Annotated in this window: 121 protein-coding genes and 3 pseudogenes (2 of these 124 running past the window's edge); 108 read left to right on the top strand and 16 right to left on the bottom strand. The window is 71.3% G+C overall.

Going from position 1 to position 111,646, the window contains the following annotated elements; genetic code table 11:
- The 10 genes from ACZ5PB_RS11425 to ACZ5PB_RS11470 all read left to right on the top strand — a co-directional run.
- On the top strand, positions 1-272 hold the 3' portion of the coding sequence (locus ACZ5PB_RS11425; RefSeq protein WP_468690285.1) for an FtsK/SpoIIIE domain-containing protein. 967 nt of this gene lie to the left of the window's left edge; 272 of the gene's 1,239 nt are visible here — the last part of the coding sequence; its start codon lies beyond the left edge, outside the window; the stop codon is at positions 270-272.
- Between the two features lie 88 nt (positions 273-360).
- Positions 361-546, top strand: coding sequence for a hypothetical protein (locus ACZ5PB_RS11430; RefSeq protein ID WP_468689975.1), 186 nt, complete (start codon positions 361-363; stop codon positions 544-546).
- A gap of 81 nt (positions 547-627) precedes the next feature.
- Positions 628-1,326 (top strand): DUF2637 domain-containing protein, encoded by a 699-nt coding sequence (locus ACZ5PB_RS11435; protein WP_468689977.1) that lies wholly within the window; start codon positions 628-630, stop codon positions 1,324-1,326.
- 18 nt (positions 1,327-1,344) lie between these two features.
- Positions 1,345-1,533, top strand: a complete 189-nt coding sequence (locus ACZ5PB_RS11440; protein ID WP_468689979.1) for a mobile element transfer protein — start codon at positions 1,345-1,347, stop codon at positions 1,531-1,533.
- 16 nt (positions 1,534-1,549) lie between these two features.
- Positions 1,550-1,930, top strand: coding sequence for a hypothetical protein (locus ACZ5PB_RS11445; protein WP_468689981.1), 381 nt, complete (start codon positions 1,550-1,552; stop codon positions 1,928-1,930).
- Positions 1,931-2,019: 89 nt separating this feature from the next.
- Positions 2,020-2,205, top strand: coding sequence for a hypothetical protein (locus tag ACZ5PB_RS11450; protein ID WP_468689982.1), 186 nt, complete (start codon positions 2,020-2,022; stop codon positions 2,203-2,205).
- A gap of 5 nt (positions 2,206-2,210) precedes the next feature.
- Positions 2,211-2,423, top strand: coding sequence for a hypothetical protein (locus ACZ5PB_RS11455; RefSeq protein ID WP_468689984.1), 213 nt, complete (start codon positions 2,211-2,213; stop codon positions 2,421-2,423).
- Complete coding sequence (gene repSA, locus ACZ5PB_RS11460) at positions 2,420-3,814, top strand: replication initiator protein RepSA (RefSeq protein ID WP_468689985.1); 1,395 nt, start codon at positions 2,420-2,422, stop codon at positions 3,812-3,814. Before ACZ5PB_RS11455 ends, repSA begins: the two co-directional genes overlap by 4 nt.
- A 2-nt stretch (positions 3,815-3,816) precedes the next feature.
- Positions 3,817-4,026, top strand: coding sequence for an excisionase family DNA-binding protein (locus tag ACZ5PB_RS11465; RefSeq protein ID WP_468690286.1), 210 nt, complete (start codon positions 3,817-3,819; stop codon positions 4,024-4,026).
- Entirely contained in the window at positions 4,026-5,204 is a 1,179-nt protein-coding gene (locus ACZ5PB_RS11470; RefSeq protein WP_468689987.1) for a tyrosine-type recombinase/integrase, read from the top strand. The genes ACZ5PB_RS11465 and ACZ5PB_RS11470 overlap by 1 nt, the downstream gene beginning before the upstream one ends.
- A 172-nt stretch (positions 5,205-5,376) precedes the next feature.
- Here the strand turns inward: ACZ5PB_RS11470 and ACZ5PB_RS11475 are convergent, their stop codons facing one another.
- Entirely contained in the window at positions 5,377-6,264 is an 888-nt protein-coding gene (locus ACZ5PB_RS11475; RefSeq protein ID WP_468689989.1) for a bifunctional DNA primase/polymerase, read from the bottom strand.
- Between the two features lie 304 nt (positions 6,265-6,568).
- Between ACZ5PB_RS11475 and ACZ5PB_RS11480 the strand changes: the two genes are divergently transcribed.
- The 9 genes from ACZ5PB_RS11480 to ACZ5PB_RS11520 all read left to right on the top strand — a co-directional run bounded on the left by ACZ5PB_RS11480 (position 6,569) and on the right by ACZ5PB_RS11520 (position 15,631).
- On the top strand, positions 6,569-6,871 hold the full coding sequence (locus ACZ5PB_RS11480; RefSeq protein ID WP_468689991.1) for a hypothetical protein: 303 nt from the start codon (positions 6,569-6,571) through the stop codon (positions 6,869-6,871).
- Between the two features lie 263 nt (positions 6,872-7,134).
- Positions 7,135-8,304 carry an acyl-CoA dehydrogenase family protein gene (locus ACZ5PB_RS11485; protein ID WP_468689993.1) on the top strand — a complete coding sequence of 390 codons (1,170 nt, stop codon included), beginning with the start codon at positions 7,135-7,137 and terminating at the stop codon, positions 8,302-8,304.
- A 32-nt stretch (positions 8,305-8,336) separates the two neighbouring features.
- Positions 8,337-9,320, top strand: coding sequence for a bifunctional MaoC family dehydratase N-terminal/OB-fold nucleic acid binding domain-containing protein (locus ACZ5PB_RS11490; RefSeq protein WP_468689995.1), 984 nt, complete (start codon positions 8,337-8,339; stop codon positions 9,318-9,320).
- Between the two features lie 8 nt (positions 9,321-9,328).
- Entirely contained in the window at positions 9,329-10,405 is a 1,077-nt protein-coding gene (locus ACZ5PB_RS11495) for an acyl-CoA dehydrogenase family protein (protein ID WP_468689997.1), read from the top strand.
- Positions 10,402-10,848, top strand: coding sequence for a MaoC family dehydratase (locus ACZ5PB_RS11500; protein ID WP_468689999.1), 447 nt, complete (start codon positions 10,402-10,404; stop codon positions 10,846-10,848). Before ACZ5PB_RS11495 ends, ACZ5PB_RS11500 begins: the two co-directional genes overlap by 4 nt.
- Complete coding sequence (locus ACZ5PB_RS11505) at positions 10,845-12,011, top strand: lipid-transfer protein (RefSeq protein WP_468690001.1); 1,167 nt, start codon at positions 10,845-10,847, stop codon at positions 12,009-12,011. Before ACZ5PB_RS11500 ends, ACZ5PB_RS11505 begins: the two co-directional genes overlap by 4 nt.
- A 62-nt stretch (positions 12,012-12,073) precedes the next feature.
- Positions 12,074-13,039 carry a DUF1906 domain-containing protein gene (locus ACZ5PB_RS11510; RefSeq protein ID WP_468690003.1) on the top strand — a complete coding sequence of 322 codons (966 nt, stop codon included), beginning with the start codon at positions 12,074-12,076 and terminating at the stop codon, positions 13,037-13,039.
- Between the two features lie 225 nt (positions 13,040-13,264).
- The gene (locus tag ACZ5PB_RS11515; protein ID WP_468690005.1) at positions 13,265-13,846 is read left to right on the top strand and encodes a SigE family RNA polymerase sigma factor; all 582 of its coding nucleotides are present in this window, start codon (positions 13,265-13,267) and stop codon (positions 13,844-13,846) included.
- 138 nt (positions 13,847-13,984) lie between these two features.
- Complete coding sequence (locus ACZ5PB_RS11520; protein ID WP_468690007.1) at positions 13,985-15,631, top strand: long-chain fatty acid--CoA ligase; 1,647 nt, start codon at positions 13,985-13,987, stop codon at positions 15,629-15,631.
- Positions 15,632-15,853: 222 nt separating this feature from the next.
- On the opposite strand, the gene ACZ5PB_RS11525 is transcribed toward ACZ5PB_RS11520, so the two are convergent.
- Both ACZ5PB_RS11525 and ACZ5PB_RS11530 read right to left on the bottom strand, forming a co-directional pair.
- A complete protein-coding gene (locus ACZ5PB_RS11525) occupies positions 15,854-16,093 on the bottom strand; it encodes a hypothetical protein (RefSeq protein WP_468690009.1) in 240 nt (79 codons plus the stop codon).
- Between the two features lie 141 nt (positions 16,094-16,234).
- Positions 16,235-17,830, bottom strand: a complete 1,596-nt coding sequence (locus ACZ5PB_RS11530; RefSeq protein ID WP_468690011.1) for an ADP-ribosylglycohydrolase family protein — start codon at positions 17,828-17,830, stop codon at positions 16,235-16,237.
- Between the two features lie 306 nt (positions 17,831-18,136).
- On the opposite strand from ACZ5PB_RS11530, the pseudogene ACZ5PB_RS11535 reads away from it, so the two are divergent.
- The 37 genes and pseudogenes from ACZ5PB_RS11535 to ACZ5PB_RS11715 form a co-directional block, all read left to right on the top strand.
- Positions 18,137-18,535 (top strand): annotated as a pseudogene (locus tag ACZ5PB_RS11535) (HU family DNA-binding protein); the annotation flags it as partial.
- A 92-nt stretch (positions 18,536-18,627) separates the two neighbouring features.
- Positions 18,628-19,443 carry a hypothetical protein gene (locus ACZ5PB_RS11540; protein WP_468690013.1) on the top strand — a complete coding sequence of 272 codons (816 nt, stop codon included), beginning with the start codon at positions 18,628-18,630 and terminating at the stop codon, positions 19,441-19,443.
- Positions 19,444-19,471: 28 nt separating this feature from the next.
- Positions 19,472-20,242, top strand: coding sequence for a hypothetical protein (locus ACZ5PB_RS11545; protein ID WP_468690015.1), 771 nt, complete (start codon positions 19,472-19,474; stop codon positions 20,240-20,242).
- Positions 20,243-20,432: 190 nt separating this feature from the next.
- Positions 20,433-20,783 (top strand): hypothetical protein, encoded by a 351-nt coding sequence (locus tag ACZ5PB_RS11550; protein ID WP_468690016.1) that lies wholly within the window; start codon positions 20,433-20,435, stop codon positions 20,781-20,783.
- The gene (locus ACZ5PB_RS11555; RefSeq protein WP_468690018.1) at positions 20,780-21,385 is read left to right on the top strand and encodes a hypothetical protein; all 606 of its coding nucleotides are present in this window, start codon (positions 20,780-20,782) and stop codon (positions 21,383-21,385) included. Before ACZ5PB_RS11550 ends, ACZ5PB_RS11555 begins: the two co-directional genes overlap by 4 nt.
- Positions 21,386-21,457: 72 nt before the next feature.
- Positions 21,458-22,447 carry a hypothetical protein gene (locus ACZ5PB_RS11560; RefSeq protein WP_468690020.1) on the top strand — a complete coding sequence of 330 codons (990 nt, stop codon included), beginning with the start codon at positions 21,458-21,460 and terminating at the stop codon, positions 22,445-22,447.
- Complete coding sequence (locus tag ACZ5PB_RS11565) at positions 22,444-22,902, top strand: hypothetical protein (protein ID WP_468690022.1); 459 nt, start codon at positions 22,444-22,446, stop codon at positions 22,900-22,902. Before ACZ5PB_RS11560 ends, ACZ5PB_RS11565 begins: the two co-directional genes overlap by 4 nt.
- A 65-nt stretch (positions 22,903-22,967) precedes the next feature.
- The gene (locus ACZ5PB_RS11570; RefSeq protein ID WP_468690023.1) at positions 22,968-24,332 is read left to right on the top strand and encodes a hypothetical protein; all 1,365 of its coding nucleotides are present in this window, start codon (positions 22,968-22,970) and stop codon (positions 24,330-24,332) included.
- Between the two features lie 23 nt (positions 24,333-24,355).
- The gene (locus ACZ5PB_RS11575; protein WP_468690024.1) at positions 24,356-25,651 is read left to right on the top strand and encodes an Eco57I restriction-modification methylase domain-containing protein; all 1,296 of its coding nucleotides are present in this window, start codon (positions 24,356-24,358) and stop codon (positions 25,649-25,651) included.
- A 145-nt stretch (positions 25,652-25,796) separates the two neighbouring features.
- Positions 25,797-26,354 carry a hypothetical protein gene (locus ACZ5PB_RS11580; RefSeq protein ID WP_468690026.1) on the top strand — a complete coding sequence of 186 codons (558 nt, stop codon included), beginning with the start codon at positions 25,797-25,799 and terminating at the stop codon, positions 26,352-26,354.
- A gap of 175 nt (positions 26,355-26,529) precedes the next feature.
- Positions 26,530-27,204: a GNAT family N-acetyltransferase gene (locus tag ACZ5PB_RS11585; RefSeq protein WP_468690028.1), complete on the top strand. Its 675-nt coding sequence runs from the start codon at positions 26,530-26,532 to the stop codon at positions 27,202-27,204.
- A 92-nt stretch (positions 27,205-27,296) separates the two neighbouring features.
- The gene (locus ACZ5PB_RS11590) at positions 27,297-27,530 is read left to right on the top strand and encodes a hypothetical protein (RefSeq protein ID WP_468690030.1); all 234 of its coding nucleotides are present in this window, start codon (positions 27,297-27,299) and stop codon (positions 27,528-27,530) included.
- A gap of 214 nt (positions 27,531-27,744) precedes the next feature.
- Positions 27,745-28,212 (top strand): hypothetical protein, encoded by a 468-nt coding sequence (locus ACZ5PB_RS11595; RefSeq protein WP_468690032.1) that lies wholly within the window; start codon positions 27,745-27,747, stop codon positions 28,210-28,212.
- 72 nt (positions 28,213-28,284) lie between these two features.
- A complete protein-coding gene (locus ACZ5PB_RS11600) occupies positions 28,285-28,587 on the top strand; it encodes a hypothetical protein (protein WP_468690034.1) in 303 nt (100 codons plus the stop codon).
- A 204-nt stretch (positions 28,588-28,791) separates the two neighbouring features.
- Positions 28,792-29,808, top strand: a complete 1,017-nt coding sequence (locus ACZ5PB_RS11605) for an N-6 DNA methylase (RefSeq protein WP_468690036.1) — start codon at positions 28,792-28,794, stop codon at positions 29,806-29,808.
- Positions 29,809-29,928: 120 nt separating this feature from the next.
- The gene (locus tag ACZ5PB_RS11610) at positions 29,929-30,450 is read left to right on the top strand and encodes a hypothetical protein (RefSeq protein ID WP_468690038.1); all 522 of its coding nucleotides are present in this window, start codon (positions 29,929-29,931) and stop codon (positions 30,448-30,450) included.
- The gene (locus ACZ5PB_RS11615; RefSeq protein ID WP_468690040.1) at positions 30,447-31,436 is read left to right on the top strand and encodes a DUF4007 family protein; all 990 of its coding nucleotides are present in this window, start codon (positions 30,447-30,449) and stop codon (positions 31,434-31,436) included. The genes ACZ5PB_RS11610 and ACZ5PB_RS11615 overlap by 4 nt, the downstream gene beginning before the upstream one ends.
- Positions 31,437-31,711: 275 nt before the next feature.
- A complete protein-coding gene (locus tag ACZ5PB_RS11620) occupies positions 31,712-32,320 on the top strand; it encodes a hypothetical protein (RefSeq protein WP_468690041.1) in 609 nt (202 codons plus the stop codon).
- 121 nt (positions 32,321-32,441) lie between these two features.
- On the top strand, positions 32,442-33,134 hold the full coding sequence (locus ACZ5PB_RS11625) for a hypothetical protein (RefSeq protein WP_468690043.1): 693 nt from the start codon (positions 32,442-32,444) through the stop codon (positions 33,132-33,134).
- 267 nt (positions 33,135-33,401) lie between these two features.
- Positions 33,402-33,851 (top strand): hypothetical protein, encoded by a 450-nt coding sequence (locus ACZ5PB_RS11630; RefSeq protein ID WP_468690045.1) that lies wholly within the window; start codon positions 33,402-33,404, stop codon positions 33,849-33,851.
- On the top strand, positions 33,848-34,981 hold the full coding sequence (locus ACZ5PB_RS11635) for a DUF6884 domain-containing protein (protein ID WP_468690047.1): 1,134 nt from the start codon (positions 33,848-33,850) through the stop codon (positions 34,979-34,981). Before ACZ5PB_RS11630 ends, ACZ5PB_RS11635 begins: the two co-directional genes overlap by 4 nt.
- The gene (locus ACZ5PB_RS11640; RefSeq protein ID WP_468690049.1) at positions 34,978-35,922 is read left to right on the top strand and encodes a Mom family adenine methylcarbamoylation protein; all 945 of its coding nucleotides are present in this window, start codon (positions 34,978-34,980) and stop codon (positions 35,920-35,922) included. The genes ACZ5PB_RS11635 and ACZ5PB_RS11640 overlap by 4 nt, the downstream gene beginning before the upstream one ends.
- A 92-nt stretch (positions 35,923-36,014) precedes the next feature.
- Entirely contained in the window at positions 36,015-36,587 is a 573-nt protein-coding gene (locus tag ACZ5PB_RS11645) for a hypothetical protein (RefSeq protein WP_468690051.1), read from the top strand.
- Positions 36,588-36,936: 349 nt separating this feature from the next.
- Positions 36,937-37,497 carry a hypothetical protein gene (locus ACZ5PB_RS11650; RefSeq protein ID WP_468690053.1) on the top strand — a complete coding sequence of 187 codons (561 nt, stop codon included), beginning with the start codon at positions 36,937-36,939 and terminating at the stop codon, positions 37,495-37,497.
- Positions 37,494-38,399: a DNA methyltransferase family protein gene (locus ACZ5PB_RS11655; protein ID WP_468690055.1), complete on the top strand. Its 906-nt coding sequence runs from the start codon at positions 37,494-37,496 to the stop codon at positions 38,397-38,399. The genes ACZ5PB_RS11650 and ACZ5PB_RS11655 overlap by 4 nt, the downstream gene beginning before the upstream one ends.
- Positions 38,400-38,478: 79 nt before the next feature.
- Positions 38,479-39,141, top strand: a complete 663-nt coding sequence (locus ACZ5PB_RS11660; RefSeq protein WP_468690057.1) for a hypothetical protein — start codon at positions 38,479-38,481, stop codon at positions 39,139-39,141.
- 237 nt (positions 39,142-39,378) lie between these two features.
- Complete coding sequence (locus ACZ5PB_RS11665; RefSeq protein ID WP_468690059.1) at positions 39,379-41,124, top strand: hypothetical protein; 1,746 nt, start codon at positions 39,379-39,381, stop codon at positions 41,122-41,124.
- A gap of 95 nt (positions 41,125-41,219) precedes the next feature.
- Positions 41,220-41,678 (top strand): hypothetical protein, encoded by a 459-nt coding sequence (locus tag ACZ5PB_RS11670; protein ID WP_358476147.1) that lies wholly within the window; start codon positions 41,220-41,222, stop codon positions 41,676-41,678.
- Positions 41,679-41,743: 65 nt separating this feature from the next.
- Entirely contained in the window at positions 41,744-42,148 is a 405-nt protein-coding gene (locus ACZ5PB_RS11675; protein WP_468690061.1) for a hypothetical protein, read from the top strand.
- Between the two features lie 206 nt (positions 42,149-42,354).
- Positions 42,355-42,900, top strand: a complete 546-nt coding sequence (locus ACZ5PB_RS11680) for a TetR/AcrR family transcriptional regulator (RefSeq protein WP_468690063.1) — start codon at positions 42,355-42,357, stop codon at positions 42,898-42,900.
- A gap of 48 nt (positions 42,901-42,948) precedes the next feature.
- Positions 42,949-43,338 (top strand): hypothetical protein, encoded by a 390-nt coding sequence (locus ACZ5PB_RS11685; RefSeq protein ID WP_468690065.1) that lies wholly within the window; start codon positions 42,949-42,951, stop codon positions 43,336-43,338.
- Positions 43,339-43,455: 117 nt separating this feature from the next.
- Positions 43,456-43,854, top strand: coding sequence for a hypothetical protein (locus ACZ5PB_RS11690; RefSeq protein WP_468690066.1), 399 nt, complete (start codon positions 43,456-43,458; stop codon positions 43,852-43,854).
- A 28-nt stretch (positions 43,855-43,882) separates the two neighbouring features.
- On the top strand, positions 43,883-44,239 hold the full coding sequence (locus ACZ5PB_RS11695) for a hypothetical protein (protein WP_468690068.1): 357 nt from the start codon (positions 43,883-43,885) through the stop codon (positions 44,237-44,239).
- A gap of 610 nt (positions 44,240-44,849) precedes the next feature.
- Positions 44,850-45,827: a hypothetical protein gene (locus tag ACZ5PB_RS11700; RefSeq protein ID WP_468690070.1), complete on the top strand. Its 978-nt coding sequence runs from the start codon at positions 44,850-44,852 to the stop codon at positions 45,825-45,827.
- Positions 45,828-45,930: 103 nt separating this feature from the next.
- Complete coding sequence (locus ACZ5PB_RS11705; protein ID WP_468690072.1) at positions 45,931-46,644, top strand: HNH endonuclease family protein; 714 nt, start codon at positions 45,931-45,933, stop codon at positions 46,642-46,644.
- Positions 46,641-47,636, top strand: a complete 996-nt coding sequence (locus ACZ5PB_RS11710) for a hypothetical protein (protein ID WP_468690074.1) — start codon at positions 46,641-46,643, stop codon at positions 47,634-47,636. Before ACZ5PB_RS11705 ends, ACZ5PB_RS11710 begins: the two co-directional genes overlap by 4 nt.
- Positions 47,629-48,006, top strand: coding sequence for a hypothetical protein (locus ACZ5PB_RS11715; protein ID WP_468690077.1), 378 nt, complete (start codon positions 47,629-47,631; stop codon positions 48,004-48,006). Before ACZ5PB_RS11710 ends, ACZ5PB_RS11715 begins: the two co-directional genes overlap by 8 nt.
- A gap of 107 nt (positions 48,007-48,113) precedes the next feature.
- Here ACZ5PB_RS11715 and ACZ5PB_RS11720 read toward each other — a convergent pair whose 3' ends face one another.
- The 4 genes and pseudogenes from ACZ5PB_RS11720 to ACZ5PB_RS11735 all read right to left on the bottom strand — a co-directional run.
- A complete protein-coding gene (locus ACZ5PB_RS11720) occupies positions 48,114-49,358 on the bottom strand; it encodes a hypothetical protein (protein ID WP_468690079.1) in 1,245 nt (414 codons plus the stop codon).
- A 284-nt stretch (positions 49,359-49,642) separates the two neighbouring features.
- The gene (locus ACZ5PB_RS11725; protein ID WP_468690081.1) at positions 49,643-50,347 is read right to left on the bottom strand and encodes a beta-ketoacyl-ACP reductase; all 705 of its coding nucleotides are present in this window, start codon (positions 50,345-50,347) and stop codon (positions 49,643-49,645) included.
- 44 nt (positions 50,348-50,391) lie between these two features.
- Positions 50,392-50,568 (bottom strand): hypothetical protein, encoded by a 177-nt coding sequence (locus ACZ5PB_RS11730; RefSeq protein WP_468690294.1) that lies wholly within the window; start codon positions 50,566-50,568, stop codon positions 50,392-50,394.
- A 459-nt stretch (positions 50,569-51,027) separates the two neighbouring features.
- A pseudogene (locus ACZ5PB_RS11735) lies at positions 51,028-51,108 on the bottom strand (helix-turn-helix domain-containing protein); the annotation flags it as partial.
- A gap of 269 nt (positions 51,109-51,377) precedes the next feature.
- Between ACZ5PB_RS11735 and ACZ5PB_RS11740 the strand changes: the two are divergent.
- From ACZ5PB_RS11740 to ACZ5PB_RS11820, 17 genes are all read left to right on the top strand, one after another.
- A complete protein-coding gene (locus tag ACZ5PB_RS11740; protein ID WP_468690083.1) occupies positions 51,378-52,253 on the top strand; it encodes an MmyB family transcriptional regulator in 876 nt (291 codons plus the stop codon).
- Between the two features lie 69 nt (positions 52,254-52,322).
- On the top strand, positions 52,323-53,294 hold the full coding sequence (locus ACZ5PB_RS11745) for an MBL fold metallo-hydrolase (RefSeq protein ID WP_468690085.1): 972 nt from the start codon (positions 52,323-52,325) through the stop codon (positions 53,292-53,294).
- 307 nt (positions 53,295-53,601) lie between these two features.
- Complete coding sequence (locus tag ACZ5PB_RS11750) at positions 53,602-54,132, top strand: hypothetical protein (RefSeq protein ID WP_468690087.1); 531 nt, start codon at positions 53,602-53,604, stop codon at positions 54,130-54,132.
- 449 nt (positions 54,133-54,581) lie between these two features.
- The gene (locus tag ACZ5PB_RS11755) at positions 54,582-55,160 is read left to right on the top strand and encodes a hypothetical protein (protein ID WP_468690089.1); all 579 of its coding nucleotides are present in this window, start codon (positions 54,582-54,584) and stop codon (positions 55,158-55,160) included.
- Positions 55,154-56,107 carry an ATP-binding protein gene (locus ACZ5PB_RS11760; RefSeq protein WP_358476172.1) on the top strand — a complete coding sequence of 318 codons (954 nt, stop codon included), beginning with the start codon at positions 55,154-55,156 and terminating at the stop codon, positions 56,105-56,107. The genes ACZ5PB_RS11755 and ACZ5PB_RS11760 overlap by 7 nt, the downstream gene beginning before the upstream one ends.
- A gap of 20 nt (positions 56,108-56,127) precedes the next feature.
- The gene (locus ACZ5PB_RS11765; protein ID WP_468690091.1) at positions 56,128-56,823 is read left to right on the top strand and encodes an SAF domain-containing protein; all 696 of its coding nucleotides are present in this window, start codon (positions 56,128-56,130) and stop codon (positions 56,821-56,823) included.
- Positions 56,823-57,644, top strand: coding sequence for a hypothetical protein (locus ACZ5PB_RS11770; protein ID WP_468690094.1), 822 nt, complete (start codon positions 56,823-56,825; stop codon positions 57,642-57,644). The genes ACZ5PB_RS11765 and ACZ5PB_RS11770 overlap by 1 nt, the downstream gene beginning before the upstream one ends.
- Complete coding sequence (locus ACZ5PB_RS11775; protein WP_468690096.1) at positions 57,641-59,203, top strand: CpaF family protein; 1,563 nt, start codon at positions 57,641-57,643, stop codon at positions 59,201-59,203. The genes ACZ5PB_RS11770 and ACZ5PB_RS11775 overlap by 4 nt, the downstream gene beginning before the upstream one ends.
- Positions 59,200-60,129: a type II secretion system F family protein gene (locus tag ACZ5PB_RS11780; protein ID WP_468690098.1), complete on the top strand. Its 930-nt coding sequence runs from the start codon at positions 59,200-59,202 to the stop codon at positions 60,127-60,129. Before ACZ5PB_RS11775 ends, ACZ5PB_RS11780 begins: the two co-directional genes overlap by 4 nt.
- A complete protein-coding gene (locus ACZ5PB_RS11785; protein WP_468690100.1) occupies positions 60,126-61,025 on the top strand; it encodes a type II secretion system F family protein in 900 nt (299 codons plus the stop codon). Before ACZ5PB_RS11780 ends, ACZ5PB_RS11785 begins: the two co-directional genes overlap by 4 nt.
- A gap of 27 nt (positions 61,026-61,052) precedes the next feature.
- Positions 61,053-61,250 carry a hypothetical protein gene (locus ACZ5PB_RS11790; protein WP_358476181.1) on the top strand — a complete coding sequence of 66 codons (198 nt, stop codon included), beginning with the start codon at positions 61,053-61,055 and terminating at the stop codon, positions 61,248-61,250.
- Entirely contained in the window at positions 61,247-61,669 is a 423-nt protein-coding gene (locus ACZ5PB_RS11795; protein WP_468690102.1) for a TadE/TadG family type IV pilus assembly protein, read from the top strand. The genes ACZ5PB_RS11790 and ACZ5PB_RS11795 overlap by 4 nt, the downstream gene beginning before the upstream one ends.
- Positions 61,666-62,103: a TadE/TadG family type IV pilus assembly protein gene (locus tag ACZ5PB_RS11800; protein WP_468690104.1), complete on the top strand. Its 438-nt coding sequence runs from the start codon at positions 61,666-61,668 to the stop codon at positions 62,101-62,103. Before ACZ5PB_RS11795 ends, ACZ5PB_RS11800 begins: the two co-directional genes overlap by 4 nt.
- Positions 62,104-62,115: 12 nt before the next feature.
- Positions 62,116-62,553, top strand: coding sequence for a pilus assembly protein TadG-related protein (locus ACZ5PB_RS11805; RefSeq protein WP_358476185.1), 438 nt, complete (start codon positions 62,116-62,118; stop codon positions 62,551-62,553).
- Positions 62,554-62,558: 5 nt separating this feature from the next.
- On the top strand, positions 62,559-66,386 hold the full coding sequence (locus ACZ5PB_RS11810; protein ID WP_468690106.1) for a LysM peptidoglycan-binding domain-containing protein: 3,828 nt from the start codon (positions 62,559-62,561) through the stop codon (positions 66,384-66,386).
- 196 nt (positions 66,387-66,582) lie between these two features.
- Entirely contained in the window at positions 66,583-68,124 is a 1,542-nt protein-coding gene (locus ACZ5PB_RS11815; RefSeq protein WP_468690108.1) for a DUF2637 domain-containing protein, read from the top strand.
- Positions 68,125-68,236: 112 nt separating this feature from the next.
- The gene (locus tag ACZ5PB_RS11820) at positions 68,237-69,526 is read left to right on the top strand and encodes a hypothetical protein (RefSeq protein ID WP_468690109.1); all 1,290 of its coding nucleotides are present in this window, start codon (positions 68,237-68,239) and stop codon (positions 69,524-69,526) included.
- A gap of 87 nt (positions 69,527-69,613) precedes the next feature.
- On the opposite strand, the gene ACZ5PB_RS11825 is transcribed toward ACZ5PB_RS11820, so the two are convergent.
- Positions 69,614-70,096 (bottom strand): DUF6233 domain-containing protein, encoded by a 483-nt coding sequence (locus tag ACZ5PB_RS11825; RefSeq protein ID WP_468690112.1) that lies wholly within the window; start codon positions 70,094-70,096, stop codon positions 69,614-69,616.
- Positions 70,097-70,099: 3 nt separating this feature from the next.
- Entirely contained in the window at positions 70,100-70,333 is a 234-nt protein-coding gene (locus ACZ5PB_RS11830; protein WP_468690114.1) for a hypothetical protein, read from the bottom strand.
- A 167-nt stretch (positions 70,334-70,500) separates the two neighbouring features.
- Between ACZ5PB_RS11830 and ACZ5PB_RS11835 the strand changes: the two genes are divergently transcribed.
- The 7 genes from ACZ5PB_RS11835 (at position 70,501) to ACZ5PB_RS11865 (ending at position 76,604) form a co-directional block, all read left to right on the top strand.
- On the top strand, positions 70,501-71,469 hold the full coding sequence (locus tag ACZ5PB_RS11835) for an ATP-dependent DNA ligase (protein ID WP_468690116.1): 969 nt from the start codon (positions 70,501-70,503) through the stop codon (positions 71,467-71,469).
- A gap of 292 nt (positions 71,470-71,761) precedes the next feature.
- A complete protein-coding gene (locus ACZ5PB_RS11840) occupies positions 71,762-72,448 on the top strand; it encodes a hypothetical protein (protein WP_468690118.1) in 687 nt (228 codons plus the stop codon).
- A gap of 254 nt (positions 72,449-72,702) precedes the next feature.
- Positions 72,703-73,185, top strand: a complete 483-nt coding sequence (locus ACZ5PB_RS11845; protein WP_358476194.1) for a hypothetical protein — start codon at positions 72,703-72,705, stop codon at positions 73,183-73,185.
- 134 nt (positions 73,186-73,319) lie between these two features.
- A complete protein-coding gene (locus tag ACZ5PB_RS11850; protein WP_468690120.1) occupies positions 73,320-74,039 on the top strand; it encodes a prepilin peptidase in 720 nt (239 codons plus the stop codon).
- Between the two features lie 287 nt (positions 74,040-74,326).
- Positions 74,327-74,686: an SH3 domain-containing protein gene (locus ACZ5PB_RS11855; protein ID WP_468690123.1), complete on the top strand. Its 360-nt coding sequence runs from the start codon at positions 74,327-74,329 to the stop codon at positions 74,684-74,686.
- Between the two features lie 275 nt (positions 74,687-74,961).
- On the top strand, positions 74,962-75,759 hold the full coding sequence (gene trpA, locus ACZ5PB_RS11860) for a tryptophan synthase subunit alpha (protein WP_468690125.1): 798 nt from the start codon (positions 74,962-74,964) through the stop codon (positions 75,757-75,759).
- A gap of 179 nt (positions 75,760-75,938) precedes the next feature.
- Entirely contained in the window at positions 75,939-76,604 is a 666-nt protein-coding gene (locus tag ACZ5PB_RS11865) for a GNAT family N-acetyltransferase (RefSeq protein WP_468690127.1), read from the top strand.
- 35 nt (positions 76,605-76,639) lie between these two features.
- Here the strand turns inward: ACZ5PB_RS11865 and ACZ5PB_RS11870 are convergent, their stop codons facing one another.
- Together ACZ5PB_RS11870 and ACZ5PB_RS11875 are read right to left on the bottom strand one after the other, a co-directional pair.
- Entirely contained in the window at positions 76,640-77,521 is an 882-nt protein-coding gene (locus ACZ5PB_RS11870; RefSeq protein WP_468690129.1) for a phosphotransferase family protein, read from the bottom strand.
- Positions 77,518-78,918, bottom strand: coding sequence for an XRE family transcriptional regulator (locus ACZ5PB_RS11875; protein WP_468690131.1), 1,401 nt, complete (start codon positions 78,916-78,918; stop codon positions 77,518-77,520). The genes ACZ5PB_RS11870 and ACZ5PB_RS11875 overlap by 4 nt, the downstream gene beginning before the upstream one ends.
- Before the next feature lie 202 nt (positions 78,919-79,120).
- Here ACZ5PB_RS11875 and ACZ5PB_RS11880 point away from each other — a divergent pair, with 202 nt between their 5' ends.
- From ACZ5PB_RS11880 to ACZ5PB_RS11965, 18 genes are all read left to right on the top strand, one after another.
- Complete coding sequence (locus ACZ5PB_RS11880; protein WP_468690133.1) at positions 79,121-79,567, top strand: ATP-binding protein; 447 nt, start codon at positions 79,121-79,123, stop codon at positions 79,565-79,567.
- Complete coding sequence (locus ACZ5PB_RS11885) at positions 79,564-80,070, top strand: DUF6415 family natural product biosynthesis protein (protein ID WP_468690135.1); 507 nt, start codon at positions 79,564-79,566, stop codon at positions 80,068-80,070. The genes ACZ5PB_RS11880 and ACZ5PB_RS11885 overlap by 4 nt, the downstream gene beginning before the upstream one ends.
- A gap of 312 nt (positions 80,071-80,382) precedes the next feature.
- Complete coding sequence (locus tag ACZ5PB_RS11890; protein WP_468690136.1) at positions 80,383-80,634, top strand: hypothetical protein; 252 nt, start codon at positions 80,383-80,385, stop codon at positions 80,632-80,634.
- A 209-nt stretch (positions 80,635-80,843) separates the two neighbouring features.
- The gene (locus tag ACZ5PB_RS11895) at positions 80,844-82,676 is read left to right on the top strand and encodes a glycoside hydrolase family 15 protein (RefSeq protein ID WP_468690287.1); all 1,833 of its coding nucleotides are present in this window, start codon (positions 80,844-80,846) and stop codon (positions 82,674-82,676) included.
- Positions 82,673-83,206: a hypothetical protein gene (locus tag ACZ5PB_RS11900; RefSeq protein ID WP_468690138.1), complete on the top strand. Its 534-nt coding sequence runs from the start codon at positions 82,673-82,675 to the stop codon at positions 83,204-83,206. The genes ACZ5PB_RS11895 and ACZ5PB_RS11900 overlap by 4 nt, the downstream gene beginning before the upstream one ends.
- Positions 83,206-84,522 carry an ATP-binding protein gene (locus ACZ5PB_RS11905; protein ID WP_468690140.1) on the top strand — a complete coding sequence of 439 codons (1,317 nt, stop codon included), beginning with the start codon at positions 83,206-83,208 and terminating at the stop codon, positions 84,520-84,522. The genes ACZ5PB_RS11900 and ACZ5PB_RS11905 overlap by 1 nt, the downstream gene beginning before the upstream one ends.
- Positions 84,522-84,947, top strand: a complete 426-nt coding sequence (locus ACZ5PB_RS11910; protein ID WP_468690142.1) for a roadblock/LC7 domain-containing protein — start codon at positions 84,522-84,524, stop codon at positions 84,945-84,947. The genes ACZ5PB_RS11905 and ACZ5PB_RS11910 overlap by 1 nt, the downstream gene beginning before the upstream one ends.
- A gap of 23 nt (positions 84,948-84,970) precedes the next feature.
- Positions 84,971-85,300: a DUF742 domain-containing protein gene (locus ACZ5PB_RS11915; protein WP_327378772.1), complete on the top strand. Its 330-nt coding sequence runs from the start codon at positions 84,971-84,973 to the stop codon at positions 85,298-85,300.
- The gene (locus ACZ5PB_RS11920) at positions 85,278-85,880 is read left to right on the top strand and encodes a GTP-binding protein (protein ID WP_468690144.1); all 603 of its coding nucleotides are present in this window, start codon (positions 85,278-85,280) and stop codon (positions 85,878-85,880) included. Before ACZ5PB_RS11915 ends, ACZ5PB_RS11920 begins: the two co-directional genes overlap by 23 nt.
- Positions 85,877-87,067: a cytochrome P450 family protein gene (locus ACZ5PB_RS11925; protein WP_468690146.1), complete on the top strand. Its 1,191-nt coding sequence runs from the start codon at positions 85,877-85,879 to the stop codon at positions 87,065-87,067. The genes ACZ5PB_RS11920 and ACZ5PB_RS11925 overlap by 4 nt, the downstream gene beginning before the upstream one ends.
- Positions 87,068-87,082: 15 nt before the next feature.
- Entirely contained in the window at positions 87,083-88,315 is a 1,233-nt protein-coding gene (locus ACZ5PB_RS11930; protein ID WP_468690147.1) for a cytochrome P450 family protein, read from the top strand.
- 27 nt (positions 88,316-88,342) lie between these two features.
- Positions 88,343-88,873, top strand: coding sequence for a sigma-70 family RNA polymerase sigma factor (locus ACZ5PB_RS11935; RefSeq protein ID WP_468690149.1), 531 nt, complete (start codon positions 88,343-88,345; stop codon positions 88,871-88,873).
- Between the two features lie 21 nt (positions 88,874-88,894).
- Complete coding sequence (locus ACZ5PB_RS11940) at positions 88,895-89,548, top strand: hypothetical protein (protein WP_468690151.1); 654 nt, start codon at positions 88,895-88,897, stop codon at positions 89,546-89,548.
- The gene (locus tag ACZ5PB_RS11945; RefSeq protein ID WP_468690153.1) at positions 89,545-90,063 is read left to right on the top strand and encodes a hypothetical protein; all 519 of its coding nucleotides are present in this window, start codon (positions 89,545-89,547) and stop codon (positions 90,061-90,063) included. The genes ACZ5PB_RS11940 and ACZ5PB_RS11945 overlap by 4 nt, the downstream gene beginning before the upstream one ends.
- Positions 90,064-90,116: 53 nt before the next feature.
- Entirely contained in the window at positions 90,117-91,403 is a 1,287-nt protein-coding gene (locus ACZ5PB_RS11950) for an MFS transporter (RefSeq protein ID WP_468690154.1), read from the top strand.
- 75 nt (positions 91,404-91,478) lie between these two features.
- Positions 91,479-93,623 (top strand): tetratricopeptide repeat protein, encoded by a 2,145-nt coding sequence (locus ACZ5PB_RS11955; RefSeq protein WP_468690156.1) that lies wholly within the window; start codon positions 91,479-91,481, stop codon positions 93,621-93,623.
- 126 nt (positions 93,624-93,749) lie between these two features.
- A complete protein-coding gene (locus ACZ5PB_RS11960) occupies positions 93,750-94,646 on the top strand; it encodes an endonuclease/exonuclease/phosphatase family protein (protein WP_468690158.1) in 897 nt (298 codons plus the stop codon).
- On the top strand, positions 94,643-95,317 hold the full coding sequence (locus ACZ5PB_RS11965) for a DUF6302 family protein (protein WP_468690160.1): 675 nt from the start codon (positions 94,643-94,645) through the stop codon (positions 95,315-95,317). The genes ACZ5PB_RS11960 and ACZ5PB_RS11965 overlap by 4 nt, the downstream gene beginning before the upstream one ends.
- 110 nt (positions 95,318-95,427) lie before the next feature.
- Here the strand turns inward: ACZ5PB_RS11965 and ACZ5PB_RS11970 are convergent, their stop codons facing one another.
- A complete protein-coding gene (locus ACZ5PB_RS11970) occupies positions 95,428-96,837 on the bottom strand; it encodes a Twin-arginine translocation pathway signal (RefSeq protein WP_468690161.1) in 1,410 nt (469 codons plus the stop codon).
- Positions 96,838-97,589: 752 nt separating this feature from the next.
- On the opposite strand from ACZ5PB_RS11970, the gene ACZ5PB_RS11975 reads away from it, so the two are divergent.
- The 10 genes and pseudogenes from ACZ5PB_RS11975 (at position 97,590) to ACZ5PB_RS12020 (ending at position 109,138) form a co-directional block, all read left to right on the top strand.
- Positions 97,590-98,546: an XRE family transcriptional regulator gene (locus tag ACZ5PB_RS11975; RefSeq protein ID WP_401765802.1), complete on the top strand. Its 957-nt coding sequence runs from the start codon at positions 97,590-97,592 to the stop codon at positions 98,544-98,546.
- Between the two features lie 185 nt (positions 98,547-98,731).
- Positions 98,732-100,279, top strand: a complete 1,548-nt coding sequence (locus ACZ5PB_RS11980; RefSeq protein ID WP_468690163.1) for a condensation domain-containing protein — start codon at positions 98,732-98,734, stop codon at positions 100,277-100,279.
- A 77-nt stretch (positions 100,280-100,356) separates the two neighbouring features.
- Positions 100,357-101,364, top strand: coding sequence for a sugar phosphate nucleotidyltransferase (locus ACZ5PB_RS11985; protein WP_468690165.1), 1,008 nt, complete (start codon positions 100,357-100,359; stop codon positions 101,362-101,364).
- Positions 101,361-102,917, top strand: a complete 1,557-nt coding sequence (locus ACZ5PB_RS11990; protein WP_468690167.1) for an AMP-binding protein — start codon at positions 101,361-101,363, stop codon at positions 102,915-102,917. Before ACZ5PB_RS11985 ends, ACZ5PB_RS11990 begins: the two co-directional genes overlap by 4 nt.
- Positions 102,917-103,594: pseudogene (locus ACZ5PB_RS11995) on the top strand (thiamine pyrophosphate-dependent enzyme); the annotation flags it as partial. The gene ACZ5PB_RS11990 and the pseudogene ACZ5PB_RS11995, both read left to right, overlap by 1 nt.
- Before the next feature lie 190 nt (positions 103,595-103,784).
- Complete coding sequence (locus tag ACZ5PB_RS12000) at positions 103,785-104,801, top strand: transketolase-like TK C-terminal-containing protein (protein ID WP_468690288.1); 1,017 nt, start codon at positions 103,785-103,787, stop codon at positions 104,799-104,801.
- Positions 104,798-105,934, top strand: coding sequence for a 3-dehydroquinate synthase family protein (locus tag ACZ5PB_RS12005; RefSeq protein ID WP_468690290.1), 1,137 nt, complete (start codon positions 104,798-104,800; stop codon positions 105,932-105,934). Before ACZ5PB_RS12000 ends, ACZ5PB_RS12005 begins: the two co-directional genes overlap by 4 nt.
- On the top strand, positions 105,931-106,941 hold the full coding sequence (locus tag ACZ5PB_RS12010; protein WP_468690170.1) for an N-acetylglucosamine kinase: 1,011 nt from the start codon (positions 105,931-105,933) through the stop codon (positions 106,939-106,941). Before ACZ5PB_RS12005 ends, ACZ5PB_RS12010 begins: the two co-directional genes overlap by 4 nt.
- Entirely contained in the window at positions 106,938-107,777 is an 840-nt protein-coding gene (locus ACZ5PB_RS12015; protein WP_468690171.1) for an inositol monophosphatase family protein, read from the top strand. The genes ACZ5PB_RS12010 and ACZ5PB_RS12015 overlap by 4 nt, the downstream gene beginning before the upstream one ends.
- Before the next feature lie 14 nt (positions 107,778-107,791).
- On the top strand, positions 107,792-109,138 hold the full coding sequence (locus ACZ5PB_RS12020; protein ID WP_468690173.1) for a phosphohexomutase domain-containing protein: 1,347 nt from the start codon (positions 107,792-107,794) through the stop codon (positions 109,136-109,138).
- Here the strand turns inward: ACZ5PB_RS12020 and ACZ5PB_RS12025 are convergent.
- The 4 genes from ACZ5PB_RS12025 to ACZ5PB_RS12040 form a co-directional block, all read right to left on the bottom strand.
- Positions 109,122-109,673, bottom strand: coding sequence for an NUDIX hydrolase (locus tag ACZ5PB_RS12025; RefSeq protein ID WP_401765779.1), 552 nt, complete (start codon positions 109,671-109,673; stop codon positions 109,122-109,124). The two genes, ACZ5PB_RS12020 and ACZ5PB_RS12025, sit on opposite strands and share 17 nt — an antisense overlap.
- Positions 109,674-109,781: 108 nt before the next feature.
- Positions 109,782-110,456 carry a hypothetical protein gene (locus ACZ5PB_RS12030; protein ID WP_468690175.1) on the bottom strand — a complete coding sequence of 225 codons (675 nt, stop codon included), beginning with the start codon at positions 110,454-110,456 and terminating at the stop codon, positions 109,782-109,784.
- On the bottom strand, positions 110,453-111,046 hold the full coding sequence (locus ACZ5PB_RS12035; RefSeq protein ID WP_468690176.1) for a hypothetical protein: 594 nt from the start codon (positions 111,044-111,046) through the stop codon (positions 110,453-110,455). The genes ACZ5PB_RS12030 and ACZ5PB_RS12035 overlap by 4 nt, the downstream gene beginning before the upstream one ends.
- Positions 111,043-111,646, bottom strand: partial view of a hypothetical protein gene (locus ACZ5PB_RS12040; protein ID WP_468690178.1) — the 3' portion only. The gene runs 92 nt beyond the window's last position; the window shows 604 of its 696 coding nt (coding positions 93-696); the start codon falls outside the window, past its right edge; it ends in the stop codon at positions 111,043-111,045. The genes ACZ5PB_RS12035 and ACZ5PB_RS12040 overlap by 4 nt, the downstream gene beginning before the upstream one ends.

Consider the following 111,646-nt stretch of genomic DNA (forward strand, 5'->3'; position numbering starts at 1 on the left):
GCCTGGGCGACATCGCCCCGGAGGCGGTGCAGGCCGTGACGACCATTGCCCCGGACCGTCCCGGGGTGGCGGTGGCCGGGGACTCCTCCGGCGGCTGGTCCCGCATCCGTACCCCTGCGATGACCGCCGATGAAGCGGTGGCAGCCTGCCGCGAGTTCGCGCACCTGACCCCGGCCTTGAGCGTGCTTGCCCCGTTCCGGCCGCCGGTCCGTACCGAGCCGACCGTGGTGCCCCCGCGCCCGGTGGTGGCCCCTCGGCCGGTCACCGAGTAACAACCCCCGCTTCCCTCCCGGCCGGTGTGACCGTCTCACGCCAGTTCCCTACCCCGCCCATGCCCGAAACCGAAGGGAGCACCACGCCATGAGCCCCGCCCGCAAGACCGCCACCCCGAAGCCCGTCCCCGTCGAACTGGTGCCGTGCAAGCCGTGCAAGGGCACCGGGGAGGTTTCCAAGCCCGTCTGCGTCGGCCGCAAGCGCCGTCTGGTCGGCAAGCAGACCGGGATGTGCCTGGCCTGCTTTGGCGCCGGTGAGCACGCCCCGCGCTGAGTGTTCCCCGCCGGTACCGGGCGGCCGGACTTCGTGAGCCCCGCCCGGCACCGGCCCTAACCCCGAAGGGAGGTGAAGGTCATGAACCGTCCCGCGTTCCGCCTGGACGCCGTACTGATCCAAGCAGTGATTGCCGGTGCGTTGTCCTTCGCCCACCTGCACGACCTCGCTGCTGCTGCCGGACAGACTGGCTGGAAGGCCTGGGCTTACCCGATCAGCGTGGATCTGCTGTTGGTGGCTGCTTGGCGGCGGCTGCGCACCGGCAGCGCCAACCGGCTGGCCTGGTCCTGGTTCCTGATTGCGCTGATCGCCTCGCTCGGGGCGAACGTCGCCACCGCCGGATTCCTGGATCTTGCCCACCCTCCGGCTTGGCTGCGGTTCGGCGTCGCCGGATGGCCCGCCCTCGCGTTCCTCGGAGGCACGCTCCTGGCGCACGCTCCGTCCCGATCCGCTGAGGTTTTGCCGGCAAAACCGGGCCCGTCACCGCAGGTCACACGGGAGGGCCCCGCCTTCGACGCTGTACCGGTGCCTGATCCGTCCGTGGCCCCGCCCGCCGCCGACCCGGTGCCGGAGCACGAGGAGATTCCTGCTCCCGATCCGGTACCGGCACTGCCCGAAACGGCAGCCACGGGAGTTCCCCCGGCACTGATCGAGCACGCCCGGAAGGTTGCTGTCGAGCACCGCACCCGGACCGGGGCCGCCATCGACGCGGACACCCTGCGAACCCGCCTCGGGGTTCCCGAAGCGCTCGCGACCACGCTCGCCGCCCAACTCACCTGACACGGAAGGAGATCCACCATGCCCCGACCGAACCGCTTCTTCGACCTGATCCGTATCGGCCCCGTCCGGGTCGGCAGCTACTACAACGGGCGCGGCGCCACCAAGCACACGGCCGCCTGCACCGCCCCGAAGTGCGGTTTTTCCGCCGACTACGACAGCCGTGCGGCTGCCGAACTCGCCGCCCGTACTCACCGTTGCACGGCCTGAGAGGGAGAGCTGTCCCATGCAACTGCCTGACGAACAGTTCCGCGCCGGACACATCCCCACCGAGCTCTACCGGCGGATCCCGCCCGGCACCGACCCGACCAAGGTCGTGATCGTGCAGGAAGCACCTCGCTCCTACAAGGGTCCGATCCTGCTCACGCTGGCCATCACCGTCGGAGCCGTGATCGTCCTGTTCGTGCTCGCCTACGTCGTCCAGATCGTCGCCGCTTCGATGATCGCGGTGCTGTCGGCGACCTGCGGTCTGAGTTACACCCTCAACCGCGCCTCCAAGAGCGGCGGTTCGTCCGCCCGTATCGCCAAGGGGCGCTCTCGCTCTCCTCGCAGGCGCCCTACGCGCTCTCGGCCCGTCCGCTCGAAGAGCCGCTACCGCAAGTACTAGGGCCTTCCGGGGCGGAATCAACCGCCAAGTTTCCCCCGCCCCGGACGCCGTGCTCCTACCCGATCTCTCAACCGGAAGGAAGTTCCATCATGCCCGACCGCATCCCGGCCGATGCCCGGCTCTGCCCGGCCTGCTACGGCTTCGCCACCGTCCACGTGACCACCGGCCACCGCTATCCGGACGGCTCCCGCGTCACGATTCCCGCCGACTGCCCGGCCTGCTGGGGTCACGGATACGCCCCCGCCTGGCTCGCCACCACCGCGGCCGGGAGGTGAGCGCGATGGCTCTCCTGGACTGGCGCTCGCCGAAGCATTTCAACCACTCCGGCGACTGCGCGTGCTCCCTCTGCGGCAAGTCCACCCCGCTCCGCTCCCACCAGGGCGAACCCGTCCACAAGGTGTGTGCGGAGGACTGGAACGACCGCCACCCCGACGACTCCTCACGCTTCTACTCCGACCCCCACGGGAAGGACAAGGGGGGCGACCACGCATGACCGACACCGCCACCTTGGCGGGTCTCGACTCGGCCACCCTCACCGACGTGCTGAGGGTGGCCGGTGCCGACGACTTCGACCGCTGGCACGAACAGATCCGGCGTACCGGCGGCTGCTCCGACCCGATCCGCCTCACTGGCGCCACCAAGACCATCGACCCGGCCACCAAGACCGTCCTGCACGCCTACACCACCGAGCACGAACCAGGCGGCACACTCCGGCTGGCCTGCGGGAACCGCCGTGCCTCGCGCTGCCCGTCCTGCGCCTGGACCTACGCCGGAGACACCTACCACCTGATCCGCGCCGGACTGGTCGGCGACCCGGCCAAGGGCACCCCGCACACCGTGCGCGACCACCCCCGCGTCTTCACCACCCTCACCGCACCCTCGTTCGGCCCGGTCCACAACCGCCCCGGCAACCGGCCCTGCCGCTGCGGCACCCACCACGAGGAAGACGCCCCGGAACTCGGCACCGCACTCGACCCGGCCACCTACGACTACACGGGTGCGGTGCTGTGGAACAACCACGCCTCCGAGCTGTGGCGCTACTTCACGATCTACCTCCGCCGGGAGATCGCCCGCCGCGCCGGACTCACGCAGAAGGATGCCCGCGAACAGTCCCGGCTCTCCTTCGGCAAGGTGGCCGAGTACCAGAAGCGCGGAGCCGTCCACTTCCACGCCGTGATCCGCTTCGACGGACCCGAAGGACCCGACTCCCCGCCCCCGGCCTGGGCCACCCTGGGACTGCTCACGAACGCCATCCACGCGGCGGCTGCCCGTGTCGCGGTCGACGTCCCGGCAGCCGGGGATCACCCCGCCCGGACGCTGCGGTGGGGCACTCAGCTCGACGTGCAGCCCATCGGCGCGTTCGGCCACGGGGAAGACCTCACCGAACAGGCCGTGGCCTCCTACGTCGCCAAGTACGCCACCAAGGCGGCCGAGACCACCGGCACCGTGGACCGCCGCGTCGGCAACAAGGAAGCGCTCATCCTCCTCGGCGTCCCCGACCACCCGCGTCGGCTCATCGAAGCCTGCCTTGACCTGCATGCCGCCTACCCAGGCCGCAAGCTCCTCGACTGGGCGCACATGCTCGGCTTCCGGGGCCACTTCTCCACCAAGTCCCGCCGCTACTCCACCACCCTTGGCGCCCTCCGACAGGTTCGGGCCGACTACCGCGCGGCCCAGCAACGCACCGCACTGGGCTTACCCGACCCCGACGACTATCCGGAGGCGACCACGCTCACCCTGGCCCACTGGACCTACGCAGGTCACGGACACACCCCCGGCGAATCCTGGCTCGCCGCCAACATCGCCCGCGACCTCAAGACCAACCGCGAGACCGCACGCGAAGCACTGGCAGACCTGGACGACTCCACCGAGGGGGACTGGTGACCATGGACCGACTCTTGACCGTTCAGCAGGTGGCCGAACTCCTCGGCACCACCGTTCGCTTTCCCCGACGACTGATCGAAGAACGGCGCATCGAGTTCGTCAAGGTTGGACGCCACGTGCGCATCCCCGTTCGGGCCCTGGAGGCGTTCGTGCGCGGGAACACCGTGGAACCGGTCGTCATGCGGCCGACGGGCTTCAGGAGGGCTGCCTAATGGCTGGCAAGCGCAAGTCGCGACGTGGCTTCGGCCGGGTGCGCAAGCTGCCGTCGGGGCGTTTCCAAGCGCGCTACCCGGGGCCTGATGGGGTGCTCCGCCCTGCTGATCGCACGTTCGCCACGATGACGGATGCCGGTCGCTGGCTCGATAAGAAGCGCATCGAGATTGATGAGGGGCGGTGGCTCGACCCTGCCGAAGGGCAGACGACCGTACGTGACTGGTCGGCGCGCTGGCTCGCTGCGGTGTCTCCGCAGCTCAAGCATAAGACGCAAGCCTCGTACCGGTCGCTAGTCAACTCGCTGATCAATCCCGCGCTCGGGGATCGGGAACTGTCGGGCCTGCGGCCGATCACTGTCGCCGAATGGGTCGGCTCGATGCGGACCCGGGGGCTGAGCGCTTCCCGCATTCGGCAGGCCTACCGAGTGCTCTCGCAGATCATGCGGGCGGCAGTCGAGAACGACATGATCCCGCAAACGCCATGCCGGGGCGTGCGGCTGCCCAGGATGCCGCAGACCGAGCCCCACATCCTGACCCCACTCGAAGCGTCCCGGATCGTGCGCAGTGCGACCAAGCCGCATGACCTGCTGATCGCGGTTCTTGCGTATGCGGGCCTGCGGGTCGGGGAGGCGTTCGCGCTCCGACGCTCGGACATCGACGTGTCCGGCGGCTTCGTGCTCGTGGATGAGAACCTGGCGGAAGCGAATGGCACGCTCGTCTTCGACACTCCCAAGTCCCATCAGAAGCGGTTCATCCGCCTCGGTCGCACTCTCGCCAAGCAGCTCGGCGCGTACCTGGAAACGTTGCCCGGTGGCGATGACGCGTTGCTGTTCACCACGCCAGGTGGCAAGCCCCTGCGCTACAACCAGTGGCGCAAGGCGTACTTCGACCCTGCTGTGTCGGCAGCCGGGCTCACCGACGTGACTCCGCATGATCTCCGGGCTTCGCACGGGACTTGGGTCGCTGACAAGTATGGTGTGATGACCGCTGCGCACCGGCTTGGCCACTCGAACGCAAGCGTCACGACCCGGCACTACGCCCGACCGGTTGCCGGTCGCGATGACCAGGTGGCTGAAGCGGCGGACTCCTGGCTTAGCGGGCACGATCATGAGCCGGGGGCACGTAGCGGGCACGATGACGATGACGACGGCTCCTCCGGGGCGCCCGTACACGCCTGACCTGCTGCGGGGCGCTCACTACCCTTGATCGGCGAGAGATCTTGAAAACCGTCGTGGCAGCGATGTCACCGTGGGTTCAAATCCCACACCCACCGCTGAAGAAGCTGAAGAACGGCCCCTGACCAGGTAGTTGGTCAGGGGCCGTTGTGCTGTGCCCGAGCAGAAGTGGGCACTACGCGCGCGTGCCCGGGGTCAGGCGGGCGGCCGAGGCGAGGGTGGAGCGGGCCTCGGTGAGGGTGAGGCCGGAGTGGAGGGCGGCTTCGGTGAGGGCGGGGGCGAGGGTTTCGCCGAGGCCGTTCTCGTAGGCCCGGCAGGCGGCCCAGAAGAGGCGGGTGTTGCGCTGGCCCTCCCGGGCGGTGCGGACGAATTCCACCAGGCCCTGGCCTTGGGCGTACGTACCGGACGACCGCGCCGTGGCCGGCGGGGGCCTTCGGGGGCGGCGGACCAGCAGGGCCAGGAGGGTGGGCGGGCAGGGGGCTGCCGGGAGGTGGGCGGTGCCGGGGGCCAGTCGGTAGATGCCGTGGGTGGTGAGGGAGCCGGGGCCGACCAGGTAGCCGCCGGTGCCGCGGATGTCGATGCCGGGGGCCAGGCGGCTCGCGGAGTTGGCGATGTCGGTGCCGGGCGGTCCGGTGAGCCAGAGGTGGCGGCCGCCCGAGGGGGTGAGGACGGTGACCGTGGGCGGGAGCGTGAAGTGGTGCTCGCGGCCCAGGCGTTCGAGGGAGGTGACGGGGTCGTCGCCGTGTTTGGTGTCGAGGTCGATGCCGATGAGGTGGTGCGGGGGGCGGCCGCAGGCGATGCCGTAGCCGGTGGCCCGGGGGGCCGCGGCGAACAGGGCGCGGACCACGGCCGGATCGGTCGAGGCGTCGTACACGCCGTGGCCGGGGAGGCCGCACTCGCCGCGGCAGGGCGGGTCGGCGGCGGCAGGGCCCCCGTCCTGGTGCGGGGAGCGCAGCGCCGGGAGTTTGGTGCGGGACAGGGGGATCACGGGGAGGCCGCGCTCCGCCGCGGAGAGGGCGTGCGCGAGGGCCAGGGTGGCGGTGAGCCGGTCTGGAGTGGCCATACTCCATAGTCGTACGAATGTTCGAACAAGGGAAGTGGGGAAAGTTGGCCGAAAATCTGCCGGAACGCTTCCTCGTATGGGGCTACTGGGTTTCGTGGGCTATTTGGCCCTGACCTTGCTGGTTTGGGGTGAGGTTGGGGGTTTATCGACAAAACCTCACGCTTGAGCGTGAATAAGGGCGTGGTGGGTGGTTCGCCGGGGATTCGGTGGGCAACTCTGGTGCTGCGACGTCGTCACCAGCACCGAGGCAGCCGGCCAACTTCCTCGGAACAAGCCGTAATTACAGTTCCTGGAGGAATTGACCATGCGTAATGCCCGTATCTTCGCCGCTGTTGCCGCTCTCCCCCTGGCCGCCGCCCTCTTCACGGGTGTCGCCACCGCTGACAACGGCTCCTTCGCGGACGACGGCTCCAACGCGGCTGTCGCCACGATCAACGGAAGCGGCGTGGGCGGTACGAACAACGGCAACTCCACCACCACCCAGCAGGTCGCCAACGGCGCCGGTGCTTCGAACCAGAGCAACAACGCCAGCGTGAACGGCTCCGGCTTCACGTCGATCAACCAGGGCAACGAGAACGTCGCGGTGAACTTCTCCGAGCTCTGGTAGTTCGCGCGACCCGCTAGGGGTCTGTGCTGCGGGGTGAACGACTGCCTGTACGGCGGTGCTTCGGCGCCGCCGTACAGGCATTTCTGCGTAGGGGCGGGGCTGGAGCGGTTCCGGGCGGGCGGCTGCCGCAGCTTCTGTCGGTGACCTTGACAGGGCCGCCGAATCTGACGGACAGTCAGAAACCTTGTTGCGTACGTTCACTCGTACGACTGGGCCGCGTACGTCTCCCCGTACGCCCGGGCAACCCGTCGGAGGACCCCGCCGTGCACCTCGCACCGACCGGGCGCCAGCAGCGGCTGCGCGCCGAACTCCGCTCGTACTTCCGTGATGTGATGCCGGGCGGAGTGCCCGAGGACCCCGACGGCCGGCGGGAACTGCTGCGGCGGATCGGCCGCGACGGGATGCTCGGGATCGGCTGGCCCAAGGAGTACGGGGGCCAGGGGCGCGGCCCCGACGAGCAGTTCGTCTTCTTCGACGAGGCGTACCGGGCGGGCGCACCCGTCTCGATGGTCACTCTGAACACCGTCGGCCCGACCCTGATGAAGTACGGCACCCAAGAGCAGCGGGACTACTTCCTGCCGAGGATCCTGCGCGGCGAACTCGTCTTCGCCATCGGGTACAGCGAGCCCTCGGCGGGCACCGACCTCGCCTCGCTGCGGACGCGGGCGGTGCGCACGGAGGGTGAGCGGCCGGGTGACTGGCTGATCGACGGGCAGAAGATCTTCACCAGCAACGCCCAGAACGCGGACTGGATCTGGCTCGCCTGCCGGACGGACACCGAGGCCCCGAAGCACCAGGGAATATCGATCCTGCTGGTGCCGACGGACGCCCCCGGCTTCTCCTGGACGCCGATCGAGACGGTGGGCGGGCTGACCACCACGGCTACGTACTACGACGGGATCCGGGTGCCGGCCGGGAACCTCGTGGGGGAGGAGAACGGCGGCTGGGGGCTGATCACCAACCAGCTCAACCACGAGCGCGTCGCGCTGGCCGCGATCGGCATGCAGGCCGAGGACGCGTTCGCCGAGGCGCTTGAGCATGCCCGGACCGTGGACCCGGTATCAGGTGAAAGGCCAGGTGACAGGCCTTGGGTGCGGGCCCGGCTGGCCGAGGCGCACGCCCGGCTGGCGGCGGTGCGGCTGTTGAACTGGCGTCTGGTCGGGGACGTGGGGGCGGGGACGCTGGCGCCGGGGGACGCGAGCGGCGTGAAGTTCGTGGGCACCGAAAGCGCGGTCGCGGTCTACCAGTTGTGCCAGGAGGTCGTCGGTGACTCGGGGCTGGTGCGGGCCGGTTCGCCGGGGGTGTTCGGCGACGGCGAGCTGGAGCGGATGAACCGGGCCGCGCAGATCAACACCTTCGGGGGCGGGGTGAGCGAGGTGCAACGGGAGATCGTGGCGACGATGCGGCTCGGGATGCGGAGGGGGAAGCGGTGACGGGTGAGGCGAGGAACGCGGTGGGCGAAAAATTGGTTACGGAAAGTGACGGGATCGGGGAGCAGGGGGGCTTCCTCGCCCGTTTGAAAAGGTACGAGGGGCAGGCGGCGGCCACCTCGGCAGTGGGCAAGGACCTGGTCAACGAGCCGATGATCAGGCACTGGTGCGAAGCGATGGGAGACACCAGTCCGGCATACGAAGGGCCGGACGCGATAGCTCCGCCGACCATGCTCCAAGCCTGGACGATGGGCGGATTGTCCGGGCACGGGCCGGGCGTGGGCCGCGCGTCGGCGTACGACGAACTGTTGGCCCTGCTGGACGGCGCGGGGTGCACCTCGGTGGTCGCCACCGACTGCGAGCAGGAGTACGTACGGGACTTGCGGCCCGGTGAGCGGATCACCTTCGACGCGGTGATCGAGTCGGTCTCGGGGCGCAAGACGACCAAGTTGGGCGCCGGGCACTTCGTCACGACGCGGATGGAGGTGTACGGCGACGGGAAGCCGGCGGGGACGCACCGCTTCCGGATCCTCAAGTACGCCCCCGCCGCGAAGGGCGGCCGGGCTGCCACGAGCAGAACTCAACAGGGTGTCGCGGACAGGGACCAGGCGGCGCTGCGGCCCCGGCCGGTGGTCAACCGGGACAACGCGGGCTTCTGGGAAGGGGTTTCCGCACACCGGCTGCTGATCCAGCGGTGCACGGACGAGAAGTGCGGGACGCTGCGCTTCCCGTGGCTGCCCGGGTGCAACGCGTGCGGCTCGGCCGGGTGGGACACGGTCGAGGCAAGTGGCGAGGGGACCGTCTTCTCGTACGTGGTGATGCACTACCCGGCCTTCCCCGCCTTCGACCCGCCGTACGCGGTGGCGCTGATCGAGCTGGCGGAGGGCGTGCGGATGCTCGGCAACGTGGTCGGGGTGCCGCACGACGAGGTGCGGATCGGGATGCGGGTGCGGGCGGAGTTCCAGCGGTTCGACGCGGAGCTGGAGCTTGCGGTGTTCCGTGTCGAGGGTGAGGGGTGAGGGGCGGCATGGACTTCACTCCGAGCGAGGAGCAGGAGGCCGCGCGGGACCTGGCGGCGCGGATCTTCGGCGATCTTTCGACGCACGAGCGGCTGACGGCGGCCGGGACCGGCACGGACACCGAACTGTGGAAGCGGCTGGGCGAGGCCGGACTGCTCGAAGCGGTCGAGGAGGTCGGTCTGCTGGGACTCGTACTGCTGTTGGAGGAGCAGGGGAGGACCACCGCGCAGGTGCCGTTCGCGGCCACGAGTGTGTACGGACTGCTCGCACTGAGTGCGTACGGGACCGAAAAACAGCGGGAGTTGCTGCTTCCCGGACTCCGAAACGGGTCCGCGGTGGCCGTAGGTGCCTTTTCAGCCACCGGCGCGGGGTCCGTACGGGCGGAAACCGGGGCGGAGGGCGGTGCGGAGTCGGACGTGTGTGCGTTGTCGGGGACCGTTCCGGTGGTGCCGTGGCTGCGTGAAGCTACCCATGTGGTGGTGCCGGACGCGGACCGGGCGTTGTGGGTCGTACGTACGGGAGACGCGGGCGTCGGTGTCGAGCCGGTCGAAACCACCGCGCCCTGGGCGGCCGGGCGGCTCACGCTCACCGGTGCTCGGGGCGAGCGGCTCGGCGGGCCGGGTCCGGCGGCGTACGAGCGGGTGAGGGGGGCGGCGCGGATCGCCTTCGCCGGGCTCCAGGCCGGGGTGTGCGCGGGGTCGGTGGCGCGGGCCGCCGAGTACACCTCGGAGCGGGAGCAGTTCGGGCGTCCGCTGTCGACGAAGCAGGGCGTCCAGCTGCGGGCGGCGGAGGCGCACATGGACACCGAGGCGATCCGGGTCACGGCGTACGAGGCGGCCTGGCGGTACGACGAGGCTCTTCCCTGGGGGACGCACGCGTTGACCGCCGCCTGGTGGGCTTCGGAGGCGGGCCGGCGAGTGGTGCACGCCGGGCAGCATCTGCACGGCGGGACGGGGGCCGACCTGGAGCACCCGGTGCACCGGCACTTCCTGTGGGGGCGGCAGATCGACGCGTATCTGGGGGGTTCGGGACAAGTGATGGAAGAACTCGGTGAGTTGCTCGTGAAGGAGGGGAGCGAGGGATGAGGGCCGGTGAGGAACTGCCGCCGCTGGAGATCGCGGTGACCCGCACCTTGATCGTTGCCGGGGCGATCGCCTCCCGGGACTACCAGGACGTGCACCACGATGCTCAGGCCGCACGGGAGAAGGGTTCGCCGGACATCTTCATGAACATCCTGACGACCAACGGCCTGGTCGGAAGGTACGTGACCGACAGCCTCGGCCCCGGGGCGCGGCTGCGCGCGGTGAGGATCAGGCTCGGGGCGCCCAACTACCCGGGGGACACGATGGTGCTGCGCGGCACGGTGGAAGCGGTCGACGGGGCGACGGGCGCCGCCGAGATCCGGATCGTCGGGGCCAACGGCATCGGGAACCACGTCACCGGCACGGTGAAGGTCGCCTTCGAGGCCGGGGCCGAAGGCGAGTCCGCTGCCGCAGGGGTCTCCCTCCAGGACGGGGATCCGGCATGAGTGTGCGCAGGGCAGACACGCTCGGCGGGAAGGCGGCCATCGCGGGCATCGGGGCGACCGAGTTCTCCAAGGACTCCGGGCGCAGCGAGCTGAAGCTGGCGGTGGAGGCGGTGCACGCCGCACTCGACGACGCCGGGCTCGCCCCGTCCGACGTCGACGGCATGGTCACCTTCACCATGGACACCAGCCCGGAGATCACCGTTGCCCAGGCGGCGGGCATCGGCGAGCTGTCCTTCTTCTCCCGGATCCACTACGGGGGCGGTGCGGCGTGTGCGACGGTGCAGCAGGCGGCGCTGGCGGTGGCGTCCGGGGTGGCCGAAGTGGTGGTCTGCTACCGGGCGTTCAACGAGAGGTCGGGGCGCAGGTTCGGTTCCGGGGTACAGCGGCGGGAGCCCTCGGCGGAGGGGGCGGCGCTGGGCTGGGCGCTGCCGGTCGGGCTGTTGACGCCCGCGTCGTGGGTGGCGATGGCGGCGCAGCGCTATCTGCACGCGTACGGGCTGACCCCGGAGGCGTTCGGGCACGTCGCGGTGACCGACCGGCGGCATGCGGCGCGCAATCCGGCCGCGTACTTCTACCGGAAGCCGATCACGCTGGCCGAGCACGCCGCCTCGCGCTGGATAGTGGAGCCGCTGCGGCTGCTCGACTGCTGTCAGGAGACCGACGGCGGGCAGGCGATCGTGGTGACGACGGCCGAGCGCGCCCGGGACCTCGCGCAGCCGCCCGCGGTGATCGTCGCCGCCGCTCAGGGCGCCGGGCGCGGGCAGGAGCAGATGACCGGCTTCTACCGGGACGACCTCACCGGGCTGCCGGAAATGGGTCTGGTGGCTCGGCAGTTGTGGCGTACGTCGGGGCTGTCGCCGAGTGAGGTCGACGTGGGGATCATCTACGACCACTTCACGCCGTTCGTGCTGATGCAGCTGGAGGAGTTCGGGTTCTGCGAACCGGGTGAGGCAGCGGACTTCGTGGCCGAGGACGTGCTGCCGCTCAACACGCACGGGGGGCAGCTCGGGGAGGCGTATCTGCACGGGATGAACGGGATCGCGGAGGGCGTCCGGCAGATCCGGGGCACTTCGGTCAATCAGGTGCCGGGCGCCACGCGGACGTTGGTGACGGCGGGGACCGGAGTACCCACATCCGGGTTGATCCTGGGGGCGGATGGCTGACCGTCCCGGCGTGCGTCGTGGACTCGGGTGAAGAATGACCGTTAGCTCAGCGTATGTACCGAATGAGATTTTCTGCGTATGTACGAAAATGGTCTCCCGGCCGGGCCCTCGGGCTCGCGGGGGCGCTGGTCGCCGTGTGCACCGCGCTGGTGATGCCCGCCGAGGCCTCGTCCGGGGACGCCCGGCCCCCGGCGGCGGGCCCTCCGGCGGCCGGTGCCACCGACGTCTCGGCCACCGACCTCTCGGCCACCGACCTCTCGGCCGCCGGACCGGCCGGGGGAGGGGCCGGTGCCGGGCGGGCCAGGCCCGTGCACTTCAACGGCTGGGCCTTCGACACCTGTGAAGCCCCGTCGCTCGCCACCATGAGGGCCTGGCGGCGCGCCTCCGGGTACCGGGCCGTCGGCGTCTACTTCGGCGGGCGGGCACGCGGCTGTCCGCGCCAGAAGAACCTGAACAAGCAGTGGATCAAGCAGGTCGATCGGATGGGCTGGTTCCTGCTCCCGGTGTACGTCGGCTCCCAGTCGCCCTGCATGAAGGAGAACCACAAGCGCCGCTATGCCATCGGCGGCCGTCCGTGGCAGCAGGGCGTCGCCGAGGCGCGGGACGCGGTACGGCGGGCCAGGTGGCACGGGATGATCCCCGGCAGCACCCTCTACCTCGACATGGAGGGGTACGACATCGGGAACAAGCCCTGCGCGAAACGCACCCTGACCTTCGTACAGGGCTGGAACCGGGAGCTCCGCCGCCACCGCTACTTCCCCGGTTTCTACAGCTCCTCCTCGACGGGCGTGCGCCACATGGAGTGGGCGCGGCAGGTGCGGGCCGGTGACCTGCCGGCCGTCATCTGGTTCGCCCGCTGGGGCGTGCGGCCGTCGGTGCACCACGAGCCGTCCCTGCACCGGCGCGCCTGGACACCGCATCGCCGTATCCACCAGTACGCGGGCAACGTGCGCGAGACGCACGGCGGCCACCGGCTGAACATCGACCGCAACCGGGTCGACGCGCTGGTGGCCCGCACCTGGGAGTGAACCCCCGCGTGGCATCCCGGCCGCCTCGGCCGCCCCGACCCCGCCGCCCCGACCCCGCCGCCCCGACCCCGCCGCCCCGACCCCGATGCCCCGACCCTGATACCCCCCGGGCCCCCCTCCACCTTCAGGAGGTGGGGCTCGCCCCACCTCTACAACCTGAGGCGGACATGTCTTCGGGACCTGGGGCCGATCCATGGGGCAGCCGTCGCTTCTAGCGTGGAACACATGACCACGCCTGTCTGCACCAGCGCATCCAAGGCCGCTACCGGGCACGCCGGGCACGCCGCCTCCTTCACCGGATACCCGTCGTTCTCCAGCTACGTCCGGGCCCGCGGGCCCGTCCTGCTGCGTACCGCGCGCTCGCTGACCGCGAACGCGTGCGATGCCGAGGACCTGCTGCAGACCGCGCTCACCAAGACGTACGTCGCCTGGGAACGCATCGAGGACCACCGCGCCCTCGACGGCTACGTCCGCCGGGCACTGCTCAACACGCGCACCTCGCAGTGGCGCAAGCGCAAGGTCGACGAGTTCGCCTGCGAGGACCTGCCCGAGCCGAGCATCCCGGGGTCCACCGCCCCGCCCGCCCCTGACCCCGCCGATCAGCAGGTGCTGCACGACGCGATGTGGCGCGCGATCATGAAGCTCCCCGACCGGCAGCGCGCCATGGTCGTCCTCAGGTACTACGAGGACCTCAGCGAGGTGCAGACGGCCGAGGTGCTCGGTGTCTCCGTCGGTACGGTCAAGAGCGCCGTCTCCCGCGCGCTGGGCAAGCTCCGCGAGGACCCGGAGCTGATCCCGGCCCGCTGACCGGCGAAGATCCCGCTCCTTTTGGTTACTCCCAGGTAGTGACATACCGCCGGGTACGTGCGCAGAATCGGCCAGACACGCACTGGCGAGCGACGACCAGTGCCACGTGCCACATCGCGCGCCCACCGGGAGGACGCCGTGCTCAGTACCATGCAGGACGTATCGCTGACCGTGACCCGCATCCTGAAGCACGGGATGACCATCCATGGGAAGTCACAGGTCACGACGTGGACCGGTGAGGCCGAGCCGCAGCGCCGCAGCTTCGCCGAGGTCGGCGAGCGCGCCACCCGCCTCGCCAACGCCCTGCGCGACGAACTCGGTGTCGTGGGCGACCAGCGTGTCGCCACCCTCATGTGGAACAACAGCGAGCACGTCGAGGCGTACTTCGCGATCCCCTCCATGGGCGCGGTCCTGCACACCCTCAACCTGCGGCTTCCCGCCGAGCAGCTGATCTGGATCGTCAACCACGCCGCCGACCGCGTGGTGATGGTCAATGGCTCGCTACTCCCCCTCCTCGCCCCGCTCCTCCCCCACCTGCCCACCATCGAGCACGTGGTCGTGGCAGGTCCCGGCGACCGCTCGCTGCTGGCGGGCTGCACGCCCCGCGTCCACGAGTACGAGGAGCTGATCGCGGACCGCCCGACCACCTTCGACTGGCCGGACATCGACGAGCGCAGTGCCGCCGCCCTCTGCTACACCTCGGGCACCACCGGCGACCCCAAGGGCGTCGCGTACTCGCACCGCTCGATCTACTTGCACTCCATGCAGGTCAACATGGCCGAATCGATGGGCCTGACCGACAAGGACACCACCCTCGTCGTGGTCCCGCAGTTCCATGTGAACGCCTGGGGCCTGCCGCACGCCACCTTCATGACCGGCATCAACATGTTGATGCCCGACCGCTTCCTGCAGCCCGCCCCGCTCGCCGAGATGATCGAGCGCGAGCGCCCCACGCACGCCGCGGCCGTCCCCACCATCTGGCAGGGCCTGCTTGCCGAGGTCACCGCGAACCCGCGCGACCTCAGCTCGATGTCCCAGGTCACCATCGGCGGCGCGGCCTGCCCGCCGGCCCTGATGGAGGCGTACGACAGGCTCGGCGTCCGGCTCTGTCACGCCTGGGGCATGACCGAGACCTCCCCGCTGGGCACCATGGCGCACCCGCCCGCCGGGCTCACCGCCGAGCAGGAGTGGCCCTACCGCGTCACTCAGGGCCGCCTTCCGGCGAGCGTCGAGGCGCGGCTGTCCGGCCCGTCCGGCGAGGAACTGCCGTGGGACGGCGAGTCCGCCGGTGAGCTGGAGGTGCGCGGCCCGTGGATCGGCGGCTCGTACTACGGCGGCGCGGGCGGCGAGGACTTCCGCCCCGACGACAAGTTCAGCGAGGACGGCTGGCTGAAGACCGGCGACGTCGGCGTGATCAGCGCCGAAGGATTCCTCACGCTCACCGACCGGGCGAAGGACGTCATCAAGTCCGGTGGTGAGTGGATCTCCAGCGTCGACCTGGAGAACGCCCTGATGGCCCACCCCGAGGTCGCCGAGGCCGCGGTCGTGGCCGTTCCGGACGACAGGTGGGGCGAGCGCCCGCTGGCCACCGTCGTGCTCAAGGAGGGCGCCACGGCGAGCTATGCCGACCTGCGTGACTTCCTGGCCGGGTCGGTCGCCAAGTGGCAGCTGCCGGAGCGCTGGGCGCTGGTCCCGGCGGTGCCGAAGACGAGCGTCGGCAAGTTCGACAAGAAGGTGATCCGCAAGAGCTACGCGGACGGGGAGCTGGACGTCACCGAGCTGTAGGACGCCCTACGCAAGGGGCCGGGGCGGGGGGGGGGGGGGGGGAAAAACACCAACCCCCCCCCTCCGTTTTCCCCCCCCACCCACACCCCCCCCCCCCCCCCCCCCCCCCCCCCCCCCCCCCCCCCCCCCCCCCCCACCCCACCCCCCCCCCCCCCCCCCCCCCCCCCCCCCCCCCCCCCCCCCCACGCTCCTGGAGGCTGTTGCTGTCTCGCTGAGGGCGTTCTACGCCGGCGCTGCGGGCGTCTGGGCCGCAGTATCGACGAGGGCGTCGAGTTCTTCGTCGCTGAGCGCAACGAAAGCGGAGGCCGGAACGCGTGCGACATCCGCCTCGTAGCCGACCTGCCGGAGGCCCTGCTTGAGCGACCGGGCTTCGTACGGTGACAGGACGTACTTGCTCTCCAACCGATCGGCGAGCGCCGTGACTCGGTAGATCCACTCGTGGCCAACTTCATGCGCGGACATCGTCTCGTCCTTTCGCCCACGGTGATGAGCGCGCGGAGCACACCACCAGGTTCTGTTTCGTTCGTGGGTCGCGCCGGGCGCGGCCTCGCGGGGGAGGCCGCGCCGTGGGCGCAGCGGTGGGGGCCACTGCCCGGGTCAGCGTCAGCGGCGCCTGCGGAAGAACGAGCGTCGGGCGGGTCGCGGCCGTGTCGAGGGAGGCGTCTGCCCGGCCAGCTCGTAGACAGCGTCGTGGAGCTGAGGGTGGGACGGGAGGGCCCAGTGGCCGAGCGCCGTGTGGACTTCCTCCAGGGCGGTGCGGGGGTTCGTGCCCAGGAGCGTGCTGTAGGCGGCCGCGATGGCGGGGGTGCGCGAGCGTCCCGCGACGCAGTGGAGGAGGACTCGCTTGCCTTCCTGGCGGAGGCGGAGGACCTGTCGTGCCGCCTGGTCGACGACGTAGTGGAGGTTGGGGTTCTCGCCCTCCTTGTCGATGAGCCAAACGCGGACGTGCTCGGCGTCGATCTGGGGGAAGACCGGTGACTGCCCGACGCGGCACAGAGAGACGACCGCGTCGACCGGCGGTTGGCCGACGTACTCGGTCAGGGGAAGGTTCCCGAGGCGGACGCCGGGGTCGGCGGGGTGGTATACGACGAAGGCTTTTCCGGCGTAGGCCGGGATCTTGACCCGTGGGGCCGAGGGCCAGCCGTCCGCGTCGTCCAGGCCCTTGCGAGCGGTCAGGACGGCCAGGCGGACGAGTTCGGCGCCGCGCAGCTTGGGCCAGCCGTTCACAGCCTGCTGCCAGGCGAGCGGGATGGCCGAGACGCCCCAGCGGGCGCCCAGGAGGGCGCCCGCGATCGCGGCCACGGTGTCCGTGTCGTTGCCCGCCCGGACGGCCGCCTCGGTGGCGAGCTGGAAGTGCTGGGCGGGGAACGACCCGCGTTCCGGTGCCAGCTCGGGAACCGGGGTGCGGGTGATGGCGGACCACGCGGCCTGGAGGGCGGTGACGACGTACCCGTTGCGCGCCCAGTGGTGCGGCGGGTTCTCCTCGGCCTCGTCCAGCCTCGCGTGCCAGATCTCCTGCCGGTGCCCGGGGAGCAGCGTGATGCCCTCGCGAACGCCGTCAAAGGTTCCCTCCAGCACGGCGGTCCGAATGCCGGAGCACCAAAGGATGCACGCCTCGATGCACTCGGGGTCACTGTGGGTGAGGGAGCTGACCACGGTGGCGGCCCGGACCATCCCCTCGACATCGTCCAGGTAGGCGAGGGCGACGATGCCGGTCCTCATGAGGGATCCGTTGCCCGCGCTGAACTCGGTCCGGGTGGTGTAGGCGTCGGCTTCCGCCAGCATGGCCTGTGCGGGCGTGCCCGTCCTGTGCCTCTTGGCGGCGCCGAGCACGGTCCGGGTCTGGTTGCCGATGTCGCTCGCGCCCCCGTCACGCCACTGGTGGAAGTTGCGGGCGATCTGGTCGAGCGCGCTCGGGCTGGTGAGGTCGGCGCCGGTGGATGCCACGGCGGCGATGCACACGTGCATCTGGGTGTCGTCGGAGTACTCGCCGGGCTCGTAGGGGCCCAGGCCTCCACCGATCATGGCGGGCCGCTCGTCAGCGCGCAGTCGGCGGGAGAACTCGTAGGGGACGCCCAGGGCGTCACCGCATGCGGCGCCGAGAAGGACGCCGGCGGCCCGGTCGGTGGCGGGGGCGCTCAGCGGGTGGGCCGTCCCGGTCAGGGGGGCGGTTTCGATGTCAACGAGCTTGCTCTGCACGGGTGTTCTCCCGACGTCATGTCCTGCGTGCGTGGTCTGAGGAAGGCGGACGCGGGGAGCGCGGCGTCAACTCGCCCGGCGCTCAAACCCGCTGTCGCTACGTCAGAGTGACACGGTCAACCCGATCTCGTCAACACGACGATTAGCGTTGCGTATTTCTCTTTCAATGTGTACTTTGGTTGCTGTCGGAGGCGCCCCGAACCGTCCGGGTGGCGCGCTCCGTTCCCCCATCTCCAGCCCGCGCCCTGGATGCCACCGGTTCTCGGCCTGGCACCGAAGTAGGCGTTGAATCAAGGGAGTTACTTCATGAACAAGGCCCAGCTCATCGAAGCGATCGCGGACAAGATGGGCGGTCGCCAGCAGGCCACCGACGCCGTCGAGCACGTCCTCGACGCCATCGTCCGCGCCGTCGTCGCCGGAGACCGGGTGTCCGTCACCGGATTCGGCTCGTTCGAGAAGGTCGACCGTCCGGCCCGCTACGCCCGCAACCCCCAGACCGGCGAGCGGGTGCGGGTCAAGAAGACCTCCGTCCCTCGCTTCCGGCCCGGGCAGGGCTTCAAGGACCTGGTCAGCGGTACCAAGAAGCTCCCCAAGGGCGGCGAGACCTCCGTGAGGAAGGCCGCCAAGGGAAGTCTCACCGGCGGCGGCGCTGAGGCGAAGGAGGCCAAGAAGGCCGCACCGCAGTCCCTCGCCAAGACCGCCGCCTAGAAGTCGTTCGCTGAACCGTCACCGGGGCTTTGCCCCGGTCCCGTTCGACGGCCGGGCGCCGCTGCGCCCGGCCGAACTGGAGAGACCTGATGAGATACCTCGTGATCGACGGCGCTCGCGTCGTCTCCGCCCATCCGAACCTGCCCTCGGCCCGTTCAACGGAGGCGCAGGGGCCAGGGCAGAGCACCGAGCCCGGCCCGCTGCTGGACGGTGAACCGGCGTGGTGGGAGCGGACGCGAAGTAACGCCGATGCGAGGGAGCTCGGCATCCTCCGGACGGACGCGACCGAGCTCGGCATCCGCTTCGAACTGCGCGCCTGCCAGGCGCCGGCGGGCTCCTGCCGCCACGCGCCCTGCGGCACCTACACCACGTGGGCTGTGAGCCGCTGGTATGGGCTCCTCAGCGAGTTCGCCTCGTACGTGCCCCTGTCGTGGATCTGGGCCGGCCACCGCGACGGCGACCCCCGGGGCGATGTCCCGCGATTCCTCGCCGAGGGGCAAGCCCTCGTCGACCGTCTGGCGGCAGACATGCGGGCACCGCTGCGGGCCGTCCAAGAGCCGCCGGCCGACGCCCGGACACTGGACGAGCGGGCGCAGGCCGCTCACGCCCTGGTGGTGCGGTTCTTGGCGAGGCACTTCGGTCCCGCCCCCAGTCCGCAGACCGTCACGGTCTGTCCGGTCATTCACGGCCAGGACCTGCATCTGAGGCTGAGCCCCACCGTTTCGGGGGACCGGCCCATTTGCGGCACCGCCTTGTCCGGCTGTGGAGCCGATAGCACCAGCACCGAGTCGGACGCGCGCCCCTGTGACCGGTGCTTCGGGCGTATCCCCATCGTCCCGCCTCCAGTCCTCACCGCCGCCGAGCACGCGGCGTGGACCGCGTACATCGATCGGTCCGGCTCGTAGCCGGCGGATCCAGGAAGGAGTCAACCTCGTGTCCGAGGCGCCGTCCGTTCTTGCCGGCCCGTCCAAGCAGCAGGCGCTGCGCCTGCTGCGGCGCAGGTCCTTCACCGCCGGCTACCTGGAGCAAGTGATCGACCTTGCCGTACGAGAGGTGGTCCGCAGCCAGTTCGACGAACCCGACGAGCGCGAAGCGGCCCTGATCCATCAGCGGCTGACCCGCTACGCCGCGAACGGGCGGCCCGGCTCCACCGAGCTCGCCCGCGCCATGCTGGACGTCAAGCACGCCCTGGACTTGGTGCGGCACGATCACTACCGGGCTTCCGCCATTCCCGAGAGCGGACTCGACACAGCCGTCTCCGCAGAACAGTTGCTCGAGCTGGTCGCCGAAGCCGGCCGGGATCGTGTGCTCGCGGTGCAGGGAGGAGCAACCCTGGTCGTTCTCGCGGAGGACGAGGTATCCAGCGCCGTCTACCGTCCCGTGTCCGCCGAACAGGCGAAGGCACTCCGGCAAGCGGCACGCAGCACGAAGGAGGAGGCGATCCGCCTGCACGAGGGAGCAGTTGAGGCGCTGAGCCCGCACGTGCGCATGGCCGACTGGAGCAAGGACGACGGATACGGAGTCGCGGTCGACGTAGTGCGCAACGAAGTGTCGGTGCAGTGGTGGCCGGCCGCGGTGCCCGAGTCCCTGGAGCTGTGGGAGCAGGGAGGAATCCGGCAGCTCTGTGCGGCGCTGCTCTCGGCCCGGTTCACCGTGTCCGACGGCAATGAGCGGACATCCCACGCCGTGATGTTGCGTATTTAGCTTTCAATGTGTACTGTGCTCTTGTCTGGTTGGCCAGCACCAGCACCTCTTCCCTCACAGCCCGTACGCCGGCCCTCGCCGGTGCCGTGAGGGCAGCCGCCAGGCCACTGCACCGCTGCGTGGCGAATCCCGCAGCCCTCCAATTCACCGCCCCGGGCCGCCTAAGCCCACCTCGAACTGGGAGACCGCCATGGGCCTGAACACCCCCCAACCACGCCGGACACCGCCCCTCGACTCGCTCAGGGAGCTGGCGCCGGGCGCCGAGCTCGTCAAGGTCCGCGCCAACCCGCGCAACTGGAGCCAGGCCGAGCTCCTCGCCGCGTACACGTGGCCGCAGCACCAGGGCGAGCGCCTGGTCCCCCTCGACCACGGCACCTACGCGGACGACTCGCACGACACCGCTCTGACCATCGGCGAGTTCCTCAGCCGGTACCGGCAGCTCCCCGTCGTGCGGCGGCTCCAAGCCAGCGACGCCGCCCACACCTTCCTGGTCGAGCTCGACCGCCCCTCCTGGGAGCTCTCCGGCGGTGATTCCCAGTGAGCGCCCCCGCGATCCCCGCATCGTGCGCGCACCGCCCCACCCATGGCGGCCTGGTCGTCCCGTACATCTCGTTCGAGCACAACGGCCTGCCGGTCTTCGGCGGGCTCGACCCGGCCAAGCGTGCCCGTGCCTTCGAGAACGGCCTGTGCCAGATCTGCGAACGACCTCTGGAGCGGTGGTTCTACGTGCTGGTCCGCCCGCAGGACGTAAGCGTCGGGCACGCGCCGGAACCGGGACTCCACCCGCCGTGCCTGATGTATTCGGAGGAGGCGTGCCCAATGCTCAACGGCACCCGAGCCACCTACCGTCCGGGCGGCGTCATCTCCCGGCATCCGGCGGGCCGTCCGTGCGATGACCCGGCCTGTTCCTGCCCCGCGACGGCCCCCGCCGCGGAATCCCTGGTGCGCGCCGGGCGCAAGGCCGACGACTGGGACGCCTGGATGCTCTCGGCGGACCAGTACGAGCTGCACCGTGACGCCCAGGGCGCGGCCGTGGCCATCCGGCTCCCTTCCAACCCGAAGCGCATCCGCCGCGTGCGGGTCTCCCCCGAGCGCAAGCGCGCCCTCGCCCTGGTCGCGGCGCTCCTGGATCTGGGCGTGTAGCCCCTCCTCCCTCCCCTCCCCTTCCACGCCGGGCGGGCCCGCCACCGGCCCCCGGTTCTGCAACCGACGAGGATGACCGTGCTCGCTGAACGTTTCCGCCCCTCCGACATCGAGACCCTGGTGCGCATCGCCGGCACCCTGGCTTTCTCACCGGCCGCCGCCGAACTGCCCGCGCCGTACCGTGAACTCGCCCAGCGTGTTCACGCCGAGATCATCGCCGAGGCCGCCGGCGGCGGGTCCCGAGCCGTCTCCGCAGTCCTTGGACCTCGCCCGGGCCAGCAGGTCTGGATGCTGCGCATCTGGACCCGTCACGAGGACACCACGGCGCCCTACGCGACGGAAGGCGCTGCCCTCGCGGAGCTCGCCAGGCACGTGCGCGGCAGCTGGGCCAACGTGGGCGGGCAGGGTGACGTGCCCGACGAGCCCCCGGCCGACGACGGCGAGGCGATCGACCTGTACTACGGCCCCGACGGCGACGCGGTGCCCGAACAGGGCTTCGAGCTGTACTGCGAGGAGATCGTGCAGGCGCAGCGCTCTCGGATGGTTCCCCTGGACTTCGCATTCCCCGACGCCGTGACAGCCGAGGGCCTCAACCGCCGCGCGGTCTTCTACGCCGCTGATGACGACGGACCGCAGTGCATCGAGGTGACCGGTGTGCTCGTCTTTGGTTATCTGGACGCCAAGGACGGCGTGGTGAGGGTGTCGGTCCACCTCGACAGCGCCGACTCCAATCACGTCGTCCGGCCGGACGGTACCGTGCCGCTGCGCGTCGTCGTCGAGGACACCGTCGTCTTCGACGACAGCAACCACCACGCTCCGCATCCCCCAGTGCTGGAGCAGCTCCTGGACGCCGCCGACCCGGAGCAGCAGGCCGTGATCTCCTCGGTGGCTCTCTCGGCGGGGCTGATGTGGAGCTGCCCGAGCTGCGAGTGGCCCAACCCGCGGGCGACGGAGCGGTGCGAAGGTCCCGACTGCGGACGCACGTTCAAGGGGGCGGCGATCGGTTCGCCAGCAACAGCACTCGCCCCGGCGTCGGCGCTCGCGCTGGAGGGGCCGCGATGACCACCCAGGCGTACCCGCCGGCGCCCAAGCACCTCCGTGCCGCATGCGCCCACCCTGATGGGCACCTCACGTCGCAAGGCAGCCGTACGACCCTCCAGGCCTACCTGGACGACGGCCTGGTCTACCGCAACGACGCCGACGGCTTCCGGCTGCCGGCGGAGTTGGCCCAAGCGCAGGGCGCCGGGCCGTACGTCATCACCGGCGCCGGGCGGCGGTCGATCCTGAACGACTCCCAGCTGACCGCCGTCGACTCCGCCGACGAGGACGGCGCGCTGCGGAACGTCAGCTGGCCCACCGCCGCCGCACTCGCCCGGCTCACCCTCGTCGAGTACCGAGACGCCGACGGCATCCCGCAGCCCACCGACGGCGACGACGGCCGCACCGGCCCGAAGCACCGGCCCTACCTCACCGCCGCGGGCCTCGACGCCGCACGCGCCGCGAAGCCCCAGACCTGACTCCTTCCCTCCTCCGGCGGGTACGGCGCCTGGCCGTGCCCGCCCCCTTCCTCACAGGTGCGCCGATGACTTCCCTCACCCTGTTCGATCCCGACCTCGACGAAGCCGGCCCCACGACGTCGTCATCCGGCGGGCTGGCCCCGGCCGAGGTCGCCTCGACCGCGGCTCTGGAGTCCTTCCGCGCGGCGAAGCACAAGTCGCTCAACTTCGGTCTCGGTGTCGACTCGACGGCGCTGACCCTGGCGATCATCAACGATCCGACCGCCTTCGGGATCGCCGAGGACTTCTCCGACTTCTCGATCGTGACGGCGATGACCGGATTCGAGTTTCCCGACACGATCGCCGACGTGGAGAACCACGTCCTGCCGCTGCTGCGGGAGAAGGGCATTCGATACACGCAGGTCGCCCGGGCCGGACGGCCGGACTCGGCAGGCGTCGAAGTGCTCTCCGACACCACGAACCCCGGGAAGGTGTTCAGCCGGGGTCCGTGGACGCTCATGGACGAGATGGAGGAGAACGGCACGGTTCCCCAGTACGCCGGTGGGCATGCGTGCAGCCAGAAGCACAAGGCTTTCCCGATCGAACGCCTCCAGCTCCAGCGGTCGGGCGGGCAGACCGTCGGCAAGCTCTTCGGCTACAACGCGGACGAGTACAAGCGCGCGGCCAAGGCCAACAAGTTCCAGGCCCGGCGCAACAAGAAGGCCGGCTACGAGACCTTCGCCCTTGACTACCCCTTGCTCCGGCTCGGCTGGGGCCGCGAGGACGTGCAGGGCTACGTCAAGGACCGCCTCGGGGTTGACATGGCCAAATCATACTGTCCGGTATGTCCCTTTTCTGGGGTGTGTTCGCCTCAGCTGGACCACCTGAAGCGGCTGCGGAAGTACCCCGACCTCGCGGCGCGGGTGCTGCGCCTGGAGTACGTGGCCATGGCCCTGAACGACAACATGTCCCTCTACAAGGAGGACACCCTGTTCAGGCGGGTCACCGACGACCAGAACGCCGAGGCGCTCGGCCAGTTCAACGCCCGGCTGGACGAGGAGACCTGGGCGGTCTACAGGCTGCGACGCGCCTACACCCCCGGCCGGCGGCCCGAGTGCAAGACCGCTCACGGTGACCGCTGCGCCAAGCCCGAGTGCCGCGACAGCAGCATCAAGGGCACCGTCTATCGGTCCGTGGAGACCGTCCGCACCGGCAGCCGCACCGAAGCGGGCGCCTTTCTGCGCAACGCCGCCACGGCCCTCGACCGTCCGGTCGAGCACTCCACGAAGGCTCACGGGGTCGGCATCGACCGCGTCCACACCCGCGTCCGCCCGGACTCCAAGACCTACGGCACGGTCGAGGACTTCTACGTGACCGCCCCGGCCGGCGTCCAGGACAAGGCCCGCGACGGCTTCGCCGATGTCTGGGCCGCGATGACCGCCGGCCAGTAGACCCCAGCTCCCTGCGAGGAGAGATGACCACCCGCACCCTGTCCCCTGCCGCCTACGACAAGCTCACTGCAACGGTCACGCGTGACACCGGCGACCGGCGCACGGCCGCCCTCTGGAGCCACGCCGCGGCCCTCTCCCGGCACGCCCACGACCACGGCCTGGCCCCGGCCGACGACCGCCCGCCGGGCCCGGACGGCCTGCTGAAGTCCCTGGAGAGCCTCGCCAGCTGCCACCCCGCTCTTGCCCCGCTCGCCGATCCGGCCGTACTGCCGCTGTGGGAGCAGCCGCTCGGCTCCGGCGCCTGGGCCGCCATCGAGGAGTTCTGGGACCGGCACCCCGCTCTGGAGGATGAGCACCGCGTAGACGGCTACGCGCTGGGCGACGCCTACCAGCTGCTGTCCGAGGAGGCCCGCAAGGGGCGCGCCCTGTGCCAGACGCCGCCCTGGGTCGCCCGCCTCCTGCTGCGCCTGTCACTGGAGCCCGCCATGGAGGAGTGGGGGCCGGCCGACGTCCGGATGATCGACCCCGCCTGCGGGACCGGGCACATCGCCGTCGCCGCATTCCACATGGTTCGCGTCCCGCCGCTCCGCGGCCGCGGGTCGCATCCGGGCTGGGGCGGGCCGCAGGCCGTCGAGCGGGCGCTGGCATCGGTGTCGGGGGTGGACCTCGACGGGTACGCCGCAGCGCTGACCGCCTACCGGCTCCTGGCGTGCTCGGCGTCCGTCCTCGGCGTGCGCCTGGACCAGATCCCGGCGTCGTTTCCCGTCAACGTGGCCGCCGCCGACTCCCTGCTGGACCGCACCGAGCCCCTGCTCGCCGCCAGCACCTACCACGCGTGCGTGGCCAACCCCCCGTACATCACCCCGAAGGACCCCGCCGTCCGCGACCAGGTCCGCGCCGCGTACCCGCAGGTGGCGGCCGGCAAGTACTCGCTGGCCCTGCCCTTCACCGCGCTGATGCTCGAGCACCTCGCCGTCCCGGGCGGCTTCGTGGCGCAGCTCACCGCGAACTCGTTCATGAAACGGGAGTTCGGTCGCCGGTACGTCACGGAGTTCCTTCCCCGCTTCGACGCGCGGTGGATCATCGACACCTCCGGCGCCTACATCCCCGGCCACGGAACGCCGACCTGCATCCTCGTGCACCGGGCCCGCCCGCCGGTCGGCGACACAGTCACGGTGATCCGGGGCAACCGCGGAGAGCCCCACGTCCCGGAGGATCCCGCGCGGGGACTGGTCTGGCGAGCGATCGAGGACGCCGTCGACAGCCGGCTTGCCTGGGACCGGTTCCGAGCAGGTGCCGACCGCGCACGGCGCGTGTGAGGCCACCCCTCAGGGGATGTTGTGTATCGGGCTTTCAATATGTAGAGTCGTTTCCAGGTCAGGCCAACGCCTCGCCTCACACGATCACTTGACGAGCGCCGTTCCGAGCGTCGCGCCGTCTCACCGCATCCGGGGACTGATACAGATGAAGCGGAACAAGCCGCTCATAAAGCGCCGCAAGTTCGGAACGCAAAGCGAGCGACGGAGGCCGTACCGCTGGCAGAAGGGCGCCACCGCCGTCTGGGCACTGGCGGTGTCCCAGGCATTCGCCGGGGCCGATCGGACAGTTCTCGACATGACCGGGGCAGTGCCCGCCGGAGACGACGAGTCAGCGCCCGATAGCCCCCGGTACGGTTCTCGGCTTCGCTGGCGCCTCGACCGGGACGGCCAGAGCCAGTTCGTCTACGGCAAGCTGATCTGGCGCCGCTACCAGAGCGAGAGCCAGGCGGCCTACAGGAAGCGCGTCGCCGACTCCTTCCGCCTATCTCTCCCCACTTCTACGGACGTCTACCACGTGTTCGTCGCCGAGCGGCCGGTATGCAGCCGCGGGACACGGTGCCCGCTCACGCAGCACTGGTACACGGCCATCGAGGCCGACCTCTCGACGCATCGGCCGGACCAATGCCCGATGGGCGTGCTGAACGACGGCCCGCCGTGGCGCCTGATCGGCCGGACCGTCGCTGACGGCCGCCACATCTACTGACGTCCCTCGGCACAGCGCTCCGGGCCGTCCGGGCAGCTCCCCCGCTCCGGTCGGCCCGGCCCCGGCCCGAATCCCGCCCACGCCCCAGCGTGACCGAGCCCGCCGTTGAGGATCCCTCCGGCGGCCCACAGCCAGAGGCGACGTACTGCGCCTCGCATCACCCCCAGGAGCCTCCATGGGTACCACTCGCACGCGCCTGCCCGGCATCACCCTCCGGGACGTGGCGCCCACCGACGCCGACGCCGTCATGCGGCTCCTCGCCGACGTGAATCCCGACGATCCCGACGCGTTCGAGGATGTCCGGCCGAACCTGTCCCTGCCGCAGGAAGGGCCCCTCTCCCACTTCCGGGCCCTGATGGTCGTGGCCGAGAGCGATGAAGGCGAGACGCTCGGGGTCCTCATTGGAGGCGCTCCGCTGTGGCTCTTCGACCATCCCGGGATCGACGTGCCGCTGGCGCACCTTCTCGCGCAACGAATCGCGATCATCACCGCTGTTGCCGTGGATGCCGAGCAGCGCGGGCGTGGCATCGGGGCCGAGCTCATCCGGCATTCCGTACGCCGCTTTACGCGCGCCGGTTACGGACTGCTGACCCTCAACTGCTTTCCGGGACTGGAAAACTACTACCGCGGTCTCGGCTTCTCCGTCATGAACGACCTCAGCGTGGCCCTCGGCCCCCTGAGCGCGGTCGGGCACCGATGGGGCGACACCCGGGTGGCTGCCCGGCTCCTGGACCGATACACGTCCTTCGTCGACGTCCCAGGCCTCGCCTCCCCGGTCGTTTCGGGCATCCTTCCCCACACGCGGATGTCCCGTGGCACGTACTTCGACGGGGAGCAGTTCCACGTCTGAACCGAGCACGGCCCGGGGCCCTGCCCTCCCGGGCCGCAGAAGTCACGCACGGATGCAGGTGTCAGCCGGCATCCAGAACCTAGGAGGAACTGATGCCGGTTGCCGACGATATGAGTCCGAGCCCATGGAGCCGATGGGCGCTCCGATGGGGCGTGCCGAGTGCGGTCGTCGCCCTGGTCAGCGTGTGGGTACTGGAGCCCGCAAGCCTTGTCGCCGCGGTCATTGCGACCGGGGTGGCGCTGACGGCGCTCCTGGTCTTCGTCGGCACGATGCCCCGCCGGCGGCCGTGGGCCGAGCAGCGGTCGCGCAGGGCCGCCGACGAGTAGAAGCCTCCAGCGAGGGCGGCCGGTGCGCCGCCGACCCGGGAACTCGGGTGGTGTGCCCGGATATGTGATCGTCCGGCCCGCCCCGAGGGCGATCCCGGAGGCATTCACGAACCCCTGATGTTGCGTATTGAGCTTTCAATATGTAGATTGATTGCATCGCTGGCGGAGCTCCGAGTCCTCGCCGCACAAACCCCTTACTTTCTGGAGTCCTTCCATGCTTACTGTCGTTCACGAGGTAGAGGTAGATGCCGCCCTCCTCGCCTACCGGCGCTGCGGTGCTGACGTCTGGCTGACCCTGGTGGACCTCACCACCGACTTGATGCACCTGGCCAGCCACATGCGCGCCGATGCCGAACGCTGCCTCGACGGCGACGCGAGGGCGCGCCTCGACGAACGGCCCCTGGCCGCGATGCCGAACCTCGCCCCCTCCGTCGCGCCGATCCACAACACGGACGATACGGCCGCTGCGGACCACCTTTTCGACGTGTACGTGCACGCCAGCGACGCCGCTGCCGCCCTCCGCGTGCACATGGCGGACCACCCCTACCCCACCTTCTCGAAGGCGCTGTACGTGCTGCTCAACGATCTGCGCGCCTACGCACACGGCCTCGGCTTCGACTTCGACGACGTCATGCGCGCGGCATCACAGGCCCACCGAGTCGACCAGCACAAGGCGAAGTAGCCCGCACCCCTCCCCCGGCGGCAACGCCGCGTTGCCTCCCCGACGCATATCCCGCCCGAAAGGAACTTCACCATGACCACCTCCCGAGTTCCCGCCCCGGATCGATTCGGCCGCGGCTCCATATGCATGCACCTCGACCGCGGCCAGCACCCCGCCACGCGAGTGCCGCTGCTGGATTCCGATCTCGACAACCCGTCCGCGGTCTGCGGAGGGTGCGCCAACAAGGTGCTCAAGCAGCTCCCCACCGGTGGGGAGCGTCTCAAGTGCGGTCTCCTTCCTCGTGGAAGTCGCGGACTGCGCGGTCCCGATCTGCGCGACTCCATGCCCGCGTGCGTGAAGTACGCCGCCGCGTCCGGTGCCTCGCCCACCACCTGACCGACCAGACCACTGCGCATGCAGAAGGCACCGGGTGTGGGCGCGTCGGAACAACCGACCCCACACCCGCCGCGGGCCCATCCCTCCCGGCCGCGGAGCCGGTGCAGGGCCGGCCGACCTGTCGCGACATCCCGCCGACCCGCGTACGGCACGGATCGCCCTCCCTAACCCTCGCCTCAGCACACCCACGCCCCAGGAAGCCCCATGTCCACTGCACCCACCACCGCCGTGGTGGCCGAGGTCGTTGAGCAAGCCCTCGCCCACAGCGCCCGCAACTGCACCGACGCGAGCTGCGCCCGGCACGCCGGCACTACCGACTGTCCCCCGATCACCGTCAGCCGCAGCCCCGGCTCCGTCCTCGGCGAAGCAGTCGCAGAGGCCTGGCACGCCGCCGGTGGCAGCCGGCTCGACATCCCCGCAGGGGTCGTCGCCGCGCTCGCCCTGTGGCCGCGGAAGTCCCCCGGCGCCGAGGCCGCCGACATGATCGCCGCGTACATCGCCGCGCAGCCCCCACGTGTCCTGGTCCGCGGTCTCGCCGACAGCGCCAACTACTACTACCGCCTTCGCCCCGATCTGTGGACCACCGCCCGCCCGCTGTTCGACTGGACCAGGGAGGACCTGCACAGCACCCACCTGGCGGGTGTGCGCGCCGTGGCCCTGGCCGCGCTGCGCCACGGGGTCCTCCAGCACACGGGAGACACTGACCCCGCCGAGCGGTCCCGGATCGACCTCATGTCCTGGGTCATCACGAGCCTGCGCCACCACCATTCCCGGCGCAGCCTCGGCGAGTACCACACCCCGCCCGACATCAGCAATCTGATCGCCACGGTGCTGGCCGACGAGGGCAGCGCGGGAACGCGACCCCATCAGCGCGGGGAGTGGGCACTCGAGCCGGCCGCTGGAACCGGAGGACTCTTCCGCTCCGCCGCGCAGAATCTGCGCAGCCACGGCGAGAACCCGGCAGAGCGGGGCTGGGTCATGCTCGAACTCGACCCCCTGGCCGCCGCCGGAGCCGCCGTCAACACCCTTATCTGGGAGCTGGGCCCCCGCGCGTTCGTCGGCTGCGGAGACGTCCTCGCACAGCCTGACCTGGCCGAGGACACCCTCGCCCAGGCGCGCGCCCTGGCGCGCCACCGCGACCACGTCATGAGTCTGATCCGCTTCGCGATCGCCACACGCACCACCGCTCAGCTTCTGGATGCCCTCACGGCCATCAGGTAGCCGCGCCACCCGACCCGCGCCCGCAGGCGGGGCGAGTCTGAGAAGCCATGACAGAGACCCCCGACAAGGAGCCCGTCCGGCTCCGGCCCAGACCCGCCCCGCCCGCGTTCACCCCCGAAGATGGACGAAGCAGTGACCCACACCGACCCACGACGGGCGCAGGCCGCCCGTGCGCGTCGCGCTCGCCTCCAGGCAGCCGCCGACGAACGCAACCGACTCATCGCCCTCCTCATCGACGGCGGGCAGACCACGCAGACCGCCATCACCGCCGTCGACCGCATGATCATCGCCCTACGGGACGCCGACGCGGTCCGTCTGGAGAACGCGGCCATGACCTACGGCGGTGACCGCGGCGTGAAGTACGCGGCCGACGGGGCCGACTGGCTTCGCGCCCACCGCCACGCGGCGCCCGTCTCCGAAGGCGCTCCCGGGCGCGCCCCGCGGCACAACATGCGCTTCCTGCTCGCTCAGCATCCCGGCAGCATGCGCGAGCCGGTCCTGTGCCGAGTCACCCGAACCACGGGCGGCACCGTGCACTGGCGCGAAGGGATCAGCCCCGACGGCACCGGCGGCACACCACAACGCGCACCGGCCTCTGCCTTCTCCGACCGCGTCCTGTACTGGATCGAGGAGCAGCTGTGAACCCCCGCGACGGCCACGCCCCCATGTCCGGCTGCCAGCCCGCCTTCGGCCGGCACCGCGGCTATCCACCGCGCTACGGGTGGCTCCGCAAGGTCTACGACGCCCTCCTCCAGGACCAAGCCGCCCTGCGCCGCCCCGACGCGACCGTCGGGCTCGGCGTCGGCAAGAGCATGGTCCCGTCCATGGCCTTCTGGTCCCAGGCCTTCGGATTGGCCGCCCGCAACGGTCAGGACCTGGTGCCCACGCAACGCGCCCACTGGCTCCTGGACGAGGAGACTGGGGCCGACCCGTACCTTGAGCTCGACGCCACCTTGTGGCTGCTGCACTGGTGGCTGGTGAGCGCCGAGCCCTGCCACGTGCCGACTTGGCGGTATCTCTTCGGGCACTCCCCGTTCATCCGGTCCAGCCGCGTGGAGCTGCAGGGGCGCCTGGCGGCCGCCGCAGAAGCGGCCAACCTCAAGGCGCCGGCCCGGTCGGTGCTCGCCTCGGACCTCGCCTGCCTGGTGAGCATGTACGCGCCCGGTGACCACACCGCCGCGAACATCGAGGACGAGCTGTCCAACCCGTTCCGCGCCCTGCATCTGCTCGAATCCGAGCCGCCGGGAGACCGCTCAGCCGACCGAAGCCATCTCGTGGCACTCTGCCGCACGGCCGGCCGGCACTGCCCCGACGCCCTACTCGCGTACGCGAGCCTCGACTTCGCGGCCCGGGCCGCAGGTCCCGCGGCTGGCTCCGTGAGTCTTTCCCGGCTCGCGGCCGATCCCCTCGGGCCCGGCCGGCTCCTGCTCGCTGGCACCGCCGAGCTCCGCCGCGCCCTGAACGAGGTGGCCGCCCGTCATGCGGGTCTGGCCGTCGTAGAGACGGGCGACGGGCAGGAGACGCTCGTCTACTCGCGTCGGCCCGCAGTCCTCGCCACTGAAGTTCTCGCCGACGTCTTCCCCTCGCTGCGGCCAGCCACCGGCCGCGCCGAGGCTGCGCCTCTCTGAACCTCTGGGGCAGCCCTGCGCGGTCGCCGTATCCGACAGCGATCCGGTCGTCGGGACAGCCCGTCGGTGCGCGGTGGCGATGTTGCCGGCATCTGACCATCGGACGCTCGCCTGACGGCCCGGTCCCGGCAGGCGGAGCGACGTACGAGGGCCAGCCCGGCTAGATGTTGTGTATCTAGCTTTCTTTATGTATTGTCGTTGCTGTTGCCGGCGCTCGCCCCTCGGCTTGAGCGCCCCCCGCATCCCCTACCGATGAGACAGCCCAGGAGACCTACATGCGCATCAAGACCGGCGAGCAGCACCAGGGTTGGACCGTGGTCCACCAGGCACGGCGCGAGTGGCGCGGCTCCTTCCAGGGCGTGTGGCTCGGTGTGGAGGAGTCCACGGGGCACTGGATGGTCGGCCGCCAGCACGACGGCCAGTCGATGGACGACGGCTTCGACGCGGACGGCAACTGGTCGACGTCCCAGCACTTCCGTGAGGACAACGAGTACCTGAACATGCGCCGGGCTCTGGCCACCTACGAGGAGGAGGCCCTGAACACCGACAACGTCTGGACCACGATGTGGGGTCAGTACGCCCACGAGGCCGTCGCCCGGCACCTCGCGCATCGCGTTCCGTTCCCCGCGCCGGTCAAGCTCGCGGCCGGGTGGATCGGGCGCGGCCTGACCGACCACAACCCGCCGTGCGGGTCGACGATCCCGCTCGACGGGCCGGTCGCCAAGTACGAGCTGATCCGCTACCTCCAGGGCCAGACCCGGTTCGACGAGATCGTGGCGGAGCCGGGCTCGGTCTCCGAGCAGGAGGCGTACCAGCGAATCATCAAGGCGACGGGCCCGGTCCTGGTCGTGTGCCGCGGGGTGCACTTCTACCTGAGCAAGTGATCCGTGAGGTACGGGCGCGGGGTTCCCGCGCCCGTACCTCCGGCCGCAAGCCATCAGCTGCCACCCGACGCGTACTCCGAAGGCGAGGACACCACTTCCCCCCTGGAGAGGTGGAGACAAGATGGACCACAAGAACCTCACCGGCCACGACGGCACCGTTCATGAGGGCCTGCTCAACAGCCACACCGGCTTCCTGGTTGACCTGGCCTGCGAGGCGGGCCGGTACTCGGTCGTCCGCCCCTACGAGAAACTCGACCCGGCACGCCTGACCGACTCCCCGCTGTCCTGTCCTGCGTGCATCGCGGCAAGCTCCCCTGCCTCGGCGCAGTTGCACCGCGAATGCATGGCCTACCAGTACGCCGAAGGCGTCGTCGCCCTTGCCGACCGCCGCAAGGCCCCGCCTGCCCAGGACGACGAAGGGCTGCGGCTGGCCTTCCTGGCGCTCGCGGAGGAGAACCCACCGCCCCGGAGCCTGTACCCGCTGATCAGGGAGCACGTGACCGACAGGCTGACCGATCGTGCTCTGGCCGTGCCGAAAGGGGTCCCGCAGGTCCTCGTGCCCTACAAGCGGTACACCGGCGGCACAGTCCAGGCCCCCGTTGGCCCCGGGGACCGCCTCATGCACTACAGCGCGGCCGGCGGGTACTTCCAGTACGTCTGGGTCGACGGGCTCGCGGAGACTCCAGACGGAGTCGTCGTCACCGTGCGCGAGAAGGGCCGGTGTCCGGTCACGTACTCCGCACATGAGATCGGTCGGCGGTACTCGAAGCTCGACTGGTCGCCGCTGCCTTCGGAAGGCGCCATCGAGCGCTGATCGAAGCTGACGGGCACGGCCTGCCCATCACCCAACCGGGCAGGCTGTGCCCGCACCGCCGCACCTGCTCGCGCTCGTTCTCCCGTTCCAGGCCCGCCGACGGCCGCTGAGCTCATGCTCGCCACCGCATCGGCCCATGTTCGCCTGCCCGTCGCACGGGAGCGGCTCCTCTAGGCGCCCCTGTCCCGCTGAGCGCCCCCCAATCCCCAGGCCGCTGCGCGCCCGGCGGGCGGCCGCGTCCTCGCCCAACCCTGAAAGTCCCGCACGATGACCATCGACCGTCCGCACGTCGCCAACCTGGCCTTTTCCGACCCCTCCCGACCCCAACCCGGCCGGGTCAACGACGAGGAGGCCGACCGCTCGGAGAACGCGGTCCTGACCGCATATCTCTTTCATCTGACGTCTCAAGGGCACCAGGTCCAGCGGCACCGTGTCGTCACCGATCCCGTCCTGGCGTCCACTGATCTCTTCGACGCGACCGCCCACGAGCTGGTGATGGCCTGCCACCGTTCCCACTACCTCGCGCTCATCGCAGCGCTCGGAGTGCTCAGCGACTGCGCGCGGTTCTTCGGCCCGGCCCGCCGAGCGCTGCTGCTCACCGCGGAGCCGGGCCCGGTCGCACGGAAGTTCCTCTCGCACCACGAGATCGTCGCGATCTGGCCCGATGGTGAGTCCTTCGCACGCGCCGACCCGGCAGCCGAGGCAGGCAGGGCATGAGCCGCCAGAAGTTTGGGCCACCGTCGACGAAGGCGCAGGGGCGCGCCTGGCGCGCCGCGGGTCTCCTCGTCGACGTCGCCGGGCGCGCACTGCCGACCACGGCGCAGCCCTGTGCCTCCTGCGACGGCGAAGACCTCGGCGACACCTGCCCGGGCTCCCTGCCCTGCCGCTCGTGCGGAGCCGTGCCGCAACAGCGGTGCCGGCGGCCGAGCGGACACACCGCCGAGCAGTGGCATGTCCGACGCGTGCGCGCCGCCGACCTGGAAGACCAGCGCCGCGAGGAATCCGGCGACACCACGCTGCCCGCCCGCTGGGCGCACGCCCGGCCGAGCGACGGCCCCACCCCAAGGAGCACGATGACCACCCACCCGTACACGAGCGCCGCGGGCGCCTCCCCTTCGGGCAGGACGCCCCGCAGCCCGGGCCGGCCGCATGCGGTCGCAGCCTCGACACCCCGGATCACCCCAGCGCAGCGCCGCGCCCTCCTCGCCGGAGCCAAGGACCCGCTCGGACTGCTGCCCAAGTCCGTCAACCTGCGGACCCTGGAGGCTCTCGCCGGCGCAGGCTACGTCGGCCTGGACCAGAGCCGTGATGTGCTTCGCGGACGGGAGGCTACGCGAGAGCAGCTGGACGTCTGGGGCGGGGCGCTGACCGAGGACGGCTGGCAGCGGGCCCGCGTCGAGGGCGCGGGCAGGTTCCGGATCGTCGTCGTCGGCTGCGGAAAGGCCAAGCAGGACCGCCGCGTGACCGCTGGGGCCATGTATGTCGGCACCTTCCACGGCTCCTGCAGGGAGACGGCCAAGGCCCTGCTCCAGGACGGCGGCCGGCTCTACATCCTGTCCGCCGCCCACGGGCTTCTCGACCTGTCCACGGAGATCGACCCGTACGACATCACGGTAGGGGACCCCGGCAGCGTCAGCGCGGACTTCGTGCAGGCGCAGGTCCGGGCCCGCGGCATCGAATCGGCGGATGTGACGGTGCTGGCCGGGAGCAAGTACGTCGCCCTCGCACGGCAGTCATGGCCGGCCCTCGATGCCCCACTCGCCGGAGCCGCTGGCATTGGCGAGATGAAGCAGCGCCTTTCCCAGATCCGTCTCGCCGCCCGGGCCGCAGCCAGGCAGGAGCGGTGAGCGCGCCGCTCGCACCGCCTCCGGCGCAGTGGGAGTCCATGGCCGCCGGCCGCGCCGATGGCTGGGCTCAGCGGTGGAACGGCGGTGTGCCGACGTGGCGTCACACTTCGCAGGGTGGCTTCGACCGGCGGCGCTACGAAGTGGTCGAGCTGGCGGAAGCGCCGGCCCGGGAGTACATCCAGGCCAATCACTACTTGGCGGGGTGGCCGGCGGCCGTCCACCGGTTCGGGCTGCTGGACCTCCAGGCCGCAACGGGTGAAGGCGGGCAGGTGGTCGACGGTCAGCTGCTGGTGGGGGTCGTCGTCCTGGGCGTCCCGATGAGCCGTCGTGCTCTGACCAAGGCGTTCCCTTCGTTGGAGCCGTACAGGGAGGCTCTGGAGATGTCCAGGGTGTGCTTGTCCCCGTCGGTGGCGAGCAACGGCGAGAGCTTCGCGGTGGCCGGCGCCCTGCGTCTGGCCGCCGGCCACGGTGTCCGGGGAGTGGTCACCTACGCAGATCCTGTCGCACGGCTGCGGACCCTGCCGGACGGGCGCACGACCGGCTCGCCCCGGGGGCATCTCGGGATCATCTACCAGGCTCTTTCCGCGGTCTACACGGGCCGCAGCGCGGCGAGGACGGTCACCGTGCTGCCGGATGGCCAGGTGCTCCCGGCGCGGTCGATCGCGAAGTTCGTCACCGGAGACCGCGGTGCCGACGGGTTCGAGCGGCGCATCGTCGCCCTGGGCGCCTCGGAGCGCCCTGCGGGAGCCGACCGCCGAGCCTGGCTGGCCGCCGCACTGGAGCAGATCGGAGCCCGGCGCCAGCGGCACCCCGGAACTCATCGCTATGTCCTGCCGGTTGGCCGTACTCGGGCCGAGCGGTCCAGAGCGGTGTTCGGCATGCCCGCACTCCCGTACCCGAAGTGGGCAGACGCCTGGCCTCACAAGCAGAATGTTGTGTAATGGGTTTTCAATATGTATTGTTGTGGATGTGATCGAGCGGCACCTTCGCTCTCACACACCACCATCTTGGAACCTCACCCAGAGGAACGACCGTGGACAAGCCCCTCCCCGAGCGCAAGGCTGCTCGCTTCGCCGCAGCGCTCGAATCCGGCGTCAACATGACCCCCGCACGCGAATGCACCCTCGCAGACCGAGCCGAGTGGGCCCGCGAGGCGCTGAGGGCGTACAGCAGGCAGGCGCCCAAGGCCCTGTTGCCCGTTCCCGAGCTGGCCGAGCGGGTACGGCTGGGTGTGCTGGCAGCCGAGGCCATGGCCCGGAACGTTTTCGGCGACCCCTGTGAGCAGGTGGTGGACGACCAGGAGAGCGCCGATCGCGTGATCGGCGATCTGATCGCCCAGGTCTTCTGCCTGACGGACGAGCGGGTCACCCCCTACGAGCTCCACCAGGCCGCCGAGGGGCTCCGCAGCGAGGCGTACCCCGTAAAGCTCGACGTCCTGTGCGCCGTCGCCGCCGCTGGTGCTGAACGCGAGGCCGCCATGCTCGCGGCGCTCATGGACGCGGCGGAGTCCTTCGGGTGCGACGTCCCCGGCATGATCGACAGCGCCCACGCCTACTTCGAAGTCCTCAAGGCCGAGGACGAGGAGGCCGGGCCGTCGCCCGTCTGAACCGCGCCGCGAGCGAAGCGCGGCATTGGTGACCGCGCTCCGCTCCCGGTGGGGCCGTAACGCCTTCCTCAGCCTCTACAGCCGCCGTCTCCCGCACGGCCGGAACACCCCCTCGACGTCGCCCGCAACGAGGCCACCGCCGAGGCCCAGAGCGGCCTCTACATGCCCAGACGAGAGCGGTGAAGCACCGAGCCCCACAGCCGCATGGGGATTCGACCTCGCCCGCAGGTTCGAGATCGCCCCTGGTCGGACTTCACTGCGGCCGGCCGCGCCGCCACACCGCACGCCTGCATTTGCCCCCGGCTGGACGCGGACCACCGGCCGGCGCCCACCACACAGGAAGAGACCCATGGACACCATGCCCCCGGACACACGTGCCCAGCAGCACTGGTACCTCGCAACCCTCGGACACGAGGCGCTGTTGCGAGAGCTCGCTCCACTGAGCCTCCCCGCCTCCGCCTCCCACGACCCACTCTCCCTCGCCGGACGTTGCCTGATCGCCGACCCGATCGGCTACCCCGAGGCGCACCAGGCTGCGGAACGCGTCCTGGCCCCGCTGCACGCCGCCCAGACGTTCACCACCACCGTCCCGGACGAGGACAACCCCGTGGAGCACACCGGCATCGTGCCGATCCTGGAGGAGCGCCAGGCCGGAGCCGTCACCGGCTGGTACGCCGAACTCCTCCTCTTCGAGCACAGCGCGCTGCTCAACAGGGCCGCCTACCGCCTGTCCCGGATGCCTGGAGACCGGACCTGGATCGTCGACAGCGACTTCCAGCCCAGTGGCCACCCCGGGACACTGCGCCCCTTCGGCTCCCGGCGCCCGGGCGGCGGCAAGCGGACCCTCCTTCCGCCGTTCGTCGCCGAGCTCGACCGCCTCATCACGCAGGGGCCCAGGAGCGCGGCGTGACCCTGTACGGCATCCCGCCCGCCGGAATGCGCCGCGCCATGGCGCCGGAAAGCGGGCGGGACCACGCCCACGCCATCGCCGATGCCGCGCACGCCTGGTGGGTGACCAACCGCGGAGGTTCCAGCGGCCGCGCCGTCGCGGTGGGCACCCTCGCCTCGCTCGCCCTCTCCGCCCCTTCGCGGGCGGAGGGCCCGGACTACGGCCCTCTCCTGCTTCCCCTCGACGACGCACAACTCGTTGACGCGCTTCGCGCGTGCTGGAACTCGTTCTGGACCTACGACCCGGACCTGACCGAAGCCGCTCGCCCCCTCCACGACTGGCTCTCCCGCCCCGCCGACTCCGACGTCCAGGGCCTGTCCGACTACGCCCGGGTCCTCGTACGCGCAGGGCTGCTGGAGTACTGCTCCGACATCGCCCGCGCCCAGTCGGACGATGTCCTTGGCCTGCTCATCACTCGCATGCGCAGCTACAGCGAACGGCAGTCGACCGGCGAGTTCTTCACCCCGGCCGTCGCTACCGACTTCATGGGCGACGTGGTGTTGTCTTCCGACCGCCGGCCCGGGGACCTGTTTCTCGAGCCGTCCGCCGGAACGGGGACGATGGCCCGATCTGCCGCCGCCACGATGCGGTTCCTCGGCACCGACCCGGCCGCCTACCGCTGGTGGCTGAACGACCTCGACCCGCTCAACGCCGCTTGCTGCGCCGTGAACGCCCAACTGTGGCGCCTGGGACGGCAGGTGACTGTCTCCTGTGGCGACGCCCTGAGGCACTCCCGCCTCCTGGAGGAGGCCGTACGGGAGCGCGCCGCCCGGGCCGTCGCCGAGCAGGAGGCGCGGCCCGTGCTGTACCCCACCAGGACCCGCCCGCCGTTCTGGCCGTGGCAGTCCGTTCCGCCCTCCTGACCCGTCCGGCGGCCGTGCCGCCTCGCGGCCGGCCGCGGTTCTCCCCCCACTTCCCCCTGCTCGAAAAGGAGCCCTTCGTATGGCCATCAACACCGCGCCGCCGCCCGCCATCGCCACCGTGGTCCCCGACCCCGAGGGGCACGGGACGGTCCTGCGGATCGTCTACGCCCACCACCTGGACGGTGAGTCCCTGGCCCTCCAGCTGTTTCACCGCTACGTCCACCGCTGGCAGGCCGGCACCGGCCTGCCGGCCGAGATCACCCGCGCCGAGGTCATGGACCTCCTCGGCGCGCAGGGCGCTGACTGTGCCGAGGGCTGGCACTCCTCCGCGAACGAGCCCACCGAGGAGGCCTCTGACGAGGCGTGGCAGTGGGTCCGCACGCAGGTGTCCCGCCTGTTCCCCGGCTTGTCCTGGAGAGTCGAACCCGACCGGCGCCTGAACATTCCCGGGGTCGACGACGACAAGGTCGCCGACATCATGCTCCGGGCCCGCCCTCTGGCATCGGACGTGACCAGCCCCGCGACCATGTTCGATCCCGCGCTCACCTACTACGCGGACGGGACACATGTGATCATGCGGGCCCGGGGGACGGAACGCTCCGGGTACACCTTCGGTATGGCGGACGGTGCCGCCGCGTACGCCTTCCAGGCCGTTCGCTGGGACGACGGCGGTGCCGACCTCATCGCCCCGCACGTGCTGCACCGCTTCGAGAACCGGGCCAGGGACCAGGACGCGTCCTAGAAAGCACAGCGTCGGTCCTTCGCCGCGCTGGTGGCCGACTACCTGGACTGACCTGAGGACGGTCGTGGCGGGAGCACTTGGACACGCGCTCCCGCCGGCCCATCGGTCTCGGATCGCACCGACAACTTCGATGTTGCGTATTGGGTTTTCAATATGTACTGTCGTTGTGTCGCCCGGTGCTTGATGCCCGCGACCTCCAACTCCTCGCATCCAGATAGGGATGACATGTACCCGAACATGCCCGAGCTGTCGGAATCCGAGCTCTTGGCGATCGCGGCACGGGCCGCCAAGCGAACCCCGGTCGCGCCGAACGACATCCTCATCCTCACCGAGCTCCAGCTGAAGCTCTACCGGGATCTGCACAGCGCTGTCAGGCAGACGGTCCAGCCGCCGGTCCCGGCTGAGGTTCCCTCGGCATCCTTCGAGCGGGTGCGGGGCGCCATCGACGCCATCCTCGCCGAGGAAGAAGAGTTGGCCGTCTTCCGGCAGATGTACGACCACCTGGCGAACGCGGCACTGGGTGACCAGCGGGTGGCGGATCACCTGCTGGAGCTCTCCGGCATGCAGCGCGGCCCGGGCGGCGGGTTCGTCAAGCGCATGCTGCGCTTCGCGGGGACCGACGCGTATCCGAACACGGTGCAGATGCTCGTGGTCGACTTCCTGAAAACTGCGGACGAGCAGACGCTGCGAGCAGTATTCGCCCAGCTCGCGGGCATGGAGTGGGCGCTCGATCCGGACGACAGGCACCAGCGGACGATCTTGGACACGCCGGACTTCGTCGGCGACATCGACGACGAGATCCACCGGTTCCGCGAGCTGGGGCTGGTCCCCGGGGAGGCCGCACCGGGGCGCAGCCTCACCCGCACGGACGACGAGGCCTGGAACACCCCCGACGAGCACCGCATTCGTACCTGGCGGCGCCGTTATGTGGAGGCCCACAGGCAGAGCCTGGAATGGGCCCGGGCGAAGACGGAGGTCTACCGCCGCGAGCGTGAACGGCTCGCGCCCTACGGGCATCCGGACGGTCTGGAGGCGGCCGTGGTGACGCAGATGCGGCAGGAAGCCGACCGAGCCGCCTCCGCCCGCCTCTTCCAGATCGGCGACTCCCTCGGGCAGATGGCGCTGCGCCGCGTCGTGCGGCGGGCGGAGAAGAAGACGACCCCGTTCGATCCCGCCCACCTTCCCTCCTCGCGCGGGATGCTGTTCCTGGACGCCCCTCTCGCTCTGCCCAACGGCCGACGCATCATCGGCTACGTGTGGGGCCCGTGGTCGCCCCGGGCTGAGGAAGGCTGGTTCCTTCTGCGGCCCGACCGGCTTCTGGAGCCGGTGGAGACCCCGTGCGATGACGCCCCCTGGACGTGGGTCACTGCTCTGACGTGCGACGAGGCGCTGCTGTCACTGCCGTTCTCGCCGTACGAGACCCTTCTGGCGCGCCCCGGCGAGATCCTGGATCCCGAGACCCGCCTTCGCAACCCGGACGCCCCTGAGCGGTACCGGAGCGGATGGGGCCGCCAGGGCAACCAGGAGTTGATGCTCCGCCACGTGCGGGCGCTGTGGGAGCTGCTGACCCAGCACAAGCGGTCCACGGTGCGGGTCCTGGCCCACCAAGTCCACCAGCTCAAGCCCAGCAAGCGTGAGGCCGAGCGGCGGCGGGGCATCTCCGACTCCGGCCGGGTCGAGAACTGGTGGGTGGACCCGGACGCGGGTGAGCGCTTCCGGGAGCAGCAGCCGAGCGCACCGCGCGAGGGCGGAACCGGCCGCACGCTGACGGTCCGTTACTGGAGGGACGAGCACGAGCGGCAGCAGTGCCCGAACTCCCACCTCCACGCCGCGCTGGAAACGGAGAAGGCCGGTAGCTGCCCGCACTACGAGATCACCATCCCCGAGCACCCCGTCGGCCCCGTCGACGCTCCATGGTCCGACCGGCTGCGCCGCGTCCGTCTCCGTCCCTCCGCGCCGCGCCGGAGCGGTGCCAACGCCTAGCAGTCGCCTGTGGCCGGGTGGGCCTACCGCCCGGCCACAGGCCCCCCGCCCGTGCGACGTCACACAGACCCCGCCGTCTTCAGCCAGGGAGAACCATGTCCGACCACCCCCGTCCCCGCGCCGCCCAGCAGCACCGCTGCGCGCCGCTCCACACCGTCTACGGCCTGGTGGCTCTGCTCGCCGGCTGCGGACTCTTGATGGAGCAGCCCCTGATGTGGCTGTTCGTCGTCCCGCTCGCCGTCCTCGTCGTCCAAACGCGCGGGCTCGCCCAGCGCCGAGCCCGCAACGCCCTCCGCAGGCGGGATGAGCGCAAGGCCGCGGCCTCCGCCCGAAGGGCGTGGGGCGCTGTCGCAGCTGCTCTGGACGCCGCCTTGGTGACGTGTGCCTTCGCCGTGTGCACCGTGCTGCTGAGCGGCCACGGCGACCTCCTCGTCCTGCGCGGACGAGCAGCGGACTACCTGGCCTTGGCCGCAGGGACGACGTTCGCCGGCCTGCACTCCCTCGCACACTGCATGTCCGCCCGGGCCCCCAAGACGCCGCAGCCCGATGCGTAACAAGCCACCCCGCTCCGTGCCGGTGATCCCGGCACGCCCTTCCCCAAGACCCCCGAGGAGACCTCGTGCTGCACTTCGACCCCGCCACCACGAGCGGCTCGGCAGTGGCGTCCCTGTTCCGCGTCTGGTGCTCTCTCCGCGACGCCGATCCCGGGCGCAGGCCAGCGGCCGCGGAGCTCGCCGGCGCCGTGGAGGAGATGTTCGCTGACCTCGGCCTGGACCTGGACGGGCCCCCAGCGCAGGTCCAACCGCCTGGCTCAGCAGAGGTGTTCACGGTCTTCGGTCTGAAGTACGACCACGCCGACGCGCTGCTGATCGCCGGTGTCGTTCCCGGCGAGCACGCCCCGTCCGCTGTCGAACTCGACGGCGACGAGTTTCGCTTCAGCCGGTGGGTCGACACCTTCCACGCCGAGTCCGGGGATGCGGCCGCCAGGGCAGCGCGAGCGCAGGTCGAGAGAGGGGACTGCTGAGCTACCCCCCAAGCGTGTTGCGCATTGGGCATTCAATGTGTAATGTGATGGCACGTCGGGTCCGGCGCAACCGCCCAGACCCGAACCACTCCCTTCTTCTTCCTCCAGTTCAGGAGACGACTGTGCCCACCCGTGTCGTGACCCGCACCCGCACCTCCGATCGCCGAGTGCCCAGTGAGCGCGGCCTCCGGACCCGGCAGAAGCTCATGGACGCAACGATCGAGCTCCTCGCCACCCGGTCCTACCGCGAGGTCAGGGTCGTGGACATCGCCAAGCAGGTGGGGACGTCGCCCGCGACGTTCTACCAGTACTTCCCCGACGTCGAGGGCGTCGTCCTCGAAGCGTCGCGGCTCCTGGTCAAGGAGACGACGGCAGCGCTCGACGACTTCGCGGACGGCTCCTGGACCTCGGACGGTCTGGCCGGTGCCATCCGGCTCGTGGAGGCCGTGCTCGACGGCTGGAGCAATCACCTGCCGGTCATGCGGGTGTTGAACGCCCTCGCGGCCGAAGGGGAGCCCCGCTTCGTCAAGGCTTACTACGCGAACACGGGGCCCGTCCTCAAGGTCCTCACGGCGGCCGCCCAGTCCACGACATCCAGCGCGGAGAGCAAGGAACTGGTCCACGCCCTCGTCACCGGGTTCGCGGCCGCCGCCGGACACGAGAACGCCGGGAACGTCCGCGGGCTGAGCAAGGACCAGCGGCGCCAGGGACTCGCACGCCTCGTACACGCCGTCGTGGCCACCACCGCCTAGTACCCACGCTCCGCCACCGCCCAGGCCGCCACTCCAGGGAGAACCACCGTGATCCAGCCAGCCTCGCTCGCCATCGGCTTCGGCCTCGGCGTCCTCAGCGTCCTGCTCCGCGCCCTGGTGCTGCGCATCCGGCCGCGTCGCACCCCGCTTCCCCTCTCCATCGCCACACCGAGCCCCGCGCTCGTCACCGCCATGTCTCAGGCCGTCGCCGAGCACTACCCGAACCTCGGGGGGTTCGCCTACGCCGCCGTCAGCGTCTTCGAGCGCAACTCGCCGGATAGCACGGTGTACCTCTACCCGGCACGCGGCCCCCACCGCGGCTCCATACGTCTGGACCGCAGGGATCCAAGCAGCCCTGGTGGCAAGGCCGCTCGGCTGCTGACGGAGATGACCTTGCCTCACGTCGGAGTCCTGGTCATCCCGCTCGCCACGCACTGAACCAGCCCTCGCCGCCCCGAGCCCGCTGCGGGGCGGCGTCCAACCGGCCCCCGTGCACGCCAGCCCGTGCAGGCCAACCCTTCCCATCACCGATCCGCGACCCGTCAGCGAGGAACCATGACCACTCCTTCCGGCCAGATGTTCAAGTACGGAGGCTGGGTGTTCGACATCGACCGGGCCATGAGCCTCCTGGAGGAGCGGCCCCGGTCCGTCGTGCAGACCTCCGTAGCCGACTGGTCAGCCGCCTACCACCTGAGCCTGCTCAGGCCGGACTACGACGGCCCGTCCTGGTGCCCGATCTTCGGCCCGGACCAGTCCCACTTCAGCGTCGAACACGCCATGCGCACCGACCTCGACCAGCCGGTGATCATCGCCACCCTGGAGTTCGAGAGCGGCCCGGCTGGCCTGCTGATCGACGGCGTGCACCGCATGTACCGGGCGATGGTCGAAGGCCGCCCGGTACTCCCCGCGCACGTCCTGACCGTCGCCGAAACCGCGACGATCCGCGTGCACTGACGCCACCGTCCTACTCTCGGGAGTCCCCTTGACCTCCATCGGCACCGCCCGTCACTTCCAGCCCCACGGCACGCCCGGCCACGTCTGCCGCGACCACAACCGGGCAGTCCTGGCCCCGGCCGTCGCCGTCGAGGCCCTCCGCCAGGGCCTCGGGCCCGACCTGACCGACGCCCAGCTCGACCAGTGCGCGGAGATCGCGGAGCGCAACCCGCTGTCCGACACCTCCCGCGCCGCCGTCCGTACAGCGCTGGGACCTGCCTTGTCCGTTGAGAACTCACCGGCGACCGTGCACCAGAAGCTGTTCAACCTCTTGCCGGGACACCCTCTCCGCGTGCGCATCGGCGAAACGGAGTACTTCCTGGTCCCCATCCCCATCACGCTGTGAGTCGCCCTGCCGAAACACAGACCGGGCACCGGCGAGTTCGATACGGTCTCAACGCCAGGAACGGAGTTACCGATGACCGCTGCAAGTGACGCCCCCTCCCTCGTCGACGTGCGAAACGCTCTGCGAAACGCAGGTCTGCGCCACGCCGAGGACTGCCCGGGCTTGCCCATGGTGGGGGATGCAGAAACGTGGGTCTCCAACGAGGAGGTCATCCTCAAGATCGCCGTGGCACCTGAGGAGCGCCCGGGCGCTGATGCTCTCCCAGCGCGCGTCCACCATGCCCTTCAGGCATGCGGACTAGACCTGGGTACGACGGCCCGATGCGATGGCACTTCGGACAGCAGGTCACCAGCCGCCGCCCTGGCTTCAGGAGACGCCGTATCCGTCGTCTTCAGCCCCTGACCGCCGCCGGCAGTAGGACACGCCCCGCGTCAGCGTGGGAACACCTCGGCCCGTTCCGGGCAGCGGCGCAGGGCTGAACCTTCGTCGATGCACCGCAGGCGACGAGCGGCCTGAATCAGGCGGCTCCCCCAACGTGTCCGGTCCCGGCCGGACACGTTTTGGCATGATCCCCCTCGACCGAGATCCGGTATCTGACAAGGGGGAAGCCATGTCCGTGCGCCCGCGCCACACCCTTCCGACCATGCTCCTGGCCGGCGCGTTCCTGATCTCCGGCTGCGCCGGCTCCGACAGCGAGCCCAAGGCCGACAGGCAGGCGGCGAGCAGCACGCCCTCCGCACGGCCGTCGCCCACCACGATGCTGCCGGACGGCATTGTGAAGCCGGGAACGCCGCTGGCAGTCGGTGACGGGGCGTGGACGGTGACGCTGCAGGGCTTCGAGCGACTGCCGGCCGGAGCCGTGCCCGGCGTGCCGGCCGGCTCGAGCGCGTACACGGCACGGGTGACCGTGGCCAACCAGCGGGCGCAGATCGCGACAGCGCCGCGAACCGCCGTCACCGCCCGCTACGGCGCTCTCGGGCGCACGGTTGCCGAGGCCGGCGACGGCAGCACGGCCTCCGCCGAGGACGACCCGCAGCAGGTGCGCCCCAACGGGTCCGTGGACAGGGACGTGAAGCTCGTGCTTCCCGACCAGGCTCAGGGCCTGCCGGTCACGGTGACCGTGGAGGCGACCGAGGAGGGGCTCGCCGAGCCGGAGCTGCTGTTCTTCGAGGGCGCCCTGCCGGGCAGTGCCGCCGCCCCGGACCCGCAGGTGCCGCAGGGCGCGCCGGCCGGGCAGTCGGTCACGTCGCTGGGGCAGTGGAACGGCCACGTGCGCGTGGGCAAGGTGACCGTGAGCGGGGAGGGCGCCTCGCGCACCGGGAGCCTGGAGCTCAGCGTGGTCAACCGGTCCGGAGACCCGATGCCCGGCCTGGGCACCACCCTGCGGATCCTGACGGGCCAGGACCTGCACCTGGCCGCCACCATCCGTCCGGTGTACGGGTACCGCGACGCCGCGATCGCCCCGTACCGCACCGCCACGCAGATGGTCTCCTTCCGCGTCCCGGGGACGGCCGTCGGCGGCCCGGTGACGGTCGAGGCAGTCGACGCTGGCGGCTCGAAGGCCACCTTCGAGGGCACGCTCGGCTGAAGGGAGCCCGCAGAAAGTTCGGGCGGAGTGTCACACCGGCGGCCTCGGCCACACCTGTAGCAGGTGAACGGTGCCTTCTCCGACCCGAACAGGACTCCCTTACATGGCCCCTCGCCTCCTGGCCGCTGGCCTCGTGCTCGCCGGAGCGGTCGCTGCCTCCGCCTGCGGCCCGCTCACCGTCCCCGGTTCCACGGCCGATGCCGCGCCCGCTCACGCTCCGGCTGCTGCCGGAGGCGGATCCGCGCTGAGCCAGCTGAATGCCCTGGTGGTGCGGGCGCAGATTCCTCTCACCGGCTACAGCCGCGACGCCTTCGGACCGGCGTGGAGCGATGCCGGCACGGTCGAGATGTCGCGGAATTCATGTCCGACGCGTCAGGATGTCCTGGCCCGCGACTTGGACGACGTCGTCCGGGCCGAGGACGGCTGCACTGTTCTCTCTGGCGTTCTGCACGACCGGTACACGGGCCGGACGATCGACTTCAAGCGCGGCCCCGGTACGTCCAGGGCCGTGCAGATCGACCACATTGTGCCCCTCGCGCTCGGGTGGCAGTCGGGGGCTCGGGAGCTGAGTGCCGAGCAGAGGCTGAACTACGCGAATGACCCCGAGAATCTGATTGCCACGGGTGGTCCGACGAACGCTGGCAAGGGCGCCAAGGACGCCGCCGCGTGGATGCCTCCGCGGGCCGAGGCCCACTGCTGGTACGCGACCGCGCAGGTCCGCGTGAAGACCAAGTACCGCCTGTCGGTCACGCCGGCGGAGAAGTCGGCGCTGCGCACCGCGTTGGAATCCTGCCCGGCCGAGGCGGGTCGGCGATGAGGCCGGCCGCGCAGCCGCAGCCCTTCGGCGCCGACCAGGACCGGTGGACCCACGCCGTCCGGGAGGCCGCCAGGCTCCATCACGCCGTGCGTGCCGGGCTGGCCGGGCAGATCTCGGCTCCGGCCGCCGAGCGGGCCGCCATGGAGGCGCTGCTGCTGATACGGGAGCGGACCCGGGGCGGCTGGCTGCGCTGGGACATCTTCGGGCCGCATCCCGAGGGTGGGCTGCGCGAGGCGGGTGTCTTCGACCCGGAGCAGCACCGGCTGGGGCGCTGGGTGTGCCGAAGCGTATGGGGACGTCGCCCTCCCCAGTACATCTGGATGCTGGGGGGCCTGGAGCTTCCCCGCCCTCTCCCGGTCGGCCGGACCGCGATGTTCACCCTGGCCGCCTTCGCCGCTCTGGGCCCGGCGACCTCCCTGCTGCCGGCGACCACCGGTCTCCTCGCGGCCGGCGCTGTCGGCGTGGCCGCGGCCGCCGGACTGCCGGCGGCCGTCCGGAGCCTCACCCGGCGCCGCGTGCGCGTGATCGAGAACGGCGAGGAGTACGCGGCGGTCTTCTTCCGGCTGCTGGCCGACGAGCAGCGCCTGCGCAAGCTCGCCGAGCGCAGCGGGCACTACGAGCTGGCGCGCGCGGCGGCGGTGCTGCCGCGGCTGGTGTGGGACGCGGCCGGCCTGGTGCCGCTGGCGGCGGACGACGGGGAAGCCCGTGCCCTTCTCCTGGGATACGCGCAGTCGCTCGCGCTCCTGGTCGAACAGGCCGTCGAGGTCGGACGGCGGGAGGAAGCGGTGGAGTCGGCGATCCGAGACGACCGCGCGGCCGTGGTGCCGGCCAGGCCGGCGCTGCCGGAAGGGCTGCTGCCCCGGCAACTGCTGGACGACGCACGGCTGGAACTGGAGGAGCTGGGAGAGGGACTGCTCCATGCCCAGGAGGTCCTGGGCAGGGCTCACGACGACCGAACTCAGCCTGTAAGGAGCGGAGAGAGCGATGAGTGAGTACGAGCGGGCCGACCGGCGCATCCCGTGGCGGGAGACGAACCCGGATGCCTACGCCGAACTGAAGCGCACCTGGGGGGTGATCGGGCACAGCAGCGTCCTGATGGTGCTCAGCCTGAGCCTGATCGGCACGTCGCTGACGCTGGGCTACCTGCATTGGCCGGGGTGGTTGGAGACCTCCGCGCGCCTGGGCGCCAGCGGCGCGGCGGTCGGCTGCGGTGCGGTCGGCCTGTGGCGGCTGGTCCGTGCCCTGTTCCGGTCGGTGCGGGCAGTCGTGCGCACGCGCCGACGCGGCGCCGACGGCGAGGCGCAGGGGGAGGCCGTCGAGGAGTCCGTACCCGCGGCAGTTCCGGCGGAGGGGTCGTCTTGAACGGGAAGGGAACGCCGTGTTCAGGTTCGAGAGCTTCGCGGTCGGGTTCGCCATCGGCGCCGTGGCCTGGTGCGTGCCGTACGTGTGTGGCCTGGGCCGGGGCGGGGTCACCAGGGGGCTCGTTCCCTGGCGTCGCAGACGGCCTCCCACTCGGAGAAGGTGAGGCACTGCTCGGCGGTGCGCGCCCGGCGGGTCCGGTCTGCCTGCGCGAGCGAGGCGAGGATCCGGTCGCGGATGACGAAGCCGGGCGGGTCAGGCTCCGGCTCGACGGGCGGCGGCAGGCTGGTGAGGCGGGCCCGGATGGTGTCCATGGCGGCGAGGAAGGCGGCGTTGGGTGGAACCCCGGTAGGCGTGTCCTCGCCGCTGTCGGGGGCGGCAGCGGGCTCGTCGGAGCTGGCGGTCTCGTTCCAGCGGGCCATGATCATGCTGGCCGGGGAGGCCGGGCGTCTGGGAACGCGCCAGACCGACAGATCGGCGGCGAGGTCGGCCGCGGAGAGGCCGGCGGCGATCCAGGGCCGCAGGGCGAAGGCGAGGCGGCGCAGGCCTTCGCCCTGGGTCCAGGGCACCCGGGGGCGTACGAAGGCGGCGACCGAGATGGCGTGGGCGGCCTGGTCGGGAGTGGCCCGGTAGGGCTCGGGTACGTCGTGCCGGCGGCGAGACTGCGGCCGCGCGCCGCGGGGTGCGCTGGTGTTGTTCTTCTTCCCTCTCATCTCAGCTGTAGGACGTGGGTGGTTGGTCTTACAGGAAGGGGTGTCACGGCGGCGGGATGGGCGGGTGCGTCGGCGGGCGTCGGCGATGGCCAGCTGGCGTCCGTGGTCGGTGAATCCGATGTGCCGGGCGTGGTAGCCGTGGCCGCGTACGCGGTGGCCGAGGGAGTCGTCCCAGGCGCGTGGGACGACGGCGGCGTAGATGGTGGCGGTGCCGGCCCATTCGCCGCTTCCGGCAGGGCGGGTGTTGGTCCGGGTTCCGTGGACGGCCCACACGAGGAGGCCGAGTTCGCGCAGGACGGCGATGTGCCGCTCCAAGGTGCGCCGGCTGATGCCGAGGCGGCGCCACATGGTGTCGCGGCAGTAGGCGACGTGCCCGTCGGCGTTCAGGCGGGCGGCGAGGTCGCGGGCGACGCGCAGCGTGGTGTCGCCGGCTTTGGGGTGCAGACGGTGGGTGATGGCCCAGGTGGCGGCGCGCAGGAAGTCGCCGCGCCGGGTGCGCCGGGACGCGGTCGTGCCGATCTCCTGATCCGAGCGTGGACAGATCGGGATGAACCGGCTGTTCGGGGATATTCGGTTTTGTCCGTGCGGAGGGCACGGTGGAGCGGCGGCTGCTTGGACCGGCGCGTGGGCATGCTGCATCATGGGCAGGGCACGCCCTCCTTTCGGGCATGCGCGAGCCCCTCTCGTGGGGCTGGGTTCTTCGGGAACCAAGGTGATCCGCCCTGGCTGGGGCGGTGTTTGCCCGGTCTGCTGACCGGGTTCTTCACCGGGCGAGCTGGACACTCGCCGGGTGGTGGCAGAGGTGCGGTAGGCGGGCCGAGGTGCTGGACACACCGGAGGCTTGCTGCCGCGGGGCAGCCCACGGGGGACTGCCTGCTGTCAGGTCATGTGTTCATCGGACTCCAGGGATGCGGCGGTCACGAAGGTCAGTGGCCCATGCCGGCGCCGCCGTCGACGGGCACCACGGCCCCGGTGATGTAGGCGGCCTGCTCGGAGGCGAGGAAGGCGACGGTCGCGGCGATTTCCTCGGGGCGGGCAAGGCGGCCGAGCGGGATCTGAGTCTTGAGGTTCTCGAGCTGTTCGTCGCTCAGCGCCTCGCTCATGGACGTCTCGGTGAGGCCGGGGGCGACCACGTTGAAGGTGATGCCGCGGGAGCCGAGCTCGCGGGCCATGGAGCGGGCGAAGCCGACGAGGCCGGCCTTGGAGGCGGCGTAGTTGGCCTGGCCGCTCTCGCCGCGCAGGGCAACGGCGGAGGAGATGAAGATGACCCGGCCCTTCTTGGCTCGGAGCATGCCGCGCGAGGCGCGCTTGGTGACGCGGAAGGCGCCGGTGAGGTTGGCGTCGACGACGGAGGTGAAGTCGTCCTCGGTCATGCGCATCAGGAGCTGGTCCTTGGTGATGCCGGCGTTCGCGACGAGGACCTCGACAGGGCCCTGCTGCGCCTCGACCTCCTTGAACGCGGCGTCGACCTGGTCGGCGTCGGTGATGTCGCAGCGGACGGCGAGCAGGCCCTCGGGGGGTTCGCCCGAGCGGTAGGTGATGGCGACGCGGTCGCCGGCCTCGGCGAGGTGCCGGGCGATGGCGAGGCCTATGCCTCGGTTGCCGCCGGTGATCAGGACGGAACGGGACACGAGATGGCGCCTTTCTGTAGTGCTTCGTGCGGGTTTGTAGTCAATCAGCTGGCCCGGCGCGCGCCGGACCGGGTGAGGTGTCCGCTCATCGCCGCTGCGGTGTCCATCACGGCGGCCACGTACCGGGCGCGGGTGGTGGCCCGGCGCATGGGAGCGTCCTTGGCCAGCAGCGCGACGGATCCGGCGACGGCTGAGCCGTACCAGATGGGTGCCGCGATCATGGTGCGACCCGCCAGAGGTGACGGACTGATCGCGTGACCTTCCTCACGGATGTGCGCAATGTCGATCTTGTTACCGCCGACCGATCCGAGACAGGCGAAGATCGCCAGGCCGGCGGCGTCAGACTCAAGGGGCGCTGATTCAAGAGACCGCAAAGCGAACTGAGGCGATGTAAGGACCTCGTCTACATGTGGCCCGTATGCCCGTTCCGCGCAGATCCTCATCGGAGTGCCGATCAGGTCCGGTCGGTAAACAAATGCGAGCTGACCAGTTCTCGACTGTAGTGTGACGATCTCGGCCCTCACGGCAGGAGAGGACCGGCCAGCCTGGAGGGGCTGGGAGGGTGTTGACGAGGGGGGACCGTGCAGCGCGTCAGCCAGTGCGTAGCCAGCACGCGGCCCGAGCTGCTCCACGGCACCTTCCCGCGTCAAGGCTTGCAGATACCGGTGGGCGGTCGCTGCGGGAAGATCCGCGGACTTGGCGACCGAGGCCAGGGGGTGTTCACCCGGCCCAAGGCTGATCAGCGCTCTGAGCACCGCCATGGTGCGTCCCACGGCTCCGCCGACGCCACCAGCATGGTCGGCCTGGTCGGACGGGGTGGAAACAGGCTGCAGCAACGCGAACTCCCCCTCGCGGTTGTGGAGGACCCTCGCGTCTCCCACAACGCGGATTCGATCCAATGGCCGATTCTTCCTGGCCAAGATCTCGCTCACCAGGCTCTGAATTTTCCGGTCCTCGAATTTCAGGAGCGAGCGCTTCCGGTATATCGCGAGGCCGGCACGGGGATGGCACCACGGGGAAGGGTTGAAAGTTGAATCAGAAGGAGGCGTTGCAGCAGCTGCTGCAATGGAAGCGCGGACAGATAGACCCCGTCGAGCTCGGCTGGCCCAAGCGCACGGGCCGGGGCCGGCGCTCGCGCGGACTGTCGCAGGCGCAGGTGGCGCAGGCACTTTTCGTGACAGAGAGGACCTACGCCGAGTTCGAGCGCGGCAACACGTCCCAGCCGAGCACCGAGTTCCTCGACAACGTGGCCACGGTGCTGCAGATGAACGAGCGCGAGAGGAACGTGCTCTACGTCTACGCGCTCGGCTACGAGCCCCCGTTCCCCATGGACCCATGCGCGGGGACCAACGTCGACCCGGCGTGGCAGGTAGCCGTCAGCCGCATCTCGGGTCAGCCCTGTTACATCAACGACGTCGCCTGGAACGTGCTGGCCGCGAACGACGACTTCAAGCGGATGTTCCCGCAGCCCGAAGGGCGGGAGGCCCCGGAGCTGCCCGAGCGCAACCTGATCCGGTGGATGCTCCTGCGGGAGGACGCACGCGAGCACCACCTGGTCGACTGGGACACCCGATGGGCGCCGCAGGTCGCGGCCCAGTTGCGCACGGCGGTCGCCGCACACCCCGAGAACGAGGATCTCCAGCTGCTCGACAAAGAGGTCAACGACGACCCGGTAGCGGGGCCTATCTACCGTGACCACAGCCTCGCGTACATCCACCCCGACGGCGACGCGCGGCCGATGCGGCACGCCGGCTACGTAACCCCACCCGGCACCGAGGACTTCCGTACCCGCTGCTGTGAGCGGCACGCACCGTCCCAATTGGGCACCGTCACCATGTGCGCCGCCCAGCCGTTCGGCAGCCCGGGCGCCCGGTTCTTCCTGCTCCCGTTCGTGCCCCACCACTGACATCGCGCCCGCGACCGCCCTGGAGGAGGGATTTCCCCCGGGGCGGCCGCGGCACGACAATGCATGCCCATGGCAACCACTGACCTGAAGCAGATCACCCCCGGCATCTTCGCCTGGCAGCCCGGCGACAAGGCGACCTGGGGCATGGCCAACTGCGGTCTCGTCGTCTCCGAGGGCCAGGCCCTCGTCGTCGACACGCCCTACACCCCCGCCCTGACCGACACCTTCCTGACCGCGGTCCGCACAGCCGCAGGCCCGGATGTTCCGCTGGACCGGGTCGCCGTCACCCACGCCAACGGCGACCACACCTGGGGCCTTGAGCAGCTGCCCGGCGCTGAGGTGTTCGCCACTCACGCAGCCCTCGAGCACCAGTGCCTGGAGCCGAAGCCCCAGCAACTCCAGGCCCTCATCCACGACACCGACCCCGGCCAACCGCTCGGTTGGTACTTCCGGGAGCACTTCGGCAAGTTCGACTTCGCCGGCATACAGGTCCTGCCGCCGACCACGACGTTCACCGGACGCCACGACCTCACGGTCGGCCAGGTACCCGTGGAACTGCACGAGGTCGGTCCGGCCCACACGGTCGGCGACCTCATCGTCCATCTGCCCGAGCAGCGCGTGGTCTTCGCCGGCGACATCGTCTTCGCGGGAGACCACCCCTCGCACTGGGCCGGCCCGCTGGAACGCGTCTCCGCCGCCTGCACGAAGATCTTGGAACTGGATCCCGAGTGGATCGTCCCCGGCCACGGCCCGCTCATGACCCCGGCCGACCTCCGCGAGTACGTTGCTTACCTCGACGACCTCGCGGACCAGGCCTACCTGATGCACGGCCAGGGCCGGACCGCCATCGAGGCGGCGCGCATCTTGATCAAGGAGGACCGCTACCCCGGCCTCGGCCTGGCCGAGCGGCTCGCCATCACCCTCAGCACCGAGTACCGCCACCTCGACCAGGACTCCGCCGCCCCGGACCTGCTGGAGCTGATGGACCACGCGGCACGCATCGCCTGGGACCGCTCCTCAAACGGCCCGCACCCGCTCTGATCCGCTCCTGGTAGCCGCGCCGCGCCCATTCCGGCACGTGAAACAGCGCGGCCGCCACGTTCCGGTCATTGAAATATGAACCGCCTTGTGTGGCGTGAGAGCTTGCTCCACGCTCCCCGGGCCGGTCAACTACCGACGTCGGCGCGCCGTGCACGCACGGGGGAGCGCCGCCCAGGCACCGAGGGCACTCCCACGCCCATTGACGTGCGCGGTCGAGCAGCACGCGTTGCTGGACTCGATTCCGGATGCCGCCGCCGGCCCCCCGGCGGCGGCATCCGCTCGTAGCCGCCTCGCCCAGGGAGAGTTCATGAGCCCCGCCGCCATCGCCTTGCCGGTCCCCGCCGCCGTCCCCGAGTTCCTCGCGCCCCGCATCGAGCACCTCCGCCGCACCCTGCGCGCCGGCCGACGCGAGGAGGCCCTCAGGCTCGCCCAGACGATCAGCGGCGAACTCGCCGAGAGCCACGGGCCCCTGCACCACTACACCCTCCACGCCCTCGAGCTCGTGGCCTTCTGCGCCCAGCTCGCCAGGCAACCCACCATGGCCACTGAGGCCTCGGTCTACACGGCTGCGGGCTGGCAGCGGGTCTTGGATGCCGAGCACCCTCACATTCGCCGGCAGGCCCGCAACGGCGCCGCCTCCTGGCTCACCATCACCAACGCAACCGACGCCGTCAGGACCGGCACCAGCCTCCTGGAACTGCTGCAGTCGCTGTACGGCAAGGACCACCCCTCCACCCCCTTCGTCGAACGGCGGCTTGACGCCATCGCTGGCGCCGACCAGGAGGCAGCAGCAAGGGCTCTTCGTGCCTCCGGCCCAGCCCTGATGATCAAGCCCTGAGGCCCTGATCAAGGCGTTCCCAAAAGGCCCACGCCATCGGCATATACCGGAAGTGCGGCTACAGGAAAAAACGAGACCTGGCTGCATCTGATCTTTGTGGCCAGAATCAGCCTCGGACTGATCGCGTTGTGGGAGACGCCCAGTCCCAGACCGCGAGGGGGATTTCGCGTTGAACCAGACCACCGTCGGCTCCACGACCAGGAACGCCAGCTCCACAGGCAGCGCCGGCGCCGTTCCTGTCGCGCCCCTCGGCACCCCCGAAAACGGACCCGCGCCCGCTGCGATGCAGCACGCCGCCGGCATGCCGAACGGCGCCACGCGGCCGGCGGTGCCCAGCCTCGCCGTACGCCCTGCGCCTTCCGCCGGCTGCCGCCGCGCCGTGGCCTGAGGCATCGCCTCCGTTTCCTACGATCCAAGCCGTCACCACTACTCACAAGGGGGATACGCCAGTGTCGATCTCAAACGCTTCCGGCACGCACCGCTGGCTGCGCCGAACGGTGGTTGCGGCCACGACTCTCGGCATCGCCGTCACCGCCGTCGGTTGCAGCGGAGGCGGGGAAAAGAAGGAAACCGCCTCGCCGAGCCCGACCGTCTCCAAGAGCGCCGATCCGCAGGCCGAGGCGAAGAAGGCGGTCGAACAGACGTACCGGAACTACTGGGATGCCCAGACCAAGGCGTTCGAGAAGGTCGACGTTCGTGACACCGGCTTGGAGAAGTACAGCTTCGATCAGGCCTACTCCAAGGTCCTTGCTGACGTGGCGAACATGAAGATCAAGGGCAGCGCGATGCGCGGCGCGCCGCAGATCAAGCCCGAAGTCACTGCGGTGAGCCTCGACGAATCCCCGAAGAAGGCCACCATCACAGACTGCGTCGACGTCTCCAAGTGGACGCTCGTGGACGCCAAGACTGGCAAGGAGCTGGAGCTTCCGAAGAACCGCCTTACGCGATTCGTCGTCAGCGCCTCGGCACGCACCGTCGGCGACGAGTGGAAGATCGTTGAGCTGACTCGTCAGGACCGCGCATGCTGAGACGACGCGCTGCAGCGCTCTTCACCGCCCTCGCGGCGCTCCTGAGCGTCCTGGTGCTGGCGATGCCCGCCAGCGCCGATGGGGGCGGAGGCGGCGGCACGGATGTGGGTCACTGCGACAACGACTGGGTCTGCGGCGGCGTCGAGATACCCGGCGGCAACGGAAAGCCTGGCACCGGAGGCGGCGGAGGCGGCGGTGGGGGAGGCGGCGGAGGCGGCTCGTCCGAGAAGACGTGTGCCACCGGCGCCACCAGCTACCACCAGTGGCCTTGTCACATCGACGGCATTGGGACTCTCGATGAGTCCAAGATGTGCTACATCGGGCTCGCCAATCCCCAGCCGCCCAAGTCGGATCCGGTCTGGCAGGGGCACACCACCGGCGCGATCTACTACTACGCCTGCCTGTCCCAGACCCACGGACTGCCCAACGGACAGAACGGCGGTTTCGTGCAGTGGCACGAGACCAACCCGCTCGAGACCGGACCCTCGGCGGCCGAGCTCGCCCAGCAGGCGTTCGCACGGATGCGCTTGGACGGCGCGAAGATCGGCTCTGCACCGCCCGCCGGCGCCAAGGGCCTGGTCGGCCTCCCGGTGTGGCTGTGGACCGCGCAGTCTCCGCAGACGTGGGGCCCTCAGACCATGACGGCCTCCGCCGGCGGCCTGTCGGTCACGGTGACGGCCAAGGTGAAGAGCATCGCCTGGGCCATGGGAGACGGCACCACGGTCACCTGCACCAAGCCGGGGACGCCGTACCAGAAGAGCTTCGGCGACACCGACTCCCCAGACTGCGGCCACCGCTACTCCAAGGTCGGCGACTACACCATCACGGCCACCAGCACGTGGGCCGTGGACTGGACCGCCACCAACGGCGAAACCGGCACGATCCCGGACACCACCCGCAACTCCTCGACCACGGCCCGCATCGGCGAGCTCCAGGTCGTCAACTAGTACGAGGAACGACGAAGACGATGGCGACGACCCTCTCAACGCGAAAGTCCAAGGGCGCCAACGCAGCGGCCGCGCCCCCGACGGGTCCCGTCCCGATCACGCAGGACGCACCTCGGCGTCGCCGCCGGCCCGTGGTGGTCGGCGCCGGACTGGCGCTGGCCGCAGTCGGCGCGCTCCTCGCCGTGTGGCAGGTCGACGAGGCCGGCAACCGCGTTCCGGTGATCGCGCTGGCTCACAACGTCAAGGCCGGGGAGACGATCAAGAAGAGCGACCTGGTCGTGGCGCAGGTTGCTCCCGACGCCGCGCTTGCGCCGGTGCCCGTCAGCCGCAGCGGCGACATCGTCGGCAAGACCGCGGCCGCCGACCTGCCCAAGGGAACGCTCGTGACCGACGCCTCGGTGCACGAGGGCACGCCGGTGGCCAAGGGCCGCGACACCGTGGGCATCCTGGCCAAGCCTGGACAGCTCCCGGCGCAGCGGCTGCGTACCGGGGACGCGGTCGCGCTCGTCCACACGCCGCAGGACGACGCTGAGGCGGCGAAATCGGGCACGCAGAAGGCGCCGGACAGCATCAGCGCTGTCGTCGTCGGCCTGTCGTCCCCCGACGCGAACGGGGCGATCGTCGTGGACGTCGCCGTCGCGGGAACGGACAGTCCGTCGCTTGCCACCTGGGCGGCCAAGGGCGCGGTGACCATCGTGCTGAAGGCGGCCGGCTGATGTCGGTCATCGCGCTGGTGTCCGGCAAGTCCTCCGGCGTCACCTGCTCCGCGCTCGCCCTCGCTCTTTCCTCACCGAAGCCCTCACTGCTGGTGGAGGCCGATCCGGCGGGCGGCACGATCCGTGCCGGCTACCTCGGTGGAGAAGGCAACGCGTCCACCGGCCTGCACCGCCTGGCGGCTGCGGACCGGCAGGGCACGCTCGCCCGCGAGTTCAGCCAGCACTTCGTGAGCCTGGACCGCGACAACACCGGGCAGCGGCTGCTCCTGCCGGGTCTGACCGACCCCACTCAGGCTGCCTCGCTCAGCCGCACCTGGGAGCCGATCTCCCGGCTGCTCGGCGTAATGGACCAGACCGGGCACGACGTGATCATCGACGCCGGACGCATCCTGACCGAGTCCGAGACCCGGCTGTCCACGACCCGCTACCCGACGCCGCTGCTCCACCGCGCTGACGCCGTGCTCATGGTGGTGCGCAGCACCCAGGCATCCATCGCTGCGGCGGCGCCGGCCATGCGGGTCCTTCGGGAGGAGCTGGCGCACCACGGAACGGGCTCCGACGCGCTCGGACTGCTGCTGATCGAGGAGGGTTCCTTCAACTCCAGCCAGGTGCAGCAGTATCTGCAGGCCCCCGTGGTCGGCATGCTCGCATGGGATGCGGACAGCGCCGACGTCTTCACCCACGGGGCCTACAAGAAGCTGCCGCGCACGCTGCTGCGCTCGGCCCGGACGGCCCACCAAACAATCAACGAGCTGGTGACCAGGCGCCGCGTACAGCTGCAGCCGGCCGCGCTGCCGACGGTTGCCGGGAGGGCATCATGACCGACACCAGGCCGGAGTCCCCGGCCAGCCTCGACGCCCTTTTCGCCCAGGCCCTCGGCGAGCAGCCCGCACAGGGTGCGCCGGTCCTCCGACCGGTTCCCCCCCAGGTGTCCCCGGCCAGCCTGCCCCAGAGCGTCGTCCCTGTCCCCGATACCTCGGCCCCGACCACGTTGCCGGTCGGTCACGAGGTGCTGGCCGAGCTGCGTTCCCGCGCCAGTATGAAGATCGGCGAGGCCGCGGGCGCCGATGCCTCCATGAGCGAGGAGGACCGTCGGCAGCGCGGTCAGTCGATCATCGTGCAGGTCGTCTCGGAGTGGGCGACGAAGTACGCGGCCAGCGGCCAGGACCTGACGCCCCAGCAGGAGCGGGCGGTCCGTGAAGCGGTCTTCGACGAGCTGTTCCGCGCCGGCCGTCTCCAGCCGCTGCTGGACGACTCGCACGTCGAGAACATCATCATCTACGGCGACAAGGTCCGCGTGGACTACGCCGACCGTCCGACGCGCACCTGGGACCCGATCGCGAAGACCGACCGGGATCTGATCAGCCTCATCAACCACCTCGCGCGGATGCAGGGGCAGGGCGAGCGCGCGTTGACGCCTGCTACGCCGAACCTGAACCTCCGGCTGGCCGACGGCTCCCGCCTGGCGGCCTCGGCGTACGTCACGCCGCGGCCGAGCATCGTGATCCGCCGCCACCGCACCCGCGGCCAGGGCTTGGACGACCTGGTGCGCTGGGGCACGATCGACGCCTCCCTTGCCCACTTCCTGCGGGCTGCGGTCAAGGGCCGCAAGAACATCATCGTGGTCGGGTCCCAGGGCGTTGGAAAAACGTCTCTGCTGCGAGCCATGGCCCGCGAGATCCCGAGCAAGGAACGAGTGGGCACCCTGGAGTCGGAGTACGAGCTCTACCTCCACGAGGACCCTGATGGCCCGGAAGTCGTCGCCTACGAGGGACGCGAGTCCAACGGCGAGCGCGGCCCGGACGGCAAGCTCCAGGGCGAACTGACCCTGTCCGACCTGTTCCCGCAGCTGCTGCGTATGTCGCTGCGGCGTGTGATCGTCGGCGAGGTCCGCTCCAAGGAAGTCGTGCCGATGCTCCACGCGATGAACGAAGGCGAAGGCGGGTCGATGGCCACGCTCCACGCCCGCAGCCCGCAGCTGTCGATCGAGCGTCTGGCCACCCTGTGTCTGGAGGCCGGCATCGGCATGACCGAGGCCCTGGCCTACCGGCTCATCGCGCAGGCCGTCGACTTCGTCGTCTACGTACGCCTGGTCGACGAGACCGAACTCGTCGGCCCGGACGGCCAGCACGGGCGCAAGCACCGCTTCGTGTCCCACGTCATGGAGATCACCGGCATCGGTGAGGGCGGCCGCCCCTCCCACCAGATGGTCTTCGCTCCGCGCGAGCAGGACGGTCGGCGTGAGCCGCGGGCCGTGCCGCACGGCAACATCTCCCAGACCTGCCTGGAGGACCTGGTCCGGGCCGGGCTGGACCGCAGCGTCCTGCAGCGGCCGTGGGGAAGCTGGGGCGCGCCGCTGGAGACGGTGGTGCCGCTGTGACGATCACCCTCAGCTCCCTGATCGCCGCACTCGGCGGACTCGCCGCCGTCGGGGGCCTCGTCCTGGCCGTGGCCGGCGGCGTCGGCTGGGCGCCGTCGACGACGGTGCGCCGGCGCAGCCGCCTGGAGCGCAAAATCCGCGCCTTCTTCGTCAAGGACGCCCGCACACCCACCTCGTGGTGGGCACGCGGACAGGCTCGGCTGGCCGGCGCCGTCCTGGCGGCCCTCGGAGTGTGGCTGTTCACCGGCTGGCTGACCGGCGGACTCGTCACCGTCGCCGTCGTGCTGGGTCTGCCCTGGCTCCTGAACACCTCCGGCAGCGGCAAGACGCAGATCGACAAGCTCGAAGCGATCGAGGAGTGGGTGCGGCGCATGTCCGACATCCACACCGTCGGCGTGAGCCTGGAGGCCACCATCCAGCGCAGCCTGGAGACCGTGCCCAAGGCGATCCGCGAGGACGTACGGCTACTGGTCTCGCGCCAGCAGTCCGGCTGGGTGCCCCAGGACGCCTACCGGGCCTTCGCCGACGACCTCAACGATGCCATGGTCGACGAGGTGGCCGCCCTGCTGATCCTGCACGTCGAGGACCGCGGCAGCGGCCTGAGCAAGGCCCTGCGCGAACTGGCCGACGCCCTCCAGCACGAGGTCCTCGCGCGCCGCGAAGTCGAAGCCGACCGGCAGAAGCCCCGTACGAACGACCGCTGGGTGACCATCTTCTGCCTGGGCATCTTCGGCATCACCGCGTTCTCCGGCACCTACGTCGAGCCCTACAACACACTCACCGGGCAGCTCGTGCTCGCCTTCGTCGGCGTCGCGTTCGTTCTGGTCAAGATCTGGATGCGCCGCATGGCCATCATCGAGCCCGCACCCCGGTTCCTGTCTCCCGCCGACCGCGCTGGCGGCCAGATCGCCGAGGAGGCGCCGTGATCTTCTCCCCCTACGCCGTCGTCGGCGGCGCCGTCACCGGCCTCGGCCTGGTGATCGCCGCCCGCGGCATCCTCCCCGGCCGGCCCGACCTCAGCGACGTCCTCAACCGAATGGACGCCACCCGCCTCGAGAACCTCGACCGCAACCGGGACAGCCAGCCCAACACCCTGATGGAGAAGGCCGGCGCGTTCCTGCTGCGCACCGCCGGGGAAGGCACCCTGCGCCTGCCCCGCCAGCAGCTGGAGCTCGTGGGCCGCTCCCCCGCCGCCCACCTGGGCCGCAAGGTCGGTCTCGCCCTGTATGGACTGCTGCTGCCGGTACTGGTGGTGACCCTGGCGAACCTGGCCGGCTACCCGCTGCCGTTCGCGATTCCGGCCATCGCCGGTCTCGGCCTCGCGGTGGTCTTCTGGCTCCTGCCCGACCTGCAGCTCAAGCAGCAGGCGGTGGAGGCCAAGGAGGACTTCCGGTACGCGGTCAAGGCATACCTCCGGCTGGTCCAGCTCGAACGCGCCGCGGACGCGGCCCCGACCCAGGCCCTGAAGAAGGCTGCCGAAGTCGGCGAGGGCTGGGTCTTCGCAAAAATCCGGGACACCATCACCCGCGCCGAACTCGAAGGCATCAGCCCATGGGAGGGGCTCAAGCGCCTTTCCATCGAGCTTGACGTCTCCGAACTCGGCGCACCGGCCGACATCATCGCGATCGCCGGCGAGGAAGGCGCAGCCGTCGGCGACACCCTCGGCGCGCAGGCCAAGTCGCTCTCCGGCGCCCTGGTGACCTCCGCGAAAGCCCAGGCGAACATGGCATCCGAAAAAATGGTGATGCCCGTCGCGATGCTCGTCCTGATCATGACTGTCTACATCGGCTACCCCGCGCTTTCGCGGATCATGGCCAGCTAATTCCGTTAAGAGACAAGGAAATTCACGATGGGCACCGACCCGAACTTCACCTTCCTGAAGGCCTTCTTCAGCGCCCGGATCGACCGGCTGCGCAACGTCCGCGATGACCGCGGCGCCATATCGATCGAGACCATGATGATCATCGCCGGTCTCGTCGTCGGTGCCGCCGTTGCCGTGGCGATCATCGCCGCGAAGATCAACGAGAAGGCGGCAACGATCAAGTGACCCGCCTCCGCAGGGCCGTACGGCGCTGGTCCCGCGCGCTCGCCGAGGGCGACGCGCGGGACCGCGGAGCCTTGTCCCTGGAGATGCTGATCGTCTTTCCCGTCGTGCTCCTGGCGATCCTGCTGGTCGTGCACGTCGGGCTGTGGTGGCACGCGCGCAATGTGGCGATGTCGGCCGCCCAGCTGGGCGTGGAGTCGGCCCGCGTCCGCGGGGCGTCCGCAGGCACCGGCACCGCCGAGGCCCGCGACTTCCTCTCCCGGGCCGGCGGCAGCATCTCCGGCCTGTCCGTCAGCGGAAGCAAGGGGGCGACGGTGCGGATCCGGGTCACCGGCTACGTCGACACGATGATCCCCGGCCTCAAGCTCAAGATCGACCAGCACGCGGACGCGGCCGCCGAGCGCATCACGGAGGCCCGATGACCGTCATCCGGATGCTCAAGGACGATCGCGGCGCGCTGTCGCTGGAAGCGGTCATCCTGTTTCCCGTCCTCATCATGGTGCTGCTGCTGGTCGTCGCGTTCGGCCGGATCGGATCCGCCAGCAACGCCGTCGACACCGCCGCCCGCAACGCCGCGCGCGCCGCCTCCCTGGAACGCAGCGGCGGCTCGGCCAGTAGCGCCGGGTCGCAGATGGCGCGCAGCGTGCTGGGACAGCAGGGCCTGGAGTGCACCTCCACGTCCATCTCCATCTCCACCGGCGGGTTCTCCGCCCGGATCGGCGAGCCGGCCTCCACCACCGCCACGGTGACATGCACGGTCCGGCTCTCCGATATCGGCTTGCCCGGACTGCCCGGTTCCAAGACTCTGACCAGCAGCTTCACCTCGTCGATCGACTCCTACCGCCAACGCGGCTGACAGGACCACCGCATGACTCCCGCCCGCTCAGCTCTCGCCCGCCGGATCCGCCGCGCCCTGCGCGATGACCGCGGTTCGATGAGCCTGTTCGTTCTCGTCACCGTCGTGGCGCTGTTCCTCGTAGCAGCGCTCGTCTACGACGGCGCCGGCAAGCTGCGGGCCCTCACCCGCGCCGAGGGCATTGCCCACGAAGCCGCGCGGGCCGGCGGCCAGGCGGTCGACGCGGGCAAGGCGATCTCCGGCGGAGGCGTCACCGTCGACCGCAACGCCGCCGTCGCCGCCGCGCGGACCTACCTCAGCCGCGCAGGAGTCGGCGGCACGGTGAGCGTGAGCGAGGACGGCGGATCCCTGGAAGTGACCGTGACCGAGTCGTACAGCGCCGTCTTCCTCGGCGGGGCCAGCGGCACAGTCACCGGCCACGGCAGCGCCAACCTGGTCTACCGGGGGTGACGATCATGAGAAACCGCAGTACCGCAGCCCGACTCGTCCGCGCGCTCTTCGCGCTGGTGGCTCTGATCGCGCTCCTGGCGGGCGTGCCCGCCGTCCTGCTCGGTATCGGGGTCCTGCCCGACCACGTCCCCGGCTTCGACGAGATCACCACCGCGCTCACCAGCCCCGACTCCGGCCAGCTGTTCCTCGGTGCCGTCACCCTCATCGGTTGGTACGGGTGGCTGAGCTTCGTGGCCTCGGTCGTCCTGGAGACGGCCGCCGCGCTGCGCCACGTCCGGGCGCCCCGGATCCGCATGCTGGGTGGATCCCAGCAGCTCGCCGGCGCGCTCGTCGGCGGCATCCTCGTCCTGCTGCCGGCGGGCACCGCGATGGCCTCGCCCGCGAGCGCAGCCCCCGCCACCGTGGCGACGGCCAGCGTGAGCGCCGACGCCCCCACAGCCGCCACCGCATCCAAGGCCGCTTCGTCCGCGGCATGGGACGGCCCCGTCCATCACGTGCAGGACGGCGACACCCTGTGGGACATCGCGGAGAAGCGTCTGGGCGCCGGAATCGAGTGGCACAGGATCGTCGACGCCAACGAAGGCGTACGCCAGGCGGACGGCTCCCTCGTCACCGCCGACACCACCGTTCTGCAGCCCGGCTGGACCCTGCGCCTGCCCGCCGACGCCTCGCCCGCGGCCTCCGCCGATCAGGGCGGAGCCCGTCCGCAGACCGCTGGCTCCACTGCCGCCACGGCCGAGACGCACACCGTCCGCGCGGGCGAGACGCTGACCGGCATCGCCGAGGACGAGCTCGGTGACGCCGACGCCTATCCCAAGATCGTCGAGGCGAACAAGGGAGTGAAGCAGGACGACGGCCGCACCCTCGGCGACCCCGACGAGATCTACCCGGGCTGGAAGCTGAAGATCCCCGCTCAGGCCGGCGCCGACCACAGCGACCGGAGCGACTCAAAGCCGGACCAGGCGCAGCCGCCGCACGAGCAGCCCGCCGACCCGGGCAAGGCCCAGGAGCGGCCCGGCGCCGAGCAGACGCAGCCGCCCGCGCAGAGCAAGCCCAACCCGGGCGCCGACCAGGGCAAGGGGGAGAAGGGCGAGACGGCCCAGACCCCGGGAGCAGACAAGGGGAAGCAGGACGGTGGGCAGCCGACCGCCCGGCCGGAGGCCCCGAGCGAGCAGCCGGCCGTGCAGAGCCCGGCACCCGACCCTGAGCGGGAGCAGCACGGCACGCCCACCCAGGCGCCCGAGGCGCACGAGACCGCGGAGACCGCCGACGGCGAAGACCAGAGCGTGCAGACGATCGCGGCGGCGGGGAGCATTCTGGCCGCGGCCGTCCTCGCGGTCGTCGCGACCCGTCGGGCGCGCCAGCAGCGCCGCCGGCGGCCCAAGCGGCGCATCCCGATGCCCTCCGGTGCGACCGCCGACTTCGAGAAGCAGCTGCGCGTGGCGTCCGACATCGCCGGCACCGCGCTGGCCGATCGCGCCCTGCGCACCCTGGCCGCCAACTGCCGGCAGGCCGGCCAGCCGCTGCCCGAGGTCGAGGCGATGCGCATCACCGCGCGCGGCATCGAGCTCCACCTGGCCGCCGTCACCCCGCCCGTCGCGCCGTTCACCGAGCATGACGACAACCCGACGGTGTGGGTGTGCCCCGCTCGCGGTGCGGTTCTCCTCGATGAGGACGAGGCCGCCGACATCACGGTGCCCTACCCGGCTCTGGTGAGCCTCGGCGAGACCGAGGAAGGCGACGCGGTCCTGGTCAACCTGGAGGCCGTCGGCCTGCTGCGCCTGGCCGGCAGCCCGGCCGACGTGCGCGCGGTCATGCTCGCTCTCGCCGTCGAACTGGCCTCCTCCCAGCTGGCGCCCGACACGCAGATCGTCCTCGCCGGCGCCGGCAGCGATCTGCACCACCTCTACCCCGACCAGATCGAGCACCACGGCGACCTCGCCACCGCCATCACCGACCTCCAGGCGCACGACGCCTTTCAGCGTCAGGCCCTGACCGACGGCGGCCACGACCACCTGCGGGCCGCGCGGCTCAGCGAGGACGGCGGCGACACCTGGGTCCCCCGCATCCTCATCGCGACCGCGGCGCCCGCCGACGCGGCGGCCGCCGAGCTCGAGGACCTTCTCGCCTCCCGGCCCCGCACGTCGGTCGCGGTCGTCACCGCCGCGGGCGGTGAACTCGACCTACCGGGCGCCTGGACCCTGCCCGCTCAGCCCGGCAGCGTCGTCGAACTGCCCGACCTGGGCCTGGCCGTCAAGCTCCAGCACCTGGACGCCGACTCCTACGACCGGCTCGTCCGGCTGATCGCCACCTCCAGCCGCACCGACGACGTCGCCCCGCCGGCCTGGACCGGGCACACCGGCCCGGCAGACATCAACGGTCCCCGCCCCGCCACTCCGGCTGGCGAGGCCTCCGCGCTCGCACCGGAAACCACCGCCGCCCCGGCGGTGAGCGCGGTCGCCGTCCAGGGCAGCAGCCTGGCGACCGCCCTGCCGGCCTTCACGGCCTTCTCCCCCGACTTCTCCTCCGACGACGCACCGGTCGACGACGAGCGCCTGGACGACGAGGACGAGGGCAGCGCCCTGTCCCCCGCGGTCGCATGGCCCGCCGACGATGAGGAGCACGAGGAGCAGGCCGAGGACACCGCATCGGCCGAGCCCTCCGACTGGGACGACGCAACCAAGCCACAGGAGGACGCCGAGACGGCATCCGCACTCGGCGAGGACGTCTGGGAAGGCTCCGGGCCGGACGACGACTTCGACACGGTCCTCGAAGAGGTGCTGGCCGAGCAGGAAGAGCAGCCGCAGGACGACGAGGCAGGATCCGGCCTTTCCGCGGCCGCGCTCGGCGAGGGCCCGGGCGAGGAGGAAGAACCGCAGGCAGCCCCAGCGCCGTCCGGCGAAGAGGACGGCACGGAGTCCGCTCTGTCTCCGGCCACCGACGGCGACGCCGCGGCAACCGAGGCGGCCCCGGCCGCACGGATCGTCCCCCGGCCCAGCGCCGCGACCTCCACCGTCCTGGCCGCGCTGTCCACTCCGCCCGCCGAGCCCGTCGGCCCCCAGATCCAGGTCCTCGGCCCGGTCGCACTGACGGGAACGCAGGGACGCGTCAGCAGCGGCCGGCGCAACCACCTCATGGAGATCGCCGCCTGGCTCGCGCTCCACCCCGGCCTGAGCCGCCAGGACCTGGACAACGCGATCTGGCCCGGACTGCGCAGGACCGCCAGCACCCGCAACACCGCGGTCTCACGCCTGCGTGCCTGGCTGGGCCGGGACCCCAACCTGCCCGCGGAGGACCCCCGCAGCGCCTACCTCCCCGACGTCACCGACGGCGTCTACCAGCTCGGCCCCGCCGTCACCTCGGACTGGGACTGGTTCAAGGAGCTGTACCAGCAGGGCATGCACCACGACGGACAGGACGCCGACGTCGCCCTCGCCCAGGCCCTCGCCCTCGTACGCGGCCGGCCCTTCGCAGACGTCGACCCGTCCAAGTACACCTGGGCCGAGGCGGACATCCAGGAGATGATCAGCGCCATCGTCGACGTCGCCCACGAGCTCGCCGAACGGCGCCGCCACGTCCGCGACTACCGGGCCGCAGCACAGGCTGTCACCAAGGGCATGCTCGTCGACTCGCAGTCCGAGCTGCTCTACCGGGACCTCTTCACGATCTGCCACGAGATGGGCGACCGCGAGGGCCTGGAGCGCGCCGCCGCCCAACTGGCCCGGATCAACGCCGAGGAGGGCGTCGACTCCTCGCCCGAGACCGTCGGGCTGCTGCGCACGCTCCTCAAGGGCGAGAGGATCCAGCCCACTTTGGGGTCCGCCGCCTCATGACCACGACCCGCCCGAAATTCACCGACCTCCGGTGTCACACCGCACCGCTCGATCACACCTGTAGAGAGCGAGGGGCCTCTTCGGCCGTTCAACCGACGAAGGAGACCGCGCACATGAGCCGCCGCCGGCAGTACGCCGCCGTCCCGCCCGCCGGGCCCACCACCCCGGCGGCCCGCTCCGGGAAGGAGGGCCGCCGATGACCATCTTCCAGTGGTCGCTGTCCGCCGGCCTCGCCGTGGCAGGGATCGGAGCCGCGACGGCCGTTGCCCTGCTGCTGGGCAGCCGCCGCCGCGCCGCGGAGCAGCACGTCACCGCCGAGGAGCGCGCCGCGCTCGCCCTCCAGCGCCGCCACGCCTGGCAGCGCCGCCTCGCCGTGATCGCACTCGGCGTCGGCTGCCTGATGATGTTCGTCCTCGCGGGCATCGCCGCCTGGCTCTCCTTCGGGGCGCAGCGCGAGTACGCCCACGCGCACAACGGCGGCAACTGGGACGCCGCGACAGGCTTCGCGTTGCTGTTGGACGCCGGCGCCCTCAGCCTCTCCCTCATCCGCTTCTTCGAGGCCCTGACCCTGCGGTCCAGCGCGATCACGCGGATCCTGCTGCTCGCGTTCGTGTCCGCCTCGGCTGCGATGAACCTGCTCCACGCCCCTGGAGCGGGAGCCGGCAGCGCCTTCCTTGCCGTAGTCCCGCCGCTGGTCTACGCGGTCCTGCTCGAGATGCTGCTGTACAAGATCGAGCAGGTCATCATGGGCCGGCAGAAGCGCCGCAAGGCCGACAGGGAGCGGGCCTACAGCCTCCTGCTGTGGCTGCCCTGGCCGATCGGCGCGCCGGTCAGAATGTGGAAGGCGTGGCGGTCCGAGCTCATGGCGACCGTCGACAACGTCCGCGTGATCGGCTCCCACCGCCCCCGCCCCTCCACCGCGTCGGCCACGGCCGAGGTGATCCTGGAGCGTGCCGACCCGGCCGCCGCCCAAGACACCGCCATGGCGCCGGCCAACGCGCTGCCGGGCAGTGCCCCGCAGACCACCACCGAGAAGGCCGCAGAGGCCCTGTCGAGCAAGGTGGCACCACCCGCCGCTTCGGCCTCCGTACCGGCCATCCCGCCGCCGTACGAGCCGGAGCCCACCACGACGGACGACCAGAAGGCCCCGGAGCCGACCGCGGTGGCCGAACCGCGCCCTGCGGCAGTTCCCGAGGCGGAAGCCGCCCCCGAACCGGAAGCTGTTCCCGAGGCGGAAGCCGCCCCCGAACCGGAAGCCGTCGCCGAGCCGAAGGCCGTTCCCGAGCCGGAAGCAGAGCAGGTCCCGGAACCTGAGCAAGAGCCCGTGGAGGACGTGGAGGCAACCGTCGAGGAGCCGGCGCCTCATGGCGGCCAGGACGCGGAAGACGAGAAGGAAGAAGAGCACGAGGGCGAGAAGGAGCCCGAACCCCAGCACGACACCCCGCCGGAAGACGAGGAAGACGAAGAGGTACGGGAGCAGTTCCGCATCGAGATCGACCTGTCGGTGCTTCCGAAGAATCTCACCCAGCGGCAGCGGGCCGAGCGGATCTACATCGCCCACCAGGCCGCCGGTGTGGCCCTGGCCCAGGCCGACCTCGGCAAGTGGGCCGGGTACAAGAACCCGAACAGCGGCGGCAACGAGTATCGCCGACTGGAGAAGGAATACGGCCCCATCGTGGTCCGCGAGGGCGCAACCCACGTCGACCTGAACTGGTCCCACGAACCGGTGGCGGCCTGACCTTCTGGCTCCCCTCTCCCCGGCCGGTATGCCGCGCCGGGGAGAATGCCCTGTCGGACCGTGCGGGTAGCCTCAGGGACGACACCACACCGGGTACGAAGGGGGGCGGCCGGTGAGCAGCCGCTGGCATCGAGCGATCGCCGAGCTGAATGCCCAGGGCGACGCAGCCCGGGCCGCCGCCCAGCGCGTGCATGACGTTCCCAGCGAGCAGCGCACGACCGCCGTCGCGATCTCCTACGTGGCCGAGGCCGACTATCTGCGCAGCGCGAGCACGCTGCTGCAGGCGCATCTCGCCGACCGGCGTCCGCCTCGGCGGCTGCCGGTCGCCCGCGTCTGGCCGATCCTGCGCGACGTGTGGAAGGACCGGGCGTTGAGCCGGCTCGGCGGGGTATGGCGGGCCATCCCCCGGGACGCCGCCCTCGCCCGGATGCGCACCGCCCCGTCCGACCCTCTCCTTGCCGCCGTCATCGACCAGGCCGAGGCCGTGCAGGCCAGCCTCCGGGGCGACCGGAACGTCAACAGGCTGTACGAGTCGTACATCCCTGATCATCAAGGCAACCCGGCCACTGGTCGGCTCGGGGTGGGGCGGACGGCTCCCACACTGCCCGGACTTCCCGACCCCGGGCATCCCCTCAACCGCGCCTTTCCCCGCAGCGGGGCCACGGGCATGCGGGTTCAGCCCGGTCGGGAGGAGGAATTCCACCAGCTGCACACCGACCGGTTCGCTGTGCATGCACGGGCCCTGGCCTTCGGCGACGCGGTGCTCGCCCTCCTGGTCGAGTACCGGGCGGAAGGCGTCTTGCCGGAGGCGGGACGCCTGCGCGGGGCCGGTCGGTGGGTGAGGCGTGAGCAGCAGCTGGTGCCCCGGGTGGCGAAGTGGCCGACGAGGCTCAACGGCTACCAGGGCATGACGCTGGCCGCGCTCGGCTGGCTGGTGCTCGCGTGCACCGGGCTCCCCCTCACTTTCGGGCAGCGTGCCGACCTGTTCTCGCACTACGCCCTGCTGTTCCTGGCAGCCGGCGTCATCGGCGGTACCGGGATCGCCCTGGTCTACCGGCATGCACCGAAGCTGACCACCGCGCCCGGGCCACGTGCCGTGCTGCCCGGGATCGCGGCGGCCGCGCTCGCCTTCACCGTGTGGCAGGGCCAAGGTCCGGTCGCCGACTACTACTTCGCCGGCCCGTACGACCGCTACGACCGCGAGTACGCGAACGGGTGCCTCGCCGCGAGCCCCTACCGGCACGATGGCGTCCAGGCCATGGTCGACGACGGCGTGCTGACCGTCACCCCCGTCGAGGGAGGCCCGACGCTGCGCCTGGGGCCGGCTAAGGACGGCAGTACGCACCCGCTGCGCCCGCTCGACCGGGCGACCCAAGTGGTGCTCGACGAGTACGGGTGCTGACCCGGCCCGATCGGCCACGGGATGTCCGTGCGTGGTGACAGACTGATGGATCAGCCGCCGCGACCGTCCGAACCAAGCCACCGCGGTTCAGCCGTAGCCCTGGCCCAGTTCCAGGGCAGGAATGAGTACTTCGGCGGCAGGGCAGTCGAGACACGCCTTCGCTCCGGGGCGCATCAGGGCATCCAGGGCTTCGAGGGTGCCGATCTCGCGTCCGCCTCCGGCCGCGGCCGGGCAAGCGGCGTCATGAACGACCGTGCCGCGGCGGCCGGCGGGCCGGACGATCCAGCCGGTCGGCTTGGGTGGAGGCAGAGTTCTCGGGTCTCGGTGGTTGGGGATGGCCGACAGGTCGACTCCGTCGATCGGCCGCAGCTGCTGATCGGTGACCCAGACCGAGTACTCGGCAGGTTCGACACCGTCCTGCGTGGCCACCCATGAGGGCATGCCGATGCGGTAGCGCCACGGGCGCCCCTGGGCGCTCCTGAACCGCTCGTACAGACGTACCTCCACGGTCTGCTCGTCGGGCAGGACGAGCAGAATCCGCGCAGGCGGCGGCTCCAGGCGATCGTTCACCGGCTACGCCGTTCGGGTCTGCTCCAGCGCCCGGGCGTACCGGCGCAGACCTTCCAGCCGGGCCCTGCTGCCGGTATGCGCCCAGTAGGGGTGGAAGAGGACCTGTGCGGACAGGTGCAGCAGTCGGCGACGCCGCGCTGTGGGGGAGCTGTGGGGGTTGGTGGCGAGCGCCCGGTAGGCGCGGAGGCAGGCGATCTGCGCCTGGACGAGGTCGGTGGGGTAGGTGTGCTGCTCCATGAAGCAATTCAATCAGGTGTTCGAATTACTCTTCGAGTCCTCCGCAGCGCCCGAGGCTCGTGCCGTCTCGTTCGGCCGCCGGCCCGTCCTCCACGGCGTCGTCCTGCTGGGCGGAGGCGGCTCAAGCACAACGGGCGCGCGGGGCGTGCCGGGCGTAGGAGTGGAGGGTGCACCTGTCTCCGCCCATCGAACCGATGCTGGCCCGCCCCGTCACCGCACTGCCGGCTGCGGGCGCCAGGCCCGCGCTGTTCGAGCAGAAGGCCGACGGATTCCGGGCGCTGCTGTTCGCCGGTCCGCAGCCGTTCCTGCAGTCCAGGCGGGGTGCAGATCTGGGCCTCGCCTTTCCGGAGCTCCTTACGGCTGCGGCCGCGGTCGGCGTCGAGGCGGTCTTCGACGCCGAGCTGGTCGTGTGGGGAACAGACGGGCTCGACTTCTCCGCGCTGCAGGAACGGGCCCGGCGTCGGGGTGCAGCGGCCAGGCAGGCGGCGCTGGAACGGCCGGCTCACCTGATCGTCTTCGACGTGCTCGAGTTGTCCGGCGCGGTTCTCCTGGATGAGCCGCTGCGGCGGCGCAGGGCCGCCCTGGAGGACCTGTTCGCCGAACGCCGACTGACGGCACCATGGGCCCTTTGCCCGCAGACCTCCGATCGGGAGGTCGCCCTCGGCTGGCTGGACCCAGTCTGGGGAGCAGCCGGGATCGAGGGTTTGGTGATCAAGGATCCGGACTCCAAGTACCGGCCCGGAGAGCGCGGATGGCTGAAGCTGCGGACCCGTATCACGGTGGAGGGGATCGTCGGGGCAGTCACCGGAGCCGTGACCGCGCCCCGCAGTCTCCTGCTCGGCCGGCTCGACGCGGCTGGCCGACTACGCCTGGTCGCCCGCTCCACGCCGCTTCCCAGGAAGGCGGCCGCCGAGCTGGGAGCCGTCCTGCGGCCGGCGGGAGAAGAGCACCCTTGGTGGGGGCGGACATTCTCGGCCGGGTGGCGGACGAAGGAGCCGCTGGTGTTCCGGCCCGTGGTGCCTGACCTTGTCGCCGAGGTTGAAGCCGACACCGCCCGCGACCTGGGCCGGCACCGCCACCCGGTGCGCTACCTGCGGCTTCGGGAGGACATGTCCCCCGGTGAGGTCCGGGCATGACTCCTCGCCGCGCGGCCGGTCGCCAAACTGCCGGCTGTGCCGGGGCAGAGCCCGGCCGGCTCGGCCCTCATGGGCAAGGCGGCCGTGCCCATGCCCACGGTGTTCGGTCTCCGTCTTCCGTCCTGAGCGCCGGAATGACGCTCACGGACGTCCGACCGGCACTGCAGCGGACGGCCCGTCTACGGCGCCCTGGTCGAGCCCGTACAGGCGCGCCGCGTGAGTACGCATACTCACGCCGAGCCCGGTCACCGCACTCATCCACCACGCAACCCTCCCTGCCTAGGGTGCGCTTATGCCCGACGAGACCTTGCCCCGCCCCGCCACCACCCACGACGCGCCCGAGCCCGAGGCCTCCTCTCGCGCCCTCGGCGCTCTGGGGTGCGTCGGCGCCGCGCTCGTCGGCATGCTCCTTCTGGTCTGCATGCTCGCGTGGGGCGCATGGGCATCGACGGACTTCCCCCGCGTCGCGCCCGAGGAGATGGCGGACCGTGCCCTCCAGCGTTCCCAGGAGGCCTACACCGTCCTGGGCTTCACGCGCACCATCAGGCCCGGAGTCGAGAAGCTCGGCGTCAGCACGGAGAACACGCTCAGCTCTGACTTCTGTTACGACGGCGGATTGCTGGGACTGAAGGACGAGACCATCGACGGTGCCTACTCCATGAGCCACAGCTGGGCACTCGACCACGTGCCAGCGAGCCAGGCGGTCCCCGGTCTCCGCCGACTGCACCGGTTCCTCGCGGACGAGGGCTGGGAGGTCACCTCCTACAGCGAAGGCACGTCGGGCGGGTCGTGGGACCTGTTTGTCCAGCGGAACGACGGCGACGAGCGAATGTCCTTCACCTGGTACTCGGACCGCGAGTACTTCACCGGCGGCGCCTCCGTGCCCTGCGCCTACGACCCGCAGTGGAAGAACGGCGACGTCGGCCCTGCCGGGGACAACCAGAGACCACCTGCCTTCGGACCCGCGCCGAAAAGCTAGCGGGCGGACGACTCCTCGCCGGCTCGCGACAAAGGGCACCTTGTCGAACTCCGGTCCCCGCCTATCGTAGAAGACAAAGACCGCCGCGGTGGAGGTGAACGCCGGCGAAGCGCGTACGCCACCGGGTGCGAGCCGCAGGCCCCCGGTCTGAAATGAGAGCTGGGTCACAGCCTGGGAGTCCAATCGTGGGCAGTGGCTGCTCTTGCCCCCGGTCATCATCAGACCCTCAGCCGCGACCAGGAGGAGGTTCCGCTGTGCCGGTCCTGCGCCAGATCACCACGTGCACCGATCCGTCGACCGTTGTCATCGAACGCCGTGTCCGCGCACGCGACCGATCGGTGGACTACCGGCTCGAGGTCTGCCGGCGCCACCGTTGGCTGGCGAGTCACTGGACCGGGCGCCGCAGCGCCGAGGGATCCGGCGGACGGTGCGGCACCGTCACCGACTACCGCCCCTACGCCCAGATCGTGCAGTCCCATGCCGACCTGTGGCTGCGCCCGCTGGCCGCGAACGGCCCCGAGGACCACGACGGAGACCTCGCGGCCGCGCTCCGCGCGGGGTATGAGCTGCTGACCACGCACCGAGAACCGACCGGCGTGGCCGTCGCGCTGGAACACGCGGCGCGGATCGCCGAGGCGGTCACCGCCGGAACCCTGCCGCCGGCCGAGGGGCAGGCCCAGGTCTTGGCGGCACTCAGCGCGGCCGAGACCCTCGACGCCGGAGCACGAGGGGCCTGACCGGCTGCTCCCCGCCATGGTCGAGGACGGCCTGCCGTCACGGGGCGTGGTGGAGGAAGGCGGCCGCGCGGGCCGTAGGGTCGAAGGCGACCGGCCCGACACGGGGAGGCCGGGCCGTGAACGAGGAGTCTGTCGTGTCCGCCCTCAGTGTTGCCCTGACCACCGCCATCGGAGCCCTGGTCGGCGCTGCAGCGCGACCGGGGATCTTCGCCCGGTCGGTGCCGGCACCTGCGGCCGCACGCAGCAGCTGCCCGCACTGCGGCGGCGCCATCCTCGACCGCCGGCTGCCGGTCCTGCCCGCCTCCGGACGCTGTCCGGCGTGCGCAGAGGCGATCGGTCCGCGCCCGCTCCTGCCAGAGGCAGCGGCCGCGCTCGCCTTCGCCGCCATCGCGGTGGGCGGTGCGAGCGGCTGGTTCGCCGCCGCCCAGTACTGGGTGGCCGCGTGCGGGGTCGCGCTGGCGCTGATCGACCTCGCGGTACAGCGGCTTCCCGACGTCCTCACCCTGCCCGCATGCGGCGGGACGCTCCTCCTGCTCACCGCCGCCGCGCTGGCGGGCGAGCCCGGAAGCCTGGGCCGCGCGGCTGCCGCCGCTGCCGCGCTCACCGCCGTCTTCCTCCTCATGGCATTTGCCGGCGCCATGGGGCTTGGAGACGTCAAGCTCGCACCGGCCATCGGGGCGCTGCTGGGCTGGAGCAGCTGGACGGTCTTGTTCTGGGGAGCGGCCGCGGGCTTCGTCGTCGGCGCCGTCTCGGAGGTGGTGCGGATGGCTGCCGGCGGTGTCCGCCGCACACACGTCTCTTTCGGCCCCTACATGGTCATCGGCGCCCTGGCCGTCTCCGTCGTCACTTCCTGACCCGCCCTGAATTCCCGGAAGAACGGCTTCCTGTAATTACCCTTCCGGCACAGCAGTTTCCGGCACATCTCTTACCTGACCTCGATGTTCCGGCATGCTATTTCCCGGAATAAATCCGTCCTGGTGGAATCTTCGACCCGCCGCGAAGATCGAATCCGAAAGCAAGACGAATTTGCGTTTCGGACTGTCCCTCGCCCGCCTTCGCCGCATCTCATCGGCAACACGGCGGAAGGCCTCGCGGAGGCCGGCGAGCGAACTTCGGCCGACGACACCAGGAAGAGCCGCACATGAACACCCTCACCCGCCGCGTGGCGACCGTGGCAAGCACCGGCGCGCTGCTCCTCGGCGGCGCCGTCGCCACCGCCTCCACCGCCAGCGCCGCGACGGTCGGCGCCGCAGCCTGCACCCACCAGATCAAGATCAACACCGACGTGTACACGACGGTGAAGTTCCGCACCGGCCCCGGTACCGGCTACACCGCCACCGGCCAGCTCTCCAAGGGCACCGACGTCTACTGGCAGTGCAACAAGGGCCGCAACGACAAGCCCGGCGCCTGGGGCTACGTCACCGTGAAGTCCGGCCCGCTCAAGGGCAAGAAGGGCTGGGTCGCCGCCCAGTACATCAACGTGCCCATGCAGCTGGACTGACCCCCAACCGGCCGGCAGAGACGCCCGACCCGAGCTCTCCCGGCCCACCCCACGCCTGAGCCGTCACCACGAACAGGCTCAGGACGACGCGACGGCGGCCCGGCCCCCTGTGACCCCGGGCCGCCGTCGGCGTACCCGCACCGCGGCTCCCACCACGAAGACCAAACTTCCCTCGCTCCGCCGGCCCGGGAACAAGAGCCGCTGACCGGGCACCCCAGCCACAGGACGGCACCTTGAATCCCACTTCCTCCTCAGCCAGCGCAACGGCATCCCGCTTGACGCAGGCCCTGGCCCACGCCCGTAGACAAGGCCGGGCCGCCCTCGCCGCGTACCTCCCCGCCGGCTACCCCACCTTCGCCCAGAGCCTCGACACCCTGCACCTGCTCGCGACAACCGCCGACGTGCTCGAGATCGGCCTGCCCTACACCGACCCCCTCATGGACGGCCCAGTCATCCAACACGCCGCCGAACAAGCGCTCCGGGCCGGATTCCGCACCGAACACCTCTTCACCATCGTGCGCGAACTCGCCGCAGCCTCCCGCACCGCGCTCGTCGTCATGACCTACTGGCAGCCCGTCCACCACTTCGGCCCGCGCCGGTTCACCCAACGCCTTGCCGCAGCCGGCGGGACCGGCGTCATCATCCCCGACCTGCCCGTCGACGAGGCCACCGAATGGCTCGACGCCGCCCACGAACACCACCTCGACACCGTGTTCGTCGTCGCACCGAACGCCACCGACCAACGCCTGGCCCGCGTATGCGCCGCAGCCAGCGGCATGGTCTACGCCCCCGCAACCACCGGCGTCACCGGCGCGCAAGGCCCCCTCCACCCCGACCTGCCCGCCTTCGTAAACCGGCTGCGCACCCTCACCCACCTCCCCGTCGGCGTCGGAATCGGCGTGTCCACCCCGGCCCAAGCAGCCCTCGTCGGCAGCTATGCCGACGCCGTCATCGTCGGCTCCGCCTTCATCCGCGCCATCGACTCCGCCCCAGGGCCCACCGGCCCCCTCCAGGCCGCCCTCCTCGCCCAACGCCTCGCCGACGGACTCGCGTCACGGCCCGCCGCGGCCTGACCCCAGCGACCGGCCAGAGAGCGCTTTCAGGGCATCCCGCCACGTACCGGAACGCCGCACCAGACGATCCGCCGCTCAGCCTGGAGAACGGTGTACCTACCAGGCAGTAGAGGTCTAAGGTGCGGACCAGACCACCAGATTGCCGACCGCTCACGGACGAGCGCACAGGAGCGGACCGCATGCTTGCGATGCGCCCGGCCACGCCGGACGACCAACCCGGCCTTGCCGCAATGATCCAGGCCCGCTCCAACTGGATGAAGGACAAACAGCTCCCCGGCTGGCGCAACTGGGGAAGGCACGTGCACGAGCTGGCCGGCAACTGCACACGACACCCCAGCGAGATGTGGGTCCTCATCGAGCGCGGAGACCGGATCCTGGGGTGCACCACGATCCTTCGGACCGCAGCGCCCTGGATCTGGACCGCAGGCGAAGCCGCCGACACCGCCTACTACCTCAACGGCACCATCACCGACCCCGCCGAACGCCACCGCAAGCTCGGCACACTCATCGCCCACTGGGCCGTCGACCGCGCGGCACGCGAGGGCATCAGCCGCGTCCGGAGAGACTGCAGCTCCCCCGCCCTCGCCGCGTACTACCAGCAGCAGAACTTTCAGCTCATCCGCACAGTTCCCACCGTGGGCGAGCGCGCTTCTTTTGCCTTAGAACGCGAAGCAGAACGCATCCCTGAACTCGCCATCTGGCTTATGAAGGGCAGCTTGATTTCACAGCCTCCTAGTACAGCGAGAACGCCTCTCACCAAGAATGCCCGATCAAACATTCTGGAAGCAGCGCGAATCATCTCACGCTCACTTCGGGGAGCATCCGAGGCCACCTTGTCCGCGTAGTCGGTGTCCGTGCGGTTCGGCGCATGGGGCAACATCTAAAGGATTCCCGTCCAACGCCATGGGCGCGGTCCGCAACGGCCGCGCAGGCAGTCAACCCGGTGCTGTGCCTCAGCTCGCCACTTCGGCTGCCCGGCTGCGTGCTGGGCGGCGTACGTCACCATGCGGAGTTCCCGCGCGCCCGCGAGGGTGGGGTAGCCGGGCCAGGTCGTGACGTCGTGGCCGTAGATGGAGCAGAAGGACTCGTACTCGGCGGGGGTGACCGCACCGGTCGTCCAGGTCCGTACGGCCGTGGAGATGAGGTCCCACTCGGGAGGTCCGGCCGAGAAGCGTTCCAGGTCCATCAGCAGGCGTCCGCCGTGGTCGAGCCGCACGACGTTGCCGGGCCACGCGTCCCCGTGGACGGCTGATATGGGGAGGCAGGGTGGGAGGCCGGCCTCCCACCGCTCGGCGAGGTCTTCGTACAGGTTCAGGAGCCACTGCCGGTCGTTGCTCGACAGCGTGTGGGCGGCGGACAGCCGTTCGGGGATGCGGACGAAGGGGTCCAGATGCCCGATGTCGAAGTCGGGGAGCGGGAGCGAGTGCAGCTCCTTGAGGGCCGCTGCGACGTCTTCGGTCGAGCCGTGGCGGTGGGGCGGGACTTCATGCCAGAAGGTCACCACGCGTCCCGCACGCTCGATGGGTTGGTCGGCGAGCAACGGCTTCACCACGGGAATGCCGGCAGTGGTGAGCCACCGGGCCACGCTGATCTCGCGTGCTGCGGAGGCGGATCGGTCGGGCGGTGCGATGCGCGCGACGATGCCCCCTGGCAGCCGCCAGATCTGGTTCTCCGCGATGCGTATCGGCTCTGCGCCGCGGTCGTCGAGGTCGAGCGCGGCGCAGGCCTCGTGCAGGGCGTCGGGTGCCTTCATGTCCGTCATGCCCGCAAGGTAGCGTCGATCTCCTCCTTGAGGTTGGTTGCTTCCTGGATCTTCGGGTGCCGGTCGGCGAACTGGCCGAGCTGTCGCAGATCGTCCGCGGCGCGGCGCGAGGTCAGGTCGCCGCCGAGGGCTAGGGCCTTCCGCCCGATGGCCGCAGCCTCGCGTGGATCTCCTCGTCGCATCACCAGGGAGGCCAGCTTGGTGCAGGACATCGCCTTGGACCGGGCGAACTGCGGGCCATGTCCGCTCACGGCCGCCGCGAACCGTTGACCGGCCTGGGCGGGGTCGTACTCGTCGATCCCGACGGCCAGGTCCCAAAGGGCGTGCGCGGTATCGCCGTTGTGTTGTGCGGCGTCGTAGTACGCCATCCATGGCGGCTCGTCTTCGGGACGCCGCTGGGCGAAGGCGTCATCTGCTGCGCCGACGGCAGCGATCGTCTCCTGGACGTTGCGCAGCTTGCCGAAGGCGCGGGCTCTGGCGGTGTGCAGCATGGCCCGCTCCGAGGCAGTCAGCCGGTCCGAACGCACCAACCCCTTCTCCGCGTTGGTCAGGCCGTCGTCGGCGTTGCCGACCCAGATCGCCTGTCGGGCGAGGAAGGAGTAGCCCTTCGCGCGGAGGTGCCAGTGCTGTCCCTCCTCGGCACACTCCACGGCGACCCTGAAGGCGAGACGGGCATCGTCGTGCCGGTAGACATCGAACTGCGAGGCTCCGGCGACCAGGCCGAGCCGGGCCACGGCTTCGAGGAAGTCGGGGCGGTAGGACGGAGGGCAGGAGACGGACAGGAGCCGGATGGCCCACTGCATCGAGTCGGTGGCGAGCTGCCCGATGAGCCCACCACCTCCGTAGGTGTTGTCCCAGGTGTGCAGGCCGGTCGCGATCTGTTGCAGCTGCCGGATCTCCCTCGAGCTGATCTGGTGGGGAACGGCCGGCGGGGTCGTCGGTGAGAGCAGTGCGGAAAGGTCCAGCGGGTCGAGGGCTAACAGGCTCCCGAGCACGAGGAACTGACGGCGGTACAAGGGATCAGGACTCCTTGATGAGGATGGGGCGCCTCCCTCCAGCATGCGTCCTGCCAGCCGCTGAACGTCTCCCTCCGGGGTGCGCGGGCGGCGGTTATCCGCATCACGGCGTCGTTTATCCGCATCGCCGAACACCATGGCCCATGCCCGGGTGAAGAGTCCGCCTGCCTGGAGGGCGGCATCCAGCCGCGGCGGCAGGTCCTCCGGGCAGCGGTAGACACCCTTCTCGATCTTCAGCAGGACATCGACACTGACCTGCACCTTTGCCGCGAACGGGGCGGCCGTCGGGAACCCTGCCTCTTTCCTCCGCAGGCGGAGTTCGTGGCCGAACCACTCCTCCGGGGAGCGCGACGGGTCGAGGATCTTCTCTGGTTGCGGCATGCGGCTCCTGACCTCCCGATGCGGATTCTGTGAGACATCCGCATCACCCACTGCACGTGCCCTTCGCGGGCTGCCTCAATAGTTGCTGAACGGTGCAAGACCAGTACACACCGCAACCGGAGGCCCGAGGAGGGGTTTCCGGCCAACGAAGTGGACGGACATGCTGAACCTTCTCAGTGCACCTCCCCTGGGAGACCGGGGCGTGGCCTCGGCTGTGCCGGGGCAGCTGACGCTGGACCTGACGCTGTCGGAGAAGGCCATCCGCCACGCCAGGAGAATCGCCGTGGAGAGCGTCGGCATGTGGGGCTACGACGACGTGGCCCCCGACGTCGCCGTGGTCGTGGCCGAACTGCTGACGAACGTCTTTCAGCACGCCGACGCGCCCAAGGGCTGTATGGACAAGAGGGCTCGCCTCGTCGTCCAGGTCCTCGTGGCCCTTCCCTCGGCTGGACGGCTGGTCGTGGTCGTGCACGACGACGACCCCGCGATGCCGAAGGAACGGTGCGCTGACGAGACTGCGGTCAGCGGCCGCGGCCTCGCCCTGGTCCGCGGGTTGGCGGACAGCCTGGCCCTCGTGCCGGCGGAGGGCGGAAAGGACCTCGTCGCCGTCTTCTCGTTGGAGGCCGACCGCGAGGAGGCTGCGGCGTGAGCGCGCGAACGTTGATCGGCCGACGCGTACGGTGGGGCGGCGTGCGCCACGCGGCCCTGTGGACCGAGCAGACGACACGTCACGAGCGTGACGCGAGCGCGGCGGCGATGGAGACAGTCGCCCTCGTGCTGGAAGACGGCTCACCGCTGCCCGAGACGGCAGAGGATGTCCACCACCTGGTGCAGCGGCTGCGTGGACACGTCATGGTGCTCGGCGGCGGGCTTCCTCCCTCGTGCGCCGAGGACGTGCTGGCTGAGGCCCATGCCGCGGCCGAGGAGGAGACGCCTGCGGGATTCATGCCCTCCCGCGTCTACCTGGTGCGGTTGGCCAAGGCCACCAAGGCGTTGGCGGAGGTTCAGGCGGAGTCGAGCCGGTATCTGCCGGCGCGGCGGACCACGGGTCTGGCGTACCGAGGCTGGTCCAGCCGGAACACGCTCCGGGTCGTCGCCTTCGCCATCGCGATGGCGACACTGATCCTCGCTGCTTCCGTGAGGACCTCATGACGCTCGTACACCGTTCTGTCGCGGGGCGTTCCTGGGTTTCGGAACAGCCCGGTTACCTGCGTCTTCTCGGAGTGCTCACAGCTGTGAGCGATACGGCTCTCCCGCCGAGTACGGTCCTCGTCCTCTCCACCGTCATGTCGACGCTGGCAGCAGCCGCGCACAGGAGGTGGTGAGACGTGATGGGACTGACGGCAGACCGGGTGATCCTGCTCGCGGCCATCTTGGTTCCGATGGGAGCTCTTGTGGTGGGAGGCCCGCGGTGGAGCCGACGGCGCTGCGGAGACGAAAGCCCGGCCCGAAGACGGGGAACAGATGAGCAACGACCGCGATCCGCTCCAGTCGGCGATCCGCGCGCGAGCCCCGGGCGCCGTGACCGGCAGAGTCGGCGGCGAGCGTGCGGAGCCGGGGACGCTTCTGCGACGAATCGACGTCCGTGACGCGGTGGTACCCGACACGGCCGACACGCTCCAGAGGTTCTTCCTCACCAGCCGGCGCCGGGCCCGCGCGCACGCCATGACCGCCCTCGCGACGAAGTCGCGTCCCACGGAGGCCCCGCCGCCCTAGGCCTTCTCGCCCTGCTCTCTGCCGATAAACGCGGCGAAGCCGCCACTCCACCATGCCCACCCGAAACCGCCCGGTGCCCACCGGGCCCGTAGAGATCGGACATCATGGAAAGCCGTCTCACCCTTCCGCACCAGGCTCCGTCTCCTGAGGCAGCGGTGACAGGGGCGCTGATCCCGACGCCCAGGAGCGCCGCGACCCTGGCGCGGCCTCTGCGGCGGGTAGGCCGGATTGAGGACCACGGCTTCATCGGGAACATGCGGGCGGCCGCGCTGGTCGACCGGGACGGTGGCGTCGACTGGATGTGCCTGCCCCGCTTCGATTCCCCAGCGCACTTCACGGCCCTGCTCGGGACCGAGGAGCACGGGCTGTGGCGCATCGGGCCGGCCTGTGTCGAGGGCGCCGCACCCGCGGCGGCGGACAGACGGCGATACCTCGACGGCACGCTGATCCTGGAGTCCACCTGGATCACCGCCGACGGGACCGTCCAGGTCCTGGACTTCATGCCGGCTACGGGCGAGGCGCCGCAGCTGGTCCGCATCGTGCGCGGCGTCAGCGGACGGGTACCGATGCGCTCGCTCCTGCGCGCGCGTTCTGACTACGGAAACAGCGTGCCGCGGATCGAGGTCGACGGTCGCCGGGCGAGCGCCGACCTCGGCGATGGCCGGCTCTGGCTGGATACCTCGGCGCCCACCCGGGCGGTCGCGGGTGACCTGTGGTCGGAGTTCACCGTGTCCGAGGGCGATCGTGTCGCCTTCACCCTGTCCTGGCAGAAGGGCCACGACGCCCCTCCGCCGTTGCTGGATGCGTTAGGGCTGATGAAGGAGACCGCGGGCTTCTGGAAGGGCTGGCTCTCCCAGTCCACCTACGACGGGCCCCATCGGGAAGCCGTCGAGCGGTCCCTCATCACGCTCAAGGCCCTCACCTACGCGCCGACCGGCGCGATCGTGGCTGCGCCGACGACGTCGCTGCCCGAGGAGATCGGCGGCGTGCGGAACTGGGACTACCGGCCGGTTTGGCTGCGGGATTCCGCCCTCGTGGTGGAGATGTTCCTGCTCTGCGGCTTCACGCAAGAGGCCAGAGACTGGGTCGGCTTCCTCCTCGAAGTTATCGGGGAGGATCCCGAGAGCCTGCAGGTCATGTACGGGGTCGGCGGCGAGCGCGACCTGCCGGAGACCGTGCTCGACTGGCTGCCCGGCTTCGAGAACTCGGCCCCGGTCCGCATCGGGAACGGCGCGGCCAAGCAGCTGCAGCTGGATGTGTACGGCGAGGTCGTCGGCGTCCTGTACGAGGCCCAGCGGCACGATCCGGATCTGACGCCGGTCGTCGCGCCGCTGATCACGGATCTGGTCGGCTGCCTGGAGTCGTGCTGGGAGGAGCCGGACGAGGGGATCTGGGAGGTCCGCGGTCCGCGCCGGCAGTTCGTTCACTCCAAGGTCATGGCGTGGCAGGCGTTCGACCGGGCAGTGCGGCTCGTCGAATCCGGGGCTTGCCCGGGCCCGGTCGAGCGGTGGCGGGAGACCCGGGACGCGATCCACGAGCAGGTCTGCCGGTACGGGTACGACGAGCAGCGGAACACCTTCACGCAGTCGTACGGCTCACCGGCACTGGACGCCTCCCTTCTGATGATGGCCACCAGCGGCTTCCTGGCCCCGGACGACAAGCGGCTCATCGGCACGGTCGAGGCGGTCCGGCGAGAGCTGTCCATCCAGGGCGGCTTCCTGCTGCGCTACCACACCGAGGGCGCGGAGCCGGGCGTCGACGGCCTGCCCGGTGACGAGGGCGCCTTCCTCATCTGCTCGGGGTGGCTGATCACCGCCCTCGCCCTCATCGGCCGCGTCGACGAGGCCGAGATCCTCCAGGCCGGCCTGCTGCGGGCCCGCAACGACCTCGGCCTGCTCGCCGAGGAGTGGGACCCCGTGAACGAGCAGCAGTTGGGGAACTATCCGCAGGGCTTCTCCCTCGTCGCGATCGTCCAGTCCGAGCTCGCCCTGCACGCCGCGCGGCGCAGCCAGGAGCTGGTCCGGGCGGAGGCCGGACTGTGAGCGTGGCCGCCGCCCGCCCGGCCGGTTTCGAGGCGTCCGGTATCAACACCCTGCCCGGCTGGTGCGAGTTCCGTCCCGGCGCCGAGGTGACCATCGATGACCTCTTCCCCCTCGCGGCGACGGCGCAGGAGCCGTTCGAGGCAGCGATCGGAGAGCGCTTCGACACCCTGACGCTGCCTCGTCGCACCGCGCGGGACCTCATCCGCCGGTTCGAATGGCTCCGGCCCCATCCGGTTGGCGCGGCAGTGGCCCGCGCAGTTTCCGACGAGTGGGTCCTCGTCCTCCCGCCCGGCTCCGGCTACGGCATGCAGTGGAGCCGCCCGGCCGACCACCGTGCCGACGGCGTCCTGGTGGTCCCGCCGCAGACGGCCGGGCCGAATGAGGACCTGCGCTGGGCGAGGCACGGCAACGCCCACGGCCGGGTCTTCTCCGCGCCGCTCCTGTTGTCCTTCGCGCTGTTTCCGCAGCGGGCAGTCCGCCCGCCGAACTGCGGACCTGTCCGAACCAACTGCACGCCCGTGAGGATCTGATGAGCACTCTGATAGAAGCCGCAGCGGTTGCCGTGCCGTCGGCGCTGGCCCTGGCGGGCGGAGGCGCGGCCTGGCACTTGCGGGGGTCCCTGCGTGCGGAGCGCCGCCGTTCCGACAGGTTGCAGCGGCATGCCGAGAACCTGACCCAGCAGTTGCGGGCCGCCGAGCTGATCCTCGGGCAGGTGGCCGACGAGGCGGTGCCCGCGATCCAGGCGGCCGTCGTAAGGCCTGGCGCCGGACAAGGCGTCGACCTTGCGCTGCCGGACGCCCTGACGGGCACCGTGATCGCCGACCGGGTGCGATTCGTCGTCGATTCGGTGGCCGCGGCGATGCGGCAGGTGCAGTACGACGCGGAGACCGCCACCGGTGTTCAGGTGTCCCAGGTCAAGCAGGACGCCGAGGCAGCGGCCGCCGAGGCCCAGCGTGCTGCCGAGGAGGCGGCCCAGGCGGCGGTGCGCAGCTTCGCCGCGTCCCTGGTGGTGATCGCGTCGAAGGTGAGCCGCCAGATCAGCGAGGGCGTGCGCCGACACGCGGGCGGGGAGGCGTACGAGACGCTCGTCACCGTCGACCGTCTCGTCCAGCAGCTGCTGCTGGTGGCGCAGAACTACGTGATTCTCGGCGGAGGGAAGCTGTCCCGGCGCTGGCCGGCCACCACCTTCACCGACGTGGTCCAGGCGGCGATGGGCCACCTGGAGGGCTTCGAGCGGATCAAGCACGAGGAATCCGATGTCGCCCTGACCAGCCGGGCAGTCGGGCCAGCCGTCCACACGATCGCGGTGCTCCTCGACAACGCGCTGAAGTACTCGCCCTCGTCGGCCTCCGTAGACGTGCGCCTGCTCAACGGGCACCACGGCCTGACGGTGCGGATCGACGACGCCGGGCTGCAGATGAACCGCGAGGCCGTGATGGCCGCCCGCCAGACCCTGAACGGTCAGAAGACCGCACCGGTCACCCAGCACGGGGCCCACCCGCGCACCGGGTTCGCGGTGGCCGCGGCCCTGGCCCGCGAGTACGGCTTCAGCGTGGACCTAGAGGCCCCCAACGCCTACCGAGGCACCAGCGTCCAGATCTTCTTCCCCAGCCACCTGCTCACCCACGCCCCCGAAGAGCAGGCCGCCAGCGCGCAGCCCGCCTCACTGACGCCCGCGCCGACGACCACATCCACCGGCCTGACTGTCCGCCAGCGCGGCGCGGCCCTCACACCGCGGCAGCCCGCCGCCGGTGCCGAGCACGCCCAGCCGGGCCGCCCCAGCGTGGTCGCCGCCTGGGCCGCCGGCACCAGCCGCGCGCGCCCCACCACCCCCGAAGGAGCCTGATGTTCACCGACACGCACGCCAACACGCTCGGCTGGCTGCTCGACGAGCGGCTCGCCACCCTCGACGGAGTCCAGTGCGCGGTCCTGCTCAGCACGGACGGCCTGCTGCACTCCCGTACGTCCTCCATCGGTCACGACCAGGCCGAGCGGCACGCGGCCATCGCCGCCAGCCTGCGCGGCGCCGCCCGCACCTACAGCGAGGAGTTCAGCGGCGGCGGGATGCGACAGCTCCTGCTGGAGCTGAACTCCTACGTCTGCCTGATCACGCAGGCCGGCCCGAACGCGCTCCTGCTCGTGCAGACCAGCGGCCCGGACGTCGACCTCGCCGCGATCGCCCACCAGATGGGCGAGCTCGCCGTGAGTGTCGGCGACCGGATGGCCGTGCAGGCCCGGACGCCGGTGCGGGACGCGCAGGCCGCGGGGTGAGCGGGCCGCGGCGGGACCCGGACATGGTGCGGCCCTTCGTACGGACCGGAGGGCGTGACCGCCCCAGCCGGCCGGACGTGCGCCTGGAGTCCCTGGTCCTCGCCGCGACCGGCCCGGCCGACGGGCTGCGCCTGGACCACCGCCGGGTCCTGGCTCTGGCCCAGGGCGTTCGGGGCGGCCTGGCGGTAGCCGAGATCGCCGCCGTCCTTCAGCTCCCGCCATCCACCGTCCTCATTCTCGTCTGCGACCTGATGGACAGCGGCCACCTGAGCAGCCCCGTCAACGCCCGCGACGACCAGCCCGACATCGACATCCTCAGGGAGGTGCTCCATGGTCTACGAACCAAGGTCTGAGATCCGCCCCACCACCGCGGTGCACTCCGCGAAGATCGCCGTCGCGGGCGGCTTCGGCGTGGGCAAGACCACCTTCGTCGGGTCCGTGTCCGAAGTGCCGCCCCTGCACATGGACGAGCCGCTCACCCAGGCCGGCGCCAAAGTGGACGACCTCGCCGGCGCCCCGGAGAAGACGACGACCACCGTCGGCGTCGACTTCGGCCGCATCCACATCAGCCCGACCCGGGTGCTGTACCTGTTCGGGACCCCGGGCCAGACCAGGTTCCGGCCGCTGTGGCAGAGCCTGACCGAAGGCGCCCTGGGCGCCCTGGTCCTCGCCGACACGCGCAACCTCGACGCCTCCCACGAACACCTGGCCCTCCTGGAAGAGCACGCCGTCCCCTACGCCGTGGCGATCAACCGGTTCGACGGTGCCCCCACGTATCCGCCCGAGGAGATACGCCAGGCCCTCGCCCTGGACGTGGACACCCCGCTGACCGCCTGCGACGCCCGAGTGGGCCGCTCCGGCTACCTGGCTCTGATCGAACTCGTCACCTACCTGACCGCCCGCCACCTCCGCCTCCTGGAGCGCCGCCCGTGACCACCGCCCCACCGCCGTCCCGTATCGCGCTCTACGAGGCCGAGTTCGCCGCCGACCCGCACGCCACCTACGCGGCGATGCGCCTCGCGTACGGGCCGCTCGTTCCCGTGGACCTGGCGCCCGGCGTGCCCGCGACCCTGGTCATCGGCTACGACCAGGCCCGCCGCATCCTCAACGACGAGGTGCGCTTCCCCGCCGACCCCCGGGTGTGGGAGCAGGCGGTCCCCGACACCTGTCCTGTGCGGCCGATGATGGAGTACCGTCCCAACGCGCTGCGTTCGGCCGGCACCGCGCACTCCCGCTACCGGGCGGCGAACGCCTCCGCACTCGACGCCGTCGACCAGCACCGCCTGCACGCCCTCGTCCAACGGGTCGTCTCCGAGACGATCGCCGACTTCCGCGCTGTGGGCCGTGCCGATCTGCTGGCGCAGTTCGCGTGGCCGCTCAGCTTCCGGATCCTGAGCGCGCTGCTGGGCTGCCCGGACGAGCTCGGCCTGCGCATCGCGGAAGGCATGGCCAAGATCTTCGACGGGGTGAACGCGGCAGCCGGCAACCAGATGCTGGCCCAGGCGGTGTCCGAGCTCGTCGCCTTGCGCCGCAGCCGGCCCGCCGAGGACATCACCTCCCGGCTCATCGCCGACCCGGCGCGGCTCGACGACACCGAGATGGCGCACCAGCTCGTCACCTTGTACGGCGCCGGCATCGAACCGCTGACCAACCTGATCACCAACACGCTGTTGAAGATCCTCACTGATGAGGACTTCTCCGCGACCGTGCACTCCGCCGGCGCGTCCGTACGCGAAGTGTTGGACACCGTGCTCTACCGCGATCCGCCGCTGGCCAACTACTGCATCACCTACCCGCCGCAGCCCGTCCACCTCGACGGCATCCTGCTGCCCGCCCACCAGCCGGTCGTCATCTCCATGGCCGCGTGCAACAACGACCCCGCCCTGGAAGGAGGCGGGTCCGGCGACCGGGCCCACCTGTCGTGGAGCACCGGCCCGCACGCCTGCCCGGCACGCTCCCTGGCCTACCTCATCGCCGAGACGGCCGTCACCGACCTGCTCGACGCGCTGCCCGAGATGGACCTCGACTGCCGTGCCGACGAGCTGACCTGGCGCCCGGGCCCGTTCCACCGCGCGCTGACCCGGCTCCCGGTCCGCTTCCCCGCTCCCGCCGCAGCCTGAAGGAGAAGTTCTCCCATGTCCCAGCCCACCGCCCCGATCGTTCTCGACCTCACCGGCGCCGACCACCACGGCGAGCACGAGCAGCTCCGCGGCCACGGTGCCGCGGTCCGCGTCGACATCCTCGGCGTGACCGCCTGGTCGATCAACGACCCCGTCCTGCTGAAGAGCCTGCTGAAGAACCCCGACGTCTCCAAGGACGCCCGGGCCCACTGGCCCGGCTATGAAGAGGCGATACAGACCTGGCCGCTCGCGCTGTGGGTCGCCGTCGAGAACATGTTCACCGCGTACGGCGACGACCACCGCCGGCTGCGGCGCATGATCGCCCCCGCCTTCTCCGCGCGCCGCATCGACGCCCTGGCCCCCGTCGTCAAGACCATCGTGGAAGCGATCCTCGACGACCTCGATGCCCTGCCCACCGGACAGAGCATCGACCTGCGCGAGCACCTGGCCTACCCGCTTCCCCTCGCGGTCATCGGCCACCTCATGGGCGTCCCCGCCGACCAGCGTGCCCACTTCCGCGGCGTCGTCGACGGTGTCTTCGACACCACCCTCACCGCCGACGAGGCCGCCACCAACACCACGAACTTGTACAAGGTCCTGGACCAGCTCATCGCCACCAAGCGCGCCGACCCCGGCGACGACATGACCTCCCTGCTCATCGGGGCCCGCGACGACGACGGAGACGGGCGCGGACTGTCCGACGCCGAGCTCCGCGACACCCTCCTGCTGATGATCAGCGCCGGATACGAGACCACCGTCAACGTCCTCGACCAGGCCATCAGCCTCCTGCTGGCCCACCCCGAACAGCTCGACCAGATCCGCGCCGGCCACGCCGGCTGGGCGGACGTCGTCGAGGAGACCCTGCGCCTGGAGCCGGCCGTCAAGCACCTCCCGATGCGCTACGCCGTCAACGCCATCGTGCTGCCCGACGGCCAGACCATCGCCAAGGGCGAGGCGATCCTCGCCTCCTACGCCGCGGCCAACCGCCACCCGGGCTGGCACGGCGAGACCGCCGACGACTTCGACATCCGCCGCGACAACAAGGACCACCTCGCTTTCGGGCACGGCGTGCACTTCTGCCTCGGCGCACCGCTCGCCCGCCTCGAAGTCGCCACCGCTCTCCAGGCGCTGTTCGACCGGTTCCCCGCCATCGAGCTCGCCGTGCCGACCACCGAGCTGGAGCCGCTGGGCTCCCTGATCAGCAACGGCCACAGGTTCCTGCCCGTCCGGCTCCGCCCCGCTTCCTGACCGCCGCCCCGACCTGGACTCCCTGAGATGACCATCACCGACATCGCGCCAGCAACCACACTTCTGACCGATGCCCAGAGGCGTGCGGTCGCCCCTCTCGTCTACGGCGGGACCAACGAGTCGATCGGCGCCCAGATACGCCTGTCCGCGGAAGGGGTGGCCAGCCACCTCAGGACGGCGCGCACCGTGCTCGGTCTTCGGGGCTGCTCCCGGCCGGTCCTCGTGCACGCCCTGCTCACCGCCCGCGAGGTACCGCCGCCGGAATGCCGACGGCTCTGCCCCGACTTCACCGCGCGGGATCTCCGGCTCCTTCGAGCGGTCGCCGAGCACTCCCTCAATGAGGACATCGGGCGTGCCATCGGTGTCTCGGCCTTTGACGTGCGGGCCGAGATTGACGCCCTCGTGGCCAAGGCGTGCGCGGACGACGCCGCCCACCTGGTCGGCCTCGGTCACGCCTGGAACCTTCTGGGCGCGTCCTGCGGCGGCGAGAGATCGGTGACTGCGGGACCGGCTGTGTGCACCACCATGCCCGTTCGCCTCGGCCGACCGGCCGCCTGACCCCCGGACCAGGACTTCCTGATGAACACCCTCACCTCCGGCACCACCGCACCCGCCGGCGCGGCAGTCGACCGCGACGGTCGGGCGACGTGGGCGTACGAGATGCGGCCGATCGTGACGGCCGCCGACCCCGAGGCGGCCGCCGCTCTCGTCCAGGACCGCGGCGTGTGGCTCACACGCCGCGGCCACGACGCGCCCGCCCTCCACGTCGCCGCGTTCCGGGACCACCGTACGAAGGCGGTCGGCCTGTACGAGGACGAGGTCCTCGTCGGCTGTCTCCTTCTGCACCGGCAGCCGGACCTGCGGTCGTGGGCCGTCGACGACCCGGCTCCGGCCCTGAAGGTGTCACTGGCCCACACCGCGCCCGGACGCACCGACCGCGTCGGATGGCTGATGACGCTGTGGCTCGCTGACTACGCGGCCCGCACGGGCATCGACTGGGTGTACGCCGAGGCCCCGGGCCGGAGCACCGGGCCGGACGGAACCGGCGGCCGGCTCCTGGGGTACCTGCGCGACCTCGGCTGGCACGCCCTCGGCTCCGGTCGTACCCCGGATGGTCACCGGGTCGCGCGCCTCCGCCTGCCTGCCGCTGCCACGCCCGGCCTGGCCGCGCTGATCCACTGCACTGTCCCCGCCGTGACGCGACGCGGGCCCGAGGAGGACAGCGAGCGATGAGCACCCTCACCCAGGCCCCCGTTCTCGTGCCGCCCCCGGGCCGCGTCCTGCCCCCGCGAGCGCGGGCGCTCCGCCCGGCCCCGGCCACGGCCCCGCCGCTGAAGGACCCCCGGACACTGGACGCCTGGCGGGCCAACATCAACCGGACTGCCGTCGCGCGCTCCGGCGAGCCCCTCTCCGTCGTGCTGTACGCGCTGACCGGACCCGGCGGAGACCCGAACACCGACCTCGCCGCCGCTCAGCAGTTCGCCGACGCGCACCGGCTTGTCGTCGTGGACCGGATCGTCGACACCCTGGCCCGGGACGACCAGGCGAGCACCGACCAGCCGGAGCTCCGGCGCGGATATGCCCGTGCCCTGCACCTCTTGGGCGACCCGGCCTCCCCCGTGCGCGGGCTCGTCACCATCAGCCAGACCGCGGTGACCCGCGTCGGCCGCCTCTACGAAGCCGAGCTGGCCAAGTACGCCGCGCTCCGCGTCGCCCTTTTCCTCGTCCGTGCCGAGACCGAGATCTGAGCGATGCCGTCGACCACCCTCTTCCCTCTTCCACAGCCCCTCGGAGGCGCACGGTGACCACGGCCTCCGACACCACCACCAACCCGGCGGCACCGACCGGCAGCCCGACCGCCCGGCATGCCTTAGCCGCGCTCCTGGTCGGTGAGGGCACCAGCTACGCGGGGACCGCCGTCCACCAGTTGGCGCTGCCCGCCCTCGCCGTCCTCCAACTCCAGGCCACCCCCAGCCAGATCGCACTCCTGGCCTTCACCGCGAAGCTCCCGGCACTGGTCGTCGCGCTGCCGGCGGGCGTCGTTCTGGACCGGTACCCGATACGCACCGTGCTGCTCGTCACCGACCTCGCCGCGGCCACCGTCGTCCTGGCGATACCCGCCGCTGCCGTTCTCGGCCAGCTCACGATGCCCGCCCTCTATGCCGTAGCCCTCACCCTGGGCGCCCTCTCCGTCCTCCACAGCGCCGCCACCATGGCGGCGCTGCCCCACCTCGCCGGACCCGGGCTCCTGCACCGGGCCCATGCACGGCTCACCGCGGCGATCACCGTCTCCGGAACCGCCGGGGCAGCGCTGGGGACACTGCTCGTCGCGGCAGTCGGGCCCGCCCGGGCGATCCTCGCGAACGCGGCGTCCTTCCTCGTGTCCGCGTGGTGCGCGACCCGCATCCGCGTCCTGCCCGTCCCCACCGCGCGGGGCAAGAGGCCGCCGATGGTCGGCGAGATCCGCGACGGCCTCCTCCACAGCGCCCGCCACCCCCTGCTGAGCCCCCTGCTCCTGGCCTTGGCCGGTACCGGCTTCGGCACCGGTCTGACCAGCACGTACCTGGCGTACTACCTGCTCACCACGGCGCACGTCGGCGCCACCGGCCTCGGCATGATCATGGCCGCGAGCAGCCTCGGGGGCCTTACCGGAGCACTGCTCGCGCCCCGCCTCGTCCGCCACCACGGCCCGGGCGCCGTGCTCAGCATCGGATTGACGGTCTACGCCCTCACTCACGCGGCACCGCTCATCGCCGGACCTGGACTCGTGTGGCTGGTGGCCCTCGCCGCCGCCGGGTGCGCGCAGCACGCCGCTGCGTGCGCCGTGGGCACCACTCAGCGCTCCGTGCAGCAGTCCGTCAGCCCGCCCCGTCTCGGGGCTCGGACCTTGCAGACCTCCTTCTGGGTCATCGTCGGCAGTGAGACTCTCGCCGCCCTCGCCGCCGGTCCCCTGGCCTCTCTCACCAGCGTGCCGACCACCATGCTGATCGGCCTCGTCCTGCTGGTCCTGTCGTCCTGGGTGCTGTGGCGCTCCCCTGTAGGCCGCTTGACCGTCATGCCCACGCCCGTGAACGCGAGGACCGCCTGACCTCCCACACCGCTCGCGGCGCCAGGCCGCGGCCGCCCGTGCGCGGCGAGACCGAGATCTGACCACCTACCGGACATGACGAAAGGCTTCTCGGTGATGACCGAGCCGACCCCCGGGGCCCCGCGCCCGCCAGTGGCGGTGACCAACACGATCGCGGACTCCGGCCTGCACACGGCCATTCAGGCCGGCACGATCGGCTCGGTCCATCTCCACCAGCCCCAGCATGTCCCGCCCGTCCCCCGCCAGGTGCGGCCGGTTGCCGCCTCGTGGACCGATCGCGAGCGGGAGCTGACCGGGATCACCAAGTGGATCGCGGCGCAGCCCGACTACGTCGTACCGGTCGTCGTGATCCACGGGCCCATCGGTGTCGGCAAGACGTCCTTCGCAGAGCGGCTGGTCCACAGCCTGGCCAGCCGCTACCCCGGCGGTCAGCTCCATGCCGACCTCGGGGGCGCGGGAGGGCCGGCCCGCGTGAGCGATGTCCTTGGCCGCCTCTTGCGTGCCGTTCAGCCCGGTCCGCTGCCCGCCGGCGGCGAGGAGCTCGCCAGCTGGTGGAGGTCTGCGACCGCCACCCGGTCACCGGTCTGCCTGCTGTTGGACGGCGTCACCCACGCCGACCAGATCCGCACCCTGACGCCCGGCGGTGCGGGCCACCTCGTAGTGGCCACGAGCAACCGTCCGCTCCCGGAACTCTCCGCCGAGGGCGCCGCCCTCCTCGCCCTCGGCCCGTTCGACCCCGGCGCCGCCCGCGCCTACCTGTCCCGCTGCCTGGGCCCCGACCGGCTCCACCAGGAACCCCAGGCGGTCACCAGGCTCATCGCCCTCACCGCCGGCCTGCCCGCAGGCCTCGCCCTGAGCGTCACCCAGCTCAACCGCAACCCCAACCGCCCCCTGTCCGCCGTCGTCGGCGCCCTCGGCGCCAGCCGGGCCCGAACCGCCGCCACCAGCCCTGGAGCCCTCGTGTCCGCCGCGCTCGACACCGCGTACTCCGACCTCGACCGCACCGCCGCCCGCCTCTACCGCAAGGCCGCGCTCCTGCCCGGCGACACGATCGACAGCCACCTCGCCGCCGCCATCACCGAGCGGACCCCCGCCGAAGCCGGCGCCGACCTCGCCGACCTCGCCGCCTCGGGTCTGCTCGTCCGGGACACCGACCACCCCGTCCGCGGACCCGTCTTCAGGTACTCGGGCCCCGCCCTGGTCCACGCCCGCGAGCACGCCGCGCGGGAGGAGACCGACGGCGCCGACACCGAGGCTCGAGTCCGCGCCGCCGACTGGTACCTCGCCACCGCGACCGCAGCCGAGCGGCTGCTGACCCCCAGCCACCGGGGCCTCGACCGGACCTATGTCTACGCTCCCCAGCATCCCGCGGAGTTCACCGACCGGCGGGCAGCCCTGGCCTGGCTCGACGCCCAGTCCGCCGACCTCATGGCCACCATTCGCTCGGCGTACGCCGCCGGCCGGTACGGGGCGGTGTGGCAGATCGTCCACGCCATGTGGCCCTGGTGGCGCGCCGCCAGGGTGTACGGCCTCTGGATCGAGGCACACCGCCTCGGCCTGGAAGCCGCGCAGCTCTACAACAGCGCGCTCGCCGAGCAGGAGATGCGCAACACCCTCGGCATCGGTCTGCGCGGCGCACGCCGGCACCACGAGGCGATCGACTGCTTCACCGGCGTCCTCGCCGGGGCACGCTCCCACGGCGATACCCGGGGCGAGGCACAAGCCCTGCACGAACTCGGCGCGACCGCCTACGAGGCCGGCCGCCCTGAGGAGGCGGTGGAACACCTGGAGCAGGCCCGCGCCCTGCGCGAGCACGGTGAGGACCGCCGCGGCGTCGCCCTCACCGACATCCTCCTCGGCCAGGTGCACCTGAACCGCGGTGACGCCGCGACGGCCATCGACACCCTGGCCGCCGCCCGGACCGCCCTCGTCGAGGTCGACGACCCGCACGACGCAGCCCGGGCTCTGGCCTGGCTCGGTCGGGCGTACTCGGGAGCCGGCCGCCACGACGACGCCCGGCAGGCAGGATCGACGGCGACGCGCGAATTCGAGCGGACAGGCTCGCGTCAGTGGCTGGCCCGAAGCCTGGAGTTCTTGGGCGAGAGCGTCGCGGCGGCGGGCGAGACGGAAGAGGCCCACGAGCTCTTCACCCGCGCACTTGCCGCGTACGAGCCGCTAAGCGCGACGGACGCCACCCGCGTCCGCGCGCGCCTGTCCTGACTCGCCCTCCTCACGGATGGCTGTCGGCCTCCGTACACCTCCCCTCCTGATCGCGCGGTTCGACCTCGGCGTCCTCCGTCGAATCCTCCCCCCACCCGCTCACACCTCTACCTCTGGAGTGAATCCGTGCTCATCAACGCGGCGATCTGCAACTTCGAGAACAACGGCGGCGGCGACCGCGCACTGTGGCAGCGGATGCACGACCGGCTCGCGTCGCTCGACCTGCATCTGCTCCTTCGGCAGGAGGTGTGGAACGCGAAGGACAACGGCAACGAGCTCGCGGACGCGGCCGAAGCTGTGCTCGGCATGGCCGGACTGATCGGCCCGGAGTGCTGCACCGCCCTCTACCACGACCCGGACCTCTTCACCCCGGTCGGCGAGTTCCCGAAGACGGGCCCGATGTGGGTGCTCCCGCCGACCGTGCGCAGCCTGCAGCTCGCCGGTACGGCCCCCGGCGCGATCCCGCTGATCGTGGGCTCCTACCACCTCAACTACGGCTCCAACACCACCCGTCTGGCGGAAGCCGAGCGGCTGACCCAGTGGAACGACAGGTGGGTGAAAGCCGACGGCCGACGCGTCCACTACCCGGCGCTCCTCGGCGGCGACAACAACAGCTACCCGGTGCCCGGGGCCCCCGGGGATCCGGGGCTGCCTGTCCTGGAGGAGATCCGAGACGAGCCCCACCGGGCGCACCGCTCCTACATCGGGCCGGACGGTGTGCGCCGGATGGACGACCGGCCGGACGACACCCTGCGCACCGCCGGCCTCCACGACGTCGCCCGTCACCTCGCCACCACCATGGGCGTCACCGCTGCGGTCGCGCCGACGGTCGATGCCTGCGACACCCACGGGCCGGACGCGCGCATCGACCGGATCTACGCCAGCCCGGAGCTCCTGCCCGCCGTCCGCGAGGTCGAGGTCGTCGACATGACCGGCTTGTCCGACCACCACACGGTCGTGGTCCGCCTGGACCGGGACACCCTCACCGACATCCTCAACCACCCGATCACCCGGGCGGCGTGAGCGATGACCACGAGGCATGGCCCGCACTCGGTAAGTCCCGATTCCCACTCGCGCACATCGCCGCGCCGCTGTGCCACCCCTCGCCCGAGGAGTGCGCTGAGGACCTCGCCTGGTACCGGGAGCGCCTTGCCGACCCGGACCTTCTCGACTGCGCGGTTGGTGTGAAGGTGGACGGCGCCGTACTCCTTGCGGTGCCCGTCGGCGGTAGCCGCCACGGCGGCTACCTGCCGGTGGGCACCGTGGCCGACGCCGTGCGCGTCTGGGCGGCCCTGCGGGGCCGGCCCGGATTCCCGCACGTCCGACTCGGTCTGTCGGTCCACCCCGACACCTGCCACACCGTCAACTGGGGACCGGGCGGGCCGAGGGATGATGCCGAGCGCGGCAGGTACTTCGGGTACGCGGCGTCCGCCATTGACGCCTTCCTCCGCCGCGTCTCCATCAATGACCAGCAGCCGGGACCAGCGACGAGCGAGCCGGCCCAGGCCGGCGAGCGGACCTGGCAGCAAGATCCGCTGCTGTCGACACTCCGCGACATGGGCGGCTGTCTGGCCGTGATCTTGATGTGCGCTGTGATCAGCCTGCTGGTGTCAGCGGCCCGCGGCACCTGGCCGCTGCTCAGCGGGATCTCCTCATCTCTCGTCGTGTATCACGACTCACAGGGCAAGCGATGACTACGAACCCATCCGTCCCAGCCCCGCCCTCCGCCCCTCTCGCCGCCGCGGCCGCGGTCGCCGGGCCCACGCAAGCCGCGTTCTCCGCCGGGAAATCCGGTGGTGAGCGGCTACGCCGCTGTTCCGTCCGCACGGATCGGAGCCGGGAGGGTGCGCAAGCGTTCCGCCAGCTCGATGGCCGAGCTGACCGCCGAGGTATCGAGCAGTCGTCCCAGCCGTGTCAGACGGTCGCGGGCGGTTGCCCTGAGCCGTGGTGGAGGGATCAGGTCGAGTACGCCCAGCGCTCGGTTGGCTGCCTGATCCGGGGCGTCGCGGGCCTCCGCGAGCGCCAGGACGAGGGTGGCAGCCACCCACCCCGGCGTCTCGGCGGGCGCGGCGCCGATAGATTCCAGGGCGACAGCGGCGGCCCGGTCGTAACGTTCAAGGGTCAGGTGAGCCTCGGCCACGTGGAGTCGGTGCTCCGCGCGGTCGTATCCGAAACGACCGGGCAGTTCGACGCCCGTGCGCATGATCTCGTCGCTCTCGTCGACGACATCGTCTGCTTCCGCAGTCCGGCCTGTGGCGGCAAGGGCTGGAAGCAGAGCCCATCCCAGGAGCTGGGCGCGCCGCAGCCCTCCGGGCGCGTGCTGGAGTCCGTACTCGGCGTGTCCCCGGGCGTGCTCCCAGTCCTGGCGCGCGGTCGCGACCATGGCCAGCGCGCCGCTGGCCCAGGCGGTGAGCGCTGGCTCGCGGGTGGACTCGCCGAGCGCGCCGGCGAGCGTGAGATGTGTTCGGGACCCGGCCCGGTCGTCCAGGTGGTAGGCCAGGTTGCCGAGAAGCGCCGACAGCCAGCCGACCTGTCGCCGAAGACCCCGTGCGGTCTCGCGGTCCGCTCCCGCCACCGCGGTGGAGAGCAGATTGCGGGTCTCGCGGACCTCCTCCAGCAAGATCGCCGGCGGGTGTTTGCTGTAGTTGAGGGCGTAGTGCTCCACGGCAGCCTCGGCCAGGGCAACCAGGGCGGGCGAGCCGTCCGGTGCCTCCTGGACGGCCCACTGCACGGATTCGCGGATGGCAGGCAGCCCACTGGCAGTGGTCATAGCTCCCTTTCGACTGGAGTTCGTCTCCTCACGCTGGAACTGACCGTAGTGGAGTGGCAGCGGGGACGTGCAGGTGCTGCACCACAGGCAGCGTGTCTCCAGGGCGAGCTGATCGGGACGGGCCCCGTACGCGCGGGAGATCATCAGGCGGTATTCGTCTCCGGGCTCCTCCTGGCCGTGCTCGTACCGGCACAGCATGGCGGGCGTCAGTCTCGGCGGGAGCAGGCCGTCCGCCCGGTAAACGGCGGCGACCTCGCGGATCGCCTGGGGCCGCGACCACCCCAGCGCGAGGCGCCACGCCTCCAGGGCCGTGAGTTCCGGCAGGGCCGTGCGGAGGGTGGTGACGATCCGCTCCTGGCCGTGTCCCTCGCGCTGGCATTGAGCGCGGATCCGAGATGCCTCCCGCTGAATCTCCGCGCGACGACTTCGGGTGACTCCGCCCACTGTCCGGCCCTCCGTCACTCCGCCGTACCGCTGAGCCGTCCAAGCCGGAAAGGTCCTCAGACGGGCATTGCGCAGATGCGTCAATGTTCCTACACACCATCGGCAATGACGGCCAGTCAGGCAACAGCGCATGGTGGAAGACAGTCACCGCCGCGCTCTGAACCTCCGGCCCAGCGCCCTGGCCTGCCGCCACCTCAACCCAGTGCCGGGGTGTCCAGGGCCGCTCTGCGGTCGCCCCGCGCATTCGCGCTCGCCCTTCTCGACACCACGACCGTTGCTCGGATCTGCGGACGCAGCTCCTCTCGTACTCACCGGAGAAGATCATGGCTGGTGGCACTGCCCGCGAATCGACGTCCTTGGCGCCGACCGGCAGCCGTGGAGGCGAACCTGCCGTCCCGTCGGGAGGAGTCTCAAGGGGGCCTAGGCGCCGGGTTCGGGAGAAGAAGCTGAACCCTCAGCTGCAGAGCGCCATCGAGGCCTCTGGTCGCTCGTACGGGAAGATCGCCAAGGACCTCACGGATCTCGCCCGTCGGCGAGGCCACCACCAGATCGCGACAGGGCGTGCGCGAGTAGCGCACTGGGTTTCAGACGGTGAGCAGCCCAAGGATCCGGTGCCGGAACTCTTGGCGGAGTTGTTCACCGGATACCTCCGGCTCGACCGGCCTCTGACGCCGGCGGACCTGGGGCTTCGGTCGGCCTTGCCCGAAGACGCTCCCGCTCCAGCAGTGGCCTCGCCCCACGGCCTCCTGGGCATGGGGACCAGTCTCGAGGCCGTACGGTCCTACACCCTCTCTTCCCGGATCAGCGAGTTGCGGGCTGGGGACATCGAGGACCTGGAGCTGTCCGTGGCCCAGTTCTCCGCGACCTACTCAGCCCACCCGCCGATGGAGTTGTGGAAGAAGGTCACTCGGCACCGGGACCGCGCCGCATCGCTCCTGACGCAGAGACGTCACACCCTGCGCGAAGGACGGGAGCTGTCCCATCACGCCGGGATGCTCTCGGTCATCCTCGCGTGGCTCGCGCACGATCTGGGCGACCGCGGTTTCGTCGACGCGTACTGCGACGACGCGTGGGAGCAGGGACTTCAGTCCGGCGACCTGGAGATCGGTGCGTGGGCCGAGGACGTTCGCTGCACCGACGCTCTCTACTCCGGCCGCGAAGTGGATGCGCTTGCCGCGGCGACCCGGGGGCTGGCCGTCGCGCCGCCGGGGAGCAGGGTGGCCCTCCGGCTGCGGGCTCAGCTGGCCCGTGTGTACGCCAAACTCGGCCAGGCCGGGCAGTTCGAGGAGGTCATGCGTCGCGTGAAGCGTGAGAGCGACCGGCTGCAGCCGCACCGCGCGGGGCTCTTCGGCGTGGACGCGGCTGTGGTTACCTCCTACGGTGCGTCCTCCCTGGTGTGGCTGGGCCGGCACGAAGGGGCGCTGGAGTCGGCCCTTGAGGCGATCGAGCGGTACGAAGACATGCCCCTTCCGTATCAGGCACCGACGCGGCTGGCGATCGCGCGTCTTGACCTCGCCCTTGCCCATACGTCCCTCGGGGACCCGCAGGCGGCCATCGGGGCCGCCACAGCAGCGCTGGCCGAAGGTCGGATCGTCCAGTCGGTCCGGATTCGGGCCGAGCACGTTCACTACCGGCTTGCGCTGCGGTACCCGACCGTCGAGGGCCTTCTTGAGCTGCAGCAACTTCTGAACGGCTTGGCGAAGGAGTAGGCCACGTTGCTGCTGCGCGCCGGGCGTCGGTGTTGCGCCTGTACCGCAACGCCGACGCCCCTGGTGGCGCTACGGGGATGTGCGGTCAACTCGCATCGCCGGACGAACCCGGCCCTGCGTGGCTGTACGGGCACCTGACTCCCGTACAGCCACGCGGTCTTCCGTGACGAAGGGGAGGAGCGGCTATGGCCCCGCCTGTGACGCCACCGCTGGACGAGCACCGCCTCGCCGGCGTGCTGCGTCCCATCTGGGAGACGGCCCTTGGTCGCACCGTGGAGACGGACGAGGACTTCTTCGAGGCCGGGGGTGATTCGCTTACCGCGCTCGCCGTGGCCAGCGCCGTCACCCGGGCGACCGGCCGGACCGTTCCGGCGGGGTGGCTCTACCGCCACCCGCGGCTGGTGGACGCGGTTCGGTCCCTTCTGCAGGCCGAGGCGGCGGGCATCAGCGCACCGGTGCCGCAGCCGAGGCAGGGGCACCATCCCCTGTCTTTCCAGCAGGAGGGGCTCTTGGACGTCATCGGTCACATCGGGGGGAGTCATCGGTACCAGGTGGCCTACGCGGTCGCGCTGGACCCTTCGGTGGACGCCGGCCGTCTTCAGGCTGCGTGGGAGCGGCTGCCGGACCGCCATCCCGTACTCGCCACCCGTCTCGCCCACCACGGCGCCGAGCGCGTCCAGGACGTCTCCACCGCGCCACCGTCCCTGGAGACGATCGTCGCCACCCGCCAGGGCGAGGTCGCGCAGGAGACGGACCGCTGGGCATCCGCCACGATCGCCCTCGGTGACGCCCTGGTCCGCGCCGGGCTGGTGCGGGGCGCGGATGGTTCTCGACTCGTACTCGCGGCCCATCAGATGGTGATGGACCCCTGGTCCTGGGGCCTACTGCTTCAGGATCTGTCCGCCCTGTACACCTCGCCGGACGCCGAGGGAGCACCGGAGCTTGCGTACTCCGACTACGCCCGCTGGCAGCGCACCCACCTCATCGGAAAGGTCTACGCCCGGCACCTGGATTTCTGGCGTGGGACGGCTGACGGCTTCCCCGCCGACGGGATGCGCCTGCCGGGAGACCGGGGCGGCGCCGGGCCCGCAGGCCCCGCCGCGCGGCTGCCAGTCCACATTCCCGACGCACGGGTTGCCGCACTCGAAAACCGGGCCCGGGCGGCCGGGGCCTCGCTGTTCGAGGTACTCCTCACCCTGTTCAAGCTCGCCGTCGGCCGCTGGACCGGCATCGACGACGTCCTGGTCGCCAGCGCCACCGCCAGCCGGACCGCGGCCGGCACGCAAGACGTCGCCGGCTTCTTCGTCAACGGCCGCTTCACCCGTACCCGTCTGTCGGCCGGGACGGTGGCGGACCTGGTCGACCAGGTCAAGCAGTCCTGGCGTGCGGCCGACGAGCATCGCGAGCTCCACCTGGAGAAAACCCTCTTCGACCTGGGCCGACCGGACATGGCGAACGTGAAGTTCTCGCTCAACACCGTCCCCGGGCTCGCTCAGTTGCCGTCCCTGGGCGGAAAGCGGCTGCGCGCCGTGCCCGTGACCGGCGACGCCAGTGCACGGCGTCACCTGAGTGTCGGCCTCACCCGGGTCGGCGGCGCCTTGGCCGGAGCGGTGACCTACCGCACCGACGTACTCGGCCGGGATGTGGTGGCCGAGCTGCTCGGCGAGTTCGACCAGGCGCAGCGCGCGTTCGCGGCGGACCCGGATCAGCACATCGCTCTCACGACCCACTAGTCCACCGGTCCGCTGAACGCGGGCCGCCTGTCCTGGAGCGCACCGTCGCGCGCGGGCGCTGGGGGAAGGACGCACCGATGAAAGCTCTCGTACTGGCCGGCGGACAGGGCAGCCGCCTACGGCCGCTCACGCCCACGCTGCCCAAGCCACTGGCCCCGGTGGCGAACCGGCCGGTCCTCTCGTGGGTACTTGACCACCTGGACCGCGCCGGCGTCGAAGAGACCGGGGTGATCGTCCCCGTGGCCGACATGACGCTCTACCGGCGGATCATCGGCACCAGCACCACGGCTGGAACGCCGGTGCGGTGGCTGCCCGAGGCGGCCGCTGCGGGAACCGGAGGATGCCTGCGCCAGCAGGCCGCCTTCTTCGACGGCGGACCGGTGCTCGTGGTGCCCGCCGACATCGTCTCCTCGGTCGACCTCGCCCGCCTCATCGGGCACCACCACGCGGTAGGCGCAGCGGTGACCGTGGCCGCCGTCGCGCGGGACGGGGCCCAGTGGGCCGGAGACGTGCTCGTGCCCGATCCCGCCCAGCCGGGCACAGCCACCGCCTACCGGTTCAAACCGGGCAGCACCGGCCGCCTGCTGGGATCGACCGGAGCGTGGATGGTCGGACCGGACGCCCTCGATCGGATACCCGCGCACGGCTTCACCGACTTCTCCAGCCAGACCCTGCCCGCCCTGCCGGCGGCCGGTCTGCCCCTGGGCCTGTTCGACGCGGGCGAGATCTACCTCCGGGACATCGGCACCCCGGCCAAGCTCCTCACCGGCAACCAGGAGGCTGTCGCCGGGGCGTCCCCGCTGGAGGTGGCGTCAACTCCCGGCGCCGGAGCTCGGATCGACCCGAGCGCTCACGTTGGTGGGGAGGCCCTGATCGGTGAAGGCGCCCTGATCGCCGCGGATGCCCGTCTCACGGGCCCGGCCGTGATCGGCCCGCACGCCAGCATCGGCGCGGGAGCTCACGTCGACGGTGCCCTCGTACTGCCGGGCGCTCGTGTCGACGCCGGCTGCCGGGTCACCGAGGAGATCGTCGGCGACCCGGGCCGGGCGCGCGACGTGCTGCTGCGGCTGGCGGCTGAACGATGACGAGCCCGAGTGCCTCCGTCGCCGCGCAGGTCCTGGCCTGGTGCGCCCGCACGCCGGACGCCGTCGCCGTGGAGCAGGGGGCGCGCCGGTGGACCTACCGGGAGCTGGAGCACGCCGTGGCCGGTGTCGCCGGCGAACTCCGGGCTGCTGGGGTGGGCCCCGGGCAGGTCGTCGCGGTCACCGCGCACCGGGGTCTGCCCCTGGCCGCCGCGTGGGTGGCGGTGCTGGCGAACCGCTCCATCCTGCTCCCCCTCGACCCCACGCTCTCCCCGGCCGCCCGTACCGGCATGCTCGCCCGCGCCGGAGCCGGATGGGATATGCGCGCCGGGGACGTCGACGCCCGCGCCCACCCCGGTGTCCCGGTGCTGTCCGTCTCCGGGGGACCGTGCGCTTCCCGCCCGGCCCTGGGCCCGGTGCCGCCCCCGGGGCCGACGGAGGCGGGGTACGTGTTCTTCACCTCGGGCAGCACCGGGGAGCCCAAGGCGATCTTGGGCCGTCACCGAAGCCTTGCCGCGTTCCTGCCGTGGCTCGCCGCCACCCTGCGCGTCACGCCGGACGACCGGGTCCCGCACCTGGCCGGGGTCGGCTTCGACGTGTCCCTGAGAGAGGTGCTCCTTCCGCTCACGTCCGGGGCCCGTCTGTGCCTGCCCCCGCCAGGGCCCCTGTCGCCCGGCGACGTCCTGGCGTGGCTCGCCGCTGCCGGCGCCACGCTGGTGCACACGGTGCCGACCGTCGCCCGCGCCTGGCTGCACTTCGCGCCCGAGGGGATACGTCTGCCGCGGCTGAGGGCTGTGCTGTTCAGCGGCGAGCCGCTCACCGACACGCTCATCCGCCGGTGGCGGGCCCACCTCGACTACCGGGGCGTGATCGTCAACCAGTACGGGCCGACCGAGACCACCCTCATCCGCTGCTGGCACCCGGTCGACCATCCGATGCCCGGCATCCAGCCGCTGGGCCGCCCGATCCCCGGCAGCGAAGCATGGATCGTAGACCCGCAAGGCGTACGCGCCCCCGCGGGCACGGTGGGCGAGATCGTCATCCGTACCAGTTACGGCACCAGCGGCTACCTCGGTGAAGAAGCCCTCACGGCCGCCCGGTTCACCTTCGGACCTGACGGCGAGGTCACCTACCGCACCGGCGATCTCGGCAGCATCGACGAGCACGGACTGCTCCACTTCCACGGCCGCAGCGACGACCAGATCAAGATCCACGGCGTCCGGTTCCACCTCCACGGCGTCGAAGCGGCCCTCGAAGCCCAGCCCGGCATCGACCAGGCCGCCGTCACAGCCGAACCCGGCGTCGACGGGGCGCCGCCGCGCCTGACCGCGCACCTGGTGCTCGCCGCCGGCTACGACCGGATTCCCGCCGGCCTGCGCGCGGCCCTCCTCGGCCATCTCCCGGCGGCCGCCGTCCCCTCCCGGCTGCTGGCCGTGGACGCGCTGCCGCGCACCTTGGCCAGCGGCAAGCTCGACCGCCCCCGCCTCACCACCGCCCCGCCATCCGCGCCGCCCGGCATCACGCCCGCGGCCTCCCATCCCAAGGACACCTCCTGATGCGTACCTCACCCCAGTCCCAGTCGGCCCCGCAGGACCTGACGACCGTCGCGCAAGGTCTGCGCGCCTTCGTCTTCGCCGCCAACAAACACCCGGGCGGAGCCTCCTCCGCGGTCGAGGCGATCACCGCCCTCTACTTCTCCGGCGCCACCACCCTCGCCGTGCCGGGCCCGGTCCGCGACCGGCTCATCTACTCCAAGGGCCACGCCGCCGCCGGCTGGTACGCCGCGCTGTGGATGCTCGGCGCGATGCCCCAGATGACGTGGCAGGAGGCGACCGGCTTCGGTCAGGTCGGCCACCCGGTGCCCCGCATGCCGGTCCGCGGGAGCGTGCCGGGCATGGAGATGAGCACCGGCGCGCTCGGCCAGGGCCTGTCCTTCGGGGTCGGTACCGCGCTCGCCGACCGGCGCAACGGCCTCGGCACCCGGACCTTCGTCGTGCTCGGGGACGGCGAGTGCACCGAGGGCCAGGTGTGGGAGGCGGCGATGACCGCGGCCCGCCTCGGCCTGAAGAACCTGGTGGCGCTCGTCGACGCGAACGGCTCCGGCAGCGTCATCAAGCTCGACCGCACGCAGTGGGCCGAGAAGTTCGCCGCCTTCGGCTGGCGCGCGGTGAGCCTGGACGGACACGACATCGGCGCCATCGCTCAGGAGCTGCGCGCCGAGACGGACCGGCCGACCGCGATCATCCTCAACACCATCAAGGGCCGGGGCCTGGCCGCCGAGGTCGAGGGCTCCAACACCCTGTCCGCGGAGGTCGAGGAGCAGCACCTGCCCGACTGGGACACCGGCGCGCTGATCGAGGCGGCCCTGGCCGTCATCGACCGCCACCCCCCCCCACGCCGCCCGGGCCCGCGTCTCGTCCGGTATCCGCCCGGCCGTCACCGCGCCGGTCCGGCCCTCCCGCGCCGAGCTTCTCGGCCGGCTCGCCGGGCACCCCGAGGGCGCCGAGGTCGTAGCGAAGAAGGCTCTCGGCGGGGACCTAGCCCAGGAGCTCGCCGGGCTGCCCCTGCTGTGGATGGCCCCCGACGCCATCCGCAACTCCGGCCTCCTCGCGCGGATGGAGCAGGTCGGTTCCTGGACGTGGGGCACCCCCGGCGCGGACGTGCTGCAGTGCGCCATCGCCGAGCAGGACGCAGCCTCCCTGGCCGCCGGCGCGGCAAGCGCCGGACTGTGGCCGGTGCTGTTCTCCATGGAGGGCTTCTACTGGCGGATGCTCGACCAGATCCGCGAGTCGATCGCCTTCCCCCAACTGCCCGTTCTGCTGGTGGGAACCTCCGGAGGCCTCGGCGACCCGCTCGGCCCCATGGTGCAGTCCGACGGCTGCCTGACGGCGCTCGCCGCCATCCCCGGCCTGGAACTGCTCGAGGCCGCCGACATCAACACGGCCAAGCTCCTGGCGGCCGAAGCCCTCACCTCCGGGCGCCCCGCCTACCTGCGCCTGCCGCACGAGGCCGTGCCCGTCCGACACAGCCTCACCGAACTCGCCACCCGCCCGACCAACGCCGGCGCCTGGACGCTCGCCGACGCCGACGCCCCCGACCTCGTCCTGGTGACGGCCGGCGCGCTGCGCGAGCGGGCCCTGGAGAGCGCCGAGCAGCTGCACGCCCACGGCCACACCGTCCGGGTGGTCGAGGTCTTCAGCACCAGCCGCTTCTCCCGCCTCACGGCCGACCAGCGCGCCCAGTTCCTGCCGCCCGGGGTGCGGGCCGTCAGCATCCACAACGCGCCCAGCAGCGTCCTCGGGTCCCTGCTGGGCGACGGCGCTCTGGCCATCGGCGTCGACACGTACGGCATCGCGGGCTGGCCGCAGACCGCCTTGTACGAGACGGCCGGACTGACCACGGACGCGCTCGTCGACCGCATCCTCAAGGAGCTGGCATGACCTCCTCGCACCTCGGTCTGTCCTTCCTCGACCAGGGCCCGATCCTGGTCAGGGCACACCGGATCGACAACTACGCCGTCCACGTCGACGACGGTCTGCTCACCCGCCTGACCGGCCTCCTCACCGACGTCCTGGACCGGCTCGACAGCCCCGACGTGGTGATCGCCGTCGACACCGGCGCCGCCGAGCACCACCTCGGCGCCCTCACCGCCGCCGTCCTGTCCACCGGCCGGGCCTTCCAGGTGGTACCGGTCCCGGCCGGCGAGGCGAGCAAGTCCCCACGTGGGCTCCGCGCCCTGGTCCACGCCCTGCACCACCACCGTGCCTCCCGCCGCACCCTGCTGCTGGCGGTAGGCGGCGGCATGGTGTGCGATCTGGCCACCACCGCCGCCGCCGGGTACATGCGCGGCATCCCCTACGCACTGCTGCCCACCACGGTCCTCGCCCAGGTCGACGCGGCGATCGGCGGCAAGGGAGGACTCGACGACAACGGCGCGAAGAACCTCCTCGGAGCTTTCCACCACCCCGCGGCCGTCTTCGTCGACCCGCTGCTGACCGGCACGCTGCCCGAGCGGCACGTCCGCAACGGCCTGGCCGAGATCATCAAGGTGGCGCTCATCGACGACACGGACGACCTGTTCCACGTCCTGGAGCAGCACCCCGATCAGCTGCCGACCGGCCAGGCGCTGACCGAGATCGTCCGCGCTGCCATCGCCACCAAGCTCCGCCTCCTGGCCGACGATCCTTTCGAGCAGGGCGACTTGAGGCGGCTGCTGAACCTCGGCCACTGCATCGGGCACCCCTACGAGGCCGCCACCGGCTACCGGGTCCTGCACGGCGAAGCCGTCGCCGTCGGCATGGCGGCCGCGGCCGCGCACGCGCACCTGGCCGGCGCCACCACCCTGGCCGAACGGGACCGGATCCTCAGTCTCCTCGACGCCTACCGGCTTCCCGCCGCCCTGCCGGAGGCGATGCGGGAGCGCACCTGGGAGGGGATGGACACGGTTCGCCGCGTCCGCGGAGGACCGCTCCACCTCGTCCTGCCCCGCACACCCGGCCACTGCACCGTGACCGACGACATCGACCGCGCCTCCTACGACAAGGCCGTGTCCGAACTGGCGGCCCGCCCGTGAGCGACCCCGATCCGTACTGGCTGCTGATCGAGGGTGGCGGGAGCCGCACCTGGGCCGCCCTGGCCACCTTCGACTCCGTCGCCGCCGAGCGGGAGGGGCCCTCGACCAACCCCCGCTCCGTGGGCCACGACCAGGCACACGACACCCTGGCCGGCCTGGTCCGCGCGCTCCCCCGCACCGGATCGTTGCGGGGAGTCGTCGCCGCCCACGGCGCCGCTTCCACTCGCGTCTGCGCCGACGAGTTCGCCGCCCTGATCCGGCGGGCGCTTGCCACCGCCGGCCACCCGCCCGTCCCGGTGCTGGTCACCAACGACATCGTGCCGCTGCTGCTCGACGGCGACGGCCCCCTGTGCGTGGTGATCTGCGGCACGGGCACCGGGTTCGCCGCCCGCAACGGCGACCGCTGGGCGCGAGCCTCAGGACTGGAGTGGCTGCTGTCCGACGAAGGTGGCGGTCACGACCTGGCGGCCCGCGCCCTGCGGGCCGTCGTCCGGGCCCAGGACGGCCGCGGCCCCGCCACCGCGCTCGTCGACGCCGCCCGCCGGTGGTGCCCGCCGGGCCCCGGCGCGGACACCTCCCTCGGCGAGGCCCTCTTCCACGCCGTGCACGGGGACGACGCCGCCCGCAAGCCGTACGTCGCCTCGTTCGCGCCGTTCGTGCTCGATGCGGCCCGCGCCGGCGATCCGGTGGCCGGCGGGCTGCTCGACGACGCTGCCCGGGAGCTGACCGAAGGAGCCGAGGCGGTCTGCCGAGCCGTCGGACTGGCCGCAGCGATGCCGCCCGCCCTCGTGCTGTCCGGTTCCCTGCTCCACTCCGACATCCTGCGCGAGCGGTTCCTCAGCCGGGCCCGCGTACAGTTCGGGGTCGGTGTCGCTCCTCGGGTGGCCGCGGTCCCGGGGCCCGGCCTGCTGCACCTGCTCGGCCTATGGCGGGACCCGGCGGCGATCGCGGCCCTGGGCCGGGCCATGCCCGTGCACGCCGACCCCATCCCGGGGAGCCGGCCGTGACCGCGCGGCGTGCCCGTCCGTCCGAGCCAAGGGCAGGCGCGGACCTGGAACTCGGGCGCGCGCTGCGCCCGGCCCTCGACACCTGCCGTCAGGACGTCGCCCGCTTCCGCGCGGCACCGGCCCCCGCGCGGGGCAAGGCGAGTGTTCACGGCGGCCGCGAAGTCGTCACCGACCTCGACATCACCCTGCAAGACCGCCTCACCACCGAGCTCTCCCGCGCGTTCCCGGGAATCCCGGTGATCGCCGAGGAGGGCCTGGCCGAGATCCCCCAACTGCCGGACGAGTGCCTGCTCGTGGATCCGCTGGACGGCACCGCGCCGTTCCTCGCCGGCAGCAGCGACTACGCGATCGCCGTCTGCCTGATCCGCGACGGCATCCCGGCCGAAGGCGTCATCGACCTTCCCGCCCACGACATCCGCATCAGCGCGGCGCCCGGCCTCCTCCACGTCACCGGCGACGTGACCCGGCTGCCTCACCACGGCCCCCGAACCGTCCTGACCAGCCCCGGCCACGCGGCCGCCGTCCAAGCCCGGTTGCCCGGCACCGGCTGGTCCGCGCACCCCGTCGCCACCGCCAGCGTGAAGATCACCTTCGTCGCTCTCGGCCGCGCCCCGGCCGCCGTCTACCTGCCCCGGCCCGGCAGCGGCGCCGCACCGTGGGACTACCCGGCCGCAGCCCTCGCCGTCGCCGCGGCCGGCGGAACCGTCCACGACACCGCCGGGAGCGACCTCGCCCGGACCCGGCCTGCCCGGCTCGACGGCTGGCTCGCCTCGCTCCAACCGCCCGACGCGGACCTGTGGGCGCTGCTGCGCCAACCGGCCGCTCCCCACCTGTAGAAGGACCTTCTTCGATGCGTTCCCTCGCCACCACCACCGACGGCTGGCGCGGCCGTCCCGGCCCGGACTGGGCCGAACCGCAGCTCCTCGCCGCCCTCGACCACTGCGCCGCCCAGGGCGTCCTGGGCGCGCACATCCTTGTCGGGTACGACGCCCGGGCCGGCGCCCGCGAAGTCGCACACCTCGCCGCCGACCTGCTCGCCCACCACGGGCTGACGACCTACCTCGCTTCGGCGCCCGGGCCCACGCCCGCGTTCGGAAGCCTCGTGCACCGCCGGTCCGACCTGACCGCGGCCGTCGTCGTCACCGCCAGCCACAACCCGCCCGGATACATCGGCATCAAGGTCCGCGACCGCTCCGGGCACGGCATCCCCTGGCCCCAGCCCCCGGCAGGCGCCGCCCTCGACCTGGGCCTGCTGGAGGTGCGCCACCACCAGCGCACCGACGTCCTCAGCCCCTACGTCGGTGCCGTCGGCGACCCGCTCAGCACGGCCGCCGGAACCTTCGACGGTGACGTCCTCCTCGACGCCGCCCACGGCGCGGTCGGCGTCCTCGCGGGGCGCCTGACCGGCGTCCGGGTCCTGCGCGGGCGTCCGCTGCCGTTCTTCGCCGGGCAGAGCCCCGACCCCGTCCCCCGCGTCCACGCCGAACACACCGGCCGCGCCCTCCTGGACCAACTCGCCCACCGCGAGCGGGCCCTGCTGGCGATGACCGACGGCGACGGGGACCGGCTCGTGCTGTTCACCCATCGCTCCGGCTACATCCCCAGCGCCGAACAGGCCGCCGCGCTGCTGTACGCGGGTCTGCCGGTGCGACGGCTGATCACCACCCAGGTTGCCCCGCGCATGGCGCTGCGCGCTGCGAGGCGGGCGCAGCCCGGCCTGAAGGTCACCGAGACCAGCGTCGGCTTCAAGCACCTCGTGGAGGCATGGCGCGAACAGCCCGCCCCCGCACTGGCGCTGGAGCCCAATGGCGCGCTCGTCCACGTCACCGGCCCGGACGGCTACTTCGAGCGGGACGCCCTCACCGCCCTGACCATCCTCCTGCGTACCTTCGCCTCCCTGGAGGACCTGGACGACGCGATCCAGGACGTCCGCCAGGCCCACCCGCACACCCAGCTCGTCCACACCACGCCTGCCCCGCTCACCGACGTGCTGCGCGCTCTTCCCGGGCTGCTGCCCACCTGGCGCGCCGACATCGCCGGTGAGGTCGCCCACTACGACGACGGCGCGCACGGCCACATCGCCGTGCGCGCCTCCGGCACCGAACCGGGCACCCGCCTCTACATCGAAGCCCCCGCCGAGACGGCCGAGCTGCTCACCCGGACACTCGGCGGGCCGGCGTTCAAACTGTCTGCTTGAGCAGGCCGGCGGCCACCAGCCCGGCCAGGCCCATGTCCGCGTCGGTCAGCTGACCGCCCAGGACATGGGCCACGTACTCCTCCAGCGGCACCGTGAGCGGCTCCACGAACTCGTCGCCGTCGGGCCGGGGCTCGGCGACCTTGCGGCAGCCCTGGGCGAGGACCGCGTAGCGGACGTGGGTGGCGTACGAGGCCAGGTAGGTCTGCATGACGACGGTGAGCGACTGGGCCTCGAAGCCGGTCTCCTCCAGCAGCTCGCGGGCCGCGGCGTCCTCGACGCGCTCGTCCGGCCCGACCAGGCCGCCGGGCAGCTCCTTGAGGACCTTGCCCGGGCCGGGGCGGAACTGGCGCACCAGCACGCCGCGGCCGTCGTCCGTGAGCGCCACCAGCGCCACGGTCCGCGGGCCGTTGAGGATGTCCCAGTCGCCCTCGCGGCCGTCGGGGTAGCGGTAGGTGCGGCACCCGATCTTCAGGAAGCCGGCCGGCTCCGGCCGTTCGCCGACCAAGTCCCATTCCAATGCATCTCGCTCAGTCACGATACGTATCCTATTCGGCTCGAAGAGTGACGCTGTTGTGGGTGAAGAAGGAGGCCGGGGGGTGTTGCGCAGGCTCCGCAACACCCCCGTCCTGGACTGCGCCCAGGCTCAGGCCGCCGTGATGACGCCCTGGTCGACGAGCTGCTGCCGCATGGCGCGGTACTCGTCCATCGTGACCGGGCGCTGCCCGCGCGCGTGCTTGGGTTTGCCCGCCTGCGAGGCCTCCGGCCAGTCGTCGGCGGCAGGCAGCATGTCCAGCGCGGCATGGGACCGGCCCTTGGCGCGCGGCCCCCGGATGAACAGGGTGACCGTCCCGGGCAGCATGACCGTCTGGTGGATCATCGGGTGCCCGAGGGTGTACGCCGAGCCGGGGCGCTCGATCGTGATGACGCCCGGTTCGATGTCGGCGGCGGTGAACTCTCCTTCGCTGGTGCCGGTGCGGCGCCGCCACACGTGGATGTAGGCGCCCTTGAGGATCTTCACCGTGAAGGAGTACTTGTGGTCGTGCGGCACCAACTCGCGGCTGCCGGGCGACATGTGCAGGCGGATCTGCAGCCCGCGGGCGTCGTCCTGGTAGAGGACGAGCCGGTTGATCAGCGGATGGATCTCGCTCTCGGCCAGGCGGTGCGGGTCGTGCTCGATCTCGTGGACGAGGCGGGTCAGCAGTCCCTGGTCGGCGCCGAGGCGTTCGAGGATCTCGCTGCGGACACGGTGGCTGGCCCGCAGGTCCGTGTCGTCGATGGCCGGCAGGGCGTCGAGCCAGCTCGGGGCGGCGGTCGTCATCGCGCGCTCACCTCCGTGGCCGCCTGGCCCCCGGTCAGCGCGGGCGTGATCAGGTCCTGGGCGGCCGTGAGCCTCTGCAGGTAGGCATCCGGGTCGAGAGACGGCCCTTGCGGCGCCAGCGGGGCGCGGGCGACGACCAGCTGGACGCCGTCCGGACTGGTCTCCGTCGTACGCAGGGTCCCCGGGTGGCAGGCGTAGATGCTCTCGGGCTGGAAGGTGCGCAGGTACCAGGGGTGATCGGCCTCGGCGTCGCCGCGATGGCGGAAGCACTCCAGATAGTGGGTGCCGGCCAGGGTGAGGGTGACGGTCTTCTCGGCCGCCTCGGCGGGAGCGGGCGTGCCGTCGGCGTGGGTCCGGAGGTAGAGGGCCACGTCGTCCTCGTGGTGCAGGAGGAGGTGGGCGTGGCCGTTCCCGGTGAACGAGCCCGCGGCGTTGGCGGCGCCCGCGCCGGTGATCAGGGTGAGGGCCTGGCGGGCCGCGTACGGCAGCCAGCCGCCGTGGAGGATGTCGGGGCTGTCCGGGACGTCGGAGGGAGCGCTGCTCTGGTCGAGCAGCGCGGTCACAGGCGCAAGCAGGGCAAGGTGGGTCACGTGCGGGTGAACCTCTCTGTGGTGATGACGCCGAGGCGTGCCAGATCCGCGACGCGGTTCTGGAGCTGGGCGGGGGACATGGGTATGGAGCGCCGGTAGCGGGTGTCGTCACGGACCGGGCGTCCCTGGTCGTCCTGGTGCAGGTCGTGCAGGTCGGTTGCCGAGTGCCACCGGCTCTGGCGCGCCGGACCGCGCAGGAAGAAGGTGACCGAGCCCGGGAGGACGGCCGTCTGGTGGACCAGGGAGTGCAAGAAGAGGTATCCGCTGCCCGGCCCTTCGACGGTCACGGTGCCGGCCGCGAGGTCGGCGGAGGTGAACGGCCCTGCCTGGGTCTGGCCGGTGCGCCGGTTCCACGTGTGGAGGTAGCCGCCGTGGAGGACGCGGACGGCGAAGGGGTACTTGTGGTCGTGAGGGATCAGTTCCAGCTCACCCTTGGGGAACGCGTGCAGACGCAGCTGCCACCGGTCGGCCCCGGTGGCATCCTCGGCCAGGACGAGCCGGTCGACCAGCGGGTTGGTCTCGCACCTCCGCCGCCGGGCGGGGTCGTCCTGGAGGGAGCACACCAGCTCGGTCAGCAGGGCACGGTCCTCGGCCAGGGCG

This window comes from Streptomyces sp. NPDC032721 (assembly GCF_055579625.1).

Coding starts and splice junctions, on each gene's coding strand:
- ACZ5PB_RS11430 (WP_468689975.1), top strand. CDS start 361: ATGAGCCCCGCCCGCAAGACCGCCACCCCGAAGCCCGTCCCCGTCGAA.
- ACZ5PB_RS11435 (WP_468689977.1), top strand. CDS start 628: ATGAACCGTCCCGCGTTCCGCCTGGACGCCGTACTGATCCAAGCAGTG.
- ACZ5PB_RS11440 (WP_468689979.1), top strand. CDS start 1,345: ATGCCCCGACCGAACCGCTTCTTCGACCTGATCCGTATCGGCCCCGTC.
- ACZ5PB_RS11445 (WP_468689981.1), top strand. CDS start 1,550: ATGCAACTGCCTGACGAACAGTTCCGCGCCGGACACATCCCCACCGAG.
- ACZ5PB_RS11450 (WP_468689982.1), top strand. CDS start 2,020: ATGCCCGACCGCATCCCGGCCGATGCCCGGCTCTGCCCGGCCTGCTAC.
- ACZ5PB_RS11455 (WP_468689984.1), top strand. CDS start 2,211: ATGGCTCTCCTGGACTGGCGCTCGCCGAAGCATTTCAACCACTCCGGC.
- repSA (WP_468689985.1), top strand. CDS start 2,420: ATGACCGACACCGCCACCTTGGCGGGTCTCGACTCGGCCACCCTCACC.
- ACZ5PB_RS11465 (WP_468690286.1), top strand. CDS start 3,817: ATGGACCGACTCTTGACCGTTCAGCAGGTGGCCGAACTCCTCGGCACC.
- ACZ5PB_RS11470 (WP_468689987.1), top strand. CDS start 4,026: ATGGCTGGCAAGCGCAAGTCGCGACGTGGCTTCGGCCGGGTGCGCAAG.
- ACZ5PB_RS11475 (WP_468689989.1), bottom strand. CDS start 6,264: ATGGCCACTCCAGACCGGCTCACCGCCACCCTGGCCCTCGCGCACGCC.
- ACZ5PB_RS11480 (WP_468689991.1), top strand. CDS start 6,569: ATGCGTAATGCCCGTATCTTCGCCGCTGTTGCCGCTCTCCCCCTGGCC.
- ACZ5PB_RS11495 (WP_468689997.1), top strand. CDS start 9,329: ATGGACTTCACTCCGAGCGAGGAGCAGGAGGCCGCGCGGGACCTGGCG.
- ACZ5PB_RS11500 (WP_468689999.1), top strand. CDS start 10,402: ATGAGGGCCGGTGAGGAACTGCCGCCGCTGGAGATCGCGGTGACCCGC.
- ACZ5PB_RS11505 (WP_468690001.1), top strand. CDS start 10,845: ATGAGTGTGCGCAGGGCAGACACGCTCGGCGGGAAGGCGGCCATCGCG.
- ACZ5PB_RS11510 (WP_468690003.1), top strand. CDS start 12,074: ATGAGATTTTCTGCGTATGTACGAAAATGGTCTCCCGGCCGGGCCCTC.
- ACZ5PB_RS11515 (WP_468690005.1), top strand. CDS start 13,265: ATGACCACGCCTGTCTGCACCAGCGCATCCAAGGCCGCTACCGGGCAC.
- ACZ5PB_RS11525 (WP_468690009.1), bottom strand. CDS start 16,093: ATGTCCGCGCATGAAGTTGGCCACGAGTGGATCTACCGAGTCACGGCG.
- ACZ5PB_RS11540 (WP_468690013.1), top strand. CDS start 18,628: ATGAGATACCTCGTGATCGACGGCGCTCGCGTCGTCTCCGCCCATCCG.
- ACZ5PB_RS11550 (WP_468690016.1), top strand. CDS start 20,433: ATGGGCCTGAACACCCCCCAACCACGCCGGACACCGCCCCTCGACTCG.
- ACZ5PB_RS11560 (WP_468690020.1), top strand. CDS start 21,458: ATGACCGTGCTCGCTGAACGTTTCCGCCCCTCCGACATCGAGACCCTG.
- ACZ5PB_RS11565 (WP_468690022.1), top strand. CDS start 22,444: ATGACCACCCAGGCGTACCCGCCGGCGCCCAAGCACCTCCGTGCCGCA.
- ACZ5PB_RS11570 (WP_468690023.1), top strand. CDS start 22,968: ATGACTTCCCTCACCCTGTTCGATCCCGACCTCGACGAAGCCGGCCCC.
- ACZ5PB_RS11575 (WP_468690024.1), top strand. CDS start 24,356: ATGACCACCCGCACCCTGTCCCCTGCCGCCTACGACAAGCTCACTGCA.
- ACZ5PB_RS11580 (WP_468690026.1), top strand. CDS start 25,797: ATGAAGCGGAACAAGCCGCTCATAAAGCGCCGCAAGTTCGGAACGCAA.
- ACZ5PB_RS11585 (WP_468690028.1), top strand. CDS start 26,530: ATGGGTACCACTCGCACGCGCCTGCCCGGCATCACCCTCCGGGACGTG.
- ACZ5PB_RS11590 (WP_468690030.1), top strand. CDS start 27,297: ATGCCGGTTGCCGACGATATGAGTCCGAGCCCATGGAGCCGATGGGCG.
- ACZ5PB_RS11595 (WP_468690032.1), top strand. CDS start 27,745: ATGCTTACTGTCGTTCACGAGGTAGAGGTAGATGCCGCCCTCCTCGCC.
- ACZ5PB_RS11600 (WP_468690034.1), top strand. CDS start 28,285: ATGACCACCTCCCGAGTTCCCGCCCCGGATCGATTCGGCCGCGGCTCC.
- ACZ5PB_RS11605 (WP_468690036.1), top strand. CDS start 28,792: ATGTCCACTGCACCCACCACCGCCGTGGTGGCCGAGGTCGTTGAGCAA.
- ACZ5PB_RS11610 (WP_468690038.1), top strand. CDS start 29,929: ATGGACGAAGCAGTGACCCACACCGACCCACGACGGGCGCAGGCCGCC.
- ACZ5PB_RS11620 (WP_468690041.1), top strand. CDS start 31,712: ATGCGCATCAAGACCGGCGAGCAGCACCAGGGTTGGACCGTGGTCCAC.
- ACZ5PB_RS11625 (WP_468690043.1), top strand. CDS start 32,442: ATGGACCACAAGAACCTCACCGGCCACGACGGCACCGTTCATGAGGGC.
- ACZ5PB_RS11630 (WP_468690045.1), top strand. CDS start 33,402: ATGACCATCGACCGTCCGCACGTCGCCAACCTGGCCTTTTCCGACCCC.
- ACZ5PB_RS11635 (WP_468690047.1), top strand. CDS start 33,848: ATGAGCCGCCAGAAGTTTGGGCCACCGTCGACGAAGGCGCAGGGGCGC.
- ACZ5PB_RS11650 (WP_468690053.1), top strand. CDS start 36,937: ATGGACACCATGCCCCCGGACACACGTGCCCAGCAGCACTGGTACCTC.
- ACZ5PB_RS11660 (WP_468690057.1), top strand. CDS start 38,479: ATGGCCATCAACACCGCGCCGCCGCCCGCCATCGCCACCGTGGTCCCC.
- ACZ5PB_RS11665 (WP_468690059.1), top strand. CDS start 39,379: ATGCCCGAGCTGTCGGAATCCGAGCTCTTGGCGATCGCGGCACGGGCC.
- ACZ5PB_RS11670 (WP_358476147.1), top strand. CDS start 41,220: ATGTCCGACCACCCCCGTCCCCGCGCCGCCCAGCAGCACCGCTGCGCG.
- ACZ5PB_RS11680 (WP_468690063.1), top strand. CDS start 42,355: ATGGACGCAACGATCGAGCTCCTCGCCACCCGGTCCTACCGCGAGGTC.
- ACZ5PB_RS11690 (WP_468690066.1), top strand. CDS start 43,456: ATGACCACTCCTTCCGGCCAGATGTTCAAGTACGGAGGCTGGGTGTTC.
- ACZ5PB_RS11700 (WP_468690070.1), top strand. CDS start 44,850: ATGTCCGTGCGCCCGCGCCACACCCTTCCGACCATGCTCCTGGCCGGC.
- ACZ5PB_RS11705 (WP_468690072.1), top strand. CDS start 45,931: ATGGCCCCTCGCCTCCTGGCCGCTGGCCTCGTGCTCGCCGGAGCGGTC.
- ACZ5PB_RS11710 (WP_468690074.1), top strand. CDS start 46,641: ATGAGGCCGGCCGCGCAGCCGCAGCCCTTCGGCGCCGACCAGGACCGG.
- ACZ5PB_RS11715 (WP_468690077.1), top strand. CDS start 47,629: ATGAGTGAGTACGAGCGGGCCGACCGGCGCATCCCGTGGCGGGAGACG.
- ACZ5PB_RS11720 (WP_468690079.1), bottom strand. CDS start 49,358: ATGATGCAGCATGCCCACGCGCCGGTCCAAGCAGCCGCCGCTCCACCG.
- ACZ5PB_RS11730 (WP_468690294.1), bottom strand. CDS start 50,568: ATGATCGCGGCACCCATCTGGTACGGCTCAGCCGTCGCCGGATCCGTC.
- ACZ5PB_RS11745 (WP_468690085.1), top strand. CDS start 52,323: ATGGCAACCACTGACCTGAAGCAGATCACCCCCGGCATCTTCGCCTGG.
- ACZ5PB_RS11750 (WP_468690087.1), top strand. CDS start 53,602: ATGAGCCCCGCCGCCATCGCCTTGCCGGTCCCCGCCGCCGTCCCCGAG.
- ACZ5PB_RS11760 (WP_358476172.1), top strand. CDS start 55,154: ATGCTGAGACGACGCGCTGCAGCGCTCTTCACCGCCCTCGCGGCGCTC.
- ACZ5PB_RS11765 (WP_468690091.1), top strand. CDS start 56,128: ATGGCGACGACCCTCTCAACGCGAAAGTCCAAGGGCGCCAACGCAGCG.
- ACZ5PB_RS11770 (WP_468690094.1), top strand. CDS start 56,823: ATGTCGGTCATCGCGCTGGTGTCCGGCAAGTCCTCCGGCGTCACCTGC.
- ACZ5PB_RS11775 (WP_468690096.1), top strand. CDS start 57,641: ATGACCGACACCAGGCCGGAGTCCCCGGCCAGCCTCGACGCCCTTTTC.
- ACZ5PB_RS11790 (WP_358476181.1), top strand. CDS start 61,053: ATGGGCACCGACCCGAACTTCACCTTCCTGAAGGCCTTCTTCAGCGCC.
- ACZ5PB_RS11800 (WP_468690104.1), top strand. CDS start 61,666: ATGACCGTCATCCGGATGCTCAAGGACGATCGCGGCGCGCTGTCGCTG.
- ACZ5PB_RS11805 (WP_358476185.1), top strand. CDS start 62,116: ATGACTCCCGCCCGCTCAGCTCTCGCCCGCCGGATCCGCCGCGCCCTG.
- ACZ5PB_RS11810 (WP_468690106.1), top strand. CDS start 62,559: ATGAGAAACCGCAGTACCGCAGCCCGACTCGTCCGCGCGCTCTTCGCG.
- ACZ5PB_RS11815 (WP_468690108.1), top strand. CDS start 66,583: ATGACCATCTTCCAGTGGTCGCTGTCCGCCGGCCTCGCCGTGGCAGGG.
- ACZ5PB_RS11830 (WP_468690114.1), bottom strand. CDS start 70,333: ATGGAGCAGCACACCTACCCCACCGACCTCGTCCAGGCGCAGATCGCC.
- ACZ5PB_RS11840 (WP_468690118.1), top strand. CDS start 71,762: ATGCCCGACGAGACCTTGCCCCGCCCCGCCACCACCCACGACGCGCCC.
- ACZ5PB_RS11855 (WP_468690123.1), top strand. CDS start 74,327: ATGAACACCCTCACCCGCCGCGTGGCGACCGTGGCAAGCACCGGCGCG.
- ACZ5PB_RS11865 (WP_468690127.1), top strand. CDS start 75,939: ATGCTTGCGATGCGCCCGGCCACGCCGGACGACCAACCCGGCCTTGCC.
- ACZ5PB_RS11870 (WP_468690129.1), bottom strand. CDS start 77,521: ATGACGGACATGAAGGCACCCGACGCCCTGCACGAGGCCTGCGCCGCG.
- ACZ5PB_RS11875 (WP_468690131.1), bottom strand. CDS start 78,918: ATGCCGCAACCAGAGAAGATCCTCGACCCGTCGCGCTCCCCGGAGGAG.
- ACZ5PB_RS11890 (WP_468690136.1), top strand. CDS start 80,383: ATGAGCAACGACCGCGATCCGCTCCAGTCGGCGATCCGCGCGCGAGCC.
- ACZ5PB_RS11905 (WP_468690140.1), top strand. CDS start 83,206: ATGAGCACTCTGATAGAAGCCGCAGCGGTTGCCGTGCCGTCGGCGCTG.
- ACZ5PB_RS11910 (WP_468690142.1), top strand. CDS start 84,522: ATGTTCACCGACACGCACGCCAACACGCTCGGCTGGCTGCTCGACGAG.
- ACZ5PB_RS11915 (WP_327378772.1), top strand. CDS start 84,971: ATGGTGCGGCCCTTCGTACGGACCGGAGGGCGTGACCGCCCCAGCCGG.
- ACZ5PB_RS11920 (WP_468690144.1), top strand. CDS start 85,278: ATGGTCTACGAACCAAGGTCTGAGATCCGCCCCACCACCGCGGTGCAC.
- ACZ5PB_RS11930 (WP_468690147.1), top strand. CDS start 87,083: ATGTCCCAGCCCACCGCCCCGATCGTTCTCGACCTCACCGGCGCCGAC.
- ACZ5PB_RS11935 (WP_468690149.1), top strand. CDS start 88,343: ATGACCATCACCGACATCGCGCCAGCAACCACACTTCTGACCGATGCC.
- ACZ5PB_RS11940 (WP_468690151.1), top strand. CDS start 88,895: ATGAACACCCTCACCTCCGGCACCACCGCACCCGCCGGCGCGGCAGTC.
- ACZ5PB_RS11945 (WP_468690153.1), top strand. CDS start 89,545: ATGAGCACCCTCACCCAGGCCCCCGTTCTCGTGCCGCCCCCGGGCCGC.
- ACZ5PB_RS11955 (WP_468690156.1), top strand. CDS start 91,479: ATGACGAAAGGCTTCTCGGTGATGACCGAGCCGACCCCCGGGGCCCCG.
- ACZ5PB_RS11975 (WP_401765802.1), top strand. CDS start 97,590: ATGGGGACCAGTCTCGAGGCCGTACGGTCCTACACCCTCTCTTCCCGG.
- ACZ5PB_RS11980 (WP_468690163.1), top strand. CDS start 98,732: ATGGCCCCGCCTGTGACGCCACCGCTGGACGAGCACCGCCTCGCCGGC.
- ACZ5PB_RS11985 (WP_468690165.1), top strand. CDS start 100,357: ATGAAAGCTCTCGTACTGGCCGGCGGACAGGGCAGCCGCCTACGGCCG.
- ACZ5PB_RS11990 (WP_468690167.1), top strand. CDS start 101,361: ATGACGAGCCCGAGTGCCTCCGTCGCCGCGCAGGTCCTGGCCTGGTGC.
- ACZ5PB_RS12005 (WP_468690290.1), top strand. CDS start 104,798: ATGACCTCCTCGCACCTCGGTCTGTCCTTCCTCGACCAGGGCCCGATC.
- ACZ5PB_RS12020 (WP_468690173.1), top strand. CDS start 107,792: ATGCGTTCCCTCGCCACCACCACCGACGGCTGGCGCGGCCGTCCCGGC.
- ACZ5PB_RS12030 (WP_468690175.1), bottom strand. CDS start 110,456: ATGACGACCGCCGCCCCGAGCTGGCTCGACGCCCTGCCGGCCATCGAC.